Origin of the sequence: Variovorax sp. YR634, from assembly GCF_900106655.1 — a bacterium.
GTDB lineage: Bacteria > Pseudomonadota > Gammaproteobacteria > Burkholderiales > Burkholderiaceae_C > Variovorax.
In genome coordinates, this window is record NZ_FNOL01000022.1 from 1 (window position 1) to 112,745 (window position 112,745).

Annotated in this window: 102 protein-coding genes and 2 pseudogenes (1 of these 104 running past the window's edge); 46 read left to right on the forward strand and 58 right to left on the reverse strand. The window is 65.8% G+C overall.

Annotated elements, in window-relative coordinates:
• Window positions 1-116 precede the first annotated feature (116 nt).
• The 6 genes from BLV60_RS27305 to BLV60_RS27330 form a co-directional block, all read right to left on the reverse strand.
• The gene (locus tag BLV60_RS27305; RefSeq protein WP_093058438.1) at window positions 117-473 is read right to left on the reverse strand and encodes a hypothetical protein; all 357 of its coding nucleotides are present in this window, start codon (window positions 471-473) and stop codon (window positions 117-119) included.
• Window positions 474-576: 103 nt separating this feature from the next.
• Window positions 577-1,098, reverse strand: a complete 522-nt coding sequence (locus BLV60_RS27310) for a hypothetical protein (RefSeq protein WP_093058439.1) — start codon at window positions 1,096-1,098, stop codon at window positions 577-579.
• Window positions 1,099-1,404: 306 nt separating this feature from the next.
• Complete coding sequence (locus tag BLV60_RS27315) at window positions 1,405-2,382, reverse strand: IS5 family transposase (protein WP_093058440.1); 978 nt, start codon at window positions 2,380-2,382, stop codon at window positions 1,405-1,407.
• Between the two features lie 70 nt (window positions 2,383-2,452).
• The gene (locus BLV60_RS27320) at window positions 2,453-3,862 is read right to left on the reverse strand and encodes an IS701 family transposase (protein WP_093058441.1); all 1,410 of its coding nucleotides are present in this window, start codon (window positions 3,860-3,862) and stop codon (window positions 2,453-2,455) included.
• A gap of 158 nt (window positions 3,863-4,020) precedes the next feature.
• Window positions 4,021-4,335 (reverse strand): hypothetical protein, encoded by a 315-nt coding sequence (locus BLV60_RS34715; protein WP_256329606.1) that lies wholly within the window; start codon window positions 4,333-4,335, stop codon window positions 4,021-4,023.
• Between the two features lie 296 nt (window positions 4,336-4,631).
• Window positions 4,632-6,776, reverse strand: coding sequence for a glycoside hydrolase family 3 N-terminal domain-containing protein (locus BLV60_RS27330; RefSeq protein WP_093058442.1), 2,145 nt, complete (start codon window positions 6,774-6,776; stop codon window positions 4,632-4,634).
• 139 nt (window positions 6,777-6,915) lie between these two features.
• On the opposite strand from BLV60_RS27330, the gene BLV60_RS27335 reads away from it, so the two are divergent.
• From BLV60_RS27335 to BLV60_RS27350, 4 genes are read left to right on the forward strand one after another with little or no spacing between them, the layout of a single operon-like run.
• Window positions 6,916-8,205 carry a glucoamylase family protein gene (locus BLV60_RS27335; RefSeq protein WP_093058443.1) on the forward strand — a complete coding sequence of 430 codons (1,290 nt, stop codon included), beginning with the start codon at window positions 6,916-6,918 and terminating at the stop codon, window positions 8,203-8,205.
• Complete coding sequence (locus tag BLV60_RS27340) at window positions 8,202-9,605, forward strand: glycoside hydrolase family 15 protein (protein ID WP_093058444.1); 1,404 nt, start codon at window positions 8,202-8,204, stop codon at window positions 9,603-9,605. Before BLV60_RS27335 ends, BLV60_RS27340 begins: the two co-directional genes overlap by 4 nt.
• Window positions 9,606-9,607: 2 nt before the next feature.
• A complete protein-coding gene (locus tag BLV60_RS27345; RefSeq protein ID WP_093058445.1) occupies window positions 9,608-11,368 on the forward strand; it encodes an ABC transporter ATP-binding protein/permease in 1,761 nt (586 codons plus the stop codon).
• Entirely contained in the window at window positions 11,365-13,656 is a 2,292-nt protein-coding gene (locus BLV60_RS27350; RefSeq protein ID WP_093058446.1) for a CocE/NonD family hydrolase, read from the forward strand. The genes BLV60_RS27345 and BLV60_RS27350 overlap by 4 nt, the downstream gene beginning before the upstream one ends.
• Window positions 13,657-13,660: 4 nt before the next feature.
• Here BLV60_RS27350 and BLV60_RS27355 read toward each other — a convergent pair whose 3' ends face one another.
• Together BLV60_RS27355 and BLV60_RS27360 are read right to left on the reverse strand one after the other, a co-directional pair.
• A complete protein-coding gene (locus BLV60_RS27355) occupies window positions 13,661-15,298 on the reverse strand; it encodes an alpha-amylase family glycosyl hydrolase (protein WP_093058528.1) in 1,638 nt (545 codons plus the stop codon).
• A gap of 61 nt (window positions 15,299-15,359) precedes the next feature.
• Window positions 15,360-16,235: a LysR family transcriptional regulator gene (locus tag BLV60_RS27360; RefSeq protein ID WP_093058447.1), complete on the reverse strand. Its 876-nt coding sequence runs from the start codon at window positions 16,233-16,235 to the stop codon at window positions 15,360-15,362.
• A gap of 104 nt (window positions 16,236-16,339) precedes the next feature.
• Here BLV60_RS27360 and BLV60_RS27365 point away from each other — a divergent pair, with 104 nt between their 5' ends.
• From BLV60_RS27365 to BLV60_RS27385, 5 genes and pseudogenes are all read left to right on the forward strand, one after another.
• Window positions 16,340-17,281 (forward strand): NADP-dependent oxidoreductase, encoded by a 942-nt coding sequence (locus tag BLV60_RS27365; RefSeq protein WP_093058448.1) that lies wholly within the window; start codon window positions 16,340-16,342, stop codon window positions 17,279-17,281.
• Between the two features lie 40 nt (window positions 17,282-17,321).
• Complete coding sequence (locus tag BLV60_RS27370) at window positions 17,322-18,191, forward strand: NmrA/HSCARG family protein (RefSeq protein WP_093058449.1); 870 nt, start codon at window positions 17,322-17,324, stop codon at window positions 18,189-18,191.
• Window positions 18,192-18,380: 189 nt separating this feature from the next.
• On the forward strand, window positions 18,381-18,656 hold the full coding sequence (locus BLV60_RS27375) for a hypothetical protein (protein WP_093058450.1): 276 nt from the start codon (window positions 18,381-18,383) through the stop codon (window positions 18,654-18,656).
• A gap of 70 nt (window positions 18,657-18,726) precedes the next feature.
• On the forward strand, window positions 18,727-19,260 hold the full coding sequence (locus tag BLV60_RS27380) for a tetratricopeptide repeat protein (RefSeq protein WP_256329607.1): 534 nt from the start codon (window positions 18,727-18,729) through the stop codon (window positions 19,258-19,260).
• A gap of 137 nt (window positions 19,261-19,397) precedes the next feature.
• Window positions 19,398-20,069: pseudogene (locus BLV60_RS27385) on the forward strand (IS30 family transposase); the annotation flags it as partial.
• A 146-nt stretch (window positions 20,070-20,215) separates the two neighbouring features.
• Here the strand turns inward: BLV60_RS27385 and BLV60_RS27390 are convergent.
• A complete protein-coding gene (locus BLV60_RS27390; RefSeq protein ID WP_093058451.1) occupies window positions 20,216-21,376 on the reverse strand; it encodes a serine hydrolase domain-containing protein in 1,161 nt (386 codons plus the stop codon).
• 411 nt (window positions 21,377-21,787) lie between these two features.
• Here BLV60_RS27390 and BLV60_RS27395 point away from each other — a divergent pair, with 411 nt between their 5' ends.
• Window positions 21,788-22,333, forward strand: a complete 546-nt coding sequence (locus tag BLV60_RS27395) for a hypothetical protein (RefSeq protein WP_143042649.1) — start codon at window positions 21,788-21,790, stop codon at window positions 22,331-22,333.
• A gap of 186 nt (window positions 22,334-22,519) precedes the next feature.
• Here BLV60_RS27395 and arr read toward each other — a convergent pair whose 3' ends face one another.
• Window positions 22,520-22,915 (reverse strand): NAD(+)--rifampin ADP-ribosyltransferase, encoded by a 396-nt coding sequence (gene arr, locus BLV60_RS27400; RefSeq protein ID WP_093058453.1) that lies wholly within the window; start codon window positions 22,913-22,915, stop codon window positions 22,520-22,522.
• 149 nt (window positions 22,916-23,064) lie between these two features.
• Between arr and BLV60_RS27405 the strand changes: the two genes are divergently transcribed.
• Window positions 23,065-24,078, forward strand: a complete 1,014-nt coding sequence (locus BLV60_RS27405) for a LysR family transcriptional regulator (RefSeq protein ID WP_093058454.1) — start codon at window positions 23,065-23,067, stop codon at window positions 24,076-24,078.
• On the opposite strand, the gene BLV60_RS27410 is transcribed toward BLV60_RS27405, so the two are convergent.
• The 4 genes from BLV60_RS27410 to BLV60_RS27425 all read right to left on the reverse strand — a co-directional run bounded on the left by BLV60_RS27410 (window position 23,996) and on the right by BLV60_RS27425 (window position 28,415).
• A complete protein-coding gene (locus BLV60_RS27410) occupies window positions 23,996-24,889 on the reverse strand; it encodes an ABC transporter permease subunit (RefSeq protein WP_093058455.1) in 894 nt (297 codons plus the stop codon). The two genes, BLV60_RS27405 and BLV60_RS27410, sit on opposite strands and share 83 nt — an antisense overlap.
• Window positions 24,882-25,670, reverse strand: coding sequence for a taurine ABC transporter ATP-binding protein (locus tag BLV60_RS27415; RefSeq protein WP_093058456.1), 789 nt, complete (start codon window positions 25,668-25,670; stop codon window positions 24,882-24,884). Before BLV60_RS27415 ends, BLV60_RS27410 begins: the two co-directional genes overlap by 8 nt.
• A gap of 26 nt (window positions 25,671-25,696) precedes the next feature.
• Window positions 25,697-26,710 carry a taurine ABC transporter substrate-binding protein gene (gene tauA / locus BLV60_RS27420; RefSeq protein ID WP_093058457.1) on the reverse strand — a complete coding sequence of 338 codons (1,014 nt, stop codon included), beginning with the start codon at window positions 26,708-26,710 and terminating at the stop codon, window positions 25,697-25,699.
• Window positions 26,711-26,876: 166 nt separating this feature from the next.
• Window positions 26,877-28,415 carry a MocR-like pyridoxine biosynthesis transcription factor PdxR gene (locus tag BLV60_RS27425; protein WP_093058458.1) on the reverse strand — a complete coding sequence of 513 codons (1,539 nt, stop codon included), beginning with the start codon at window positions 28,413-28,415 and terminating at the stop codon, window positions 26,877-26,879.
• 137 nt (window positions 28,416-28,552) lie between these two features.
• Here BLV60_RS27425 and BLV60_RS27430 point away from each other — a divergent pair, with 137 nt between their 5' ends.
• The 10 genes from BLV60_RS27430 to BLV60_RS27475 all read left to right on the forward strand — a co-directional run bounded on the left by BLV60_RS27430 (window position 28,553) and on the right by BLV60_RS27475 (window position 39,427).
• A complete protein-coding gene (locus BLV60_RS27430; protein WP_093058459.1) occupies window positions 28,553-28,948 on the forward strand; it encodes a nuclear transport factor 2 family protein in 396 nt (131 codons plus the stop codon).
• Between the two features lie 61 nt (window positions 28,949-29,009).
• Window positions 29,010-30,500, forward strand: coding sequence for an NAD(P)/FAD-dependent oxidoreductase (locus BLV60_RS27435; RefSeq protein ID WP_093058460.1), 1,491 nt, complete (start codon window positions 29,010-29,012; stop codon window positions 30,498-30,500).
• 197 nt (window positions 30,501-30,697) lie between these two features.
• Window positions 30,698-32,302, forward strand: coding sequence for an ABC transporter substrate-binding protein (locus tag BLV60_RS27440; RefSeq protein ID WP_093058461.1), 1,605 nt, complete (start codon window positions 30,698-30,700; stop codon window positions 32,300-32,302).
• Between the two features lie 12 nt (window positions 32,303-32,314).
• Window positions 32,315-33,292: an ABC transporter permease gene (locus tag BLV60_RS27445; RefSeq protein WP_093058462.1), complete on the forward strand. Its 978-nt coding sequence runs from the start codon at window positions 32,315-32,317 to the stop codon at window positions 33,290-33,292.
• Entirely contained in the window at window positions 33,289-34,206 is a 918-nt protein-coding gene (locus BLV60_RS27450; RefSeq protein WP_176928968.1) for an ABC transporter permease, read from the forward strand. Before BLV60_RS27445 ends, BLV60_RS27450 begins: the two co-directional genes overlap by 4 nt.
• Entirely contained in the window at window positions 34,206-35,252 is a 1,047-nt protein-coding gene (locus BLV60_RS27455; protein ID WP_093058463.1) for an ABC transporter ATP-binding protein, read from the forward strand. Before BLV60_RS27450 ends, BLV60_RS27455 begins: the two co-directional genes overlap by 1 nt.
• Window positions 35,249-36,286, forward strand: a complete 1,038-nt coding sequence (locus tag BLV60_RS27460; RefSeq protein WP_093058464.1) for an ABC transporter ATP-binding protein — start codon at window positions 35,249-35,251, stop codon at window positions 36,284-36,286. The genes BLV60_RS27455 and BLV60_RS27460 overlap by 4 nt, the downstream gene beginning before the upstream one ends.
• Window positions 36,283-37,959, forward strand: coding sequence for an amidohydrolase (locus tag BLV60_RS27465; protein WP_093058465.1), 1,677 nt, complete (start codon window positions 36,283-36,285; stop codon window positions 37,957-37,959). Before BLV60_RS27460 ends, BLV60_RS27465 begins: the two co-directional genes overlap by 4 nt.
• 7 nt (window positions 37,960-37,966) lie before the next feature.
• A complete protein-coding gene (locus BLV60_RS27470) occupies window positions 37,967-38,914 on the forward strand; it encodes a CobW family GTP-binding protein (protein WP_093058466.1) in 948 nt (315 codons plus the stop codon).
• A 51-nt stretch (window positions 38,915-38,965) separates the two neighbouring features.
• Window positions 38,966-39,427, forward strand: coding sequence for a GNAT family N-acetyltransferase (locus tag BLV60_RS27475; RefSeq protein ID WP_093058530.1), 462 nt, complete (start codon window positions 38,966-38,968; stop codon window positions 39,425-39,427).
• A 25-nt stretch (window positions 39,428-39,452) separates the two neighbouring features.
• On the opposite strand, the gene BLV60_RS27480 is transcribed toward BLV60_RS27475, so the two are convergent.
• Window positions 39,453-39,794 carry a hypothetical protein gene (locus tag BLV60_RS27480; RefSeq protein ID WP_093058531.1) on the reverse strand — a complete coding sequence of 114 codons (342 nt, stop codon included), beginning with the start codon at window positions 39,792-39,794 and terminating at the stop codon, window positions 39,453-39,455.
• A 245-nt stretch (window positions 39,795-40,039) separates the two neighbouring features.
• Between BLV60_RS27480 and BLV60_RS27485 the strand changes: the two genes are divergently transcribed.
• Window positions 40,040-41,941, forward strand: coding sequence for a GspE/PulE family protein (locus BLV60_RS27485; RefSeq protein ID WP_093058467.1), 1,902 nt, complete (start codon window positions 40,040-40,042; stop codon window positions 41,939-41,941).
• Between the two features lie 34 nt (window positions 41,942-41,975).
• On the opposite strand, the gene BLV60_RS27490 is transcribed toward BLV60_RS27485, so the two are convergent.
• Complete coding sequence (locus tag BLV60_RS27490; protein WP_256329608.1) at window positions 41,976-43,601, reverse strand: phospholipase D family protein; 1,626 nt, start codon at window positions 43,599-43,601, stop codon at window positions 41,976-41,978.
• 189 nt (window positions 43,602-43,790) lie between these two features.
• On the opposite strand from BLV60_RS27490, the gene BLV60_RS27495 reads away from it, so the two are divergent.
• Window positions 43,791-45,527: a YadA family autotransporter adhesin gene (locus BLV60_RS27495; protein ID WP_093058468.1), complete on the forward strand. Its 1,737-nt coding sequence runs from the start codon at window positions 43,791-43,793 to the stop codon at window positions 45,525-45,527.
• A 71-nt stretch (window positions 45,528-45,598) separates the two neighbouring features.
• On the opposite strand, the gene argC is transcribed toward BLV60_RS27495, so the two are convergent.
• Window positions 45,599-46,525, reverse strand: coding sequence for an N-acetyl-gamma-glutamyl-phosphate reductase (gene argC, locus BLV60_RS27500; protein WP_093058469.1), 927 nt, complete (start codon window positions 46,523-46,525; stop codon window positions 45,599-45,601).
• An 82-nt stretch (window positions 46,526-46,607) separates the two neighbouring features.
• Between argC and BLV60_RS27505 the strand changes: the two genes are divergently transcribed.
• Window positions 46,608-47,498: a LysR family transcriptional regulator gene (locus BLV60_RS27505; protein WP_093058470.1), complete on the forward strand. Its 891-nt coding sequence runs from the start codon at window positions 46,608-46,610 to the stop codon at window positions 47,496-47,498.
• 29 nt (window positions 47,499-47,527) lie between these two features.
• Here the strand turns inward: BLV60_RS27505 and BLV60_RS27510 are convergent, their stop codons facing one another.
• The 4 genes from BLV60_RS27510 to BLV60_RS27525 all read right to left on the reverse strand — a co-directional run bounded on the left by BLV60_RS27510 (window position 47,528) and on the right by BLV60_RS27525 (window position 50,769).
• Window positions 47,528-47,818 (reverse strand): DUF1330 domain-containing protein, encoded by a 291-nt coding sequence (locus BLV60_RS27510; RefSeq protein ID WP_093058471.1) that lies wholly within the window; start codon window positions 47,816-47,818, stop codon window positions 47,528-47,530.
• A gap of 82 nt (window positions 47,819-47,900) precedes the next feature.
• Window positions 47,901-49,169, reverse strand: coding sequence for a TCR/Tet family MFS transporter (locus BLV60_RS27515; protein ID WP_093058472.1), 1,269 nt, complete (start codon window positions 49,167-49,169; stop codon window positions 47,901-47,903).
• 7 nt (window positions 49,170-49,176) lie between these two features.
• Complete coding sequence (locus BLV60_RS27520; RefSeq protein WP_093058473.1) at window positions 49,177-50,163, reverse strand: glycosyltransferase family 2 protein; 987 nt, start codon at window positions 50,161-50,163, stop codon at window positions 49,177-49,179.
• A 249-nt stretch (window positions 50,164-50,412) separates the two neighbouring features.
• Window positions 50,413-50,769: a hypothetical protein gene (locus BLV60_RS27525; RefSeq protein ID WP_093058474.1), complete on the reverse strand. Its 357-nt coding sequence runs from the start codon at window positions 50,767-50,769 to the stop codon at window positions 50,413-50,415.
• 900 nt (window positions 50,770-51,669) lie between these two features.
• Here BLV60_RS27525 and tuf point away from each other — a divergent pair.
• Complete coding sequence (gene tuf / locus BLV60_RS27535) at window positions 51,670-52,863, forward strand: elongation factor Tu (protein ID WP_218132254.1); 1,194 nt, start codon at window positions 51,670-51,672, stop codon at window positions 52,861-52,863.
• 61 nt (window positions 52,864-52,924) lie between these two features.
• On the opposite strand, the gene BLV60_RS27540 is transcribed toward tuf, so the two are convergent.
• Together BLV60_RS27540 and BLV60_RS27545 are read right to left on the reverse strand one after the other, a co-directional pair.
• A complete protein-coding gene (locus BLV60_RS27540) occupies window positions 52,925-53,365 on the reverse strand; it encodes a VOC family protein (protein WP_093058534.1) in 441 nt (146 codons plus the stop codon).
• A 561-nt stretch (window positions 53,366-53,926) separates the two neighbouring features.
• A complete protein-coding gene (locus BLV60_RS27545) occupies window positions 53,927-54,256 on the reverse strand; it encodes a 1-deoxy-D-xylulose-5-phosphate synthase (protein WP_093058476.1) in 330 nt (109 codons plus the stop codon).
• 368 nt (window positions 54,257-54,624) lie between these two features.
• Here BLV60_RS27545 and BLV60_RS27550 point away from each other — a divergent pair, with 368 nt between their 5' ends.
• Window positions 54,625-54,876, forward strand: a complete 252-nt coding sequence (locus tag BLV60_RS27550) for a hypothetical protein (protein ID WP_093058477.1) — start codon at window positions 54,625-54,627, stop codon at window positions 54,874-54,876.
• Between the two features lie 37 nt (window positions 54,877-54,913).
• Here the strand turns inward: BLV60_RS27550 and BLV60_RS27555 are convergent, their stop codons facing one another.
• The 5 genes from BLV60_RS27555 to BLV60_RS27580 form a co-directional block, all read right to left on the reverse strand.
• Entirely contained in the window at window positions 54,914-55,675 is a 762-nt protein-coding gene (locus tag BLV60_RS27555; protein ID WP_093058478.1) for an SDR family oxidoreductase, read from the reverse strand.
• A gap of 365 nt (window positions 55,676-56,040) precedes the next feature.
• Window positions 56,041-56,766: a DUF6348 family protein gene (locus tag BLV60_RS27565; RefSeq protein WP_093058480.1), complete on the reverse strand. Its 726-nt coding sequence runs from the start codon at window positions 56,764-56,766 to the stop codon at window positions 56,041-56,043.
• Between the two features lie 96 nt (window positions 56,767-56,862).
• Entirely contained in the window at window positions 56,863-57,309 is a 447-nt protein-coding gene (locus BLV60_RS27570) for an SRPBCC family protein (RefSeq protein WP_093058481.1), read from the reverse strand.
• A gap of 45 nt (window positions 57,310-57,354) precedes the next feature.
• Complete coding sequence (locus tag BLV60_RS27575; RefSeq protein WP_093058482.1) at window positions 57,355-58,374, reverse strand: GNAT family N-acetyltransferase; 1,020 nt, start codon at window positions 58,372-58,374, stop codon at window positions 57,355-57,357.
• Between the two features lie 28 nt (window positions 58,375-58,402).
• Window positions 58,403-59,197 carry an AraC family transcriptional regulator gene (locus BLV60_RS27580; RefSeq protein WP_093058483.1) on the reverse strand — a complete coding sequence of 265 codons (795 nt, stop codon included), beginning with the start codon at window positions 59,195-59,197 and terminating at the stop codon, window positions 58,403-58,405.
• A 69-nt stretch (window positions 59,198-59,266) separates the two neighbouring features.
• On the opposite strand from BLV60_RS27580, the gene BLV60_RS27585 reads away from it, so the two are divergent.
• Window positions 59,267-60,514: an MFS transporter gene (locus BLV60_RS27585; protein WP_093058484.1), complete on the forward strand. Its 1,248-nt coding sequence runs from the start codon at window positions 59,267-59,269 to the stop codon at window positions 60,512-60,514.
• A 31-nt stretch (window positions 60,515-60,545) separates the two neighbouring features.
• Here the strand turns inward: BLV60_RS27585 and BLV60_RS27590 are convergent, their stop codons facing one another.
• The 7 genes and pseudogenes from BLV60_RS27590 to BLV60_RS27620 form a co-directional block, all read right to left on the reverse strand.
• Window positions 60,546-61,241, reverse strand: coding sequence for an alpha/beta hydrolase (locus BLV60_RS27590; RefSeq protein WP_176928970.1), 696 nt, complete (start codon window positions 61,239-61,241; stop codon window positions 60,546-60,548).
• Between the two features lie 288 nt (window positions 61,242-61,529).
• Window positions 61,530-61,955 (reverse strand): annotated as a pseudogene (locus BLV60_RS27595) (DUF4419 domain-containing protein); the annotation flags it as partial.
• Between the two features lie 125 nt (window positions 61,956-62,080).
• A complete protein-coding gene (locus BLV60_RS27600) occupies window positions 62,081-62,518 on the reverse strand; it encodes a hypothetical protein (RefSeq protein WP_256329609.1) in 438 nt (145 codons plus the stop codon).
• The gene (locus tag BLV60_RS27605) at window positions 62,515-63,855 is read right to left on the reverse strand and encodes an adenylosuccinate synthetase (RefSeq protein ID WP_256329610.1); all 1,341 of its coding nucleotides are present in this window, start codon (window positions 63,853-63,855) and stop codon (window positions 62,515-62,517) included. Before BLV60_RS27605 ends, BLV60_RS27600 begins: the two co-directional genes overlap by 4 nt.
• Window positions 63,856-63,862: 7 nt before the next feature.
• Window positions 63,863-64,843 carry a hypothetical protein gene (locus BLV60_RS27610; RefSeq protein ID WP_093058488.1) on the reverse strand — a complete coding sequence of 327 codons (981 nt, stop codon included), beginning with the start codon at window positions 64,841-64,843 and terminating at the stop codon, window positions 63,863-63,865.
• A gap of 27 nt (window positions 64,844-64,870) precedes the next feature.
• Complete coding sequence (locus BLV60_RS27615) at window positions 64,871-65,848, reverse strand: lipopolysaccharide kinase InaA family protein (RefSeq protein WP_093058489.1); 978 nt, start codon at window positions 65,846-65,848, stop codon at window positions 64,871-64,873.
• Between the two features lie 10 nt (window positions 65,849-65,858).
• Entirely contained in the window at window positions 65,859-67,172 is a 1,314-nt protein-coding gene (locus BLV60_RS27620) for a hemolysin family protein (RefSeq protein WP_093058490.1), read from the reverse strand.
• A gap of 23 nt (window positions 67,173-67,195) precedes the next feature.
• On the opposite strand from BLV60_RS27620, the gene BLV60_RS27625 reads away from it, so the two are divergent.
• Window positions 67,196-68,038: a symmetrical bis(5'-nucleosyl)-tetraphosphatase gene (locus BLV60_RS27625; RefSeq protein WP_093058491.1), complete on the forward strand. Its 843-nt coding sequence runs from the start codon at window positions 67,196-67,198 to the stop codon at window positions 68,036-68,038.
• A gap of 19 nt (window positions 68,039-68,057) precedes the next feature.
• Here BLV60_RS27625 and BLV60_RS27630 read toward each other — a convergent pair whose 3' ends face one another.
• Complete coding sequence (locus tag BLV60_RS27630; protein ID WP_093058492.1) at window positions 68,058-69,614, reverse strand: M20/M25/M40 family metallo-hydrolase; 1,557 nt, start codon at window positions 69,612-69,614, stop codon at window positions 68,058-68,060.
• Window positions 69,615-69,735: 121 nt separating this feature from the next.
• Here BLV60_RS27630 and BLV60_RS27635 point away from each other — a divergent pair, with 121 nt between their 5' ends.
• Window positions 69,736-70,653 (forward strand): LysR substrate-binding domain-containing protein, encoded by a 918-nt coding sequence (locus tag BLV60_RS27635; protein WP_093058493.1) that lies wholly within the window; start codon window positions 69,736-69,738, stop codon window positions 70,651-70,653.
• Between the two features lie 10 nt (window positions 70,654-70,663).
• Here BLV60_RS27635 and BLV60_RS27640 read toward each other — a convergent pair whose 3' ends face one another.
• Window positions 70,664-71,377 (reverse strand): GNAT family N-acetyltransferase, encoded by a 714-nt coding sequence (locus tag BLV60_RS27640; RefSeq protein ID WP_093058494.1) that lies wholly within the window; start codon window positions 71,375-71,377, stop codon window positions 70,664-70,666.
• Between the two features lie 95 nt (window positions 71,378-71,472).
• Here BLV60_RS27640 and BLV60_RS27645 point away from each other — a divergent pair, with 95 nt between their 5' ends.
• On the forward strand, window positions 71,473-72,954 hold the full coding sequence (locus BLV60_RS27645) for a MocR-like pyridoxine biosynthesis transcription factor PdxR (RefSeq protein ID WP_093058495.1): 1,482 nt from the start codon (window positions 71,473-71,475) through the stop codon (window positions 72,952-72,954).
• On the opposite strand, the gene BLV60_RS27650 is transcribed toward BLV60_RS27645, so the two are convergent.
• Together BLV60_RS27650 and BLV60_RS27655 are read right to left on the reverse strand one after the other, a co-directional pair.
• On the reverse strand, window positions 72,951-73,868 hold the full coding sequence (locus BLV60_RS27650) for a helix-turn-helix transcriptional regulator (protein ID WP_093058496.1): 918 nt from the start codon (window positions 73,866-73,868) through the stop codon (window positions 72,951-72,953). The genes BLV60_RS27645 and BLV60_RS27650 overlap by 4 nt on opposite strands.
• Before the next feature lie 110 nt (window positions 73,869-73,978).
• Window positions 73,979-74,683, reverse strand: a complete 705-nt coding sequence (locus tag BLV60_RS27655; RefSeq protein ID WP_093058497.1) for a fumarylacetoacetate hydrolase family protein — start codon at window positions 74,681-74,683, stop codon at window positions 73,979-73,981.
• Window positions 74,684-75,063: 380 nt separating this feature from the next.
• Between BLV60_RS27655 and BLV60_RS27660 the strand changes: the two genes are divergently transcribed.
• Together BLV60_RS27660 and BLV60_RS27665 are read left to right on the forward strand one after the other, a co-directional pair.
• Window positions 75,064-78,384 carry a bifunctional diguanylate cyclase/phosphodiesterase gene (locus BLV60_RS27660; RefSeq protein WP_093058498.1) on the forward strand — a complete coding sequence of 1,107 codons (3,321 nt, stop codon included), beginning with the start codon at window positions 75,064-75,066 and terminating at the stop codon, window positions 78,382-78,384.
• Between the two features lie 72 nt (window positions 78,385-78,456).
• Entirely contained in the window at window positions 78,457-79,167 is a 711-nt protein-coding gene (locus BLV60_RS27665; RefSeq protein ID WP_256329611.1) for a glycine-rich domain-containing protein, read from the forward strand.
• Here BLV60_RS27665 and BLV60_RS27670 read toward each other — a convergent pair.
• From BLV60_RS27670 to BLV60_RS27690, 5 genes are read right to left on the reverse strand one after another with little or no spacing between them, the layout of a single operon-like run.
• The gene (locus BLV60_RS27670) at window positions 79,164-80,120 is read right to left on the reverse strand and encodes an ABC transporter substrate-binding protein (protein WP_093058536.1); all 957 of its coding nucleotides are present in this window, start codon (window positions 80,118-80,120) and stop codon (window positions 79,164-79,166) included. The two genes, BLV60_RS27665 and BLV60_RS27670, sit on opposite strands and share 4 nt — an antisense overlap.
• Window positions 80,121-80,140: 20 nt before the next feature.
• Window positions 80,141-81,142, reverse strand: coding sequence for an ABC transporter substrate-binding protein (locus BLV60_RS27675; RefSeq protein WP_093058499.1), 1,002 nt, complete (start codon window positions 81,140-81,142; stop codon window positions 80,141-80,143).
• Window positions 81,143-81,152: 10 nt separating this feature from the next.
• Complete coding sequence (locus BLV60_RS27680) at window positions 81,153-81,977, reverse strand: class II aldolase/adducin family protein (RefSeq protein ID WP_093058500.1); 825 nt, start codon at window positions 81,975-81,977, stop codon at window positions 81,153-81,155.
• A 3-nt stretch (window positions 81,978-81,980) separates the two neighbouring features.
• Window positions 81,981-83,099, reverse strand: coding sequence for an LLM class flavin-dependent oxidoreductase (locus BLV60_RS27685; RefSeq protein ID WP_093058501.1), 1,119 nt, complete (start codon window positions 83,097-83,099; stop codon window positions 81,981-81,983).
• A gap of 38 nt (window positions 83,100-83,137) precedes the next feature.
• Entirely contained in the window at window positions 83,138-84,139 is a 1,002-nt protein-coding gene (locus BLV60_RS27690; RefSeq protein WP_093058502.1) for an ABC transporter substrate-binding protein, read from the reverse strand.
• A 110-nt stretch (window positions 84,140-84,249) separates the two neighbouring features.
• On the opposite strand from BLV60_RS27690, the gene BLV60_RS27695 reads away from it, so the two are divergent.
• The 5 genes from BLV60_RS27695 to BLV60_RS27715 all read left to right on the forward strand — a co-directional run bounded on the left by BLV60_RS27695 (window position 84,250) and on the right by BLV60_RS27715 (window position 89,051).
• Window positions 84,250-85,494 carry an acyl-CoA dehydrogenase family protein gene (locus BLV60_RS27695; RefSeq protein ID WP_093058503.1) on the forward strand — a complete coding sequence of 415 codons (1,245 nt, stop codon included), beginning with the start codon at window positions 84,250-84,252 and terminating at the stop codon, window positions 85,492-85,494.
• Window positions 85,491-86,474 (forward strand): ABC transporter substrate-binding protein, encoded by a 984-nt coding sequence (locus BLV60_RS27700; protein ID WP_093058504.1) that lies wholly within the window; start codon window positions 85,491-85,493, stop codon window positions 86,472-86,474. Before BLV60_RS27695 ends, BLV60_RS27700 begins: the two co-directional genes overlap by 4 nt.
• Window positions 86,471-87,082, forward strand: coding sequence for a cysteine dioxygenase family protein (locus tag BLV60_RS27705; protein ID WP_093058505.1), 612 nt, complete (start codon window positions 86,471-86,473; stop codon window positions 87,080-87,082). The genes BLV60_RS27700 and BLV60_RS27705 overlap by 4 nt, the downstream gene beginning before the upstream one ends.
• Entirely contained in the window at window positions 87,079-88,701 is a 1,623-nt protein-coding gene (locus BLV60_RS27710) for a rhodanese-related sulfurtransferase (protein WP_093058506.1), read from the forward strand. Before BLV60_RS27705 ends, BLV60_RS27710 begins: the two co-directional genes overlap by 4 nt.
• A gap of 128 nt (window positions 88,702-88,829) precedes the next feature.
• The gene (locus BLV60_RS27715; RefSeq protein ID WP_093058507.1) at window positions 88,830-89,051 is read left to right on the forward strand and encodes a hypothetical protein; all 222 of its coding nucleotides are present in this window, start codon (window positions 88,830-88,832) and stop codon (window positions 89,049-89,051) included.
• A gap of 35 nt (window positions 89,052-89,086) precedes the next feature.
• On the opposite strand, the gene BLV60_RS27720 is transcribed toward BLV60_RS27715, so the two are convergent.
• From BLV60_RS27720 to BLV60_RS27745, 6 genes are all read right to left on the reverse strand, one after another.
• Complete coding sequence (locus BLV60_RS27720) at window positions 89,087-90,550, reverse strand: DEAD/DEAH box helicase (protein ID WP_093058508.1); 1,464 nt, start codon at window positions 90,548-90,550, stop codon at window positions 89,087-89,089.
• A gap of 131 nt (window positions 90,551-90,681) precedes the next feature.
• On the reverse strand, window positions 90,682-91,572 hold the full coding sequence (locus tag BLV60_RS27725) for a KPN_02809 family neutral zinc metallopeptidase (protein ID WP_093058537.1): 891 nt from the start codon (window positions 91,570-91,572) through the stop codon (window positions 90,682-90,684).
• A gap of 110 nt (window positions 91,573-91,682) precedes the next feature.
• Window positions 91,683-92,249: a dCTP deaminase gene (gene dcd, locus BLV60_RS27730; RefSeq protein WP_093058509.1), complete on the reverse strand. Its 567-nt coding sequence runs from the start codon at window positions 92,247-92,249 to the stop codon at window positions 91,683-91,685.
• 78 nt (window positions 92,250-92,327) lie between these two features.
• The gene (gene guaD, locus BLV60_RS27735) at window positions 92,328-93,614 is read right to left on the reverse strand and encodes a guanine deaminase (RefSeq protein WP_093058510.1); all 1,287 of its coding nucleotides are present in this window, start codon (window positions 93,612-93,614) and stop codon (window positions 92,328-92,330) included.
• Window positions 93,615-93,690: 76 nt separating this feature from the next.
• A complete protein-coding gene (locus BLV60_RS27740) occupies window positions 93,691-94,674 on the reverse strand; it encodes an NHL repeat-containing protein (RefSeq protein ID WP_256329612.1) in 984 nt (327 codons plus the stop codon).
• Window positions 94,671-95,276 (reverse strand): short chain dehydrogenase, encoded by a 606-nt coding sequence (locus BLV60_RS27745; RefSeq protein WP_093058511.1) that lies wholly within the window; start codon window positions 95,274-95,276, stop codon window positions 94,671-94,673. Before BLV60_RS27745 ends, BLV60_RS27740 begins: the two co-directional genes overlap by 4 nt.
• 105 nt (window positions 95,277-95,381) lie before the next feature.
• Here BLV60_RS27745 and BLV60_RS27750 point away from each other — a divergent pair, with 105 nt between their 5' ends.
• The 3 genes from BLV60_RS27750 (at window position 95,382) to BLV60_RS27760 (ending at window position 97,510) form a co-directional block, all read left to right on the forward strand.
• Complete coding sequence (locus BLV60_RS27750; protein ID WP_093058512.1) at window positions 95,382-96,263, forward strand: LysR family transcriptional regulator; 882 nt, start codon at window positions 95,382-95,384, stop codon at window positions 96,261-96,263.
• Window positions 96,264-96,327: 64 nt separating this feature from the next.
• Window positions 96,328-96,798: a helix-turn-helix domain-containing protein gene (locus tag BLV60_RS27755; protein WP_093058539.1), complete on the forward strand. Its 471-nt coding sequence runs from the start codon at window positions 96,328-96,330 to the stop codon at window positions 96,796-96,798.
• On the forward strand, window positions 96,791-97,510 hold the full coding sequence (locus BLV60_RS27760) for a nucleotidyl transferase AbiEii/AbiGii toxin family protein (RefSeq protein ID WP_093058513.1): 720 nt from the start codon (window positions 96,791-96,793) through the stop codon (window positions 97,508-97,510). Before BLV60_RS27755 ends, BLV60_RS27760 begins: the two co-directional genes overlap by 8 nt.
• Window positions 97,511-97,512: 2 nt before the next feature.
• Here BLV60_RS27760 and BLV60_RS27765 read toward each other — a convergent pair whose 3' ends face one another.
• The 3 genes from BLV60_RS27765 to BLV60_RS27775 all read right to left on the reverse strand — a co-directional run bounded on the left by BLV60_RS27765 (window position 97,513) and on the right by BLV60_RS27775 (window position 100,563).
• The gene (locus BLV60_RS27765; protein ID WP_093058514.1) at window positions 97,513-98,613 is read right to left on the reverse strand and encodes a BMP family ABC transporter substrate-binding protein; all 1,101 of its coding nucleotides are present in this window, start codon (window positions 98,611-98,613) and stop codon (window positions 97,513-97,515) included.
• 89 nt (window positions 98,614-98,702) lie between these two features.
• On the reverse strand, window positions 98,703-99,509 hold the full coding sequence (locus BLV60_RS27770; protein WP_093058540.1) for an SDR family NAD(P)-dependent oxidoreductase: 807 nt from the start codon (window positions 99,507-99,509) through the stop codon (window positions 98,703-98,705).
• A gap of 106 nt (window positions 99,510-99,615) precedes the next feature.
• Complete coding sequence (locus BLV60_RS27775; protein WP_093058515.1) at window positions 99,616-100,563, reverse strand: GlxA family transcriptional regulator; 948 nt, start codon at window positions 100,561-100,563, stop codon at window positions 99,616-99,618.
• Between the two features lie 262 nt (window positions 100,564-100,825).
• Between BLV60_RS27775 and BLV60_RS27780 the strand changes: the two genes are divergently transcribed.
• Window positions 100,826-101,977, forward strand: coding sequence for an MFS transporter (locus BLV60_RS27780; protein ID WP_218132255.1), 1,152 nt, complete (start codon window positions 100,826-100,828; stop codon window positions 101,975-101,977).
• Between the two features lie 24 nt (window positions 101,978-102,001).
• Here the strand turns inward: BLV60_RS27780 and BLV60_RS27785 are convergent, their stop codons facing one another.
• From BLV60_RS27785 to BLV60_RS27795, 3 genes are all read right to left on the reverse strand, one after another.
• A complete protein-coding gene (locus BLV60_RS27785) occupies window positions 102,002-104,434 on the reverse strand; it encodes a penicillin acylase family protein (RefSeq protein ID WP_093058517.1) in 2,433 nt (810 codons plus the stop codon).
• Between the two features lie 114 nt (window positions 104,435-104,548).
• Window positions 104,549-105,361, reverse strand: coding sequence for a helix-turn-helix domain-containing protein (locus BLV60_RS27790; RefSeq protein WP_093058518.1), 813 nt, complete (start codon window positions 105,359-105,361; stop codon window positions 104,549-104,551).
• Complete coding sequence (locus tag BLV60_RS27795) at window positions 105,327-106,355, reverse strand: LysR substrate-binding domain-containing protein (protein ID WP_093058519.1); 1,029 nt, start codon at window positions 106,353-106,355, stop codon at window positions 105,327-105,329. The genes BLV60_RS27790 and BLV60_RS27795 overlap by 35 nt, the downstream gene beginning before the upstream one ends.
• Window positions 106,356-106,452: 97 nt before the next feature.
• Here BLV60_RS27795 and BLV60_RS27800 point away from each other — a divergent pair, with 97 nt between their 5' ends.
• Window positions 106,453-107,751, forward strand: coding sequence for an MFS transporter (locus BLV60_RS27800; protein ID WP_093058541.1), 1,299 nt, complete (start codon window positions 106,453-106,455; stop codon window positions 107,749-107,751).
• Here BLV60_RS27800 and BLV60_RS27805 read toward each other — a convergent pair.
• On the reverse strand, window positions 107,712-108,773 hold the full coding sequence (locus BLV60_RS27805; protein WP_093058520.1) for an adenosine deaminase: 1,062 nt from the start codon (window positions 108,771-108,773) through the stop codon (window positions 107,712-107,714). The two genes, BLV60_RS27800 and BLV60_RS27805, sit on opposite strands and share 40 nt — an antisense overlap.
• An 88-nt stretch (window positions 108,774-108,861) precedes the next feature.
• Window positions 108,862-109,665, reverse strand: a complete 804-nt coding sequence (locus tag BLV60_RS27810; RefSeq protein WP_093058521.1) for an IclR family transcriptional regulator — start codon at window positions 109,663-109,665, stop codon at window positions 108,862-108,864.
• 201 nt (window positions 109,666-109,866) lie between these two features.
• Between BLV60_RS27810 and BLV60_RS27815 the strand changes: the two genes are divergently transcribed.
• From BLV60_RS27815 to BLV60_RS27830, 4 genes are all read left to right on the forward strand, one after another.
• A complete protein-coding gene (locus tag BLV60_RS27815) occupies window positions 109,867-110,634 on the forward strand; it encodes an ABC transporter substrate-binding protein (RefSeq protein WP_093058522.1) in 768 nt (255 codons plus the stop codon).
• A 166-nt stretch (window positions 110,635-110,800) separates the two neighbouring features.
• Entirely contained in the window at window positions 110,801-111,472 is a 672-nt protein-coding gene (ehuD, locus tag BLV60_RS27820; RefSeq protein WP_093058542.1) for an ectoine/hydroxyectoine ABC transporter permease subunit EhuD, read from the forward strand.
• Complete coding sequence (locus BLV60_RS27825; RefSeq protein ID WP_093058523.1) at window positions 111,469-112,230, forward strand: amino acid ABC transporter ATP-binding protein; 762 nt, start codon at window positions 111,469-111,471, stop codon at window positions 112,228-112,230. The genes ehuD and BLV60_RS27825 overlap by 4 nt, the downstream gene beginning before the upstream one ends.
• Window positions 112,227-112,745 carry the 5' portion of an NAD(P)/FAD-dependent oxidoreductase gene (locus BLV60_RS27830; protein WP_093058524.1) on the forward strand. It continues 762 nt past the right edge of the window, so 519 of the gene's 1,281 nt are visible here — the first part of the coding sequence; its start codon is at window positions 112,227-112,229; the stop codon falls past the right edge of the window. Before BLV60_RS27825 ends, BLV60_RS27830 begins: the two co-directional genes overlap by 4 nt.

Genomic DNA, 112,745 nt, shown 5'->3' on the forward strand with positions numbered 1-112,745 from the left:
GGACGCCCCTTTCAGTTCAAGTGGTTGCTGACACTTCCACTTTGGCACATCGATGCCGGTACGGGTGGGGGCGTCCATCCCATTGGTTGTGGCCGCGTCCCGACCTATTCGCTTTGCTACCATTTCAAAGGCTCATCATCAACGTCAGTTGTGATCTGAGCGTCGAGTGCCCTTGAAATCGAGGCGATCCGCAGCCGAAGCTCTTTGTCCGGATTCTCGAACCCGGACTGATACTCCATGACCAACTTGCCTCGAGCAAAGCGAAGAAACGGATGCCATTGCATTCCGCTGTAAATCTCTGAGTCTGCATCGCCAACTGGGAGATGAATCTGTTCACCGGTCTCAGGGTTGATGGCGGCATACGGCTTGGCGCGAAGCCGTAGGTCCGGCTCGTTGGCGACGAGCTTCCCCCATTCCTCCAGGGAAATGGCATTGGCGCGGCCGAGCCGCTCGACAAACAGGCTGATTCCCAAAACTCCTCCTCGTGAGCCGTATGCAGCGGGTGGCCGCTTTGGACGCGATTGTGCAGCGCCGTTGAACGACCGCAGTTGGCCGGATTGCGTCAAGCCAAGCCCCCTATGCCGCACTGCGGGCCAGCAATCCAAGCTCTCTTAAATGCTCCACTGCACGACTGGCAACCCGCTCTTTGTACTTGAAGTCGCCCGAGCGGGAGCGCCATCGAACTCGACTGCCGTCGTGGAGGTGAAATGTCAGTTGGTGCCGCCGCGACATAAAGGCCCACTTCAGCCCATAGATCCCGGCAAGCCCAAGCAGACCGACCCGGATGGTCGTCCCTGGCTCAAGGCTGTCCCAATAAACCCCCAAGTAGTAGAAGATGCCAACTAGTAGAAGCAGCACCAGTACGCCCGCCACGATTCGCGTTGCCGCCAAGCCGCTCTCGTATTCCACTCTGGAAATGCTGGATGCAGGCACTACCTCAATTCTGTACGGACTCTTTATCGAAAGTTGCTTGCGAACGACCCTCAAGCCGTCGGAACCAATGCTCACCACCTGGCCGATGTAGTACGCATAGTCTTCAGGCAGTGCAAAGATGGCGAAGGTTTGCTCTTCCTCGAGTCGTTTTCTTTCGCTTTCCATGATCTCCTTGCGTTGTGAACGAAGCTGCGCTTGCCTAGCCACGATTGGCGAGCTTCAATACTTTGGACTTCCTAGCGATTGATTGTTGACGCGCCTTCAGTTGGTGTGCACGCGCTTTCATTGCCGCGATACCAATCTGTTCGACTAGTGTTGTGAGCATGCTGCGAAGGTCTGCTTTCCGGCGATCTAGGGAACGTCTGATCAAGTCGTAGATTGATTTGATGACGAGGACGCGGTGTTGAGTTGCTGCGCTTGCGGGCTCATCGCACGGGGCATCCCACGCGTTTGAGAGCCTCTGTGGCCGCTTCACGCCGCCTGCGGGCGCACCTGTCCCATCATCGCAATCAGCTTCCTTCTGACCATCCACAGGTTCGACAGCGCAAACAGCGTGATCACATGCGCTGTGTTCTTGGTAAGTCCCTTGAACCTCACCTTCGCCAGACCGAACTGCCGCTTGATCACCCGGAACGGGTGCTCGACCTTTGCCCGGATGCTGGCCTTTTGGTATTCCTGCTTGCGCGCTCTGGCCTTGGCTCGGCCCTGCGGCATCTTCGCCATGTCGCTGGGCCTGCCCGCAATATGCCATTGCACGCTGCGTTTGACTCGGCTCTGTGCTCCGCGATAGCCCGAGTCTGCCCACACCGCATCCTCTTTGCCGTGCAGCAGATCGCTCACCTGTTCCACGTCTGCCTCGTTGGCTGCAGTGGTCGTCACCGTGTGCACCAGCCCCGAGTCTGCGTCCACGCCGATGTGAGCCTTCATACCGAAGTGCCACTGGTTGCCCTTCTTCGTCTGGTGCATCTCCGGATCTCGCTCGCCACTTTCGTTCTTGGTCGAACTGGGCGCCGCAATGATGGTTGCGTCCACGATAGAGCCGCGCTTCAAGAGCAGTCCCTTCCTGGCCAGATGGGCGTTGACCTGCTTGAAGATGTCTTCGGCCAGATCGCTGGCCTCCAGCAGGTGGCGGAAGTTCAGGATGGTCGACTCGTCAGGGATCGCCTCCAGACCGAGTCCGGCGAACGAGCGCAGCGAGGCGATCTCGTACAGGGCTTCCTCCATCGCCGGGTCGCTCAGGGCGAACCAGTTCTGCATCAGGTGCACGCGCAGCATCGCTTGCAGCGGGTAGGGACGACGACCTCGGCCTGCCACTGGATAGTGGGGCTCGATGACTTTGAGCAGCGCCTTCCACGGCACCACCAGTTCCATCTCGGCAAGGAAGACTTCGCGCCTTGTCTTCTTCCTCTTGCCAGCTTGCTCCGCATCCGCAAAACTGATCTGGCTCATCGCTCGTGCTCCTTTGCAGGGTTCAGTCCTTCATGCAAGAAACGTGCTCTTGTTCAGACCTTCCCTAGTCTTACTGTGTCACAAGAGTAGCTTTACGCTTGCCCTTCCGCAGCAGGGGCACTGCCCGAGGCGCACGATCAGCTGGTAGCTCAGCAGATGGCGCAGTGTCGTGATCGACGTCACCACGTGGCGCTGCGCGCGCAGGACTGCCGCGGGGGATGTAATCCTCGGGAACGGCAGGCACCTGGCGTTCGATGAAGTTTTTTTTACCGCCGACAAGCTTGTCGGCTGTGAGGCGTTCTGCCATCAGGAATCCATAGGCCGCGATGCTCAAGGCGGCATGATGATGAAACCCCCGCCAACCTCGGCCCTCGTAATGGCCGAGGCCGAAGTTCTGTTTCAGATCCTGGTAGTCGCGCTCGATGCGCCAGCGCTGATGGGCGACGTAGACCAACTCGGTGATCGGCGTGTCCTCTGGCAGGGTGGACAGGAAGTACTTGCTCGGTTCAGCGTCACTTGCCGGCCACTCGATAAGCAGCCACTGCTCGGGACGCAGACGCGCCTTGCCCGTATTGCCGCCAGCGTGGCGCACCCGCACGGCCGCGAAGCGGCCGTTCAGTGTGTCGTTGGTTCCCTCGCGCCAGCTGATGTTCTGGAATGCTCGGTTTGGCAGCGACTGCGCCAATGCCTTGACGCTCATGGGCTGCAGCGCCGCCGTGCGTCTGGGCATCACTGGCGGGCGGCCCATGCCGCTGTAAGGTTTGGGTGGCAGCGGCCGAATGCCAGGCGGCCAGACCACGACGGCAGACGTGACACCTACCGCGTAGAGCAAACCCATGTCGCTGAGCGCCTGCCGGAAGGCGTTGTCCACGCCGTAGCCGGCATCGGCCAGCACGCAATAGCGCGGTGCACCTTCGTCCAGCAGCGTGCGCAATTGCTGCAGCGCGATCTGCGTCTTCGTGGCGAAGCGCACCTCCTCGGGTACGCCAGCCTTGGCGCGGCGTTCAGGATCCGTCGCCCAATCCTCGGGCAGATACAACTGCCAGGCCACGGGCAAGCTGCCCTGATTGCTTGCAATCGAGATGCTCACAGCCACCTGGCAGTTGTCCTGCTTGCCCAGCATTCCGCAGTACTGGCGCGTGACACCGACCGAATGGTGGCCGTTCTTCGGAAACCCGGTGTCGTCGATGATCCACCAGCCGCCCTGGCTGAAGTCCATCTTGGGCATTACCCACTGACATACGCGCCGCAGCATCTGGGTGTCAGACCATTCGGCCTTGGCCACGAAGTGGTGCAGTGCTTGGTGCCGCGCGCTGGCGTGCGTCGGGTCCACCCGCGCGGCCATGGGCTCCACGCTCTTGCGCGACAGCGGAAGCATCAAGCCCGTGCAGTAACCACGAAGGCCCGCATGCCGGTCCACGTGACCCAGGCCTTCGCTCAGGTGCTCCAGATAGCTATCGAAGCGCTCGGCTGCATTCATCAATCCTCCGGTGCGAAGACGAGAGGATCGCATTATTTCATTTATGACACAGTAAGACTAGGTAAGGTCGCTGTACGACATTCATGCCCGACTGGAGCCTCGCGCACGGCCCTCGCAACAAGGCCCAAAGCCGACGGACATGGTTCATGGCGATCTTTTCATTGCGCACCGCCCTCGCCTGCGGCAGCACGCAACGACTGAATCGTAGCCTCGGCCGTTTCGAAGCGCCGCTGCAGTTCTTCATTTACTAGCCGCACCAGAGCGCCGAGTTCGGCGCGCGTCGGATAGACCTCTTCCGTATCGCTCACCCTCTGCGGAACGATGAGCTTTTCAAGACACGCATAGGCGCGATGCACAGCGTGAAAGCTGTCGATGTCATCGCACGCCTGCAGCACAAGCGCTTCAACGCTGGCAGTTTCAGAAGATTCGGGAAATGAAGAGACGAGCGCAGAAGCGCGAGCAGATGCAGCCATGAATGGCCTCCAAGGGTTTCGGTTTGCTGAAACCGACACCCCCGAGTCCAAGCGGAGGCGGCGGCTCGACGGGTTGGACTACCGGGAAACCACTTGCGTGAAACCGGCCGGGCTTGCGCCCGCCCATCGAGCCGCCAAAACTGGAAGCACGAACGACGAAGCCGCAGACCCTGCGGGGTGACTGCGGCTTGCGTCGCAGTGATTTCAACGGGAGTCCAAGCCCGATCACGCCTCTTTTTGACGTGACCGGCGCAGTATAGCCACGGGTAACGGCATGCCCCTACGCCCCTGGGGTTTCAGCACAACTCGATGGTCTGCCGCAGCAACCCTGCTTGCTCGGCACTCGGCCCGACGAAGATCTCGACTTCATCCGCCTCGAACAGAGGCTGCAGGTCCGGCCCGAGGTAGCGCAACTCGGCCGCCGGCAGCTCCAGGTTCACCGAGCCCGCTTCGCCCGGCATCAATCGCAGCTTCGCGTAGCCCTTGAGTTCCAGCAGCGGCCGAGTGACACGGCTCCGCTTGCCGCGAATGAACAGGAAGACAGTTTCTTCAGCCTCGCGCGCGCCAACGTTGCGCAGCCTGACGCTGATCTTCAGCGCGTCCTGCTCGCGCACGCGTCGCGGCTCTACCTGAAGCTCGTCGTAGACAAACCGGCCGAAGGTCAAGCCGTGGCCGAAGGCATACAGCGGCGAATTTTCGACGTCCTGGTACCTGCTCGTGAAGTAGTCGGCGGGATTCATCGGCCGGCCGGTGGGACGCTGGCCGAAGTAGATCGGCAGCTGCCCGACGGCGCGCGGCCAGCTCATCGGCGTGCGGGCACTTGGCGTTACCTGGCCCGTGACTACGTCGGCGATCGCATGGCCGGCTTCGATGCCGAGGAACCACGCTGCCAGCAGCGCATCGGCGTGTTCGGCCAGCCAGGGGACGACGAGCGGGCGGCCCGAGAACAAGATTGCGACGACGGGGATGCCGAGCGCCTTTGCACGTGCCGTCACCGCTTCGGCCAGGGCCTGTTGTCGACCGGGAAGCGCGGGCGTGGCGCGGCTCGCGGCCTCGCCACTCATGGTGGCACGCTCGCCCAGGCACAGCAGGACGGCGTCGACGCCATCGCACAGCGCAACAGCGGCTTCGATGCCGCTGTCGTCATCACTCTCGATGGCAACGCCGGGTGCATGGCGTATGTCGGTCTGCGGCAGCGCGGCGCGCAAGCCGGCAAGCACGCTGACGGCCGGCTCGTGTTCGCCGGCCCCCCACCACGGGCCTTTCATCTCAGTGCTTGCGTCGGCCAGCGGGCCGATGACACACAGTGCCTTCGCCGCAGCAGGCAAAGGCAGGGTGTCCCGCTCGTTCTTCAGCATGACGATGGCCTTGCGCGCGGCGTCGCGCGCCATCGCGTGCCGCTCGGCGACAACCGCCGCGAGTTCGGGTGTCGCGCCGCGGCGGTAGGGGTCGTCGAACAAGCCGAGCTGCTCTTTGAGTTGCAGCACGCGGCGCACGCTCGCGTCTATCTCTTCGATCGTCACCCGTCCCTGCGCGAGCGCGATGGGCAGGCCCTTGCGATACGCGTCGGCCATCATGTCGATGTCGACGCCGGCCTTCAGCGCCAGTACTGCGGCATCGACGAGATCGGCCGCGACGCCGTGCTTGATCAATTCCGCGATTGCGTTGTAGTCGCTGACGATGACGCCGCTCCAGCCCATCTCGCCGCGCAGCCAGTCGCGCAGCAAGGGGATGTGCGCAGTCATCGGCACGCCGTTGAGATCGGTGAAGGCGGGCATCAGCGTCGCAACGCCGGCGCGCACCGCTGCTGCGAAGCCCGGCAGATGCACCTCGTGCAAGGTGCGCTCGGAGATGTCCACGGCGGCATACTCCCGCCCTGCGGTGACTGCGCCGTATGCGACGAAATGCTTCGCGCAGGCGGCCAGCGAATCGGCCGATGACAGGTCTGCCCCCTGGAAGCCGCGCACCTTGGCCTGCGCGATGCGTGCGTTAAGCCAAGGGTCTTCGCCGGGTCCTTCCGCGGTACGGCCCCAGCGGGGATCGCGCGATACATCGAGCATCGGCGCAAAAGTCATCGCCAGGCCGTCGGCAGCGCCTTCGCGTGCAGCCTCTCGCGCCGTGCGCTCCCAGAGGTCTTCGTCGAAGGTGCCGGCCTCCGCAAGCGGGATCGGAAAGAGCGTGCGATGGCCATGAATGATGTCCAGGCCGATCAGCAGCGGAATGCCGAGCCGCGACTTCTCGACGGCCAGTCGCTGCATCTCGTGCGTGTGGCCGGCGCCGACCATGTTCAGCAGATTGCCGACGGTGCCGTCGATGATCGACTGCGTGGAGTCTCCCGCGAGCACCGGCCCGGTGACCGTGTAGCCGGAGGCAGTCATCGTCAGTTGACCCAGCTTTTCGGCTAGCGTCATCCGGGCCATGAGAGTATCGATGCGACTCATCAGGGATTTCGAATAGAACCCAGGGGGCCTAATGATGGCATGCTGCGGGCGAAGAGCCCTCAGCCGCGTGGCGCCGCCGATGATTCGGTGAAACCAAACGTGACACCCGGGACAACAACGAAAGGAGCCGTTCGTGTTGATGGATGACAGGAACCCGAGGGCACTGGCAGCCCTGCCCGATGAAGCCTTGATCGACGCCGTGCAGCGGCAGACCTTCCGCTATTTCTGGGACGGTGCGGATGCCGACAGCGGCCTGGCGCTCGACCGCCGCACGCTCGTCAGCGCCACGGGCGAAGACCTGCCCGATGACAGGGTCGCGATCGGCGGCACGGGCTTCGGCATCATGGCCATGATCGTCGCGGTGGAGCGCGGCTGGGTCACGCGGGACGCAGCGCTGGAGCGCCTGGGGCGCATGCGGGACGCCCTCTTTCGCGCCAGGCGCTACCACGGCGCCTTCCCCCACTTCATGGACGCAGCGAGCGGCGAGACGATCCCGATGAGCCCAAAGGACGACGCGGGCGATCTGGTCGAGACCTCGTTCCTCTGCATGGGCCTGCTCTGTGCGCGCCAGTATTTCAGCGAAGACACGGCCGCGGCGCGCCGGTTGCGCAGCGACATCGACACGCTGTGGCACGAGGTCGAATGGAACTGGTTCACCCAGAGCGGGCGGGACGTGCTGTATTGGCACTGGAGCCCGAACCACGGCTGGGCGATGAACCATGAAGTGCGCGGCTGGAACGAGTGCCTCATCACCTACCTGCTGGCTGCGGCCGCGCCGCGCCATGCGATCGATCCGCGGGTGTACCACCGCGGCTTCGCGGCGGGGGCCGGTTTCCTCAACGGCCGGTCGTACTACGGCATCGAGATACCGCTGGGCATGCCATACGGCGGCCCGCTGTTCTTCACGCACTACTCGTTCTGCGGCCTCGATCCGCACGGCCTGAAGGATCGCTACGCCGACTACTGGGACCTCAACTGCCGCCACCTGCAGATCAACCGTGCGCACTGCATCGCCAATCCTCATGGCCATCCGGGCTACGGTGAATCGTGCTGGGGCCTGACCGCCAGCGACGACCCCGACGGCTACCTCGCGCACGCCCCGGACATCGACAACGGCACCATTTCGCCGACGGCTGCGCTGGCCAGCCTGCCGTATGCGCCCACCGAGGTGATGCAGGTTCTGCGGCATTTCCTCACCGTGCATGGCACGCGCTTGTGGAAGGACTACGGCTTCATCGATGCGTTCTGCGAACGGCGCGGTTGGTTCGCAGAGACATATCTCGCCATCGACCAGGGCCCGATCGTCGTGATGATGGAGAACCATCGCACGGGCCTTCTGTGGAAACTGTTCATGAGCGTGCCCGAAGTGCAGGCCGGGCTGCGCGCCCTGGACTTCAGCAGCCCGCACCTCGAGTCGCCTGCACCGTGACCTTCAGCGTGGCGAGCCAGCAAGACCCGGCTTTCGAGTCATGGCTCGAAAGACAGCTGTCCCATTCGGCGAGCGCGATGCTGCCCTGCATCTCGCCGGTGTCGATCGTCAAGCATCGCCCCGGCTTCGGTCAGACCATACGGCCGGTCGCCGGCGCCATCATTGCCTCGCCCGTACTCGGCAACTACGACCCGGACCCGGACTACTTCTTTCATTGGTTCCGGGACTCTGCTGTCGTCATCGATGCATTGCGCCTGCTCTACGCTGATCGACGCATCGGCGACGAAGCCCTGCAGCATCTGCGCGATTTCACCCGCTTCAGCCTTGCCGTGAACGGGCTCGACGGCCGCGCGGTTCCCGCGGAGCAGAGCCGCAGAGCGCGCGTGGCCCCCGAACTCCTGCAGTACCTGCGCGAAGACCATGACCTCGCGAGCGTCCACGGCGATGCCGTCGTCGCCGAAACGAGGGTGAACCCCGACGGTACGCTCGACGTCCTCCGATGGGCGCGCCCCCAGCACGACGGGCCGCCATTGCGCGCGCTGGCGCTGCTGCGCTGGGCGGCCGGCGGGCACCTCGACGCGGCCCTGCTGGCGGAGGTCACGCCGCTGATTCGCTTCGACATCGACTTCACGCTGCGTCACTGGCGCGAGCCGTCGTACGACATCTGGGAGGAAGAGCTCGGCCACCACTACTACACACTGCGCGTCGCAGGGGCCGCGCTGGCCGAAGGCGCGGCATGGCTGGAGGGCTTGGGCGACGCGGCGCTGGCGCAGCGCTGCCGGGAGGAGTCGCGGGCCGTGCAGCGCCTGCTCGACGACTACTGGGTAGACGAGCGAGACGAACAGTCAGACGACCGCGACTCGACGCGCGGCTACTACCGTTCACGCGTGCTGGCGGACGGCCAGCCCAGTGCGAAGGCGCTGGACATCGCGGTGATCCTGTCGGCAATCCACAGCCTCGGCACCGAGGCCGCGCATGGCCCGGCCGATCCGCGCATGCAGGCCACGCTGACGCGACTCGACGCGCTGTTCGATGCGGCCTATCCAATCAACCATGGCCGTGCCGCAGGCCGTGGCGCGGCGATGGGTCGGTATGCCGGCGACGTGTACTACTCGGGCGGTGCGTACTTTTTCTCGACACTCGGCGCCGCCGAGTTCTGTTTCCGCGCCGCGGCGATGGGCGGCGATGCACGCCATTGGAACCAGTGGATGGGGCGCGGCGATGCCTACCTCGCCACCGTACGCGCGTACACGCCGGCCGGTGGTGAACTGTCGGAACAGTTCGACCAGCGCAGCGGCGCGCAGACCTCGGCGAAGCAACTGGCATGGAGCCACGCCGCGTTCATTTCGTGCGTCTCGGCGCGCCGCATCGCGGCCGCCGCTTGTCAGGTGCCGCGGTAGCGATGAGCGCGAGGCCTGAGAACCGTGTCGAGCCGGCTGCAAGAGCCGGTGTCTTCCGTCAGGTCCGCGAGTTGCTCGGCGCCTTGCGAGTGTCCCCGGTCGCGAAAACGCTTGTCGTGCTGATGGGTGCGATCGTCGTGGTCGTCGCGCTCACGGCGTATGGGCAGATCGAGCTCAATAGCTGGAACAAGCCGTTCTACGATGCAATTTCGCGTCGCGACCTGAGCGAATTCGTCGTGCAGGTAGGCGTCTTCGCCATCATTGCGGGCGTGCTGCTGGTCTTGAACGTCGCGCAGAGGTGGCTGGGCGAAACCTTGCAGCTGAAGCTGCGCGAGGCCGTGGTCAATGACCTCGTGGGGCTGTGGCTGCAGCCGCGCCGGGCGTTCTGGCTCCAGGCCAGCGGCCCGATGGGGGCTCATCCGGATCAGCGCATGCACGACGACACGCTGAAGCTGTGCGATCTGTCGGTCACCCTCGGCGTGGGTCTGTTGCAGGCAGCGATGCTGTTCGGCAGCTTTGCGAGCGTGCTGTGGGTCATCTCCAAGGACTTCAGCCTCTTCTTCAACGGCGAGGACCACGTGTTGCCGGGCTTCATGTTGTGGGCGGCAATTGCCTATGCGATCGCCGGCTCGCTGCTCACCTACTGGGTCGGCAACGGCCTGATCTCGCGCAACGCCGAGCGCTACGCGCGTGAAGGCGAATTGCGCTTCTCGCTGACGCGCATCAACGAGCATCTGGACGGCATCTCCCTGGCTGGTGGCGAGGCCGACGAGAAGCGTCGCGTCGCCATGCATTTCGGCGACGTCTTGCGCGCCACGTCGCGCGTGGTGCTCGGGCTGACCAACCTGACCTGGGTCACCGCGGGCTTCGGCTGGGTCACCATCATCGCGCCGACGCTGGTGGCCGCCCCCCTCTACTTCTCGGGGAAGGTTTCGTTCGGTGGCCTGATGATGGCTGCCGCGGCCTTCACCCAGGCACAGTCGTCGCTGCGCTGGTTCGTCGACAACTTCAGCATCATTGCCGACTGGCGCGCCACGCTGCTGCGTGTCACCGACCTGCGCCGGATGCTGGCGTCCGATCTGGAGGCACAGGCAGGTGGCAGCCGCATCGCCTACGAAGAGAGCGAAGCCGGGACGCTCGCAATCGAAGCGCTCGAGGTTCGCTCCTGGAGCGGCCACGATCAGCTGGACGACCCCAGTCTCGTCGTGCACCGCGGCCAGTGCGTCCTGATCCTCGGCACACCGGGCACGGAGAAGACCTTGCTGTTCCGGGCGCTCGCGGGCCTCTGGCCCTGGGGCTGCGGCACCGTGCGCCGGCCCGTCGGCGAAACGATCCACTACATGCCGCGCGGCACGCCCTACATTCCCCGCGGCACGCTGGCCGAAGTGTTGTCGTATGCGATGGAGCCATCGAGCTACCCGAGAGAAGCCATGGTGGCCGCGCTGGCGAGTGTGGGCCTCCAGCGCCTGGAACAGTTGCTGAACAAGACGGGTCGCTGGGAGAGCGAACTCAGCATGGACGAGCAGTTGCGGCTGGGCTTCGCCCGCGTGGTGCTGCAGGCGCCGCCCTGGCTGGTGATGGACGAAGCCTTCAGCGCGTTCGACGACGACACGCTCGAACTCATCATCGACGCGCTGGGCAAGCTCACGCACACGGGCATTGTTCACATAGGCTCGGCCGGTGGAGCGCACGACCGGCTGTTCACGCGGGTGGTGCATCTGGTCAAGGCGCCGAACGCCGCACCCGAGGAGCAGCGACCATGAGACACCCCGGGTCAACCGTCAGCCGTGCGCGTCGCGCCCTCATGCGGCTGATTCTTGCGCTGCCCGCGTGGCCGACCTGGGCCTGGGCGGCCGATTTCGGTTTCCGGCCACCGCGCGATCCTGACGATGCCACCGCGGCGGACCTGATGCGGGATCTGGCCGAGCGCATCTTGCCGGTGTACCAGGAGGCGGACACCGATGTCTTCCTGGCCAACCTGACCGCCCTGCAGATCGTCAGCGGCGCCTACCGTGCAGCCTACGACAGCAGCGGCTCCCTGCGCAGCCGCCGCCAGGGCAAGCCGTTCGACGACCTGGTCCAGCGGGCGATCCTCGACGGCATCTATGCGCGTGCGCGCATGCTCGAAGCGGACGGGCGCCTCGGCTTCGCCGAAGCCTACGCGCGCTCGTTCCAGGAACTGGTATCGCCGCTCGACAACGCGCAAGCCCAGGCCATCATGGCGCGGCTCGAAATCCCGCCGGCGGTGTACAGAGAGCCGCTGCGCCAAGCTTTCGATCTCTGGCGTGCGAAGGGCAGCCTCCCGCAGGCCGATGCGCTGGCGCTCGTGCGAACCTGGCTTTCGTACCAGTCGCGTCGCAGCTTCAATGCGCTGCTGCCCGAATTGTTCGCGGCGGAAAACCGCAACCGCTACGTGGCGGAGGCTGACATCAGGATTCCCGTGCGCGGGGGTGTCATCCATGCGCGCCTGGTTCGGCCCGGCCGCGCGAATGGAACTCTGCCGACGCTGTTGCGCTTCACGCTCGATCCCGCCGAGGACGACGCACAGCACAGCGCCGCCAAAGGCTACGTCGGCGTCACGGCGTACGTGCGCGGACGCACTCCTGACGGCAAGGGCGCCGTGTGGCCGTTCGTTCGCGACGGCGAAGACGCCGCCGCCGTCATCGACTGGATTGCCCGGCAGGCGTGGAGCGACGGCCGCGTCGCCATGCTCGGCGACGGCTACTCCGGCTACGCCGCCTGGGCCGCCGCCCGCAGGAGACCGGCTGCCCTCAAGGCCATTGCCACGATCGCGCCGATGGCGCCGGGCATCGACTTCCCGATGGCCGGACAGATCTTCCGCAACGCCATGGTCCGCTGGGCGCAGGAGCACGCGACTGCCGAGCCCCTGCGGGCCGGCGTCGACGCCGACGCGGACCCGGACACGATGTGGCAGGCACTCGACGCACGCTGGCACCGTGGCAATCGCCCCTACTGGGACATAGACCGCGTCCTGCTGGGCAAGCGCAGCAGGTTGATCCGAACCTGGCTGACGCACCCGAGCCACGATCGCTACTGGCAGAAGTTCTTGCCGTCGGCAGAGCAGTTTGCGCGAATCGACATTCCGGTGCTCAGCTTTGCCGGCTACTACGGCGCCGATGCCGGCGCGCTCTACTTCCACGACGAGCATCTGCGCAACCGGCCGCAGGCCGACACGACGCTGCTGCTCGGCCCCTACGACGCGGCCTCGATCCGGCGCGGCACGGCGCCGACGCTGCGTGGCTACACGCTCGACCCCGTCGCACGCATCGACCTGCCCGATCTGCGCTACCAATGGCTCGACCACATCCTGAAAGGCGCGAACAAGCCTTCCCTGCTGATGGATCGCGTCAACTACCAGGTGATGGGCGCGGACCAGTGGCGCCATGCGCCGACGCTGGACGCGCCGCAGCGCACCCGGCTGCGCCTTCACCTCGATACCCGCGAGCGCGACGACCCGCACCGCCTGTTGCCGTCGCCGTCCGAAGGCGGTGGCAACGTGCGGCTCTCAGTCGATCTCGCCGATCGACGCGACGTGCGCATCCCGTGGCCGGACGCGCTGCGCGTGAAGCAACTGCCGGCGCGCAACAGCATCAGCTTTGTCAGTGATCCGCTCCCGGAGGGCACCGAGCTCATCGGCAGCCTGCGCGGCGTGTTCGACATCACGCCCTCACGGCAGGACGTGGACTTCAACATCTCGCTGTACGAGCAGACGGCAAGCGGCGAATACCAGCTGCTGTTCGATCCCTACGACTTTCGCGCCAGCTACGCAGGCCATCGCATGCGTCGCCGGCTTCTGCGGGCCGGCGAGCGTCAGCTGCTTGCGTTCACCGCCGAACGCGTGACGGCCTGCAAGCTCGCGGCGGGCAGCCGCATCGTGCTGCTGATCGGCCTCAACAGGCGCCCCGACCGGCAGATCAACTACGGCAGCGGCAAGGACGTGAATTCGGAAACCATTGCCGACGCGAAATGGCCCATCCGGGTGCGCTGGCACGCGCGCAGCTACGTCGAGATCCAGACCGGCAAATCTTGATTGCTCATTGTGCCGCCAGACCTTTGTCGTTCACGGCGCCGATGACGACGCCTTCGCAAGGCGCCAGCACCAGGGGCCCCTTGATGAACTCGGCGCGCGCAGGATCGGTCGATGCCAGCACGACCGGCTGGTGCGGCATCAACGCCGGCGAAATCGGCGCCGGGGTGCTGCCGAAGTTCAAGAGCACCACCAGCCGCTGCCCTTCGTCGTTGCGCGCATAGGCGAGCACCTCGCCCCCGGCTTCAAGCGCTTCGTAGTTGCCCCGGTTCAGCGCGGGCTGCGCGCGGCGCAACGCGATGAGGCGCCGGTAGAGCGCCAGCATCGACCCTGCGTCGTGCGATTGCGCCTCCACATTGTTCGTGGGCCAGTCGGCTGCCAGGCGCAGCCACGGCGTACCGGTCGAGAAGCCCGCATGCTCTGCCGCGCTCCACTGCATGGGTGTTCGCTCCGGGTCTCGACCCAGGCCCATGCCGGGCTTGTTCTTCTCGAACGGGTCCTGCACTTCATCGGCGGGAATGGGGACGTCCGTCATGCCGATCTCGTCGCCGTAGTAGAGCGTCGGCGTGCCGCGCAGCGTGAGCAGCAGCATGGCCGCGAGCCGCGCCATCTGTGGGCCGACGCGGCTCGCAATGCGAGGTCTGTCGTGGTTGCCCAGCACCCAGTTCGGCTGGGCGCCGGCGGGCAAGGCGGCTTCGTAGTCGCGCACGAAGCGGTCGATGCGCGCCGCCTGCCACTCGGTTGAGATCAGCTGGAAGTTGAAGGGCAGCTGCACGCCTTCGAGCACGCCTGCGGCGTTGAGTCCGTAGTAGGCGACCAGGCGCGGGAGCGGCAGGTAGAGCTCGCCGATCAGCACGCGCGACGAGCGTGCGTCGCTGAACGCGTCGACCACGCGGCGCATCTCGGCCACGATCGGCTGCACCTCCGGCAGGTCGGTGTTGTAGAGCATCAGCCAGCGAAAAAATGGGTCCTGGCCCGGGGCGAAGTCCGGGTTCGGCGGGTTGTCGCGGAACTGCGCGTCCTTGATGATTTGAGAGAGCACGTCGACGCGGAATCCGTCGACGCCGCGCCGAAGCCAGAAGCGCAACACCTCGTACATCGCGGCTCGCACTTCGGGGTTGCGCCAGTTGAGGTCGGGCTGCTCCTTCAGGAACGAATGGCAGTAGTACTGGCCGGTGGTCGCATCGAAGGCCCAGGCCGGGCCACCGAAATTGCTGATCCAGTTGTTGGGCGGCCCGCCGCCCGGCGCCGGGTCGCGCCAGATGTACCAGTCGCGTCGCGGATCGCTGCGTGCGCTGCGGCTCTGCGCGAACCACGGATGACGGTCCGACGTGTGGTTGGGCACGAAGTCCAGGATGAGCTTGAGCCCTCTCGCGTGGGCCTCCTGCACCAGCGCATCGAAGCCGTCCAGCGTGCCGAAGCGCGGATCGACGTCGCAAAAATCGGAGATGTCGTACCCGAAGTCGGCCATCGGCGAGGGATAGATCGGCGAGATCCAGATGGCATCGACGCCGAGCGAGACCAGATGATCCAGCCGGGCGCGGATTCCGCCCAGGTCGCCGATGCCATCGCCGTTGCTGTCCTGGAACGAACGCGGGTAGACCTGATAGACGATTCCGCACTTCCACCAGTCGTCGGCTGACATCTTGATCCCCTCGTGCTCGGTTTCGGGTGAGTCCATTTTCCCCAGAATGAAAACAGCTGACCTAGCCGTTCAGTACGAGAGACCCCTGCGGATACTGCGCGCACATGAAATCGACGAACGCCCGAACCTTCGGTGCAGGGAGTCGCCTCGACGTATGCAGGACCCAGAGCGCGACCTCCACGCCTGAAACCATGCCCCACTGAACCAGTTCTCCGCGCGTCAGCTGGCTCCATGCGATGGACTGCGGCATCAGGGCAACGCCAGCGCCGGCGATCGCAGCGTCGCGAATCATCAGGAACGAGGAAAGTCTGAGCCTCGGAATCGGCTCCAGGACAAGGCGTCCGTCGTCGAGCGTCCAGTTCGTGGGTTGAAAGCTTGTCGAGACGATGCCTGGGACCGGGCTGACCTTGCCTGGCGCAGGCACGGGCACGGAGGGCGCCGCCACGACCACCAGCCGGTCTTTGGCAAAACACCGGCCGACGAGGCTGCTGTCCGGGCTTGGATTGATCCGGATTGCGGCGTCGAACTGCTCCTCGACGAGGTCGACCAGGCGATCGTCCGCTACCACCTCGCAGCTGACCTCGGGGTAGGCCGTGCAGAACTCGGCGGAGATGCGGCCCATCGCCAGCTGGGAGAACAGCACCGGCGAAGCGATGCGCAGGCGTCCGCGGGGCACCGACAAGCCCTCGCGCGCGGAAGTCATGGCGTCGGCCACCTCGTGCATCGGCCCTTCGGTGCGGTCCATCAGCATCTGCCCGGCTTCTGTGAGCTTGAGCCCGCGGGCGCTGCGCTCGATGAGCCGCACGCCGAGTTGCTCTTCCAGATCGGCGATGCGCCGGGACAAGGTCGCCTTCGATCTACCGCTCGCGCGGCTTGCTTTTCCGAGGCCGCCGTTCATTGCGACGAGCGCGAAGTCGCTCAGTGCATTCAGATCCATGGTGTTCCGCAATTGAAACGAGGTGTCTTCATTTTCGGATCTTCGTTTTAACAATGCAACGGCCTATCTTCTCCTTACCGCAACTTCAACAGGAGAAAACTGAAATGACCACCATCATCACTCAACGTGCCGTGCTTATCCGGGCCTATGGCGGTGCTGCCGCCGCCGAGGTCTCCGAGACCGCGAGGCCCACGGCCGGACAGGGCCAGGTCCTGGTGCGCATCCGGGCGGCCGGCGTGAACGGCATCGACTGGAAGATTCGTGAAGGCTTCGTCCGGGACGCGTTCCCGCTTCAACTGCCCGCCGTGCTGGGTATCGAGCTTGCGGGTGTCGTCGAAGCGCTTGGCTCCGGCGCCTCGCGTTTTCGCGTGGGCGATCGCGTCATGGGCCCGCTGGGCGGCCTGGGTGCCTATGCCGAGTTCGTGGCAGTCGACGAGGCGAAGCTCGTGCGCACGCCGCAAGGCCTGGACGACGTTCATGCGGCCGCCGTCCCCGTCGCGGCCGTGGCCGCCTGGCAAAGCCTGCACCACGCGGGCCCGATCGCCGCAGGCCAGCGAATCCTCATCCATGGTGCAGCCGGAGGGCTGGGCGGCTATGCCGTGCAGTACGCCAAGCAGGCAGGCGCCGAAGTCTTCGCGACGGCGTCTACCGCCCACGTCGAGTACGTGCGCAGCCTGGGCGCGGACCACGTCATCGACTACCGCACCGAACGCTTCGAGTCGGTCGCGCGCGACATCGACCTTGTGCTCGACTACGTCGGCGGCGAAGTGCTCGATCGCTCGTGGCAGGTACTGACAAAGGACGGCGCGATCGTCGGCACGTCCTCGCCCGACATCCTGGCACGCACGCCCCCCGGCCGCCGCGGACTGTGGTTCATGAGCAAGCCGGACGCGGCGCTCCTGGAACGGCTGGCGGCAGAGATCGCCGGAGGCACGCTGATTTCGAAGCTCGACGAAGTCGTGGGCTTCGGCGACATCCCCATGGCCATCGAACGCAATCGCACCGACCCGCGCATCGGCAAGGTCGTTGCGGACTTCTCGCGCTGATCGATCTTTTCATCCCCCACCAACCTCCCAGGAGATTTCCATGAGCATTCTCGTCACCGGTGCCACCGGCACCATCGGTTCCCTCGTCGTCCAAGGCCTGGCCAGTGCCGGCGCCGAAGTCAGCGCCTTCGTTCGCACACCCGGAAAGCAGGGCTTTCCGGCCGGCGTCAAGGAGGTCGTCGGCGACCTGACCGACGTGCCCTCATTGCGCGCGGCACTGTCGTCGGTGCGCACGCTGTTCCTGCTGAACGCCGTCACGCCCGACGAAGTGACCCAGGCCCTCGTCGCGCTGAACCTGGCGCGCGAAGCTGGCATCGAGCGCATCGTCTACCTCTCGGTCATCCATGCGGACAAGTTCACCGATGTGCCGCACTTCACCGGCAAGCACACGGTCGAGCGAATGATCGAGAGCCTCGACATTCCGGCAACCGTCCTTCGGCCGGCCTACTTCATGCAAAACGAGCGCATGGTCCAGCAGGTGATCCAGGGCTATGGCGTCTACCCGATGCCGATCAGCTCCACGGGCGTCGCGATGATCGATGCGCGAGACATCGCGGACGCCGCCGTCGCCGAACTGCTGCGCCGCGATCGCGCGACCGCGCCGGCACCACGCGTGATGCTGGAGCTGGTCGGGCCCGAGCTGTTGACCGGAGAGTCGGTGGCCAAAATCTGGAGTGCTGCGCTCGGTCGTGAAGTGGCTTACGGCGGAGACGACGTGGCGGCCTTCGAAGCGCAGATGGCCACATCGGGGCCGTCCTGGCTTGCCTACGATATGCGCCTGATGATGGCCGGGATCCAGAAGTTCGGCATGCATGGCGCGGACGGCGCCGCGGATCGCCTGCAGGCCATCCTCGGGCGTCCTCTGCGCAAGTACACCGACTTCGTCAAGGAGGCCGTTGCCGCGTCGTAGGCTGCGTGCTTCGCGCATGTCGGCTGGGACTGCATCACACGCTGCGCTCTGGGGACCTGATGTCCGTTCCGTGCGCGGCGGTTACTGGCATTTGGCGGCAAAGCGCGGGTGAGTACTATCGGCCATGACCGGACTGTCGCTGCCGACACCCGATGGGGTTTCCTTCACGCTTCACGGACAACCTGGACCATGATTTTCACCTGGGTAATGCTCACCGCAGCTGCCGTCTTTGGATATCTCGCCTATGACGCCGCGCGCCTTTCGACGCCGGCGAAGGATGTTCCTTACTCTCTGACCGCAAAGGGTTGGGATGAGGACGTCGCCCATGTCTCGCTCGCAGAACAACAAAAGCGAAAGCAGTACAACGCCACCCGCGGCATCGGCGACCTCAGCCAGTCTGTCTGGCTCTTCGGCGTCCTATGCGTCGGCTGCCTGGCGTCAGCCGGTTACTCCTTCTATGCTTGACTGAGCGGCTCAGAACGGCCACTAGGAGACGTTTGCCGGGCGAGCCGATATTGAGTAAAAGGTCGCGCACATGCGACGATACGAGGAGGAGCGGATGGTTTTCGGCTGGTTTAGGAAAGACAAGAAGCCGGCGGCCAAGACAGCCGCACTCGCACATACAAGCACAGAGCTCTCTGACGAGACGCACGAAGAGGTAAAGCGGCTCTGCGCAGAAGGGGACCAGCAGGCGAGCAGCAAACAGTTTGCAGCCGCGCTGGTCCTGTATTGGCAGGCATTTGATTTGTTGCCTGAGCCCAAAACGGATTGGTCTGCCGGCACGTGGATTCTGGCGGCCATCGGCGACGCCAATTTCTTGGCCGGCGACTTCGAGGCTGGGCGCGACAATCTGTCCAGCGCAATGCACTACCCCGATGCGATTGGCAACCCATTCCTGCATCTCAGACTAGGGCAGTGTCAGTTCGAACTCGGCGCTCTTGAGCGAGCAGCCGACGAACTGTCACGGGCGTACATGGGGGCGGGGGCCGAGATATTCTCGAAGGACGACCCCAAGTACTTCGATTTCCTGAAGACTAGGCTTCAGCGTCCAGCATCTGGGCAATGGTGACCGTAGACGGCCACAAGCCGACGTTCGCTACCGCCCTCTAGCTTCGCCTCCTAGACAGAAGGTTCGAACAGCGCGGGCACACTTACACCAGGTCGCATAACAACCGGTCAGAAGCGAACGTTGAATATCCATGCGACGAGAGCCAACACGTGTCACACGAGACCATCTACCGCAGCCTTTTCATTCAAGCGCGTGGTGCCTTGAAGAAGGAACTGTTGCAGCATCTGAGACGCACGCGCGGCATGCGCCGGTCTCGGCATCACACTCAGAAGACCGACACCCACGGGCAGATCGTTGGCGCCGTCTCCATCAGCGAACGGCCCGCATCCATAGAGGATCGCGCGGTGCCTGGTCACTGGGAAGGAGACTTGGTCTTCGGCAGCCACAACAGCCAGATCGCAACGCTGGTTGAGCGTCAGACGCGGTACGTCATGCTCGTGAAAGTGGGTGGCAAGGACACCGAGACGGTCGTCAACGCCTTGATCAAGAACGCTCGAAAGCTTCCTCAAGAGCTCTACAAATCGCTGACATGGGATCGAGGCAAAGAGATGGCCGGACACAAGCGCTTCACGCTGGCAACAGACATCCAGGTCTACTTCTGTGATCCACGCAGCCCTTGGCAACGCGGCAGCAACGAGAACACGAACGGTCTGCTCAGGCAGTACCTGCCCAAGGGCATAGACATCTCAAGCTACTCACAAGCCAAGCTCAACGCCCTGGCGAGACAATTGAACGAGAGGCCGAGAAAAACTCTCGGCTTCCAGACCCCGGCTGAGATGTTCAGCCAGACCGTTGCATCGACCGGTTGAATCCGCCGCCCCAAGCGGATGTAGCGAGTGCAACGTGGGCCATCGCCAAGCGGCCAGTCACCGTAATAGGCGTTTCGCGAAGATCGCTCGGTGTCTCGCGGTTCAATTACGCGCCGACAGCACGGACGCCAGTCACGGTATCCGAGTCACAGGGACGGTGAGATAGCCTGCAGCACATCGTTGAACACGCCGTACTGCAACTTGAATGCCTGCGGGCTGTAGTCCTGGTAGTAGCCTGCCGTCACGGCAACGACGAGATCGAGCTCGGGCACGATGCGGATCGATTGCCCGCCTCGACCGAGCGCACCGATCCAGCGGACTATTCGTCGGTGCGCTCTGGCATGGCCGCTCCACCAAAGGTAGCCGTAGTCCTGGTCGTCCGTTGCCTTGATGAGCGACGCGGTGGAAGCTTCGATCCAGCCCTTCGACACGATCTGGCGTCCATCCCAGCGCCCGCCCGCCAGCACGAGCTGTCCGATCTTCGCCATATCCCGTGGACGCATGCGAAGGCCTCCGCCGGCGTCGCTGTCTCTGCCCATTCGGCTCCATTCTTCGCCGGAGATGCCCAGGGGCTCCAGCAGGCTCGTTCGCGCGAACTCGTCGAGCGGTCTGCCGGTGGCCCGATGCAGGATCGCCGATATAAGCGCCAGCGCGCCGGTACTGTAGAAGAACTGCTGCCCAGCCGCCGCCACAGTTCGGCGCGTGAGCACGTAGCGACACGGATCTCCCGAAAAATACATGCGCGTTTCGTCGTTCGCGAGATCGCCGGTCGCGGGCGTTGACTCGATCCATTCGAGGCCGAGCGTCATGCCGAGCGCGTGCCGCAGCAACAGGCGATCCGATTCTGGCGTTCGCAGGTCTGCGAGTTCGGGGAAGAAGCCAAGGATCGGCTCGTCGACGCCATGGATCAGCCCCCGGTCGATCGCGATGCCGACGGCGAGCGACGCGACGCTCTTCGTCGCTGACTTCATTGCATGGCGCATGCCGGCGTTGAAGACGACGTTCTCCACACGGCTGCCGAAAAAGCTGGTCGGCACCTGATCGCTGCCTTGGAGGTAGCGCTCGAAAACGAGCCTGCCGCGATGCACGACAAGAACCGAGTGAATGTTCGAGCCCGAAGCCGCAAGCCGATCGGCCATCTTGCTGAGTGCGGTGGTGTCAACGAGCTTGCCGTCGTCACCCGCGGCGATGTTCCAGTCATCTTCTCGCGAAGTCTTTGCGGCGAAGCCTCCGATCGAATGGGTGCACGCTGACACGCCGAGTGAGGCGAGCGCAGTGCCAACAAGAACGAACTCACGGCGTTTCATGGCACGTCGACGGTGGAAGGTGCATTGATGTTAAGCAGCGAAGGCTGCGCGCGTCAATCGCTTGCTCCTCCGAGTTAACGATCCCACACCTTTTTAATGAGGATAGAGCATCGCCGAAGCAGCCATTCGCGATTGGCCGCTTGTGGCCGCACGGGAAGTCTGCGCAAAGGGCCCAGCGACGTTCTCGAAAGCGGATGCTTAGGATTCCGCCGGGTACGCCTGGTTGACGGGAGCCGACCCTTGAGCCTTACATTCCAGTAGGTCTCGCTGGCAATCCTGCTGCTGCGTTTCGCCGGGAGAGCATGGCGGGCGCATCTCGCATCGAAGGTCGAGCTTGCTCCTGGCTCAACCTATGCCATAGGACATGCAAGGTTTGATCGTTTGACAGTCGCTTGCCGAGCCTCATCTGCCATGAAATATTCACGCCACCTTCTTGTTCTTTTCGCCGCGGTCGCATGCACCCACATTGGCGCTCAAACAACGGGCGCCGCATCGCATGGATTCATTTCTGAATCCAATGCCGCCGTGTTCAAAGCTTGCGCCGTCGCCCCGACAGCGAATGGAGCGTGCCCGCTCGATGCGGTCTTTGGGCTCTTCAAGCTCGCGCCCAACAACGACGTGCTGGACTTCAAGGTTTCGAACACCGTGCCACGGGCGATCAACCAAAACTACGGTTGGATCCTGAAACTCAACCGGAAATCTGGCAAGGTCCGCGTTCTCGAACGCGTGACATTGCCGGAAACCCCGAAGACGTGGGGCAGCGGTGGCCAGCCTTACGGTACGTCGGCGGATCGCAAGACTATTTCGCTGGACGTGACCCTGACCATCTACGACGGCACCATTTCGAAGTCTTGGGACGTGGCCGATGGCGATCCTGCCGGCCACTACCTGATCAGCGCCTACGTCGAAGACTCCGCTCCGGTGCAGTTCGAGTTTGATGTCATCGATCCAAAATGACCAACTGCCGTAGACCTGTGGGTTGAACTCGTTGCGGCTGCCTGCCTCAGCTTCGAACGTCGGCCGCGGGGGAGCGCTTCTGGCCGAATTCTGCCGCACAGCAGTGGCGCCGAGAGGCCCAAGACGGTCAACAACCCGGTCCATTTCCGTTCGCTACCCGGCGCGGCACGGCACGGCAGGCGGGATTCAGTTGATGATCTCTCCCATGCCAACGCGTACGCGCTCCCTGAGCTGCCGGATGTACTCCGGATCGAAGGGCTCCCAGGTCTCCAGTTCGCCGACGATCCGAAGCGGCTCCCGGCTGCGGTAGGAGCGTGTGGGATTGCCCGGAAACTTCTTGTCGGTGACGTTGGGGTCGTCCTCGTAGGCGCCCGTGGGCTCGACGATGTAGACGCGGCCACGGCCGTCGCCCCTCGCCATTTCGGCAGCCAGCCCGGCGCCCTTGGGCCAGGCGGTGAAGTAGATGTGGTTCATGACGACGCGGCCGTCGTAGTTTGACCGAAAGCCGGCCGTGAGCAGATCGCCCACCTGAAGGTCCGCCCGCGTACCGTGGAAGTAGGGGCCGGCGTCCAAGATAGCCATCGCAGCTCGCTCCTCTGCAGAAAGGAAAAGCCGCGGAGTCTACTCGTGTCGATCGTCACGGAAGCTGTCTCGCGTGAAGTCCGATCCAGGCCTGGGTATGCCCCTACACCCCACGGCCTCATCCTCGATGCTGGAACAATGCCTCCACCATGGACGGCCTCGATCTCATCAAAACATTCCGTGAAGTCGCGTTCCGGCGCAGCTTCTCCCGCGCGGCGATCTCGCTGGGCATGTCGAAAGCCACGGTGAGCCGCTATGTGGCAGAGCTCGAAACCCGCAGCGGCGTGCGCCTGCTGAACCGCTCCACCCGCTCCCTGAGCCTGACCGACGCCGGCCAGGTGCTGCTCGACCGCAGCACGCAACTGGTGACGATGGCCGAGAACACCCTGAACGACCTGCAGGCCCACGGCTCGCATCCGCGCGGTCGGCTACGCATGAGCGCGCCGCACGGGCTTATCGCCGGCTGGCTCTCTGACGTGATCGCCGGGTTCATCAAGCTCTACCCCGACGTGTACGTGAGCCTGGTGTTCACCAACGACAACTTCGACCTGATCGAGGAAGGCATCGACATCCACCTGACGGGCGGGCGCATCGACGACATGAACCTGATCGTGCGCCGGCTGGTGCAGTTCGACATGGTGGTCTGCGCCACGCCGGCCTACTGGGCCCAGCGCGGCATGCCGCAGACGCCCGAAGACCTGGGCCGGCACGATGTGCTGAGCTTCTCGGCGAAGCCGACCACCCACCTGCCCTTCGAGACCGGCGGCAAGCCGTACGACGTGCCGGTGCACAGCCGCATGGAAGCCAACGACGCCGTAGCGCTGATCGAGCTGGCTCTGCGTGGCGTGGGCGTGGCCTATGTGCCCGAGCCGCTGGCGCAGTCGCACCTGGAGCGCGGGGCGCTGGTGCCGGTGCTGCGCGAGCACATGCCGCGCGAGCACTGGCTGTATGCCGCGTATTCGCAGCGCCGCCACAACAGCGCCGCGATGCGCGCGATGCTCGACTTCCTGGAGCAATCGATGGGCGCGCTGGCCGAAGGCCCGGCGCTGCCGCCACAGCAGCCCGTGCACATGGCGCCGACTACATGCGCCCTTTCCAGGGCACCAGACGTCGCTCGAGCCACCGCATCAGCAGGTCGAACAGATAAGCAACCACCCCGATGACGATGATGCCCATGATGACGATGTCGGTGCGCAGGAAGTTCGACGCATTCAGCACCATCTGACCCAGCCCCATGTTGGCCGCCACCATCTCGGCGGCCACCAGCGTTGTCCAGCCGAAGCCGATGGCGATACGCATGCCCACAAGGATGTCGGGCAATGCCGACGGCAATATCACGTGGCGGATCACCTGCATGTAGCTCGCGCCCATCGAGTACGCCGCGTTGATCTGCTCTTGTGAGGCACTGCGCAGGCCCGAGCGCGCGGCCAATGCCAGCGGCGCGAAGCAACTCAAAAAGATCAGCAGCACCTTCGGCAGCTCGTCAATGCCAAACCAGATGATGATGAGTGGCAGGTACGCCAGCGGCGGCAGCGGCCGGTAGAACTCCAGCGGCGGATCGAAGATGCCGCGCCAGAAGCGGCTCATGCCCATCGCGATGCCCACAGGAATGGCGGTGACGCAGGCCAGGAAGAAGGCCGAGAACACGCGGAACATGCTGGCAAGAAAGTGCTGCCACAGCGGCTTGTCGTTGGCCTGGCCGGTGAGGTATTCGTAGAACTGCTGGAACACCGCCTGCGGCGTGGGCAGGAACAGCGGCTTGACCCAGCCCATGTTGGTGACGATGAACCACAGCGCCACCAACGCCACAACGGTGACGATGCTGATGGTCACGCTCGAGCCTTCGCCCGGCACCTTGAAGGCGCTGGTCTTGAGCTTGGCGCCTGCTGCGGGTGCAGGCAGTACTGGCGGGGTGGCGGGCTTGGAAGGCGGTGGCGTCATGGCGACGGGGGATGCGATCGACACCTCAGACATGGGCAACCTCGCGATGATGAATGATCGACAGCACTTCTTCACGCATGCGGATGAATTCGGGCTCCGACTTCACCTTGCGCGAGTCGCCGTGCGACAGGTACTGGCGAGAGAAAGGCACGTCGTCGTAGACGTGCGATATGCGCCCGGGGCTCGGACTCATCACGATCAGCCGGGTGGCGAGGAACAGCGCCTCTTCCACCGAGTGGGTGATGAAGAACACCATCTTGTTCGACTTGGACCAGGCTTGCAGAAGAATCTCTTGCACCTGTTCGCGCGTGAAAGCATCGAGCGCGCCCATGGGTTCGTCCATGAGCAGCACGGCCGGGTCGCTCGCGAGTGCGCGCGCAATGCCAACGCGCTGCTGCATGCCGCCAGACAACTCATACACCGCGCGGTCGGCGTATTTCTGCAGGCCGACGAGGCCGAGCTTTTCTTCAGCGATGCGGTCGCGCTCGGCCTTGCCCACGCCGGCCAGTCGCAGGCCCAGCGCCACGTTGTCGCGCACGTTGAGCCAAGGCATCAGCGCGTGCTTCTGGAACACCACGCCGCGGTCGGCGCCGGGGCCGACCACCGGTTTGCCATCCAGCAATATCTCGCCAGTCGAAGGGGGCAGGAAGCCCGCGATGGTGTTGAGCAGCGTGGTCTTGCCGCAGCCTGAGGCGCCTAGTGCGACTACGAAGTCGCCGTCGTGCATCGTGAGGTTGACGGGGGCCAGCGCCTGCAGCGTGCCGCCCTTTACCGCGTAGTTGACCGTCAGGTCTCGGATGTCTAGCGTGGGCATTTCAGATCTCCGATTTCCGTTCGTTGCTACTTGCCCATTGCCTTCTCGACATAAGTAGTGGTCACGAACGCGCCGTAGTCAGGCTTCACCTCCTGCACCCGCCCCTGCTCTTTCAGGAAAGCCGCCGTGTTAGCCATCGCCTTGGCAGCACCACCGCCCAGCCACGTCGGCGAAACCTGCTCGGCCATCGTCGGGAAGGTGTACAGCGCCATCGCTGCGCCAACGTCCTTCGGATCAGCCTTGGTCCACTTGGCCATGGCCTTGGTCTGCGGCGAATCGGGCGTCCAGCTCTTGCCTGTTGCCTTGTATTCCTCGTTCGCGCGGTTGAGTGCCTTCACGAAGGCGATCATGAAAGGCTCATTCGCGGCCGCCCACTTGGCGTTGACCACGATGCCCTCGAAGGTGGGCGCGCCGCGCTTGCCGATGCTGCCCGAGGTGGCGATGGTCTTACCGCTGGCCTTGATCTTCGAGAGCACCGGGTCCCAGATGAAAGTGGCGTCGATGTCGCCGCGCTCCCATGCGGCCGCGATCTCCGGCGGGCGCATGTTCATCACGTTCACGCTCTTGGGGTCGACGCCGTCCATCTTCATGCCGGCCATGAGCTGGTAGTGCGCGGTCGACACGAAGGGCGTGGCCACTTTCTTGCCGGCCAGGTCCTTCATGCTGTTGATGCCCGATGCATTGCGCGCGATGAGCGCTTCCGCATTCGCGATGTCGGCGGAGATCCAGAACAGCTTGATGTCCTGCCCCTGGCTGGCCGCGGCCGTCAGCGGGCTGGAGCCGGTTTCACCCATCTGCACGTCGCCTGAAGCCATCGCGCGGATCACGTCGCCGCCGCCCGCGAACATGCGCCAGTTGATCTTGTAGCCCGTGGCCTTCTCGACCTCACCGGACTCCATGACGAGGCGCAGTGGAACCAGCATGTCCTGGTGGGCGAAGGTGAGTTCCTTGGCCTGCTGTGCGGAGGCGGTTCCGCACAATGCTGCCAGCGTGGTGGCCAGCACGGCGAGTTGCAGGGGGAGACGGCGGGACATGGTCATCGGGTTTCTCCAGTAGGTGAATCTCGCAGCGACTTTGCACGCATCGCCTCCAGCCAGGAAGTACCAGCACCGGGGCGGGCATGGAGCCAGCCGATGGGTGAATACCCTTGTTCTGGTGCACATGGCACTCAGACGGGGCGTTGCCTCCCCCGAACTCTTCAGCCGGTCAGTGGGTCCGGCCGCCCACCGGCCGCTTCTCACCGCGCGCCAAAGCCAGTTCTTCCACCGCTATTCCCAGGGCCCGGATCCCCGCCGGAATCTGCGAAGCCGCAATCGAAGACAGGCGCAGCCGGAAGAAAGGACACGGATACGGCGGCTTCGCAAAGAACACATCGCCGGCCTCGATCAGCACCCCATGGTTGCGCGCCATCAGCGACAGCTCCGTGGCATCTACCCACGTCGGCGCCTGCACCCATATCGAAGCCCCGCCAGAAGGCAGCCGGAACTCGAAATCGGGCAGATGGTCCCGCAGCGCCTGGGCAGCCAGCGCAAGCCGCTCCTGCATCGCGTGGTTCACCCGCCGCGCATGCGACTCGTGGTGCCCCAGCGAGAGAAACAGCGCATACGCATGCTGCAGGAAGGCACTCGGGTGCCGCACCATCGCATGCCGGATCACGCGCAGCTCCTTGATGAGCGCACGCGGCGCCACGATAAAGCCCAGCCGCAAGGCAGGCGACAGGCTCTTCGACACCGACCCCACGTAGATCACCCGCCCCGTCTTGTCCAGGCTCTTGAGTGCGGGCATGGGCGTGCCTTCGTACAGGTTCTCCGCTTCGTAGTCGTCCTCGATGATCACGAAGTCCTGCAACTCGGCCTTGCGCAGCAGCCACTGGCGCCGTTCGAGGCTCAGCGTCGCGGTCGTGGGGCTCTGGTGCGAAGGCGTAACGAACAGGTAGTCCGCCGCCGGTAGCGCATCGACCACCAGCCCGTCTTCATCGACATCCACCTCCACCCACTTGGGCTGCCGCAGCGAGAAGCTGTTGCGTGCATGCGGATGCCCCGGCTCTTCCAGCCCCACGCGCGTCTGCTCGTCGAACAGCGCCTCGGCCAGCAGGTAGTAGGCATGCTGCGCGCCCATGGTCACGAGGATTTCTTCCTTGAGCGCGAACACGCCGCGCTTGGGCAAGAGGCGCGTGCGGATCTGCTCGATCAGGTCGGGCACGTCGTCGGTTTCGAAGTCGGGCGTCCAGTGCGGCAGCTGCGAGCGCGCCAGGCTGCGCGCGCAGCACTCGCGGAAGTCTTCAGTGGGAAAGAGCTGCGGGTCGTAGTTGCCGTAGACAAAAGGGTACGGATAGTCGCGCCACCGGTCGGGTTTCGACAGCGTTGGCTTGTCGACCAGCGAGCGCAGCACGCGACCCGACCAGTCGGGCGGCTGGCTCGCCTGCCCGCTGCGCCCGACCAGCGGCTCCGCATGAACGGCTGAAAGCGGACGGGCATCGTGCGCCACGAACACCCCGCTGCGCGGACGCGCCTCCAGAAAGCCCTCGTCAATGAGCTGCAGGTACGCCGAGGTAACGGTATTGCGGCTCAGCCCCAACAGCGCCGCAAGCTCGCGCGACGAAGGCAGCGGCGCACCGGGCGCCAGGTGCTCTTCAAGAATGGCCTGCACCACGGCGGCGCGCAAACGGGCCTGCAGCGGCAGCGCCGGTTGATCGGGCAGCGCGAAGAGCTGCGCCCACTGGGTGGCTCGCGGATTCGGGGGCATGGTGCGCCGCAGTTTAGGGCAGCGCACGCAGTTCGTGGTGCTCTGGCTCGGTCGAATCCTCCCAACTGGCCCTATCGCGCCGGCAGGCGGCTGCCTACTCTTGCCGCATCAATTTCCGGAGTTCCCGCGTGACCGCAATGCCTTCCACTTCAGTGACCACCGACACCCTTGCCGCCTTCAGCGACGCCTGGAACCGCCACGACATCGACGCCCTCATGAGCTTCATGACGGCCGACTGCATCTTCCAGACCGCCGCCGGCCCCGACGCCTGCGGCACCCGCCACGTTGGCACCGAGGCGGTGCGCAAGGCCTTTGCCGCAGCATGGCAAGCCGTGCCCGACGCGCAATGGATCAACGGCCAGCACTTCGTGCACGGAGACTTCGGCACCTCGCAGTGGACCTTCACCGGCACCGCCGCCGACGGCAGTCGCATCGAGACCGACGGCATCGACGTCTTCACCTTCAAGGGCGGAAAGATCCACCTGAAGAACGTGTTCCGCAAGGCACGCCCGAACCTGCCCGCCGCGAAGTAGGCAAGCACGCCTCGGCCCACTTCTTTCCGGCCCTCTTCTTCCCCTTCTCCTGGAGCCCTTCATGACCATGACAGGCACCGTGCAGTTCGCCTCCGCCACGGCCACCGCCAGCGCGGCCATCGACGCCGCAGCGTTCGAGCAGCAGCCGCCGCAGGCCCCTTTCCGCCCCTACGACCCGCAGTACGACCCGCTGCGCGCGCCCGACCCCGGCGCCGGCCGCGCCTACGCACCCACCTGGTGGGTGGCCAGCGCCGGCGAGCCGCCGGAAGACGACGGCCCGCTGCTGCGCGACATCGATGTAGACGTGGCCATCATCGGCTCGGGCGCCACCGGCATGTCGACCGCGCTCTACCTCGCGCAGGAACACGGCATCCGCGCCACCGTGCTCGAAGCCAACCAGGCCGCATGGGGTTGCTCCAGCCGCAGCGGCGGCCAGGGCCAGAACGCGAGCGGCCGGCTCAAGCGTTCGCAGTGGATCGAACGCTGGGGCCTCGACACCGCCAAGCGGCTCGACGCCGAGATCCGCAGCGGCTTCGAGAACTTTCGCCACCTCACCACGCAGATCGACTGCGACGCCTACGACGGCGGCCACCTCTACCTCGCACACCGCTCTGAAAAGCTCGCCGGCCTCGATGCCGAGGCACGGCTCATGCGCGAGAAGTTCGGCTACGCCACCCGCATGATGAGCGCCGAGGAAGTGCGCCACGACTACTGCGACGAGCGCGAGACCGTCGGCGCGATGTACGAGGCCGAGGGCGTGGGCATCCACCCGCTGAAGTTCACCTTCGGCCTGATGCGGCGCGCCCGCGCGCTGGGCGTGACGGTGCACACATCCAGCCCCGTGCAAGGCTGGCAGACCATCGACGGCGTGCACCACCTGCAGACGCCGGCCGGCGTGGTGCGCGCGCGCCGCGTGGCGGTGTGCACCGGCGGCTACACGGGGCAGGCGCTCAACCCGCTGCTGAAGAATCGGATCATGCCGATCCTGTCGAACTCGGTGGTCACGCGCCCGCTCACCGATGCCGAGTTGCAAGCCACCAACTTCAAGTCGCAGACCTTCCTGACCGACACGCGCACGCTGCGCTTCTACTACCGGCTGCTCAAGGGCAACCGGCTGCAGATCGGCAGCCGCAGCGCCGTGAGCGGCGCCGACGCCGAAGGCCCGGTGCACCTGAAGCTGCTCACCGACGCCATCGCGCGCAAGTTTCCGCCGCTGGCGGGCATCCGCATCGACTACTCGTGGTGGGGCTGGGTCGACATGAGCCACGACATGATGCCGCGCATCACGCAGCCCGATGCCGGCAAGAAGATCTGGTACGCGGTGGGCTACGGCGGCAACGGCGTGTCGTTCTCGACCTGGGCGGGCAAGCGGCTGGCCGAGCGCGTGGCGGGCAAGGACTCGGGCAAGGACGTGTTCGAGCTGCCCATCTACCGCTCGCCGCTGCCCTTTCCCAACGTGCTGGGGGTGGTCGAGTCGCGCGCGTTCGCGCCGTTCCGGCGCATCGGGCAGCGCATGCTCTACAAGTGGTACTGGCTGCGCGACGAGAAGTAGGCGCACCGCCTGCGCGCATTCACCGAAGTGGCGCACGCCCTGCTGCACAACGGGGCAAACCCGCCCCTTCTGGCCCTGTGAGTCGTGCCGCGTTGGCTCTTCGCCGGTGTGTACCAAGCGCCTATCTTCGACACAAGGTCTTCGCGTTGGCGTTGGCCGAATCCGATTGCCTGTGTCGAACTCTCCGAGGTCTTGTCATGCAGCTCCCGCTTTCTCTTTTCACGCGCCGCACCACACTGCTTTCCGCCGCGTTCCTGGCCGCGAGCACCCTGCTTCCGCTGCCCGCCTCCGCGGCCGACGAGCCCAAGCGCGGCGGCACGCTGGTCATCGGCAGCACGCAGACGCCCCGGCACCTGAACGGCGCGGTGCAGTCGGGCATTGCCACCGCCCTGCCCTCGACGCAGATCTTCGCGAGCCCGCTGCGCTTCGACGACAAGTGGAATCCGCAGCCCTACCTTGCAGAGTCGTGGAAGCTGGCCGACGACGGCAAGTCGCTCACGCTCAAGCTGCGCAAAGATGCCGTGTTCCATGACGGCAAGCCCGTCACCTCGGCCGACGTGGCCTTCTCCATCATGGCCATCAAGGCCAACCATCCGTTCACCACCATGCTCGGCCCGGTCGAGAAGGTGGAAACGCCCGATGCGTACACGGCCATCATCCGCATGAGCGTGCCGCACCCGGCCATCGTGCTGGCAATGTCGCCGGCGCTGTGCCCCATTCTTCCCAAGCACATCTACGGCGACGGGCAAGACCTGAAGAACCATCCGCGCAACACCACCGACGTGATCGGCTCGGGCCCCTTCCGCGTGACCGAGTTCAAGCCTGCGCAGCGCATCGTGCTGGAGCGCTTCGACAAGTTCTTCCTGCCCGGCAAGCCTTACCTCGACAAGATCATCGTCAACGTCACGCCCGACATGGCGAGCCTGGTGCTCGGGCTGGAGCGTGGCGACATCCAGATGCTGCCCTTCGCCACGCTGCCCACCGACCTGAAGCGCTTCGCGAACGACCCCAGGGTGTCGCTCACGCCCAAGGGCTACGACGGCATCGGCCCGCTCAACTGGCTGGCCTTCAACACTGCGAAGAAGCCGCTGTCGGACGTGCAGGTGCGCAAGGCCATCGCCACGTCCATCGACAAGAACTTCATCACCAAGGCGCTGATGGGCGGCTTTGCCACCGTGTCCGACGGCCCGCTGGTGGCCAGCAGCCCCTTTGCCGTGCCCGACCTCGTGCGCTACCCGCTCGACCTGAAGAAGGCCGGCGAAATGCTCGACGCCGCGGGCTACAAGGCAGGCGCAGGCGGCGAGCGCTTCAAGCTCACCATCGATTACCTGCCCGGCGGCGACGACCAGCAGAAGAACGTGGCCGAGTACATCCGCGGCCAGCTCAAGAAAGTGGGCATCACGGTGGAGGTGCGCGCCTCGGCCGACTTCCCGGCCTGGGCCAAGCGCCTGGCCTCGCACGACTTCGACATGTCGATGGACGCGGTGTTCAACTGGGGCGACCCGATCATCGGCGTGCACCGCACCTACCTGTCGACCAACATCAAGCCCATCGTGTGGACCAACACGCAGTCGTACGCCAACCCGAAGGTCGACGAACTGCTCAACACCGCAGGCGGCCTGATCGACCCGACGCAGCGCAAGGCCTACTACGCAACCTTCCAGAAGATCGTGACCGACGAGCTGCCCATCGAGTTCATCAACCAGGTGCCGTACCACACCATCACCAGCAAGAAGGTGGGCAACGTGCCGACCACCATCTGGGGGCCGCTGTCGCCGCTCGACGAGGTGTACATCAAGTAAGGCGGGCACGACATGGGCACGCTTCGCTACACCGCCTCGCGACTGCTCCAGGCCCTGGGCCTGGTGCTCGCGGTGGTGGTGCTCAATTTCGTGCTGGTGCACGCGGCGCCGGGTGACCCGGTGGAAACCATTGCCGGCGCCAGCGGCGGCATGTCGCCCGAGCTGATGGCGCAGCTGCGCACGCAGTACGGGCTCGACAAGTCGCTGCCGGTACAGCTCGGCGTGTACCTGGGCAAGGTGGCGCAGGGCGACCTGGGTTATTCGTACTTCTTCAACCTGCCGGTGACGAGCATGATCGCCGAGCGCGTACCGGCCACGCTGCTGCTGGTGCTCAGCTCGGTGCTGCTGGCCTTCTTCGTGGGCACTGCGCTGGGCGTGCTGTCGTCGCGCAGGCCGAACGGGTTGCTGTCGCAGTTCATCACCGTGCTGTCGCTGGTGGGCTTCGCCGCGCCGGTGTTCTGGCTGGGGATCATGCTGGTGATCCTGCTGGCATCGGTGTTTCCGATTCTTCCTGTCGCGGGCATGCGCTCCATCGACTCGACGGGCACCGGCGGCTTCGCGGACATGCTCGACGTGGCACAGCACCTGGTGCTGCCCACGCTCACACTGAGCCTGGTGTATCTCGCGCAGTACAGCCGGCTTGCGCGCTCGTCGATGCTCGACGTGCTGGGCTCCGACTTCATTCGCACCGCACGCGCAAAAGGGCTGGCCGACCGCGTGGTGCTCTACAAGCATGCGCTGCGCAACGCACTGCTGCCGGTGGTCACGGTGCTGGGGCTGCAGTTCGGCAACGTGCTGGCCGGCGCCATTCTGGTGGAGACGGTGTTCAACTGGCCGGGCCTCGGCCGGCTGGCCTTCGAGTCGGTGCTGCGGCGCGACTACCCGACCATTCTCGGCGTGCTGCTGTTCTCTTCCATCGTGGTGGTGGTGATGAACCAGCTCACCGACCTGTGCTACCGCTTCATCGATCCACGGATCAAGGCCTCATGAGCAAGGTGATCACGATGCCTACCGCTGCTGCTGCCGCATCTTCCAAGGCCCAGGCAAAACCCGCCGTGCGCGTCGAGCATCCGGGGGTGGAAGCGATGCGCATGTTCCTGCGCAACCCTGCCGCCATCGCCGGCATGGCGATGCTGCTGGTCGTGCTGCTCGTGGCCATTGCCGGGCCATGGCTCTACTCGGCCGATCCGTTCGAGATCAAGGCCGCGCCGCTCACGCCGCCCTTCAGCGAGGACGCCTGGCTCGGCAGCGACTACCTGGGCCGCGACGTGCTCACCGCGCTGATCTACGGCGGGCGCGCCACGCTGCTGGTGGGTGCGGTGGCCGCGTTGCTCTCGGTGCTGATCGGCATCACGCTCGGCGCCTTCGCGGGCTACTACGGCGGCAAGGTCGATGCCGCGCTGATGAAGCTGACCGAGTTCTTCCAGGTGCTGCCTGCGTTGCTGTTCGCGATGGTGGTGGTAACGCTGTTCTCGCCCACGCTGGTAACGGTGACGCTGGCCATCGGCATCGTGAGCTGGACCGGCACCGCGCGGCTCACGCGTGCCGAGTTCATGAAATTTCGCGGGCTGGAGTTCGTGCGGGCCGAGCGTGCCATCGGTGCACGCGACGCGCGCATCATCTGGAAGGTGATCTTGCCCAACGCGCTGCCGCCGCTGGTGGTGTCGGCCACGCTGGCCATCGGCGCTGCGATTCTGTTCGAGGCGGGCCTGTCCTTCCTCGGGCTGGGCGATCCGAACCAGATGAGCTGGGGGCTGATGATCGGCTCCAGCCGGCAGTACGTGCTCTCGTGCTGGTGGGCCGTGGCCTTTCCCGGTGCGGCGATCTTTATCACCGTGCTGGCCGTGAGCCTGATCGGCGACGGCCTGAACGACGCCCTCAACCCCAAGCTGAGGGAACGCTGATGACGAACGACGACGCATTGCTGCGCGTGCAGAACCTGCATGTCGAGTTCAAAACCCGCCGAGGCCAGGCGCTGGTGCTCAACGGGGTCGACTTCGAGATCCGCGCCGGCGAAACACTGTGCGTGGTCGGCGAGTCGGGCTGCGGAAAGAGCATGACGGCACTGGCGCTGCTGCGGCTCATACCCTCGCCGCCGGGCCGCATCCGCGACGGCCGGGTGCTGTTCCAGGGTGAAGACCTGGTGCAGGCCACCGATGCACGCATGCGCGAGGTGCGCGGCAACCGCATCTCGATGATCTTCCAGGAGCCGATGACTTCGCTGAACCCGGTGTTCACCGTGGGCGACCAGATCGGCGAATCGCTGCAGCTGCATGCCGGCATGAACGCACGCGCAGCGAGGCAGCGCGCCATCGAGATGCTGCAGCAGGTGGGTATTCCTGCGCCCGAGCGGCGCGTGGACGAGTACCCGCACCAGCTCTCCGGCGGCATGCGCCAGCGCGTGATGATCGCGATGGCGCTGGCCTGTCGCCCCGACATCCTCATTGCCGACGAACCCACCACTGCGCTCGACGTGACGGTACAGGCGCAGATCTTCGACCTGCTGCGCGAGCTGCAGCGCGAGAAGGGCACGGCCATCATGCTCATCACGCACGACATGGGCGCGGTCGCCGAGATGGCCGACCGCGTGATGGTGATGTACGCGGGCCGCGTGATCGAACAAGGCACAACCGAGCAGGTGCTGTCGGAGCCCGGCCACCCCTACACGCGCGGGCTGATCGATTGCCTGCCCGAGCTCGGCAGCAGCGCGGCGTACGACGACGATGCGCGTGAAGACCTGGCTGAGATCGCAGGCGTGGTGCCTTCGATCTGGGAGCTGGGCACGGGCTGCGCCTTTCGAGAACGCTGCCCGCGCGCAATGGCACGCTGCGCCTCCGAAGTGCCGCCGATGTTCGCGATGCACGGCAATGTGGCCGCTGGCGTGCCGCACGGCGCGGCCTGCTGGCTGCATGCCGAAGCGCTCGACCAACGCGAAAGAGAGGCCGCATGACATTCATCGGCAAGACCGACACGCTGCTTTCGGTCGATGACCTGAAGGTGCACTTTCCGCGCGGCAAGGCCGACTGGGGCCGCACGCCCGAGGTGGTGAAGGCGGTGGATGGCGTCTCTTTCGAGGTGCGGCGCGGCAGCACGCTCGCGGTGGTCGGCGAATCGGGCTCGGGCAAGACCACGACCGCACTGGCGGTGATGCGGCTGTCGCCCGTTACCTCGGGCCGCATGCGGCTCGGCGACACCGACCTGGGCGCGCTGCAGGGCGAAGCATTGCGGCAGGCGCGCACGCGCATGCAGATCATTTTTCAGGACCCGTTCTCCTCGCTCAATCCGCGCGAGAGGGCTGGCGCAGCGGTGCGCGCGCCGCTCGACCTGATGCGGGTGGGCACGCCGGAAGAACGCACGCGCCGTGTGGCAGAGCTGTTCGAGGCGGTGGGCCTGCGGCCCGAGCAGCAGCACCTGTTTCCGCACCAGTTCTCGGGCGGGCAGCGCCAGCGCATCAACATTGCGCGGGCGCTGGCCACCAACCCGGAGCTGGTGGTGTGCGACGAACCTGTGTCGGCACTCGACATCGCCATTCGCGCGCAGATACTGAACCTGCTCGCCCGCCTGCAACGCGAGCTGGGCCTGACCTATCTCTTCATCTCGCACGACATGGCGGTGGTGGAGCACATCTGCGACGACATCGCGGTGATGTACCTCGGCCAGATCGTCGAGCGCGCGCCGCGGCGCAGCTTCTTCGCGCGGCCGCTGCATCCGTACAGCGTGGCACTGATGTCGGCCGTGCCCACGGTAAGCGGCGGGCGGCGGCGCGCGGCGAACCGCATCAAGCTCAGCGGAGATCCGCCGAGCCCCATCAACCCGCCGCAGGGCTGCCGCTTTGCCGGCCGCTGCCCCGTGGCGGAGCCGGCCTGCGCGGCCGAGCTGCCACCGCTGCGCGAAGTCGCGCCCGATCATTGGGTACGCTGCAGGCGCGTCGACGTGGTCGACGGCTTGCCGCGCCCTCCTCTTTCGATTCCCACATCGCCATGAGCACCAGCAACACCACCGTCTACGCCGCCCGCAAGATCATCACCATGAACCCGATGCAGCCGCACGCCACTCACGTGGCGGTGCGCGACGGCCGCGTGCTTGCCGTCGGCGCGCTGGCGGACATTCAGGGCTGGGGCCCCTTCACGCTCGACGAGCGCTTTGCCGGCAAGGTGCTGATGCCTGGCCTCGTCGAAGGCCACTGCCACCTGAAGGAAGGCAGCATGTGGGACTGGACGTACCTCGGCTGGTTCGACCGCCGTGACCCCGAAGGCAAGGTGTGGAGTGGCCTGCGCTCGATGGACGAAGTGGTATCGCGCCTGAGCGAAGTGGCCGCGAAGATGACGGCCGATGGCATACCCGACACCGAGCCGCTCATCGCCTGGGGGTTCGACCCCATCTACTTCGGCGGCGAGCGCATGACGGTGCAGCACGTCGACCGTGCGAGCAGCACGCGGCCCATCGTCATCGGCCATGCCAACGGGCACCTGATGAACGTCAACAGCGCGATGTTGAACATCGCCGAGATCACGCGCGACAACGAGGTCGAAGGCGTGGTCAAGTTCGCGAGTGGCACCAGCGAAGGCGAGCCCACCGGTGAACTGCAGGAACCGGCCGCCATGTTTCTTGTCCTGCGCAAGATCGGCAACGCCGGCCTGCTCGCGCCGATGACCGAAGCCGGCGTGCGCTCCTTCGCGCGGCTGGCCTGCCTGCAGGGCGTGACCACCGCGACCGACCTCGTCAACAAGCTCACGCCCGAAGACTGCGGCGTGCTCGAAACGGTGACGCAGGACGACGGCTTCGGCGTGCGCATATTGCCCGCGTTCCAGGCCTTTCACGGCACGCATGGCGCCGCGCAGGGAGCGGAGCATGTGAAGGGCCTGATGCCGCGCAACACCGACCGCCTGCGCTACGGCCTCGTGAAGATGATGCTCGACGGCTCCATCCAGGGCTTCTCGGCGCGGCTGCGCTGGCCGGGGCATTTCAACGGCGCGCCCAACGGCATCTGGGTGACTGCGCCCGCGCAGTACGAGGCCGACTTCGAGACCTATCACCGCGCCGGGCTCACCATCCACACGCACACCAACGGCGACGAGGCCAGCGAGGTTGCCATCGACGCCATCGGCCGCGTGCTCGCACGAGCCCCGCGCCCCGACCACCGCCACACGCTGCAGCATGGCCAGATGATCGACGCGCCGCTGTTCCGCCGCATGGCATCGCTGGGCCTGTGCGCCAACCTCTTCGCCAACCACATCTGGTACTGGGGCGACCAGCACTACGAAATGACCATGGGCCCCGACCGCGCGAACCGGCTCGACGCCTGCGGCAGCGCGCTGACGGCGGGCGTGCCGCTGGCCATCCACTCCGATGCGCCCGTCACGCCGCTCGGGCCGCTCTTCACCGCATGGTGCGCCGTGAACCGCATCACGCCCAAGGGCCGGCTGCTGGGCGAGGCCGAGCGCATCAGCGTGCCGCAGGCATTGCGCGCCATCACGCTAGGCGCCGCGTGGACACTGAAGCTCGACGGCGAAATCGGCAGCATCGAATGCGGCAAGCGCGCCGACTTCTGCGTGCTGGAAGACGATCCGCTGGAGATGGATCCGATGGCGCTGAAGGACGCGCGCGTGTGGGGCACGGTGCTGTCGGGCCGCGTGTTCGAGGCGCAAAGGGCTTGAAGGCCGCATGACGCCGAAGAAGAAGCGCCTGCCGCTCACCGTCATCGGCGGCTTCCTGGGCGCGGGCAAGACCACGCTGCTCAACCGCTGGCTGCGCGAGGCGAACGGCCTGCGCATGGCGGTGCTGGTGAACGACTTCGGCGCCCTCAACATCGACGCCGGACTCATCGCCGCCACGCACGGCGACACCACCGCGCTGACCAACGGCTGCGTGTGCTGCCAGATCGGCGACGACCTGGGGCGGGCGCTGGTGGACGTGATCGAGGCGAAGACGCCCTTCGACGCGGTGGTGATCGAGGCCAGCGGCGTGTCAGACCCGTGGCGCATCGCGCAGATCGGCATGGCCGCGCCGGAGCTGAGCCTCGAAGGCGTGATCGTGCTGGTGGATGCGAGTGCGGTGGCGCAGCAGTCGGCAGACCCGCTGCTGGCCGACACGCTGGTGCGGCAGCTGAAGTCGGCCGACCTCGTGGTGGTGAACAAGGCCGACCTTGCGTCCGCCGAGGCGCTCGCTGCGGCCAGAGCGTGGGTCGGTGCGACGGCGCCGGGCACGCCATGCATCGAGACGACGGAATCGGCGGTGCCGCTGGCGCTGCTGTCGGGGCTGCCGCATGCGGATGTGGCTCCGCATGTCTGCGGTCATGACTGTCACGATCACCACGGTCATGACAACCCCGATCACGGATCGTTGTTCCAGACGTGGAGCGCGCTGCCCCAAGCCGCGATTCCCGCCGCCACGCTGCGCGCCTGGCTGCGCGAGGTGCCACCCGGTGTGCTGAGGCTCAAAGGCTTGCTGCGCACTGGCGACGGCGAATGGTCGGAGGTGCAGTTCGCCGGCCGTCACGGCAGCTTGCGCAAGGCCGCGCCGCCCGCCGATGACACGCGCCCCGGCGTTGTCGCCATCGGCCTGCGCGGGCAGTTGCCTGAAGAAGCGCTGAAGGAGTTCTTCGCGCCCTGAGCCGGGTCATGTTGCAATCGCATGTCTTTCAACGTGCAGACCACCGACGCCATGACCTCCTCCCTCCTGATTCGCTCGCCGACGCCGCAAGACTACGCGGCATGGAAGCCGCTCTGGGATGGCTACAACGCCTTCTATGGACGCGAGGGTGCGACCGCGCTCGCCGATGAAATCACGCAAGCCACCTGGCAGCGCTTCTTCGATGCCTACGAGCCGGTGCACGCGCTGGTCGCCGAGCGAGATGGCCAGCTGGTCGGGCTCACGCACTACCTCTTTCACCGCAGCACCACGCGCCTGGAGCCGACCTGCTATCTGCAGGACCTGTTCACGCTGCCGTCAGAGCGTGGGCGTGGCGTTGGCCGCCAGCTCATCCAGGGCGTGTACGAGCGCGCAAAGGATGCAGGCGTGCATCGCGTGTACTGGCAGACGCACGTGACCAACACAGCCGGCCGCACGCTCTACGACAAGGTCGCGACGCACGATGGGTTCATCGTGTACGGCACGCTGGTCTGAGCCCGTGGGGCCTTCGGTACCCGACTCAGTACTTGATGGTGACGCCGGCCTTCACGCCGTTGTTGTTCTTGCCGTCCGACGACAACCCGCCCGAGAGCGACAGATTGCCGCCGGTGCTTCCGCCCAGCGAGTAAGTAGGCCGTGGCATGGAGGTGTCGGTACCGATGTAAGTGCCGCTGCCATCGGGCCGCAGCACGCCGACCGTGCCCCCCTTGACGGTGGCCGATGTCTCGGTCGGGTTGACGTTGGGCGCGACGTAGACGGAGCCCTTCTCGTCGCTGTCGACGGGCACCTTGACGGGCTCGGCCTGTGTGGAAGCGCCGAGCGCGCTCAGCCCCAGGGTCGTTGCAAGGATCAATTGACGCATCGCGGCCATGTTTGGGCAGATGGCGGGCAATCCGCGTAGGACTAAAGGAGATTCGGGGTGCGAACCACGGCCGAGAAGGTGTCGCCCCCGGCGAGGGGCGGGCGAAGCGACACGAAGTGCGCGAAGCCTTGGGGGGCATTTCATTACAGCATTGAGAACTTGTGTACTCAAGGGTCAAGCTGGTGGCAAGTGCATCGATCACGCTCTACGATTGCCTGTCCGCAATCCAGACAGGAGATCGCCCCATGCCCCCCATCGAAGTCGTCATGCCCGAGCAGTTGCATAGCGCGCTCGAAGCCCAGAGCCGCACACCGATCGCACGCATCGGCGAAGCGCTGACATCGCTGGGCATGATCACCGACGAGCAGCTTCGCGCGGGGCTGGCGCAGCAAAAGCTGGAGCCCACCGTGCCGCTGGGCGAGACGCTGGTGCGCATGGGCGTAGTGAGCCGCGGCCAGCTGCAGACCGCGCTGGTGCGCAAGATGGGCTACCCCCTCGTCAACCTGCATCTGTTTCCCGCTGCTGCCGAGGCGTTGCGCAAGCTTCCGTATGCGGTATCGCGCCGCCTGCAGGTGATGCCGCTGATGCTGCACGAAGGGCGCCTCGTCGTAGCGATCGACGACCCGACCAGCCGGCATTCGGCACTCGACGAAGTGGAGTTCATCGCCCAGATGAAGGTCACGCCAGTTGTCGGGCAATGCCTCGACCTCGACGGCGTGCTGCGAGCGGTGTACGAAAAGATCGGCGAGCACACGGCCTCCGCTCCCGGCGTCTTCTCGTCCAGCCTCGATCCCAGCCAGCCGCTCGATTTCGACATGGCCGGCACCAGCGAACTGCTGCAGACGCTGGAGAAAGAAGGCCCCGCCGCGCCCACTTCCGACGCGCCGATCGAGCAGTCTGACAACTCCCTTGTGCGCATGATCAACAGCATGATCCTCGAGGCGCATCGCGAGGGCGCGTCGGACATTCACATCGAAAGCTACCCCGGCCAGGAAAAAACCCGCATCCGCTTTCGCCGCGACGGCCTGCTCTACACCTACCTGGAGCTGCCGCCGAGCTACCGCAACGCCATCGTCGCTCGCGTGAAGATCATGTGCGACCTGGACATCAGCGAAAAGCGCAACCCGCAGGACGGGAAGATCAACTTTGCGAAGTACTCGCCGCAGCACCGCATCGAATTGCGCGTGGCAACCATTCCCACCAACAATGGCCTCGAAGACGTGGTGATGCGCATCCTGGCATCGGCCAAGCCCATTCCCATGAGCGAGCTGGGCCTGTCGCCGAACAACCTTGCGCAGCTGACCAAGGCCGTCGAGCGCCCCTACGGCATGGTGCTGTGCGTGGGCCCCACGGGCTCGGGCAAGACGACGACGCTGCACTCGGCGCTGATGCACATCAACACGCCGGAGCGAAAGATCTGGACGGCGGAAGACCCGGTCGAAATCACGCAGGCCGGGCTGCGGCAGGTGCAGATCAATCCGCGCATCGACTGGACCTTTGCCAAGGCGCTGCGCGCCTTCGTGCGCGCCGACCCGGACGTGATCATGGTCGGCGAAATTCGCGATGAGGAAACCGCGAAGACCGCCATCGAGGCCTCACTGACCGGCCACCTCGTGCTGTCGACCCTGCACACCAACAGCGCGCCCGAAACCGTGACCCGACTGCTCGACATGGGCATGGACCCGTTCAACTTCGCAGACTCTCTGCTGGCCGTTCTCGCGCAACGGCTGGTGCGCCGCCTTTGCAAGCAATGCATCAGCAGCAAGCCCGCAAGCCCGGAGATCGTCGACGAACTGCTGGACGACTACATGCACGCCTTCGGCGCGCAGCAGCACGATGCGGCCCAGCGCCAGGCGGTGCGAAGCGACTGGGTGCAGCGGTACGGCCGCGACGGACACCTGCACACCTACACCAGCACCGGCTGCAAGCATTGCGGCGACACCGGCTTCAAGGGGCGCGTGGGTATCCACGAACTGATGACCATGTCGAAGACGCTGCGCCGCCTGGTGCAGACCGGCGCACGCGCGGAGGAGCTCCAGCAGGCTGCCCTGCAGGAAGGCATGCGCACGCTGCGGCAGGACGGCATCGAGAAGGTGCTGGCCGGGCACACCACCATCGAGGAAGTGCGCGCCACCAGCAACGTGTAAGAGCGGTAAGGGCGAGCCCGCGAACGCAGAGCCGCTACAGCTGGCTCTGCGGAATGAACGGCGCGATCAACCGCAGCTTGAAGCGCTGCCACGCCGAGGTTTCGGGCGGCACGTCGTAGGCCGTTTCCTTGCCGTCCTCGTCTTCTTCTACCCACTCGACGTTCCGGCCGGTGGCGTCGAGCCGCAAGCGGTAGGAGCTGCCCGCATCCGCGAAGCTCAGCAGCTGCCGCGCCATCTCGGGGCTGTCGATGATCACGCCCAGTTCGGTGTTGAGCCGGGCCGAGCGGGGGTCGAGGTTCATCGAGCCGAGGAACACCTGCTTCTGGTCGACGATGCCGTTCTTCATGTGCAACGCGCCCGTGCGGTGGCCGAAGATGCCGTACTTGCCGCGCTTCACGCTCAGCGTGGGGCTCAGCTCGTAGATGGTCACGCCGGACTTGAGCAGTTCGTGGATGTGCGGCCAGTAGCCCACGTACACCCATGGCTCGTCGGTGGACGCAAGCGAGTTGGTGACCAGCGACACGCTGATGCCCTCGGCCTGCGCCCGCGCCAGGTTGGCCACGGCCGCATCGGACGGAACGAAATACGGCGACACCATCTTGATGCTGGAGCGCGAAGTCTCGAACCAGCGGATGACGCCTTCGGTCACCGTGCCCTTGATGGAGTTCTCGCGCTCGTTCAGGCCCTCGGTCTTGGTGAGCGGATCGAACAGCACGCGCGCATTGGCCCACAGTAGCGGGCTCAACTGGTGCTCGGCCAGCTCGAAAGGCAGGTTCAGCATGGGCACCATGTCGAGCGGCACGACGGAAGGCTCGTTTGCGCTGGCGTTGAGGATCTTGCCGTCCAGCGGGATTCGGAACGCCTCGGGCGGCTTTGCCGTGGCGGTGAGCGCTTCGAAGTTCTGCTGCAGTTGCGCGGGTGTCAGCGTGCTGCGGGCGATCTGGCCCACGGGGTAGACGACTTCGCTGTTCCAGTAGTGGTCGAACTCGTTCGACAGTTCGCGCACCACCGGGCCGGCCGCGAAGACGTCCATGTCGACGAAGTTGCTGCCGGCGGCATTCATCACGTATTCGTCTGCCATGTTGCGACCGCCCGCCACTGCCGCGGCGTTGTCGGCCACGAACAGCTTGTTGTGCATGCGCCGGTTGATGCGGTCGAAGTCCAGGCCCGAGCTGATGAAGCGCGTCACGTCGCTGCCGCGCCCGCCCGGAAACGGGTTGAACAGGCGCACCTGCACGTTCGGATAGCTGGCGAGCGCCAGCAGCAGATCGTCTTCGCCGGTGGTGTAGAGGTCGTCGACCAGCAGCCGCACGCGCACTCCGCGCAGCGCGGCGTCGCGTAGCTCGCGCATCAGGGCGCGGCCCGTGTTGTCCGCGGCCAGCAGGTAGTACTGCACGTCGAGGCTGCGGGTGACGAGCTTCGCCATTGCGATGCGGGTGGCGAAGGAAGTGGGGCCGTAGGGCAGGAGCTGGAAGCCCGAGCGGGCATCTGGGGGCAGCACCTTCTGCGTGATCGCGCTCAACGGCGTGGCCGAGAAATCGGCGATGGCGTTGACAGGCTGTTCCGGCACCCGGGGCGGCAGGCTGGAGCACGCGCTCATCAGCAGCGAGAAGGCAAGCGCCAGTGCGGCAGGCAGCGCACGCCAGCATGCAGTGATCATTTTTTCTACTCCCGGCTCGGTTGGCACATCACATCCCGTGCGAATGATCCGGCTGGGAGTATGACGCGCTCAACCTGACGCCGAGCCTTGCCGGAGCCGGATCTACCAGTTCTCGGGTATGGCTCTTCTGAAAACAAAAAGACACACTCGCCTGCGTTTTGTCTTATCCGTTTTTGCAAGGGAAGAACCATGCTCACTCGACTCCAGCTCTCGCGCCGGTACTTGCCGGCCGTGGCCCTGCTCACCATGGGAAGCGCTCACGCAGCGGGCTACGTGGCCGGTGACGCCGGCAACCCCGGCCCCAACCAGCCGGGCTGGACGAGCAGCAGCGGCGGTGGCGCAGCCACGGTCTCCGGAGATGGCGCCACCGCGATCGGAGCGGGCGGCGACGGCAGCAACGGAACCGCCGGCGGAACCGGCGGCACAGGTGGAGCGGGCGCCAGCGCAAACGCGAACGGCGCGACTGCCATTGGCGGCGGCGGCACCGCCGGGCAGGGGTTCGCGGGCGGCACGGGCGGCAATGGCGGCAGCGGTGCACAAGCTTCTGCCAGCGGCGCCATCGCCGTCGGGTCGGGAGGCCAGGGCACGGACGGCTGCTGCGGCTTCAGCGGCCAGGCGGGCGGCGGCGGCGCGCAGGCATCGGGCGTCTCGGCGGTCGCCATCGGCAGTGCCTCGGGCGCCAGCCAGGGCGCCGTGGCATCGGGCAACGGCAGCACCGCCATTGGCGGCGCCTACAACGGGTCATCCGGCGCGTCGGCGCTGGCCACCGGCAGCGTGGCCGTCGGCACGGGCAGCCAGGTTGCCAGTGGCGCGACCAATAGCGCAGCCATCGGCGCCAACTCGGTCGCCACCGCGGCAAACACCGTTTCATTCGGCTCGGCGGGCCAGACGCGCACCCTCGTCAACGTCAACGCCGGCGCGGTGAACGCCACGAGCACCGATGCCGTCAATGGCAGCCAGCTCTACACCGTGCAGCAGACCGCCTCGACTGCGCAGTCCCTCGCGCAGAACTCGGCGCAGTACGGCGCGGGCGGCACATCGCTGCAACTCAACGCCAACGGCGGCGCCGGCACCACCATCAGCAACGTGAGCGCGGGTCAGGCGACCACCGATGCAGCCAACGTCGGCCAGGTGCAGCAGGCACAACAGACCGCCATCACCACGGCCAACAACTTCACCGTGCAGCAGGTGACGGCGCTGCAGACGCTGATGAACCAGGCCCTGGCCAGCGGCGTGTGCGCGGTGGGCGCTGGCGGTGGCGTGGCCTGCGGCCCCGGCGCCAGTTCCACCGGCGCGGGCAGCACATCGATGGGCACCAACGCACAGGCCAACGGCGAGAACACCGTGGCCATCGGCAACGGGGCGCAAGCCAGCAATGCGGGCTCGGTCGCCATCGGTGCCGGCGCCAAGGCGCTGGCCGACCCAACCACCGCAGTAGGCAACAACGCCATCGCCACCGGCAACAACGCCGTGGCGCTGGGCGCCAACACATTGGCCTCGGGCAGCAACGCGGTCGCACTGGGCCAGGGCTCCGTGGCGGAGCGCGACAACACCGTGTCGGTGGGCAATGCCGCCACCGGTCAGTTGCGCGGCATCACGAATGTCGCGCCGGGGGTGCTGGGCACTGACGCAGTCAACGTCAATCAGCTGCAGCAGGCAGTGAGCAACGCGACCAGCCAGGCCAATGCATTTGCTGCGCAGGGCGTGGCCGCTGCGCTGGCCATGCCGTCGATGCCAATGCTGCCGGTGGGCAAGAAATGGATGGGCGCTGCGGTTGGCAACTATGCGGGTGCATCGGCTGTCGGCTTCGCGTTTGGGTATCAGGTCAATGACAACCTGAATCTGGGGGTGGGGGTTTCGACGGCTACGAGCAGTGGGAGCAATAACAGGGTTGCGGCTCGGGTGCAGGCGGGGTATGCGTGGTGAGAGATGTGGAAAGAAGGACCCACAACAATCCGGCTGCGTGAGCCATATCCCTTTCGAATTCACAAAGTGGACTACGAAGCGCTCGCCATCAATCGCAGGTTCTGCACGGCCGCGCCCGCAGCACCTTTGCCCAGATTGTCGAGAACTGCGCTCAAGACGATCTGACCCGTGCGTTCATTGAATGCAACAGCCAGACTCATGTCGTTCGAGCCGTTGTGGACTTGCGGATCCAGTTCGGCCATTGGCGCGGCGGAAGACATCGGCAGCACGCGCACATGCGCCGCATCGCGGTATCGTTCCGCAAGGCATTCGTGGATGCGCACGCCCGAAGCATCAGAGGGAAGCATCCGCGCGTGCAATCCGATGGTGAGCACGATGCCCTGCCGGTAGCTGCCATAGGCCGGCACGAAGATGGGCCGCTGCGCCAAGCCGCCATAGGCCTCGATTTCCGCGACGTGCTTGTGCTCGAGTGCAAGGCCATAGACCTTCAGCGAATGCGCTCCTGCGCCCCCAGCTGCGGCCTCATGCGCTTCCGCCCCCACCCTGCCCTGACCCGAATAGCCTGAGACGGCATGGATGACAAGCGGATAGTCGGTGGGCAACAGGCCCGCATCCGTCAACGGTCGCAGCAGGGCGACCGCGGCGGTGGGATAGCAGCCCGGATTCGTGACCCGCGGTGCCGAGGCGATACGTTCGCCTTGCTGTGCATCGAGCTCCGGCAGGCCGTAGACCCAACCCGGACTGGTGCGGTGGGCCGAGCTGGCGTCGATGACGCGCACGGCAGGGTTCTCGATCATCGCCACCGCGTCGCGCGCCGCGGCATCGGGCAGGCAAAGGATTGCGATGTCGCACTCGTTGAGAGCGGCCCGGCGGGCAGCCGCATCCTTGCGCAGGCTTGTCGGCAATGTGCGGATGCGAAATTCCCCGCCCCGCAGGCGGTTCTGCAGGTCAAGGCCGGTGGTGCCCTGGTCGCCGTCGATGAAGATATTGAGGTCCATGGAGCGCGATCGTAGGGATACGACCTCGATGGCTCCAGCTAAATATATGGAACCCCAGATTAAGAAAAGTTAAATTAGCGATATGCGGGAACTGAGCCTTGACCATCTGCGCACCCTTGTCGCCATCGCCGACCTCGGGTCTTTGGCCAATGCTGCGCGCGCCCTTCACCTGGCGGCACCCACCGTCACCGTTCAGATCGCGGAACTGGAGTCGCGCCTGGGTGGCCAGTTGCTCGTTCGCGGGCGGGGGCCCGCGCAAGCGACTGCCTTGGGAGAGCGCTTCATCGCGCGTGCCCGCAGGTTGCTGGCGGACGCGGACGACGCAGTGGAGGACGTTCGACGTCAGCTCGCAGGCCAAACGGGCCGCGTGCGGGTGGGAGCCTCGACGGGCGCCATTGCGCACCTGCTGCCGCCCGCGCTCGAACGTCTTGCCCGGAACCATCCCGGCATCGACGTGAACGTGCAGGTGCTGACCTCCAACGACAGCATGGCCCGGCTCGCCGCAGGCAGCCTCGACCTGGCGGTCGTGGCGCTGCCGCAGGCGCCTGTGCGCGGTGTTCATGTCACTCCGCTGCGGCGCGAGTCTGTCGTCGCCTTTCTGCCGGCGGACTGGAAAGCACCCAAGCGGCTTACCCCGCAGTGGCTGGCCCAGCGACCGCTGATCATGAACGACTCTTCCACGCGTCTCTACCGGCTGACCGCGGAATGGTTCTCTGCGGCTGGCGTCCATTGCCGGCCGCGCATCGAGCTCAACTACAACGATGCGATCAGGACACTGGTCGCCGCTGGCTACGGAGCGGCCTTGCTGCCGGAGGAATCGCACGAGCCCGCGCGTGATCCTCGCATCGCCGTTCGCCCGCTCAGCCCGGCTCTATGGCGGCAGCTCGGTCTAGCGGTCAGCGACCGGGGTGCCAGCGGACCGACACGTTTCGTCCTGGAGGCGTTGCTGCCAGAGAAGGATTCGGCTGCTTGAGTCAGCACCGGGCCCTGGCCCGCGGTTGCTCAGACCCCTTCGATGATCCGTAGATCCCGTTCGGCGCCGTCGCCCAATGCGGCAAGCGCAGCTTGGTAGTCAGGGCTGTCATGTGCGGATGTAGCTTGCTCGAGGCTGTCGAACTCGATCAACACGGTGCGTTCGGACAGACCGAACTCGTAGACCTTGGCGGGCAGGCCACGCGCCAGAAAGCGCCCACCGCCAGCAGTGATCGCTGGGCCGGCCAGTTTTGCGTAGGCCGCAAGTTTGTCGGCGTCCTTGATGGCACGGTACGCACTGACCCAATAGGCTTTTGCCATGGTGACTTCTCTCTTGTTGCTGAATGAACAATATAGCTTCCGCTGCCCATGACCTTGCCGAGGCACGGCCGAGAAGGCCGTGCTAGGTCGGCTCGACTACCGCTGCTGTTGCGTCCACCGCCACCGTCGGCCGTGCGTAGCGCCACGCGATCAGCGCGCCGATGCCCAGGAACACCGCGGCAATGAAAAAAGGCGCGCCTGGCAAATGCACCGGTGCGTCCGCCCCGATGAAATAACCGAAGCTGCCGGCGAACGTCGCTGGCCCGACGATACCTGCCACCGACACCAGGCTCGTCAACGCGCCCTGAACGCGACCCTGCTCACTCGCGTCGACCTGCCTGGTGAGCAGCGTCTGCGCCGCCGGTCCGGCGACCGTCAACAACGTGCCGAACGGTAGCGCAGCCACAAGGACCCAGCCGACATCGGCGAAGCCGTAGATGACGAAGCCGAGCACGCCGCAACCCAGCCCGAACAACAGGGTGCGGTGCTCGCCGAAGCGCTTCACGCCCGGCCCGATCAACAGCACGTTGACCAGCACACTGAGCACGCCTACCAGTCCGAGCACCCAACCCACCGCGTCTTCTTTCCAGCGGTATTGATAGTCGGCGAACAGCACGAACACGCTGGGATAGACATACTGCGCGAGGTTGACAAGGAAGATCACCGCCGCCAGCCCGAACACCTGCGGGTAGCGCTTCAACAGCACCAGCGATCCGATCGGATTGGCGTGCGACCAGTCAAACTTCCGGCTGCGCCGTTCCGAGGGCAGCGACTCCGGCAACACGAACCATCCGTAGCAGAAGTTGAGCATGGTCAGGCCGGCCGCGAACCAGAACGGCAAGCGTGAATCGATGTGGCTCAGTTGCCCGCCGAGCACCGGCCCGAGCACCAGGCCCACACCGAACGCCGCGCCCACTATGCCGTAGCTCTTGGCGCGCTCCTCCGGCGACGTCACATCGGCGATGTAGGCATTGGCTGCAGTAAGGCTGGCCGAGAACACGCCGGACACCACCCGGCCAATGAACAGCCACGGCAAGCTGTTGGCCAGGGCCATGAACACAAAGTCCACGGCCAGCCCCAGGCACGACAGCAAGATCACAGGTCGCCGCCCGAAGCGATCGGACAAGGCGCCCTGAATCGGCGAGCAGATGAACTGAATAGCCGCAAACGCCGTGCCGAACACTGCGATCCAATACGCCGCTGTTGCAGTACTGCCGCCAGCGAGGCGCTCCACCAGATGCGGCAGACCAGGAAGAATCAACCCGAACGCGAGGAAGTCGATCAGCACGGTCACGAATATGAAAGCGAGCGCGGCGCGGCGGGCGCGGGGCGCTTGAAGGGTCGAGCTCATCGCGAGTTCAACCGCTGCGGCTCAGGTACTTGCTCATCCGGGGGCGCGCCTCGCGGATGCCGCCAAGCCGGCCGAGCAGACCGTCGAATAAGCCGACCATCAGTGCAATGCACTTTCTCAAACGATCGCGCTCGAAGATCAGCATGGGCAGGATCTGCTTCAGCGTGTAGACGTTGATGAACAGAATCGCGGGAAAGGCGCGCACGTGCGCCAGCGAGAGGTCGAGGGCATTGCGCGCAATGTAATAGCGGCGCACGGCCGAATAGTTGATGACGTAGATCTTCCAGCCGAACAGCGACTTCGCCTGGAGATCGCCGATCTGGTGCCGAAGCACGACCTGCGGATTCAGGTAGATCGGTACGTCGCAGTGCAGCGCGCGCATGCAGTAGTCGGTGTCGACGTGGTCGATCACGTAGCGCTCGTCGAAGCGACCTATCCTGGCCCAGGCCGCGCGCGAAATCAAAGAACCAGAAGAGATCAGGAAGGCGCAGCGAACCAGCGGTTCGGTGAAAGGCTTTCGCAGGTCGAACTGATAGACACGCTTGCCCTCGAGGCCGAATTGCGGAATCAGCGCGTCCAGGTTCGTGTCGTGGACGAGCGGGCCGATCAGGAAGGCAGCGCCCTCTTCGCTCTCGCCGGCATCGCCTGTGCCGCGATCGTGTTTCCTGTCTCGTGCTGCCACTGCGGCCTGGCACATGGCGTTGAAGTAGCCGGGCGGGAGCTCCGAATCCTGGTCGAGCAGAAAGAAGAGTTCAACGCCCCGCGCTTCGAGTTCGACGATGCCGCAGTTGAAGGCACCCGCGATGCCACCACGGTTGCCGTTGTGCAGCACGGGGATCTCCGCGTCGATGAGCGCGCGATGCCAGTCGCCCACTTCTGGCGTGTTGTCGACCACGCAAAGGCGCGGGCACGACTGCGCGAGTGAATGGAGATTCGTCAGTTGCCCGTCGGTGGGAAAATAGGTGACGACAACGGCACCGAACGAAAAGGACATCGCGATCTATCCAGAGTGACAGGCGTTCGGAGTGTGGGCCCGAACCGATGACAATTTCAAGCGTTGTTACGGGCGCGGATCGATATGCCGCTCTGGCGGTTGGTTTTGCGCAAAAGCGATGCGTGATCGAGCTCACCGAAGTACTAATCTGGTGCGGTGAATAGCGAGGTGAGGCTGCAAGAGTTCTTGTCTGCGTTCATAACAAAGTATGAATGCGGCTTCTAGGTCCGCTTGTGGCTCGAGAGCAGACTACTCCGCTGGCTCAAAGGGACCAAACTCCCGGTGGACTTCACCAGCTCGAATATCACGAGCCCACGTGTCGAACATTTCTTCGCCGACACCGCGTGCAAAGAACGTGACCGATGGGAATGCCAGCGAGACTTCTCGAAGCATTGCTATCAACGGTTCCGCATAGATGGAGTTGTAGCCCGGGCGATCAAGCCCTTTGCCTTCGGCAGACGCCCGCAGGTCTTTGAGCACATCCAGCGACCAACCATTGCCGACAACAAAGCTCTCGGCCGCTTCGGCGATCAGTTGAGGCGTAAGGCTTCCAGACGCGTAGTCAGCATCGTCCCATTGCAGTTCCAAGCGGGTGTAGTAGCTCATGGTTTTTTTCTCTCTAGTCAAAAAAGATCCCCAGAAAAGGGGGCTCATAGATATCCGTTCTTAGCCGACTGTAGCCAGTCACACCGCCGTCGCGAAGGGCGCGTTGCTGCCGCTCCCGATGCCCCGGTTCTCCGCGAAGAACCGATCGCTCAACCGGCCATCGTCCGCGAACTGAAAGGGGCGTTGACCTATGAGCCTGGCGCCTCTCTGGCGCGAGGCCGAAGGAACCGACGTGCTTCTGCGTCGATCTGTGCCACGGCGCCACGAATGCGGCTTGCCGACATTTGCGACGAAGCGCCGGGCAACTATTGCTGCGCGCGTGCAACGCTTCTGTTGCCGGATCGCTATAGCGGTGTTAGCCTCCGACCCCCAAAGATTAACCATCGCGCTGCGGCCAACAGCCAGCCGCACGAGAGACCCATGAAGCAGTTCCTGACCACGCCAGACGCATTGATGACCCGCACCGTTGCGGCGGCTTCGCTGCGCCCTTTTGGCACCGAATTGCTTTCCTAGAGCCCTTCCACCTGGAGGCTCGGCCTCCTGAGTTTCACAAGACCCGGTAGGCCTCAAGCCACCGGGTTTTTTGTTTTCTGCTTACCCAGTTGGAGATTTGGACATGAGCCCCGAACGAGAACTTACTTTCGCCGCGCGCGCTGCCAGCGCGGTGCTGTGCTTCGACTCCGCGGAGTGGTTCGTGTAGAGCCTCCAGGCCCTCGTGCGCCTGGAGGTCCATCCTTCAGGCAAGAAGAAAAGCCTGTCGGGTGGTCCACCCAGCAGGCTTTTTTTTTTCGCCCGCATGGCGGGCACCGCGAGTTTGGTGCGCGCGCACCGACAACCCGCCGACCGTTTCGCCTGGCCAGCGAATCGGATCGGTTTTTTACTCTCAAACTGGAGAAAACCATGATGAACAAGGTTCATGTGAATGTCGGAACCATCGGTCACGTCGACCATGGCAAGACGACGCTGACGGCTGCTCTTACCTTCGTGCAGGCCGCGCGCATTGGCGGCCGTGCGCTGTCCTATGGGCAGATCGACAACGCGAAGGAAGAGCGCGAACGCGGCATCACGATCAATACCTCGCACGTCGAGTACGAGTCGGACAGCCGTCATTACGCACACATCGACTGCCCCGGACATGCCGACTACATCAAGAACATGATCACCGGCGCCTCGCAGATGGACGGCGCGATCCTGCTGGTGGACGGCACCGAGGGCGCCGCACGGCAGACCATCGAGCATGTGCTGCTGGCGCGCCAGGTGAACGTCGGCCACATGGTGGTGTTCGTGAACAAGATGGACCTCATTGCGGAAAGTGACCGCGCGGACATCGAGCAGCTGATCGAAATGGAAATCGGCGCGCTGCTGGCTGCGCACGGATACCGCGATGCCCGCTTCGTCTTCGGCAGTGCGCTGAAGGCCTTGGCCGCCGCCGAGCGCGGCGACCTCGAAGGCGCCGACGTGCAATGCATCGTCGAGCTCGTGAACGCGTTGGACTCGTGCATTCCTGATCCGGTGCGCGACTACAGCGCGCCGTTCATGATGCCTGTCGAAGGCGTGCACACCATCACGGGCCGCGGCACCGTGGTCAGCGGCCGGGTCGAGCGCGGTGTGATCCGCGTCGGTGACAGCCTGGAGATCGTCGGGCTCAGTTCGGACGGCGACGAACAGGTGATCGTGACCGGCGTGCAGTCCTTCCACAAGGACGTCGCCGAGGCGCGAGCCGGCATGAACGTCGGCCTGCTGCTGCGAGGGGTCAAGCGCGACGATGTCGTGCGAGGCCAGGTTGTCGTGAAGCCCGGTGCGCTGAAGCCGTACCGGACGGGGCGTGCACAGATCTTCGTCCTCAGCAAGGACGAAGGTGGTCGCCATACCCCGTTCGGCTCAGGCTATCAGCCGCAGTTCTTCTTCGGCACGACCGACGTGACGGGTGTCATTCGCGTCGACACCGAGACCGGTCTGGTCGAGCCGGGCGCACAGGCGCAGATCAGCTTCGAGCTGAACAAGCCCGTGGCCATCGAGAACGGCATGCGGTTCGCAATGCGCGAAGGCGGCAAGACCGTCGGCGCAGGCATCGTGACCGAGGTGCTCGGCTGAAGGGCTGATGCCGCACTTGCCCCTGTCGTCTGCTTGTCAGGCGGCAGGGGCTTTTTTTGACCTAAACGCCACCGAGTTGCTCGGCAAGCCCGACGATGATGCCCTCTGGCCCGCGAATATAGGCAAGCCGGTACGACTCCCCATACTGCATCTGGCCAATGAGTTCTGCGCCATGGGCCTGCATTCGCGCAACGACAGCATCAATGCCGTCGACGGCAAACATGATTCGACGAAGACCCAAGGTGTTCACTGGCGCATCCACAGGCCCGAACCGAACCGCATTCGGCGTGTGGAATTTGTCCAGTTCAATTCCCTGCCCATCGGGAGTCCGCAGCATCGCGAGAGTGGCTCTGACGTCTCCAAGCCCTATGAGGCTCCCGACAGAAGGCCCTTCAACCGTGGTTTGGCCCTCGAGCTCGAGGCCCAACTCTACAAAGAATGCCTTCACCACTTCGAGATCGTCGACAACGATCAGGATGTTGTCCATTCGCTTGACTGTCATGTACTTCGGTTCCTCTTTCAACGGTGTCGCGTATTTGGGGGAATTGGCGTCCAGGTCGAGCCAGGAGGATGACCTTACCGAGGAAACAGCCTACCCGGGAGTTGCCCTTGGCGACTGGCTGCTTCCGACCGGATTTCGCCTATAGCCCAGCGCACGCATGACTCACGACTGGAGATGTTTCGTTCGAGCCTACCTGCGGTTCTGCTTCCAGATCAACGCGGAAGATGCAGGAGTACGGCGGCCACAGGTTGTCTCTCTGACTTGAGCACTGCAGCATCGCCTTCTTGCTCGACGAATCCTCAGGGGCTGCAGTACAGGCATAGCCTTGCAGAGCCAACTTCTGAGCCAACTTTGAAGGCGGCTCGCCCTTGGATGCTGTCAAGACGGCGTCAAGCTTTTGACTTTCCCTCACTTCGATGGGAGCACATCCGCTTGTCATCAATAGCGCCGCGGAAAGAACTAGTGCCCGTCGAGCTATCGAGCCGGACTTCTGCATATTTGCTGCTGGCATGGTCTGAAGTTTGCTGCTTGGTAGAACCCCTGGGTCACACCTACCGGCGCTCACACGAGTTGCTTCTCACCCCCGCACAGCACCGCCTCCCCGCGAACCTTCAACCAATACTCGTCCCGAACGTCATCGTCTATGACGGGCCGAATGTGCGTCGCATAGAGGGCGTCCTTCCCATCTCGTCGAGGCCCCGAAATCCAATAGTGCTCACCGGTTTCAACGTCGAAATAGTTCGACTTGAAGCCGCTTCCCTTCAGGCTGCGAAAGGCCTTTCCTCCGTAGTACAAGGTTGCCCCCGACTTGGAACTGGTGACTCGACCGATGCGGGCCGGTCCTGTCAGGCCGCCCGACTTCGCTTCGATATACATGATTCGGCTCTTCATCAGGTCGTACTTCCGTTGTGAAGAAGTGGAAAAGAAACCCGACGCCACGACTTCGTTGTACTCAAACCCCCATTGTGGGCTGAAGAAAAGTTATTCCCGCAAATCGAGACTTCCTAGTGCATTTGCTTTTCCGCACCGCGCCGCTCTTCTCTAAAGTGAATGCCCTCGCAACCAAACACCCGCTATGCGGGCAAGGAAGACAGCACCAACAGCAATCCACATAAGCAAACCGCATCGCCTCACGGCGGGCCATCGACGCACCCGAGCACCGATGCAAACGTGAGGCACAAAAGGCGACGGCCAGGGTGCGGTAACACCCCAGCCGTCTAACCAAGTGACGTGCAAAACCTTAGAAGGACACACACCAAATGGCTAAACGAATTATGGCCCGGCCTCACACGCCGGCATCTCCCGACGCGACCGCTACCGAGAGCGGACCGGGTCCCTCGGATCGTCTGGAAAACAAGCTGGAGCAGTTGCAATCGCTGCTCTGGTGCCTGCATGGAGACGGCCGATGGGGCGAGCAGGAAGACTCGGAGCATCTGAACAACGTGCTCTGGCTCGCGGCGGAGTTGGCTCGAGAGGCAGCGGCGTTGTTTCAGGAGAGCCCGCGCTGTTGAGGCGAAGCCGCGCCACTGGCGCGGCCTCCCCCTCCAACTACGCCGCAGTCGGGTTCATGGCGGCAAAGGCAGCGTCGTAGCAGCCATCCCGCTCGGCCCAGCGCCGGGCCCTGTCGCGCTCGACCAGCACTTCGCCCCGGAGGTGGTCCTGCGACTCCAGCAGCTGCATGACCTCCGCCACGTACGCGGCAAGCGGCATGGCGCGCGGGTCGGATGCCTGGCTGTCGCCCGTGAGTTCCGTCTGCACATAGGGCGGCGCCAGTTCAAGCACTTCGACCGGAACATTGCGCAGCTGATGGCGCAGCGATTGAAGCCAGGAGTGCACGAATGCCTTGCTGGCGCAATAGGTCGGAAAATCGGCCCGGGGCACGAAGGCAAGGTTGGAGCTGGTCGCCATGATTGCCGCGTCTGGCTGCCTTTTCAGCAGCGGCAGGAGCGCCGCCGTCACACGCAGCACGCCCATGATGTTCGTCTCCACGATGGCCTGGGCGGCAGAAACACCCCAGTCGTCTACGGCCATGTTCTCCGCCCGCGAGATGCCGGCGTTGGCGACGAGCACATTGAGTTCGGGAAAGCGCGCACGAACGTCTTCGGCGAGACGAGGCAACGAAGCCGGGTCATCGAGATCGAGCGGCATCCCGACCATGCCCGGCCGGCCCGCCGTGATTTCATCGAGCAGGGCCTGCCGTCGCCCCGAGACGATGACGCGATTGCCGCGGTCGTAAAAAGCTTCGGCGAGCGCACGGCCGATGCCGCTGGTTCCGCCGGTGATGAGGATCGTGTTGCCGGTCATTTTCATGATTCGCTACTCCTTGTTGTGTTGAGGTCGTATGCAGGTGACGTGACAGCGCATTCGCCTCGTCCTTGAAAGGATCGGCGATGCGGCTTGTGAAAGGAAAAGATGGACGAGTCCAGCGCCAGTCGACCGAAGATCAGTGCGACAAGCGTGGCAACGGGGTCAGGATGAGGGAAGTGATGTCATGCCAAAGGCTCCTTTACTGCGTCGAGACACTCCCTGCTGGGATCCTCTCGACAAAGGACGCGTTGGATGACGGTAACGCCTACGACAGTGCCGTGGAGGCGACTGCGGGGGCGACTATAAGCGTGGCGCTGCGCTGTCGTCAATGCTTCATCAGTGCCGGCCTTTGACCGCCACTCCGGTAGTTACACCCCGCCGATCACAAAGAACAATTTCGCCATCGTAAATTCGCCGGAGACTGGCCACTTGAAGGCGGAGAGCCGTCGCGTAATGCGCTCGTCCTGCATGCCGTTGACCGTGAACGCCACCTGCTCCACCTTCCCCTTGACGATCAGGACAACCAGCTTCGCCCATTGCAGTTCCTTTGTCGGGGAGGTGTTCCGCAACTCCGCCGCGATCAACTGCTCGATCTGCTTCTGGGTGGCCTCATTGATCGACACACCCCGCTGCCCCCACTCGGACAAGAAAATCCGGCGCCGAGTGCCATTGATCTCCCATGCATCCTTTCTGACATGGGAGTCGGAATGATCGAAGAGCTCCGCGTAGATCGGGTGCAACGTCGTAAGACAGAAGTTCTGCAGCGAGTCTTTGAACGCGTCCTCGGCGCTGCTCCCTATGCCTGCGACGAAATCATCGAGCCGACGTCCATCCTTGAACGTGATGGAAACCCGGGATTCGACCGAGTACAACTTGCTGGAGGAAAACTCCTTTGCCTCATGGATCTCACCGTCGAGAAGTACCCCTTGCGCGGGGAAGAAAAGCCCATTCGGCTTCTTCTCGAATTTCGTGAAGTTGTGGGCCTTGAGCCAGAGTTCGAAATAGGAGTTGACGTACTCGCGCCCCTGTCCTGCGTGTGCCACGCTGCTCAATAACACGATGAGGGTTGCGAGAAGACGGATCACAGGGTGCATTGAATTACCCTTTCCCCTGAAGTTTTGACTAGCAAATTCTGGCCAGGTCGCAACGCCCTTCTCCAGAGGTGGCACCACAAGCTCAAAGCGGCCTCCTCAACCCGGAATACTCGGCTCGACCAACTGGGCCAGTGCCACAAGCGACTCCTGCCAGCCCAGGTAGCACATCTCGACAGGAATCACGTCGGGGATGCCCTCCTGCACAACGGACATTTCAGTGCCGCACGACACTGGAGTCAGCGTCACGGTGGTCTTCATGGTGCCAGGCAGATTGGGGTCGTCGAAAGTGGCGTCGTATGCAATGCGCTGGCCGGGGACGAGCTCCAGGTACTTCCCGCCGAACGAGTGGCTGTGGCCCGTACCAAAGGCGGTGAACGACATGCGCCAGGCGCCCCCGACCACGGGCTCCATGCTGTGGACTTTTCCGGTGAATCCGAACGGTGGCAGCCAGCGCTCGAAAGCACCGGGCTCCACGAAGGCACGGTAGAGCCGGTCCGGCGGAGTGCGCAGCACGCGGTGCAGACGAACGGTGTTGGTAGCCATGGTTGTGTTCTCCTGAAGTGAAGAGGATGAGCCTTGTTTCGAGGCTCACGGGAAGGAACGGCCCTGGTCGGCAGGCGCCTTTGCAATGAACGCCTGCTTGTCATTGCGATTGAAGCCGGCCGACTCGTAGAACTGGAAGGTCGCTTCATCCTTCCTGCCGGTCATCAGCATGACCTTGTAGCAGCCTTGCGACCACGCAAAGGACAAGGCCTCTGCAAGCACCGCCTTGCCATGTCCCTGCTTGCGATGGTCGGCGTGGGTCACCACGTTCTCGATCACGCCATAGGGCCTGCAACCGCGGGTGAGATTCGGGACGACGGTGAGGGTGCAGCTTGCAATGAGCTTTCCGGCCACATAGCAGCCGAAGTATTTGTAGCGCGGGTTGCCCAGCAGTTCCTGCCAGACGGCCTCGACAGTTGCGGCGTCGGGCAAGGGGTCATCGGCGTCGTGGAGATGCCTGTACAAGGCCAGAAGGCCCTCGAGTTCTGAAGCGCCAATTTGATGAACTTCCATACATCCTTCCTTTGTCGAGGCCTTTGGAATCTGCGCCTCTATCTCCTTGATCACGGCCTCTTTCTCCCGGTTGTAGACCTGGGGGTTGGCCGGGTCTACCGCATGGGCGCGATCCTTCGCTTCTTCGTACCTTCTGCGCAGATCCGGGCGGCGGCTGAGTATGTCGATGAAGGCCAGCGAATCCTTGTGAACAGGATCGCCGCGATGGCAGATGTGGATGTTGACGTTGAAGCGCCGCCCTTCATGTAAGACGGAGGCGCAGACATACGGCTTCTCATCCCTGTCGACCCAGACCGGCCGACGGTGGAAGCCGATGCGCTCGAACGCCCTCTGCTCTTCCCGAAGGTCATCGCGGGAGGTGATCGCCGTGATGTCGATCATCGGCTTGCCACGCAGTCCGACCACCGCCGTGCTCCCGATGTGCACGAGTTCCACGCTGGCCAAATGCATGCACACGTACTCCTTCACCCCGGCGAAGACTCGGGCGTATGCAAGGTCATACGGGACGATATTCCGGTGCTCAAGGCCTTCGTCGAATGCGTCGATCTTCATGGCTCGTTCCGATGATTACCGCGAGGACTCAGCCTTCGGCAAAGAACTGGCTGGGCGTCTGGTCGAATTGCTTGCGGAACATTGTGGCAAAGGCACTGGGGCTTTCGTAACCCAGCGCAAGGGCAACGTCGATGACTTTCTCGCCGGCCGCCAGCAGCTCCAGCGCTCGCAGCAGCCGAGCTTGCTGCCGCCATTGACCGAAGGTCATGCCGGTCTCGTTCACGAACAGGCGCTGGATGGTCTTCACGTTCACCGCAAGGCGCCGCGCCCAATCAGCCATGGTGGAGGAGTCGTCCAGTCGTTGCTGCAGCAGTTCGCAGATCTGCAGCAGCCGCGGGTCGGACGGCATGTGCAGGTGCAGCGGCAGCACCGGCAAGGCACGCAGCTCGTCCAGAATCAAGCGCATGACGCGACCGTCGCGGGTGCCGGGCACGTAAGGCTGCTGCACCTCCATGGCGGCTCGGATGAGTTCGCGCAGCAGGGGCGATATGCCCACGGCCCGGGTCTCGCCCAGCAGTTTGGGGGCGGCATCGGTCGCCACCTGCAGGCTGCGCATGTGCACTTCTCCGATGCAGCGGATCTCGTGGGTCATGCCGGCCAGCATCCAGATGGCGCGAGTGGGTGGCACCACCCAGCGGCCCGCCCGGGCCTGCACCACCATTACGCCGCGCACGGCATAGATCAACTGGTGCTTGGTGTGCGCATGCGGCTCTATGTACCAGCCGCTTGGGTAGTCCGTGGCCCGGCCGGTGACGGGCGTAGGTGCGTCGTCGATCTCCTTGAGCACCTGAGGCAGGGCCTTGGGCTTGCGAGATGAGTCCATGTCCTTTTCGCGAGGGTTTCTGGTGGATTGGCGCGAGACAGGCGCAGCGGTGCTTTCGATAATTCTCCCATGACAACCTCCGCAGCAGCATCCTTGGACGCCAGCGCCACGCCGACCGGCGCGGCCAGCGATCCGGCCTCTCTTTCTCAAAAATCCAAGCCGGCCTTCGGCATCCTCGCCGGCATCAGCAGCTCGCACATGATCAACGACATGATGCAGTCGCTGATCCTGGCGATGTATCCCATCCTGAAGGGCGAGTTCTCGTTGAGCTTTACCCAGATCGGACTGATCACGCTGACCTATCAGCTGACCGCATCGCTGCTGCAGCCGCTGGTGGGCCTGTTCACCGACCGCCGGCCGCAACCGTATTCGCTGCCCTTCGGAATGATGTCCACGCTGATCGGCCTGATGCTGCTGGCCTTCGCGCCCAGCTTCGGCTTCGTGCTTCTGGCCGCGGCATTCGTGGGCATCGGCTCGTCCATCTTCCATCCGGAGTCGTCGCGCATCGCGCGGCTGGCCTCGGGAGGGCAGCATGGCTTCGCGCAGTCGGTGTTCCAGGTGGGCGGCAATACCGGCACGGCCATCGGGCCGCTGCTGGCTGCTGCCGTCATCGTGCCCTTCGGCCAGCGCAGCGTGGCCTGGTTCGGGTTGGCGGCATTGCTGGGCATCGTCCTGCTGCTGCAGGTGAGCCGCTGGTATGCCGCGCACCATGTCGCCACGGCCGGCCGCAAGAAGCCGGCCGCCGCGGCGCCGTATCCGCCCAAGGTGGTGATGGGCGCCATCGCGGTGCTACTGGTGCTGATCTTCTCCAAGTACTTCTACGTAGCGGGCATCAGCAGCTTCTATACGTTCTACCTGATGGAGCGCTTCGGCCTGACGGTGCAGAACGCGCAACTGCACCTGTTCTTCTTCCTCTTCGCCTCGGCGCTGGGCACGCTGCTCGGTGGGCCCGTTGGTGACCGCATCGGCCGCAAACCGGTGATCTGGGTGTCCATTCTTGGCGTGGCACCGTTCGCGCTCCTGCTGCCGCACGCCGATCTGTTCTGGACCACGGCGCTGACCGTCGTGATCGGACTCGTGCTGTCCTCGGCCTTCTCGGCAATCCTGGTCTATGCGCAGGAACTGATGCCGGGCAAGGTGGGCATGGTGTCGGGGCTGTTCTTCGGCTTCGCGTTCGGAATGGGCGGGCTGGGCGCCGCAGTGCTGGGCATCTTCGCGGACCACACCAGCATCGCCTTCGTCTACCAGACCATCGCCTACCTGCCCCTGCTGGGCGTGGTGGCGGCTCTGCTGCCCAGGGGCACCCGGCGGGACTGAACGTTGGAAGAAGGGGGACCGGCTTGCGCTGCTAGTCGATGAACCTTGCCACGATGTCCTCGAATGACGGCAGGTCCATCGGTGTGTGGCCGCCCGGATAGCCCTTCACGCTCAGCTGCAGGCCCTTGTAGTTGCGACTGGCGATCTGGTCGTACATCGCGGTGATCACCGTTCCTCCGACGTTGCCGATGCCATATCCGAGCAGCAAGGTCACGGGGATGTCCCGCCCGCTGCTGCTCGCGTACATCTGGCTTTCGAGCGGATCGATCTGGTCGTGTGCGCCGTTGAAGGGCGCCTCGGAAGAGAAGAAATACTGGAAGGTGAATTGGCTCGCACCTTCCATGAAGAAGGCGCATGCGACAAAGATGCCGCCGTTCGACAAGCCCGAGAGCATGCGCTTGGCCGGGTTGGCACGGTAGTTCGACTCGACGTACGGCACCAGCTGGCCGGTGAGGAAGTCGTGGTACGCCTTGGCACCCGGCATCAGATAGTCGGTGTTGCGGCGCGCGGTGCCGCCGATGCCAACGACGATCGCCTTCTTGCCCGCCGCCTCGAGGATGTCCGTGAAGTTCTTGAAGCGCGTCACGCTGTTGTTGTAGACGGCGTCGCCATCGGTGATGTAGATCGCGGGATAGGACGACGTTGCGCTGTCGTATCCGGCCGGCAGATAGAACTGGATGGGATAGGTCGCGCCCGTGGCATCCGACTTCATCGAGATGCTGACCACCCGGCCGCTCGAGGTGTTCGCGGGCGGCGGTGTGGTGACTACAGGAGCTACGGGCAATACCGCTGCGCCACCCCCTCCGCCTCCGCCTCCGCCTCCTCCGCCGCAGCCTGAAAGCTCCAGCAGCAGGGCACAACCTGCCGTGAACATGAGCCTGCGAAGAATCCCTCTTGTCTCCATGTCGCGTTCCTTGATGATGGTTTTAGTGGAAGCCAGACTGTCAACCGCGGTCGCCGACGGATCTTAGTGGCAGCGTCGATCTGCTCAACGGAACGACCTGTACCTCTGTACCTATTCGGCGATCCACTTCCCCGTGACTTCATCGAGAACAGGCACTGGCTCGGAAAGCGGGCTGGCGGCGGCCGCATCAACCGCCGGTTCATGAACCACCGCCCATCCAAAGCTCGCTGACAGCGCGCCCGTGTCACCATCCTGCGCGACGCCGAACATACCCGCCACAAATCGCAGCTCTTTCTTCGAGCCGTTCAGCAGATCGATGCAGCGCACGGGCGCGCTAGCCAGCGCCTGCGGCACCGCATGGATGCCAGGGCCTTCTGATGGCACGTCGTAACGCAGCCATCCCGTGCGCACATTCGCAGCGTCGAAGTGCGCCTTCCAGTTGCCCAGGTACTTGTTTGGCCCAAGCGCCTTGGTTCTCCAATCGACGATCAGGTAGGGGAACAAGGTAACGATCCAGCCGGTCAGCTCAGAGGGACCCGAACCGCTCTGGTAGCGAAAGAAAGGAAACCGCGAATTTCTTCATGTCTTGATCCCTTGTTTCATCTAGTTTTTTTACCAATGCGCAGATGCGTACGAACCGCTCGGACGCGCATTCGACAAATTCAAAGCCTATCCCACACCTGGCCCAACCCAACCAGATGGAAGATGCCGAACACGAGGCAGATCGCCGAACTCCACACCCAGAAGGCCGTCAACCGCTGCCGGTCGAAGACGAACAGCGCCAATACGACGAGTCCGCGCAGCAGGTACACCGCGGTGATCACGGGCAACACGAACGCCAGCAGCGGCAGTGGTTGCAGCACTCCGGCCCCCGAGAGTGCATACGCCGCCCACACCCCCAGCACGCACGCGATCAGCAACGTGACGATGGGTGGAGACAGGTGCCCGGCAGCGGCGCCTGCGGCCATGCGCTCCCCTGCACCAAAGAAGCGATACCACGCGGGCCCGCCGAAGATCACGCAGATATGCAGCAGTGCGGCGATGGCGCTGAGTGCGGCGCCGACGATCAAGGGAATGTTGTAGAGCACGATGTCTTTCAAAGACGATTGACGGGCTGCAATGCGCTCACTGTGCCCCGCGTCGGACCGAAGGCACCGTAGCGCACGGCAAGGCCGCTCAGGGTCTCGACGCGTTCGACCCATTCCTGCGGCGTGGCGATGGCGCCGGGCTCGTACAGTGGCTGCACGCCTTGCAGCTGTTGCGTCAGGGTGTGCTGGTGATCGAGGTTTGGCGTCTCGCTGCAAGGCAGCGAGGCGAGCCTCGAACCATCTGCGCTGCGATAGCCCGAGCACCAGCGCAGGTTCGATCCTTCGATGCCGTCGAGATGGCTCGCCACCAACCCATCGAGCTTGCCGACCGCATCGAGTGCATACCGCAGCAGCACCGCGTCCGGGTGCCCTCGCCGAAACGCCCCTTGCCAGCCGTCATCGGCGTTGTGCGGCTCGGCCAGCCGCGCGTCGAGTTCGTGGTCATGCGTGGGAAGCGGGCCTGAGCCGTGGCGCGTGAGGTAGCTGCGCAGCACGCCGAGGTGCTGCACGGGCGCGCCGATGCCCACGTCGCGCAGCACGGCGTCGACCGCTGCGGTCGAGATGGTGCTCCACGTGGTGTGCGGATGAAACCCGCGCCACTCGTCGAGCAGCACGCCCTGCGCGCCTTCGAAGATCACGGTGCCGGGCTGCGCGAGGCGTTCAGCGATGCGGTCGGCGCTCGCAGGCGGCGACTGCTTCAGGCACGGCGCCACGGCATCGAGCCAGCGCCGTGCGAGCGTGTCGTCTCGAAGCATGGCGAGTTCCTGTGCAGCATCGGCATGCGAGGGAACTGAGTTGGTTGCGAACTCGCGCAGCAACGTGGCGCGCGAGGCTTCCAGTTTTTCAAGCGCGCGTGCGGGCTGCAGCAAGTCGCCGTAGTGCAAGGCTTCGTCGGGTGAAGCAAGCGCGTGTCGCACGGTCTCGCCAACACCCACGCCACAACTGCCATGCGCGCCCTCCCCTCGCACCCATTCGCGCAACCGCCCCGCAGCCTGGTGGAAAGGCGTGGTTACGCGGCAGCGTGCGTCGATCAGCAAACGCGAGAAGGCGTCTTCCACACCCACGCGGCGCAATGCCGCTTCCTCTACGCGCAGTGCTGTCGGGTGCACCACCACCGGGCTCGCGAGCACAGTGCCCACGCCCGCATGAAAACTGCCGGCGCCGAATTGCGAGAAGGTGTGATGCCGACCGTCGGCCAGCACCACGTTGTGCCCGGCCTGCGCGCCGCCGTTGAAGCGCACGACGGCGTGGGCTTGCAGCGTGCCGCAAAGGTGATCGGTAAAGAGCCCCTTGCCGCAGTCTCCAAATCCAAGGCCCAGCAGCGAGACGTAGCGCGTGGCGGCAGTCACACGGCCATCAGCCGAAAAGCCGCTTCCACCACGACGAACGCGGGCTCGCCGCCGCGGTGGCCACAGCCGGCGGTGCGCGGCGCGATGCGCTTGGGTCGAGCAGCGCGGCATAGCCGTCGAGCGCATGCAGAACGCCCCCGACGCGCTCCTTGGCCATGCCGGTGCCGCTCATCACGCCGGCCAGCGCTTCGAGGCTGGGCACTGCCTTCTCGGTGAGGGCGACGATGCCGGCCGCCACGGCGCAGGCGTCGTCGGGCGAATCCATGCAGATGACGTGATCGCCCAGCAGTTCGCGCCAGCGCGGTTCGCAACGGCGGCGGCGCTGGGCATCGGGAATCAGGAAGAACAGGTTGGTGGTCTCGGCCGCGGCGGCGATGACTTCCTCGATGGGAATGTCCTCGTCGAGCTTCTCGCCGACGAGGCCTTCGACCTGGTGGCGCGAGACTGCCGGGTACGGCAGCTCGTCGCCGGTAACGAACAGATAGCCGCGCTTCTTGCGCTTGACCCAGCAGTCCATGTCGGTGTGCTGCGCCATGACGTAGAAGGCCAGCTCGTAGCTCTCTTCCCCGGTACCGCCACCGCCGCCTTCGAGATAGCTCCAGGTGAGCCACTGGTCCATGAGGTTTGCGGTCGACTCGAACTGGCCGACCTGCAGCGGCGCGTGGTCGGAGGTGGCGTCGCCGATGGCCATGAACATGAGCTGTGGGTCTGCCACGCCGCAGTCGGTCAACAGCTTCATGAAGGTGGGCAGCTCGCGGCGCGCCAGGGTCTGCGGGATGTCGCCCATGGAGCCGGTGACGTCGAGCGCGAAGACGATGCCCAGGGAGTTGGGGTGGTCGGCGTTGTCGCGCGACTCACGCACCTTCAGGCCCTTCGGGTTCATCAGCGGGTGGGTGGAGCGCTGCGTGAAAACCTCGGCGCCAGGCTTGGCGGCGCGATCGGCAATGAGCGCCGTGTGGGCGGCGTGCGAGTAGTTTCCGTATCCCATGAGCTTTTCTTCCTTGATGACTGCGGTTCAGGCGCCGGCGCGCGGCGCGGGGTCGAAGTGAACGAACTTCGATGCGCCGAAGGCTTCGCGCGATGCGGCGGAGAGTTCTTGCTCGATGCCCTGCGCGCCGAGGCGCCGGCAGGTGGCGGCGTCTTCACTGCACTGGCGCAGCAAGGCGACGAGCGGTGCGGGGGTGTGAGAGCCGAAGCCGGGCTCACCGGCCGCGCCGCCATGCAACACGGCGCGCACGGTCCAGGCGGCTTGCATGAGGTCGCGAGCAACAGCGGAGCCTTGGGCCGCGCCGGTCGCATGCTGAGCGCGCGACCAGCCGATGAGCAGCACGCCATGGTCACGCGGATGCACGAGCGCGTGCGCAGGCGACAGGTCACGATGCGTCCAGCCAGCGCCGTGCACGAAAGCCAGCACTTCGAGCATGCGGCGCCAGATCCACACGGCATGGCGCGGGTCGATGCCTTGCGGGTTGGCCTGCTGCACGTCTTGCAGGCTGCCCCAGAAGCCGGGCGGATGGCGCAGCACCAGCGCCTGGCGAGCGCCGTCGCCCAGCCCCTCGGCCACGCCCACACCCAAGGGCTGCGGCAGGCGGCGGGTGAAGTAGGCAGCACCGGGCACCGACAAGTCTTGCAGGGCCTGCAGCACCGCGCCTTCGCGCACAAGCACGTCGTTGGCCGCGCTGTCTCGCGCGAGCTTGAAGGTGACGCGCTCGGGCAATGCGCCGAGGCGTTCGGCCAGCAGCACTTCGCTGTGCTCGCCGGTAGCCAGCGGCGCCAGCACGCGGTAGCGCGCACCGCGCCACGCGAGGATGCGTCCGCCGGCAACGTCGGCATTGGCCCGGCGCAGCGCGGCGCGGAAGCTCTCGCGCTCGACGGTTTCCTCGCTGCGCACGACAGTGGCACCGCAGTAACTGCAGTTCACCGTGCGCCAACGGGCGGCGCGCGGCAGCGGCGCGGAACATTGCGGGCAGCTGAGAGCAAGCAGCGACAGCATGGCCCGCGCCTCAGTCTTCCTTGGGGGGCGCCGCCGGGTCGGGCGATGCCAGCACGCGATCGATGCGGCGGCCTTCCAGCGCGACGATCTCGAAGCACCAGCCGGCGCAATCGATGTGCTCGCCCACCTCGGGCAAGTGGCCGGACACAGCCATCAGCAAGCCTGCCACGGTGTTGTATCGGTTGCGCTCTTCGTCGGGCAGCTCGCGGATGCCCAGGCGCGCGCGCAGCTCCGACACGGGCATGAGGCCATCGAGCTCCCACACGCCGTCGGGCCGCTCGCGCGCCCAGGCGTCGGTCTGCATGCCGGGCTGCAGCTCGCCGGTAATGGCTTCGAGCAGGTCGCGCGGAGTCATGAGGCCCTGCACCACGCCGTATTCGTCGACCACGAACACGAGGCGGCCGGCGCGGGCGCGAAACTGTTCCAGCAGCTCCATGCCGGTGAGGGTCTCGGGCACGAACACGGCGGGCGTGGCCTCCTGGCCGAGCACGCCGGGGTGTGCGGCGCCCAGGCGCAGCAGGTGCGCCACGCTGATCACGCCGACCACGTCGTCGAGCGAGTTGCGGCACACGGGGTACCAGGAATGCACGAGATTGAGCGCGCCCGCCTCGGCCACCTTCTGCAGCGCCTGCTGCACGCTGAAGGAGGCGTCGAGCCATTCGATGTCGGCGCGCGGGATCATCAGCGACGACAGGCGCCTGTCGTCGAGGTGAAACACATTGCGCACCATCTGGTGCTCATGCTGCTCGATGACGCCGGCGTCCACGCCTTCTTCGAGGCTGGCCGAAATCTCTTCTTCGGTGACGGAGCGGGCCGCATTGGCATCGATGCGCAGCACCTTCAGCATGGTGGCAGTGGCGCCCGCCAGCATCCAAACGAAGGGCTTGGCGGCCTTGGCCAGTCCGCGCATGGGGCGCGACACCCAGCGCGCCACAGGCTCGGGGTAGAGCTGGCCGATGCGCTTGGGCACCAGCTCGCCGAAGATGATGGTGAAGAAGGTGATGCAGGTAACCACCACCGCGGTAGACGCGATGCTGGCGGTGCCGCGGCCCATGCCGACGCTTTCCATCCAGACCGAGAGCGGCTCGGCAAAGGCGGCCTCGCCGACGATACCGCTGAGCATGCCGATGGAGGTGATGCCGATCTGCACCGTCGAGAGGAACTGCGTGGGCGACTCCATCAGCTTCAGCGCGGCCACCGCGCCGGTGTCTCCCGTTTCAGCCAATGCCGCGAGACGTGCGCGCCGGCTGGTGGAAAGGGCCATTTCGGACATTGCGAACAACGCGTTGAGCGTGGTCAACAAGGCCAGGAGGAAGACATCCATGAACTGAGGGAGAGAATGAGGGAATGTCACTTTACTTGATTGGCGACCTGCAGGGCTGCGACGCCCCCCTCGGGCGGCTGCTGCAAAAGATCGATTTCTCCCCCAGCCGCGACACCATCGTGCTGCTGGGCGACCTGGTGAACCGGGGCCCCGATTCGCTCGCGGTGTTGCGCCGCGTGCAGGGCTACGGCGCCTCGGCATTGAGCTTGCTGGGCAACCACGACCTGCACTTGCTGGGCGTGGCGCACGGCGCGCGCAAGGCCGGCCGCAAAGACACCCTGGCCGAGCTGCTGGCCGCGCCCGACATCGAGGCGCTGCTCGAATGGGTACGCCAGCAGCACATGGCGCTGCACATGCGCATCGGCAGCGGCGATCTGCTGATGGTGCACGCCGGCGTGCTGCCGCAGTGGACGGTGGGCGACACGCTGGTGCTGGCGTCAGAGGTCGAATCGGTGCTGCGTGGGCCTGCGCTCGGCGAGTTCCTGATGTCGATGTACGGCAACGAGCCGGCGCAGTGGAGCTACACGCTCACGGGCAGCGCCCGGCTGCGCGCCATCGTCAATGCACTGACGCGACTGCGTTTCTGCACGACCGACGGCGTGATGGAGTTCGAAGCCAAGGACAGCGCGGCCACCGCGCCCGAAGGCTTCATGCCCTGGTTCGACGTGCCCGGGCGCAAGACGGCCAACGCCACCGTCGCCTTCGGCCACTGGTCGACGCTGGGCTGGCTCTCGCGGCCCGACCTGCTCTCGACCGACACGGGCTGTGTGTGGGGCGGCTGCCTGAGTGCGGTGCGCATCGGCGCGACGCTGGACGAGCGGGAGCTGATCCAGGTCGAGTGCGAGCAGGCGCAGAAGCCGGGCTGAAGCTCGGCTGAAGGACCTCTCAGAACGCCTGCGTCATCAGCCCGTACACGGTGCGCACGCCACTCACGTAGTTGCCCATGCGCAGGTTCTCGTTGGCTGCATGCTGGTTGTTGTCGGCGTTCACCAGCGGAATGATCGCGAAGGGCACCGGCAGCACGCGCACGATCTCGGCGGTGGGAACCGTGCCGCCCATCATCCGGATGCGCACCGGCTCGGGCTTGGCGCCGAAGGTGTCGCTCAGCGCCCTGTAGGCCCACTGCCCCACGGGCGAGTCGATCTGCGAGCCCGCTGCTTCGCCGCCCTCGCTCTGGTAGGAGAAGCTCGCGAGCTTGTCGTAGCGGCTGCGCTCCTCGTCGGTCGGTTCGCCCTTGACCAGGTGGTAGCCCTGGCGCTCGATGTGTTTCTGGATGAGCTGGCCGAGGTAGGCCGGATCGGAGTCGGGCGTGGTGCGAAGGTCCATCTCGGCCACGGCCTTGTCGGGCACGATATTGGCCACCTTGTCGCCCACCGCTGCCGCGGCCATGCCGCGCACGTTCAGCGAGGGGTACTGCATCGCCTCCTGGTAGTTGGCGCCGACCTTGTCGGCCTGGGCAATACCCAGGCGACGCTTGAGTGCGGCCTCGTCGTCGGGCACGGCGGCCATGATCTTGCGGTCGGCCTCGCCGATCTTCACGTGGTCGTAGTAGCCGGCCACCGTCACGCGGCCCTGATCGTTCTTCATCGAGGCCAGCAGGCTGGCCAGCCGCTGCGCCGGATTGGGCGCGTAGTTGCCATAGTGCCCGCTGTGCAGCGGCACCTTGGCACCGTACACCGTGAGCTGGGCTCTGGCCGCGCCGCGGTTGCCGAACACCAGCGTGGGCCGGTTGGTGGCGTGCATGGGGCCGTCGTGGATCACGATCGCGTCGCAGCGCAGCAGGTCGCGGTGCGCCTGCATCACCTTGCTGATCGACGGCGAGCCTTTTTCCTCCTCGCTGTCGAGGATCACCTTGACGTTGACCGCCGGCTGCCCGCCGCCGGCCTTCAGGACGTCGATGGCCGCGAGCATCATCATGATCGGCCCCTTGTCGTCGGCCGACGCGCGGCCGAACACGCGCCACTCGGGGTCGAGCGGTCCGCTGAAGAGCGGCGCCGAATCGATCTCTTCCCATCCGCCGTTGGCCGCCTTGCGCTTGAGCACGGGCGTCCACGGGCTCTTTTGCGCCCATTGCGCGGGAATGACGGGCTGGCCATCGAGGTGCATGTAGAACAGCACCGTCTTGCGCGCGGGGTCGCTGCCCGGGTACTCGGCATAGAGCATCGGCTTGCCGTCGTTGGGCAACTGCCGCGTGGTGAAGCCGCGCTTGCGGAAGGCCTGCTCCAGCCATTCGACGTTCTTGCGGATGTCCTCCGGCGAGATCGCATCGTTGGGCAAGGACAGAAGCTCGAAGTACTCGCGATAGGTGGCCTGCGCATGGCGCTCGGCATCGGCCGGGGAAAGTTCTGCGGCTGCGGCCATGGAGGTCATGCAGGCGCCTGCGAGCAAGGCCAGTGGGAGCAGCGCGAGCGGGCTGCGCGAGGTTCTGCGCTGTAAGGGCATGGCGGGATCCGCTTTGTGACAGTTGCGAGGCAGTCTAGGCAAACGCGTGCTTTTGAACAATTGCCGATTTTTCGGGATATCTTTGCTTTTTTTGCAACGCAGCCAACCCGCGTCCGCCGCCATGTCCTCCCATCGCCTGCAGGAAACCTCGCTTCGCTACTTTCTCGAGGTGGTCCGCGGCGGCTCGCTGACCGAAGCGGCCACGCGCCTCAACGTCAGTGCATCGGCCATCAGCCGGCAGGTGGCCATGCTCGAGGAGTTGCTGGGCGTGCCGCTGTTCGAGCGCCGCCCGCGCGGCATGGCGCCCAGCGCAGCCGGGGAGCTGCTGGCGGCGCACGCGCGACGCGGTGCGCTGGAAGCCGAGCGCGTTGTGTCCGACATCCAGGGACTGCAAGGCCTGCAGCGCGGGCATGTACGCATCGCCTGCTCGTCGGGCTTCGCGAACGAGTTCCTGCCGCAGGCCATCGTCGCGTTCCGCGCGCTGCACCCCGGCATCCAGTTCGAGCTGGAGGCCTGCGACCCCGCCGACGTGACCGAAGCCGTGCTGCTCGGCGATGCCGACATCGGCCTCACCTACAGCCGCGCCGCGGTGCAGGGCGTTCGGGTGTCGCATCGCCAGGCGGCCTCGGTGTTCGCGCTGATGCGGCCCGACCATCCGTTGGCGAAGCAGCGCAGCGTGACGCTGGCGCAGATGCTGCCGTTTCCCATCGGGCTGTCGGGGCCGGACACCACCGTGCGCCAGCTGTTCGACGTGGCCTGCAGCAACCGCGCAGTGGTGTTCGAGCCCGCGCTGGTGAGCAACCGTTTCGAGGCGCTCGCCAGCTTCGTGCTGCACGGCGGCGGCCTTGCGATTGCCGGCGAGATCACGGTGCGCGAACGCGTGCGGCGCGGCGAGTTGCATGCCGCGGAGATTCGCGAGCGCGGCATGCGGGCGCGCTCGGTCGAGCTGCAGACCTTGGCCGGGCGCACGCTGCCCGAGGTGGTGCGTGCCTTTCTCGACTTCCTGTGCAAGGCGCTGCCTGCGCCCGGTACGCAGTGACGATGCAGGCTCAGGAAGGCAGGCGGAACTTGTCGAGCGACATGCGCTGCTTGCGCTGCGCGTCGAAGTTCTCGGGCGAGAGCCAGCGCTCGAAGGCGGTGCGCAACGCCGGCCATTCGCTGTCGATGATCGAGAACCACGCCGTGTCGCGGCCGCGTCCCTTGTAGATCACGGCCTGGCGAAAGAGCCCTTCGTACTGGAAGCCCAGCCGCAGGGCCGCGCGCTTCGAGGGCTCGTTGAAGTTGTCGCACTTCCATTCGTGGCGGCGGTAGCCGAGTTCGTCGAAGACGAGCTTCATCAGCAGGTATTGCGCCTCGGTGGACATCGGCGTGTGCTTGAGCAGCGGCGAGAAATTGACGGTGCCGACCTCGATGACTCCATTGGCGGGGTCGATGCGCATCAACGCCAACGAGCCAATGGCGCGGCCGCTTTGCCTGTCGATGACGGCGAAGTGCATCGGATCGGTGCTCTTCGCAATGCGCTCGGCGTAGGCCCGGGTGCTGTCGATGTCAGCGGGCCGCTCGATGCCCAGGTAGGTCCAGTCGCGGCCGTCCGGGGCCTGCGCGTAGGCGGCGTACAGGTCGTCGGTGTGCTTTGCTGCATCGAGCGGCTCGAGGGTGCAGAAACGGCCCTCGAGGGAGCGGCGCGGCGGCAGGGAACGCGGGGTCCATTCGGGCAGGTCTGGGCCGATGGACTGGCCGAATTCGTTGTGGCGGACTGGCATGCGGGTGTCTTTCTGAAAAGCTGGAGCGGCAAGGTCGGAGGACGTAAAGTACCCGCATCGTGGCTCCAATGAAAGTGCCACGAATGCCTTATTCCATGGTGCCACGCCCACTCCCTTCCCCCACCGCCCTGCTCGAATCTCCTCTCGAGAAGGAGCGCGACGCTGGTTCGATGCAGCGCCAGCTGCACGATCGGCTCAAGCGCGCCATCCTCGACGGCAGCCTTGCGCCGGGCAGCCGCCTGCCGGGTTCGCGTGCACTCGCCGAGGCGCTCGCCATCTCGCGCAACACCGTCACCGCAACCTACGAGCATCTGGCGGCCGAGGGCTATGTGCGGCCCGACCGGCAGGGAACCCGCGTGACCGAACTCTCGTCGCCCGCCCTTCTGCCGAAGCGCGCAGGCAAGCCAGCCGGCACGCCCACCACCGCGCTGCGCCTCTCGAACATCAAGCCCAGCGTGTCGCGCGCCGAGACAGACATGGCACTGCGCCCCGGCGTGCCCGCGCTATCGCACTTTCCGTCGGCCGCATGGCGGCGCGCGCTCGACCGGGCGATTCGCGACGCCGGCTCTGCCGCGCTGGGCTATGGCGACCCGCTGGGCGAGCCGCCACTGCGCGCGGCCATCGCGCGTCACCTGTCGGTGGCACGCGGCGTACGCTGCGAGCCGCACCAGGTCGTCATTGCCGAAGGCGCACAGGAAGCCATCTCGCTGTGCGTGCGGCTGCTGTCCAACCCCGGCGACATCGGCTGGGTCGAAGACCCGGGCTACCGCGGCGTGAAGGCTGCCATGCATGCGGGCGACATGCGCATCGTGCCCGTGCGGGTCGATGCCGAAGGCCTGTGCGTGAACGAGCGCGACTGGCAGAAGCATCCGCCCCGGCTGATCTACACCACGCCCTCGCACCAGTACCCGGTGGGCTCCGTGCTGAGCATCGCGCGCCGCCTCGACCTGATCGCGCAGGCCCGCCTGCATGGCGCGTGGATCATCGAGGACGACTACGACAGCGAATTTCGCCACACGGGCGAGCCCATCGGTGCGATGCAGGGGCTGGTGGACGACGCGCCCGTGCTCTACGTCGGCACCTTCAGCAAGACGATGTTTCCCTCGCTGCGGCTGGGCTTTCTTGTGCTGCCTGCCCAGTTGATGTCCGCCGTGCAGGCGCCGTTGGAAGAAATGTTGCGCGGCGGGCACCGCCACGAGCAGCTGGCCATGGCCGACTTCATCGAGAGCGGCCAATTCAGCCGGCACCTGGGCCGCATGCGCCGGCTGTACCGCGACCGACAGCAGGCGCTGCGGCTCGCGCTGAACAAGCATTTCAAGGTGCCGCATGAAATCGAAGGCGGCTACTGCGGCCTGCACCTCACGGTGCGGTTGCCCGAGCGCTGCGACGACCGCCGCATCGCAACCGAGGCGCTGCGCCATCGCATTGCGCCCACGCCGCTGTCGGGCTTTGCGCTGCAGCCCATGCCCTTGGACAACGGGCTGGTACTGGGCTACGGCAACACGCCAGCTGAACTCTTCGAACCGCTGGTGAAGCGGTTGTCGCAATTGGCGCGCGCGGCCGAACGCAGCGCCTAGCCGCGCGTATTCACCACATGCTCCCGCCGAAAGTTGCGCGGCGTACTTCCCACCCACTGCCGAAAGCGCCGGTTGAAATACGCCTCGTCGGTAAAACCGCACTGGTGCGCAATCTCCCGCACCAGCAGCGAGGTGGACGACAACAGCTCCTTCGCCCGCTCGATGCGCCGCTCGGTCACGAGGTCCGTGAAGGTGCGGTCGGTTTCCTTGCGCAGCAGGTTGGCGAGGTAGTTGGGCGAGAGGAACGCAGCGGCCGCTGCATCGGTCAGCGACAGCGGCTTGTCGAGGTTGTCGCGCACGTAGCGCACCACGCGCTGCAACGCATCGCGCTGCGATGTCTTGCCGTTGTGCTGCAGCGAAAGGCGCATCAGCGCCTGCTCCTGCCGCATGCAGGCCAGCCCGATGATCTGCTGCACGATGCCACGCATCGCGATCTTGGCGCCGAAGTTGCGGCCCGCGTTCAGTGCGTGCAGCTCGTCGAGCCAGCCGCGGATGCGGGCGAAGTCGGTCTCGTCGAAGGCGAAGTCGACGTACTCCTGGAACAGGAAGGGCGCGAGGTCGGGGTAGCGCGCGAGCGACACGTCGTCGAGGTCGAGCGCGTCGACCTCGAGTTCGGGCCACAAAAAGCGCTGGTCGAAGTTGACGATGCAGTACAGCGCCTCGGGCGGATGCGGAATCACGTGCACCCGGTACGGCAGCACGAAGCTCAGGTGGCGCGGCCCGAAGGGGCGCACCTCGCCGCCGATGGCCTGCTGCGAGCTGCCCTCGATGCCGATCTGGATCTGGAAGTACGCATGCCGGTGCGGCAGCGTGAGTTCATTGCGAGCCCCCTGAAAGCGGATGTCGAAGTCGAGGTGGTCGGCACGCTCGTGCATGCCGTAGGTGCGGACGGACGTGGAGGGAGAGGGGCGCATCGGAACAGGCGTGGCGGCAGGCGTCTGCCCGCGAGGGTACGCCAACTTGCGGCGTGCGAGGCGGCCAGGCCCGGCAGGTCCGATGCCCGATGCGCGGACCGTCCTCAGGCTCAGACGACCACGACTTCCAGCGCACCCACGCCCGCCACCGTGCCGCGCATGCGGTCGCCGCGCTGCACGGCCGCCACGCCGGCCGGTGTGCCCGTGAAGATCAGGTCGCCAGGCTGCAGCGTGAACAGGGTCGACAGGTAGGCGATGGTGTCGGGCACATTCCAGATCATGTCGGAGAGGTCGCCGACCTGGCGTTGCGCGCCATTCACTTCGAGGCGGATCTCGCCGGCCGCCGGATGGCCGGCCTTGGTCACGGGCACCAGCTCGCCGCAGGGCGCCGAGCCGTCGAAGGCCTTGCCGGTGTCCCAGGGGCGGCCCATCTTCTTGGCCTCGCCCTGCAGGTCGCGGCGGGTCATGTCGAGGCCGACGGCATAGCCGTACACGTGGCTGAGCGCATCGGCGGCGGCGATGTTCGATCCGCCGGTCTTGAGCGCGACCACCAGTTCGATCTCGTGGTGCACATCGTTCGAGAGCGTCGGGTACGCGAACTCGCCGCCGTCGGCCACGATGGCGCTGGCCGGCTTCATGAAGAAGAACGGCGGCTCGCGATCGGGGTTGTGGCCCATCTCGCGGGCGTGTTCTGAATAGTTGCGGCCCACGCAGAAGATGCGGTTGACCGGGAAGCGTGCGCGTTCGCCCTGGATGGGCAGCGAGTGAACGGGCGCGGGTGCGATGGCGTAGAGGGTGTCGGTGGCAGAAATCATGTAACAACTCTAGCCAGCGGTGCCCCGCTTCCGGGGGACGCATCTACGCGAGTCTTGGACTTGGCTACGTTTTCGTTTTGACGTCTCTTTTCGAGGCGCGTGCACAGGAGCGCCGTCGCTACGCCGGGCGATCAACCGCCGTTCCCCCAATCGGTAGGTTGATCCGAATGCCAGGTTCCGCCTTGCCAGAGTTGAAACTTAAGCATTCAAACTCGAAATGAGCCGCCCATGCACGTGCTGTTATTGTTGTAACGAATTGCGTGACGCCCTCTCGCCAGCCATATATATTGCGGCAACGAAGCAACCTGCTGCGTTCTCTGCCGTGCCGCACCAGTGCACGCAGAGCTAACCGGCCTGTACCAACGACAGGATCAAATCCGATGTCAGTGTCCGTCTGGGTCAGGATTCGCTTGCCGCTGGTAATTTTCGTGGCCGGCACGGCGCTGTCGATCGCCCTCGGTGTCTCCGCCCACCAGGAGATCGGGCGTAGTGCCCAGACGCGCTTCGACGCAGCCGCCTTCGATCTGGCGCGCAAGGTCGAGGCCCGCTTCGACGACTACATCGCCGTCCTGATCGGCCTGCGTGCGCGATTCAACACCTCCGATTCCGTGACGCGGAGCGACTTCAGGGACTACGTCGCGGGGCTGAACCTGGCGAGCGCCTACCCCGGTTTCCAGGCTGTCAACTATGCGCCCCGCGTCGCGGCCAACGACAAGCAGGCGTTCGAGGAACGAGTCCGCGGTGATGCCGGCCTCGACGCCGGCGTTGCCTCCGGCTTCGCCATCAAGCCGCCCGGTGGGCGGGACACGTACTACCCGCTGATCTACATCGAACCGCAGGGCGGCAACGAGAAGCTGCTCGGCAATGACCTGGGCGCGATGCCCGACAGAGGAAACGCGCTCGAGCAGGGGCGCGACACCGGCGGGCTCGTCATGTCCGGCCGCAAGGTCCGCCTCCCGGGTCGCGAGTCCGACATTGGATTGGCGATGCGGCTGCCGGTCTATCGCCCGAGACAACCGCTCGATACGCTCGAGCAGCGGCGCAGTGCCTACATCGGTTCGGTTGGCGCGGGCTTCAGCATCGCAGGGATGCTGAGCGACGTGGTCGGTACCGATGCCGCGAGGACGTTCCGGTTGCGCCTGATCGATGCCGGGCCGGGTAAGGGGGCGATCGGGACGCGCGTGGAGACCAGGTTTGTAACGCCAACCCCATTCGGCGAGCGGCAATTGCTGTTCGACAGCGCGTCCCTGGCGAAACCCGCTGCCGCGCCGGCGCACAGCCTCGAGCGCGTGCTCGGCTTCGAGTTGGGCGGGCACTCCTGGCTGGTGGAAGTCGGCCAGGACGAAAACCAGGTCTTCGGCCCGCTCGACAAGACCATCCCGTGGCTCATCGTCCTTGGCGGCCTGGCCACCAGCATGCTGCTTGCCGGCATCGTCTTTTCGTTGACCACCGCACGCAGCCGGGCCCAGGTCCTGGCGAACCGGATGACCAGTCACCTGCGCAGGAGCGAACGGCAGCTGGAGGAAGCCCAGCACCTGGCAAGCCTGGGCAGCTGGATCCTCGATCCTGAAACCGGAGCCCTGCAATGCTCCGAAGAAGCCCGGCGCATCCTGGGCTTCGAGGCGGGCCCCTTGCCGCCGGACCTGCCCACGCTGCTCTTGCGCATTCCGCCCGCAGAGCGTTTCGCGGTCGAACAGCGCATCGCAATGGCATCCCGGTCCACGGAACGCAGCGAATTCGAGCATCGTCTGTGCCTGCCCGATGGCACCGAACGCTGGCTCCACGTCATCGCGCAATCGGCCGAAGATGAAGGCAAGAGATTGGTGCGCGGCACCGTGCGCGACGCTACGCAGCCGCGCAAGGATGCGTTGCGCCAGAAGCTCGAATACAAGATCGCCCGGCTGCTTGCCGGTGACGGCAGGACCGAGACGGTGATCGCGCTGGCGCTGGAGGCGGTATGCACCGACCTGCGCTGGGACTGCGGCGCGTTGTGGAGCGTTGGCGACGACGGCCTGGCTCGCTGTGCCGCGGCCTGGCATGCCGACAACGACCCGGCGGTGCAGCGATTCGTCAGCGCCAGCCGGTCGCTCACCTACCGGCCCAGCGAAGGTTCGCTGGGCCGCGCCTGGGGGATCGGCGGTGTCGTGCGAATCGACACGCTGGCGGCTCCGAGCCATTTCACGCGTGATGCGATGGCCCATCAGGCCGGGCTGACCGTCGGCCTCATCGTTCCGATGGCCTCCGCCGATGCGACCACGGCGCTGGAACTCTTTGGCTCCAATCCGTACGTTGCCGACGCAGAGACGCTGGAGTCGCTGCGTGTGATCGCCTTGCAGATCGCCCAGTACAAGCAACGCAAGCGGGCCGAGCGGAGCCTTCGCTTCATTGCCAGCCACGACGAATTGACCGGGTTGCTCAATCGCGCCGCGCTGCAGCACGAGCTTGCCCGTGCCATCAGGCGCAGCAACCGCCATCAGAGGCCGTTCGCGGTGATGTTCGTCGACCTGGATCGCTTCAAGCACATCAACGACACGCTGGGCCACGGTGTGGGCGACGAAATGATCAAGATCTGCGGCGAGCGTTTCACGGCGCTGCTGCGCGATACCGATGTCGTGGCGCGTTTTGGCGGCGATGAGTTCGTGCTGGTGCTGGAGAACCTGTCCGGCCCGAAAGATGCCGAGGTGCTCGCCGAAAAGGTGCTGGCCTGCTGCGCCGAGCCTTTCGTGATCGAGGGGCGCGAACTGCACGTCAGCGCAAGCGTCGGCGTGAGCATCTATCCGGAGAACGGCGCCGATGCCGAAGCGCTCTTGAAAAATGCCGACACGGCGATGTACCGCGCCAAGGAAAAGGGCCGCAACACCTACCGGTTCTACGCAGCGAAGATGAATGCGCAGAGTACCGAGCAGCTGATGCTGGAAAGCGCGCTGCGCCATGCCCTGGAACGTGGCGAGCTGGAAATGTATTACCAGCCGAAGATGGATCTGCAGACCCAGCGCATCGTCGGCGTCGAGGCGCTGATGCGCTGGCACCATCCGGTTCTGGGCATGATTCCGCCGATGCAGTTCATTCCGATCGCCGAAGAGATCGGCTTGATTGTGTCCATGGGCAAGTGGGCGCTGGAGAGGGCCTGCGCCGATTCGCGCTCGTGGCAGAAATACGGTTTGCCCGCGGTGCTGGTGAGCGTCAATCTGTCGCCGCGCCAATTCGAAAGCCGCACGCTCATCGCCGACATACGGGCCGTCCTGGAAACCTCGGGCCTGGAGCCGTCGCTGCTGGAGCTGGAAATCACCGAAGGCGCGGTGATGGCGAACCCCGAGCATGCGGCGAAATTGCTCCGGACGATTCGGGACATGGGCGTCAGGCTCGCCATCGACGATTTCGGAACGGGCTATTCCTCGCTCTCTTACTTGAAGCACTTCCCGCTGTCGACGGTCAAGATCGACCGCTCCTTCATCAACGACCTTTCGCAAGACCCCGACGCACGAGCGCTCATCGACGGAATCATCACCCTGGCCCACGGTCTGCGGATGAAGGTGGTGGCCGAGGGCATCGAGACCACAGCCCAGCTCGACTACCTGCGCAGCCACGGATGCGACGAGGCCCAGGGCTATTGGCTGTGCAAGCCCGTACCCGCCGACGAGGCGCGCGATTTCATGGCGCATCACCTGCGCAACCAATTTGCCCCATCGGTAGTGGTCTGACGGCCGAACCTTCGGAGCAATCTTCACCGGGCACGTTCGCTCGGACCTTCCAGCAACTCAACAGGAGCATTCATGGTTCATTCCACTCAAGGCAAGACACTGGAGCAGACGATCACCGCGATCAATGCGCTCGACCTCACGCCGATCAAGTTCAAGGCCTGCCGCAAGGAGGACGGCTACGGCTGGTCGGCAGCCTACGCGGATCAGATGGAGGTGGCCTACAAGCGCTACCTGATACTGCACGCCAAGCACCCCGACCTGACGCTCGCTCCAGAGCAGGACGTCGACCGCTTCTGGCACATGCACATCCTCGACACGAGAAAGTACGCAGCTGATTGCGAAACCACTTTCGGCTACTTCCTGCACCACTTTCCGTACCTCGGCCTGCGCGGCGAGGAAGATGCCCAGGCGCTGCAAGCAGCCTTCCTGGAGATGCAGCGCCTGACCGTCGAGGAATTCGGCGAGCCTGCGCCAGCGCCCCGACACGAGGCGGCCAAGGATGTGGCCGCATGGTGCTCGCTTGAGGCGGGCAAGCCTGCAGCAGCGTGGTGTTCGGCGGAGGCCGGCAACCCTTCGGCAGCATGGTGTTCGCTCGAGACGGACAAGGCTTCAGCAGCGTGGTGTTCGCTCGAGGCAGGCAAACCCGCAGCAGCATGGTGTTCGCTGGAGGCGGGCAAACCTTCGGCAGCATGGTGCTCGCTCGAAACGGGCACCGCGGCCGTTACGGCCTCCGCGGCAGAGCATTCGGTGAAAGCCGGCGCATCTGCAGCCGGGCATCACTAGCCAGCCGCTACCCCGAAGCCCGTGTCGAAAGTGCCCTTCACATCAAGCGGCTGCTTGATGAGTCCGACCTGCCGGTAGAAGTCTGCGGTGCCCTGCTGGTCGGCGATGACCTGCGCGTCGATGGGCACCCACTTCTGCTGGCGGCGTTCGAACTGCAGCTTCGCCGCTTCGGGCGGAATGCCGATGATGCGAGCCAGCGCAGCCGAGTAGGCGTCGACGTTGCGGTATGACCAGATCTGGGCATTCACCACGCGCTGCAGGAAGTCTTGCAGCACCGGCCGTTTGGCCGCGATGGCGCTGTCGGTCGCCGCGAGGTAGCTCAGGCCCGGCAGCAGCCCTCGCCCACTGACCAGCACGCGTGCATGGTGGCTGACCTCGGCCAGTGCGGTGTAGGGCTCCCACGTGGCCCAGGCATCGACCGAGCCCTGCGTGAGCGCGAGCTTGGCATCCGCCGGCGCGAGGAAGCGCAGGTTCACGTCTTCGGGCTTGAGGCCGGCCGCAGTGATGGCCTTGAGCGTGATGTAGTGGCCGATGGAGCCGCGATTGGTCGCGACGCTTTTCCCCTTGAGGTCGGCAGCGGTCTTCAGCGGTGAATCGGGCCGCACGAGCACTGCCGTGCCGTAGGAGTCGGAGCGGTTCGCGCCGATGGCTTTCACGCGCGTGCCCGCGGCCAGCGCGAAGATCAGCGGCGCATCGCCGATGGGGCCGGAATCGACCGCAGCGGCATTGAGCGCCTCAGCCAACGGCGCAGCGGCCGGGAACTCCGACCACTGGATGTCGTAGCCCAGGCCTTCGAGCCCGCCCGCCGCTTCGAGCAGCGCGCGCAGGCCCCCCTTCTGGTCGCCGGCCTTGAGCACCGGGCGGCCCTGTGCGGAGGCCCAGCCGGGCAATGCGATGGCGGCGGCTGCGGTGGTGCCTTGAACGAGAAACTGGCGGCGTGAACTGTGGGTCATGGATGTGCTGATGCCGGGCTTCATGCCAGCGGATCGAAGGAAACATGCTCGGCGAAGCGCGCCGGGTCCGTGCTCTTCTTGAGCACGCCCACGCCTCGGAAATCGCGCGCATAGAACTCGACTTCGTCGCGCAGGTTGCGGCCGAGCGGATGGTGGTTGTGCGTGAGCGTGCCGAGCAAGGCGCGCAGGTCTTCCACCGGGACGTTGGGCGAATACTTGGCGAAGAGCTTGGCCGACTCGTTCGGGTTCTCGGCCACGTAGTCTGAGGCCTGCGCGATGGCGCGCACCAGCGAGGCAACGGTGGCCTTGTCCTTGCGCACGAGTTCGCCACGCGCGCCGACGATGCAGCAGACCTTGTCCTTGTATTCGCCCGAGAGGTTGCTCGCCACCTCGACGTAGGCGCCCTGGTTGCGCTTCTCGATCAGGTAGACGTTGGGGTCGCCGTCGGCAATGGCCTGGATCTCGCCCTTCTTCACCGCGATGTCGAGCAGGTCGGCCGGGTACTGGCGCCAGGTGACGTCCTTGTCGGCATCGATGCCATTTTTCGTGAGCAGGATCGAGAAGAAGTTCTTGCCCGGGCTCGCGATGTCGGACACGCCGATGGTCTTGCCCTTGAGGCTCGCCAGGTTGGTAACGCCCGCGCTCTTCGCGCCCACCAGCCGCACGCAGCCGCCGTGCGAGCTGCCGACGATCTTCACGTCGAAGCCCGATTCGAGCGGCTTGAGCCAGCGGTGGATCATGCCCACGGCCGCATCGGCCTTGGCGGTGGCCAGCGACTCCAGCAACTGGTCGGTGGAACCGGTGTAGTTGATGAGGTCGACCTGCAGGCCGTTGCGCTCGAAGTAGCCGCGCTCCTGCGCCACCACCACGGGCGAGAGGCAGAAGGCTGCGGCGTTCCAGGCGAAGGTGAGCTTGCGCGCCTGCTGCGAGAAGGCCTGCGATGCGATCAAGCCGCCCGAGGCGACCACGGCGGCTGCACCGCCGGCGCGCAGCACGCTGCGGCGGGAAAGAGTTGGGATCATCGTCGTCGCGTTACAGCAGCAGTTCGGGCTCGGCTTCGACCAGGCCTTCATAGAGGCTGTCGAAGGAATGAATGGCGCCTTCGGGCCCGCCGATCTGGCTATGCGTGTGGCGTGCAGTAGCCTCGTCGATGGGCTGCGGCTTGCCGGCGGCTTCGGCCAGCAGCTGCGTGTGGCAGGCGTTGTCGAGCGCGATGTACCACCACGCGGCCGCCTCCACCGTGGGGCCTGCGGTCAGGATGCCGTGGTTCTTGAGGATGGCGCCCTTCTTGTCGCCTAGCGCGTGAGCGATGCGGTCGCCCTCGCTGGTGTCGACCACCATGCCGGTGAAGTCGTCGAACAGCGCCACGTCTTCGTGGAACACGCAGCTGTCCTGCGTGATGGTGTCGAGCTTGCGACCCAGCGTTGACCAGGCCTTGCCGTAGGTCGAGTGTGTGTGGGCGGCGGCAATGATCTTCGGGTTGTGCTCGTGGATGGCAGCGTGAATGGCAAAGGCGGCCTTGTTGAGCGGCCTGTCGCCAATGACGGTCTCGCCTTTCGAGTTGACGAGCAACAGGTCGGACACCTTGATGCGCGAGAAATGAATGCCCAGCGGGTTGACCCAGAAGTGGTCGCTCAGCTCAGGGTCGCGCGCCGTGATGTGGCCGGCCAGGCCCTGCGCGAAGCCGAAGCGCGCGAACAGGCGGAAGGCGCCGGCCAGGCGCTCCTGCCGATGGCGGCGCTCGGCCTGCACGGTGGTGCGCGGCGGGATGGAGTCGAACCAGTACTTCTGCTGCGGGTTCGGGTTGAGCTTCAGCGGCTGGGGGGCGTTGCGGTCGATGGAGAGAACAGCGCTCATGACTCAGGCCGCCTTGCGTTGTGCCTGCGCACGTTGCGCCACCAGTTCGCGCGTACGCGGAATCAGCTCGCGCCCGTAGTCCAGAGCGTCTTCCAGCGGGTCGAAGCCGCGGATCAGGAAAGTGGTCACGCCCAGGTCGTAGTAGTCGAGCAGTGCGTCGGCCACCTGCTCGGGCGTGCCGACCAGCGCGGTGCTGTTCGAGCGGCCGCCGATCTCCTGCGCGACCGCGGTCCACAGCCGCTTGTCGAGCCGCGAGCCTTTCTCAGCCGCGGCCAGCAGGCGCTTGGCGCCTTCGCTCTGCTGCGGACCGCCGCGGTTGTAGCCCTGCACCACGCGCAGGCGCTTGGTCTCTGCCAGGATGTTCTCGGCGCGCGCCCATGCGGCTTCTTCGGTCTGCGCCAGGATCGGACGGAACGATACCGAGAAGCGCACGCTGCGCCCGTGCCTGGCCGCTTCAGCGCGCACGCGCGTGGTCAGCTCGCGCGCCTGGTCGAGCGATTCGCCCCACAGCGCGTACACGTCGGCGTACTTGCCGGCGACCGGAATCGCAGCCTCGGAAGCGCCGCCGAAGTACACCGGCACGTGCGGCTTGCCGTTGCGCGTCTGCAGCGGCTTCACTTCGGAGAACGCGTTCTGGAAGCGGTAGTGCGCGCCTTCGTGGTCGAAGGGCTTCTCGGCCGTCCATACCTTGTGCAGCACTTCGAGATATTCGTCGGTGCGGGCGTAGCGCTGGTCGTGGTCGAGCCAGTCGCCGTCGCGGCGCTGCTCTTCGTCGGAGCCGCCCGAGATGTAGTGCACGCCGAGCCGGCCGCCGCTGAACTGGTCGAGCGAGGCGAACTGCCGCGCCGCCAGCGTGGGTGCCACGAAGCCAGGGCGGTGCGCGAGCATGAAGTGGATGCGCTCGGTTACCGAGGCGGCGTAGGCCACCGTGAGCGTGGCGTCGGGGCTGGTCGAGTGGTGCGGCACCAGCACGCGGTCGAAGCCGGCCGTTTCGTGGGCCTGCGCGAAGGCGCGCACGTAGTCGCGGTCGAGCGAGGGCCCCTTGGCCGCGTGGATCTCCGAGACCTTCTGGCCCTGGATCATGCCGATGAATTCGACGCCGTCTTGGTGTTGCTGGCTCATGGTGTTGTCCTTGTTTGAATATGAATGGGAGGTGGATGTCAGGCAGCGGGCAGGCGCAGCGCGTTCTCGAAGCTGCGGTCCCACAGCGGCTTGACGTCGGCCGGACCGTCGAGCACGCCGATCTTCAGGAAGGTGTCGGCCACGTCCTGGTGGCTGCGCACCACGGCATCGCTGACGGGGCCAAGGCTGTAGTCGCCGCTGCGGCCGTTGAAGAGCTCGACGATGTCGCCGACGGGCACGCGCGTTTCGGCCGACTGCGCGCGGGCATAGGCCAAAAAGTTGCCGTTGATCCACGCGAACGAACGTTGCAGGCGCTGCAGCAGGTCGCTCAGTGCGGCGCGGCGCAACGCGTCGTCGAGCGCGCGCGGGTTGGCGTAGATCGGAAAATTGCCCGAGAGATACCCCACGCCGGTCTTGATGACGCGGGCGCCGTACTGCGTGCGCGCCAGCTGGCCGTTGTAGCCGTAGATGGCCCAGGCATCGAGGTCGCCGCGCGCGAAGGCCGAGAGGCCGTCCGACGGGGTGAGGCTCACGGCCTGGATGTCGCTGAACGACAGGCCCGCTTCGGCCAGCTGCTTGGCCAGGTAGTAGTGCGAGGTGGTGGCGCGCACGTAGCCCACGCGCTTGCCCTTGAAGTCGGCGATGGTGCGGATCGGTGCGTCCTTGCGCGCCAGCGTGGCCTGGTTGTTCAGGTCTTCATGCGTGACGGCCACCAGCTTCACGCTGGACTTCTGTCGCGCCGCGAACACCGGCGGAATCTCGCTGCCCGAACCCAGGTCGAGCGCATCGCCGTTGATGGCCTCGATGTGCAGCACGCCGTTGTTGAGCTCGCGCCAGTCGATCTTGTAGGGCGTGTTCGCCTGGCCAGAGGCGGCGAGCAGCGGGCGCCAGAGGCCCTTGTAGGTGCCCACGCGCAGCGTGACGCCTGACAGGTCGCGCGAGGGCGTGGCCGCCTGCGTCCAGCCTGCTGTGCCGGTCGCGGCCAACGCCGCGGCGGCTTGCAGCAGGCGACGCCTGTCCAAAGGAAAGTCTGGTTTCATGCACCGAACCGTAACCAGACGCTCCACGGAAGCGAACGCAGAAAAACGAGTTTGCATATGCGGGATGCGTCGTTTTCCCGCGCCGGGCGGCCCGGTACCGTGCGGGAACCATGAGTGCACTCCCCTTGCGCCGCACGCCGGCCACGCCTGAACACCCCTCCCCGCCTTCCACCGTCGATGCCTCCGTGCTGGCGCGCCTGTCGGCCCAGTTCGCAGCCACCGCGGCCGACCACGACCGCAGCGGCGCCTTTCCGCGCGAGAACTTCGCGGCACTGCAGGCGCATGGACTCATCGGGCTGGTCGCGCCCGCCGAGCACGGCGGCGGCGGTGCCACGCTGGCGACGGCACGGCGCGTGATCTCGGCCGTGGCGCGGGGCGAGCCGGCCACGGCGCTGATTCTCACGATGACCTATCTGCAACACCACGCACTGACGCGCATCGACAGCCGCTGGCCACCGCATCTGCGCGAACGCGTGGCGCGGGATGCAGTCGCAAACGGCGCGCTGATCAACGCGCTGCGCGTGGAGCCCGCGCTCGGCTCGCCGGCCCGCGGCGGCCTGCCCGGCACGGTCGCGCGGCGCGACGGCAGCGGCTGGAAGATCGACGGCCACAAGCTCTACACCACCGGCATCGAGGGCCTGAGCTGGCTCGCCGTGTGGGCTCGTACCGATGAGGGTGATGAAGCCGCCCCGCGCACCGGCGTGTTCCTGGTGCCGCGCAACGCGCCCGGCGTGCGCGTGATCGCGAGCTGGGACCATCTGGGCCTGCGCGCCTCGGGCAGCCACGAGGTGGTGTTCGAAGACGTCGCCATCGATCTCGACCACGCGGTGGACCTTCGCGCGCCAGCCGACTGGGCGCCCGATGCAGGCAGCCAGACCGATATCGACGCCCATGCCACGCAGCAGGCGTGGATGACGGTGCTGCTCGGCAGCCTGTACGACGCCGTGGCCACGGCCGCACGCGACTGGCTGGTCGGCTTCCTGAACCAGCGCGCCCCCGGCAGCCTGGGCGCGCCGCTGGCGAGCTTGCCGCGCGTGCAGGAGCATGTGGGCGAGATCGAGGCGCTGCTGCGAACCAACCGGGTGCTGCTCGACGACGCAACCGCCGCCGTCGATCGCGGTCATGCACAACCCTCCGCCGACAGCGGCCTGCTCAAGTACGCCGTGACAGGCAACGCAATCCGCGCGGTCGAACTGGCGCTGCAGCTCAGCGGCAACCACGGCCTCACGCGGCAGAACCCGCTGGAGCGGCACTACCGCGACGTGCTGTGCAGCCGCATCCACACGCCGCAGAACGATGCGATCCTGGTGGCCGCGGGCAGGCGCGCTTTGCTCTCGACGGGAGCCGCTGCATGACCGACCTGCTGTTTTCCAGGGCTTCCCGCCGCAGCTGGCTGAAGCAAGGCGCCGCGCTCTCGCTGGCCGCCGCTGGCTCGCTGCGCGTGTGGGCGCAGCCGCAACAGACGACGTTGGTGCTTGGCGACCAGGCCGGTGGCCTGCGCTCGCTCTTCGAGGCCTCGCGCACGCTCGAAGGCGCGCCGTTCGCTTACCGCTGGGCCAACTTCCAGGGGGCGGCACCGTTGTTCGAGGCGCAGCGCAGCGCGGCAGTCGACACAGCCATGGCCGGCGACCTGCCCGTGCTGGCCGCGGCCGTGGGCAAGACGCCGCTGAAGATCGTCGCCACGCGCGTCGGAAAGGCCGACTCGCTGGGCATCGTCGTGCAGCCCGATTCGCCGCTGCGCAGCGTTGCGGACCTGCGCGGCAAGACGGTGATCGTGTCGTCGGCGCGCGGCAGCATCTCGCAGTACCAGCTGTACGGCGCACTCGAAGAAGCCGGCGCGCGGCGCGAAGAGGTAACGGTGAAGTTCGTGCTGCCGACAGACGCAGCCGCCGCCTTCGCCTCGAAGCAGATCGACGCTTGGGCCATCTTCGATCCGTACTACACGATTGCGCTGCAGCAGGGTGGACGCATCCTGCGCGACGGGCGCGGAATCAACACTGCCCTGGGCTTCATCACCGCGAGCGAACATTCGCTGGCCGACCCGGCCAGGCGCGCGGCCATCGTGCAGTTTCTCGACCGGCTGGGCCGCGCGGGCGACTGGGCGCTGGCCAACCCCGAAGCCTACGCACAGGCCTACAGCCAGCTCACGCGGCTGCCGATCGAGTCGTCGCGCATCATCACCGCGCGGGCTTCGGTGGCAGGCCGGCCGGTGAGCGAAGCCGACATCGTCGCGCTGCAGGCCGTAGCCGACCGCTCGGCGCGCGACGGCATCCTGCCGGTGCGGGTGGATGTGCGCGCGATTACCGACACCAGCGTCTGGAAGCGCCCGGCGTGATCGCCACCTTGGCGCCCCTGCGCGAATTCGTCGGCGCTTTCGGCCGGCTGCTCGACAGCGCGCCCGACGAGCCCCGCATTCTTTCTGAAGGCGGCGCGTTGCTGCGCACGCTGGTTGCGCGCGACGACTGGCTGCCCGAGGCCTTTGCCCAGCCCGACCCTGTGCGCTATCGGCAATTTCTGCTGCACGCGGACAGCACCGAGCGCTTTTCGGTCGTGAGCTTCGTGTGGGGGCCGGGGCAGGCCACGCCGGTGCACGACCACACGGTGTGGGGGTTGATCGGCATGCTGCGCGGCGCAGAGTACAGCCAGGGCTATGTGCTCGATGCGCAGGGCCGTGCGCATCCGCAGGGCGAGGCGGTGCGGCTCGATGTTGGCGACGTGGATGCCGTGTCGCCCACCGTCGGCGACCTGCATCGCGTGCACAACGCGCATGCGGATCGCGTGTCGATCAGCATCCACGTGTACGGCGCGAACATCGGCGCCGTGCGGCGGCATACTTACCCGACGGAGGGCGGCCGCAAGCCCTTTGTCTCCGGATACTCCAACGCGCTGCTGCCCAACCTGTGGGACCGCTCCGCTGAACTCGCATCCTCGAACACCGTATGACGACTGCCTCCTTTCCCGTTCTTTCATTCGCCGCCGTGCGCGAGCGGCTCATCGCCCGCGACGAAACCGCCCTGCTCGACGTGCGCGAGGAAGATCCGTTCGCACAGGAGCATCCGCTGTGGGCTGCGAACCTGCCGCTGTCGCGCATCGAGATCGAAGCGTGGCGGCGCATTCCGCGGCGCGACACGCTGATCGTGCTGTACGGCGAGCACGGCGGTGTCGACCTTGCGCCGCTGGCCGCGAAGACATTGGCTGCGCTGGGCTACACGAACTTGCATCTGCTCGAAGGCGGCCTTGAAGGCTGGCGGCGCGCGGGCGGCGAGTTGTTCCGTGACGTGAACGTGCCGAGCAAGTCCTTCGGCGAACTGGTCGAGCATGAGCGGCACACGCCCTCGCTGTCCGCGCCCGAAGTGAAGGCGCTGGTCGATGCGAAGGCCAACGTGGTCGTGCTCGATGCGCGCCGCTTCGACGAATACCAGACGATGAGCATTCCCTCGGCCACCAGCGTGCCGGGCGCGGAACTGGTGCTGCGCGTGCGCGATCTGGCGCCTGATCCTTCGACGCAGGTGATCGTCAATTGCGCAGGACGCACACGCAGCATCATCGGTACGCAGTCGCTGGTGAACGCGGGCATTCCGAACCCGGTGGCTGCGCTGCGCAACGGCACGATCGGTTGGAAGCTTGCGGGGCAGGTGCTGGACCATGGTGCCGACCGGCAGGCGCCTGCCGTGGTGTCGCAAACGCATCGCGCACAGGCGCAGGCCGATGCAAAACGCGTGGCCGATCTGGCTGGCGTGCGCCGCATCGCGCTCGACGCACTGCAGACGCTCGAAGCGCCGGGACGCACCGTGTACCGCTTCGACGTGCGCACGCCCGAGGAATATGCGGCGGGCCATCTGCCCGGCTTTGCCAGTGCGCCCGGCGGGCAACTTGTGCAGGAAACCGATCACCAGGTGCCCGTGCGCGGCGCGCGCATCGTGCTGGCGGACGACGATGGTGTGCGGGCTTCGATGAGCGCGTCGTGGCTTGCGCAGATGGGGTGGGAGGTTTATGTGCCGGAGGTCGTGCCAACGGCTGCGGACTTCATCGAGACCTCGGCACCGCCGAGCTCATACCCGCCGGTTGCGGCCGTTGTGGGCGAGCTCGCGCCGAAGGAACTGGCGGCGTTGCTGAAGCAACCCGGCACCGCGGTGATCGACGTGACGACGAGCGCGAACTACGTGAAGCGCCACATTCCCGGCGCCTGGTATGCGATTCGCGCGCAACTTGCGCAGGCCCTCGATGCGGTCATTCCACCGGCGCAGCGCTATGTGCTGACCTGCGGCAGCAGCCTGCTCGCCCGATATGCCGCGGCCGACCTGCGCGCGCTGCTCGATGCGCGCGGCAAGGGCGATATCGAGGTGCTGGTGCTGACTGGTGGCAACGCGGCATGGTTCGCCGCAGGCCTCGACGCGGAGACCGGCGAGACGCGCCTTGCAACCGCGCGCACTGATCGCTATCGCCGGCCCTACGAAGGCACCGATGCGCCGGCCGAAGCGATGCAGGCTTATCTCGATTGGGAGTACGGCCTGGTGGCGCAGCTAGGGCGCGACGGCACGCATCATTTCAACGTGATCTAGATGCAAGCGTTTTGAAAGGATGACAACACGGTGGTGACACTGTGTAGCCTGGGTAAAGGCCGTCATCCGGCGATGCCACGAGACGTTGGTTGTTCATACCGACAACAACTCGTCCCAGGAGCTTTGCCATGAGATTCCCTGTTCTTGCCTTGTCCGCCGCCGCGCTGGCAGCAGTCCTGACCGGCTGCGTGGTCGCACCGGCAGCCCCCGTGTACTCAGCGCCCCCGGGCGTGGCCTATGTGGCACCCACGTATTTGTCGCCCGGTATCGGCTTCGTGTGGGCCTACCACCCGCGCTACGGCTGGGGCTGGCACCACCCGCAATACGGATGGCACCGCGGCTGGCGCTGAACCGAGGCGGCTGATGCCGCCTCTACACGCCTGGATCAGCTCGGCTCGGCGCTCTTGAACAGAGCGGCGACCTTGCGCTTGGTCTTGATGTTGCTGGAGATGCCGCGTGCGGGCGTTGCAGTCTTGGCGGCAGCTTCCCATGCCGGTGTGGCATCGGGCTCACCGGCTTCGTAAGGCTTGTCGAAGAACGGATCGCGCGGTGCCGACGGTGCGCGGTGCGGACGTCCACCGCCGCGGCGGGCTTCGGCCTCGCGGCGTTCGCGCGGCTGGTCGAGCACATCGCGTGCGTCGCCGGCTTCGCCTTCTTCGCGCCAGTGACGGCGTCCGTCGTTGATGCGGCCGCGCGGGCGGTCTTCTTCGAACTCGACGGGTTCGAGCTCGATCTTCTTCTTGATCAGTTTCTCGATGTCGGCCACCAGGCGCGCATCGTTGCCGCCACTGGCAAAGCTCACGGCCAGGCCCGAGGCGCCGGCACGGCCCGTGCGGCCGATGCGGTGCACGTAGTCTTCGGCGTTGAACGGAATGTCGAAGTTGAAGACCGCGGGCACGTCCTTGATGTCGAGACCACGGGCAGCGACGTCGGTGCACACGAGCAGGTCGACTTCGCCGGCCTTGAACGAGGCGAGCGCCTTCAGGCGTTCGTCCTGGCTCTTGTCGCCATGCAGTGCGGTGGTACGCAGGCCATCGCGCTCCAGCGAGCGTGCGAGGCGCGCGCAGCCGAGCTTGCTGTTGACGAACACGAAAGCCTGCGTGATGCCGCGCTGCTGCACGATCTGCTTGAGCGCGCGGCGCTTGTCGTCGTCGGCCACGCTGTAGAAATGCTGCTCGACGGTGGAGGCCGTTTCGTTCGGCCGCGCCACTTCGATGGTGACGGGGTTCTGCAGGTAGCTGCCGGCCAGTCGCTTGATTTCGGGCGAGAACGTGGCCGAGAACAGCAACGTGGTGCGCTGCTTGGGCAGGTAGCTCAGGATGCGCTGCAGGTCGGGCAGGAAGCCGATGTCGAGCATGCGGTCGGCTTCGTCGAGCACGACGTATTCGACCTGGTTGAGCACCGCGTTCTTGGCTTCGATGTGATCGAGCAGCCGGCCCGGCGTGGCGACCAGCACTTCGACGCCCTTCTTCAGTTCCAGCGTCTGCGGCTTCATGTCGATGCCGCCGAACACCACCGTGCTGCGCAGGTTGGTGTACTTGGCGTACAGCTTGACCTGCTGCGCGACCTGGTCGGCCAGTTCACGCGTGGGCAGCAGCACGAGAGCCCGGACCGGATGCCGCGCGGGCGAGGTCGAGGCGTTTTCATGCTTGAGCATGCGCTGCAGCAGCGGGAGCGAAAACGCCGCCGTCTTGCCGGTGCCGGTCTGGGCGGCGCCCATCACATCCTGGCCCGCGAGCACGACCGGAATGGCCTGCTCCTGGATCGGTGTCATGGTCTCGTAGCCCATTTCGGCTACGGCGCGCGCCAGCGGTTCCGCCAGCGATAGATTGGAGAAGGAGCTTGTCATTGAGCCCGCTATTGTCGCATTGCCGCAAAAAACGGCAGTGACGGCGGCATGACAACGCCCGCGCCAGCGGAATTGCTATTTATTAGATAGCAACTAATTCAGCACTGGCGGGCCCTTCAAGACGATGCAGCTCAGAGGCTACGCGCATTGAAGGTGTCGCAGGACTTGATATCGCCGCTTTGATAACCCGCGCCGAACCACCGTTGGCGCTGCGCGCTCGAGCCGTGGGTGAAGCTGTCGGGCACCACTGCACGGCCTGCGGAACGCTGCAGGGCGTCGTCGCCGATCTTCTGCGCGGCGTTCATGGCGGCCTCGATGTCGCCCGGGTCGAGCCACTTCTTCGACTCTTGCGAATGGTGGGCCCACACACCCGCGAAGCAGTCGGCCTGCAGTTCGACGCGCACGCTCATCGCGTTGTTCTGTGTCTGGCTCAGGCGGTTGCGCATGCCGTCGACCTTGGCGGTGATGCCGAGTTCGTCCTGCACGTGATGGCCGACCTCATGCGCAATGACGTACGCCTGCGCAAACTCGCCCGGCGCGCCGAGCTGGTTCTTCAGCGTGTCGTAGAAGCCGAGATCGATGTAGACCTTCTGGTCGCCAGGGCAGTAGAACGGGCCCATGGCCGACTGCCCCGTGCCGCAGGCCGTAGGCGTGGCATTGCGGAACAGCACGAGCCGGGGTGCGTGGTACGTGCCGCCGTTCTGCTTGAAGATGCCCGTCCAGACCACTTCGGTGTTCTTGAGCACAGTGGAGACGAAGGCCGCCTCGCGGTCGCCGGACGGCGGCTTGGGTGCGGGCCCCTGTTGCTGTTGCTGCACCGGGGCCGGACCGCCGCCACCGCTGAGCAGGCTCAGTACCGTGAGCGGGTTGATGCCGAAGACCCAGCCCGCGATCAGCGCGACCGCGATGGTGCCGATGCCGATGCCGCGACCGCCGATGAAGCCGCCGCCCCCGCCACCACCGCCACCTTCACCGCGGCGGTCTTCGACGTTGTCCGATTGTTCGTTGCCTTCCCATCTCATCGCAGTCTCCTTGCCGGCCATTGCAAGAGGATTTGCCGGCGGTCGCAGGATGGTACTTGCCCCGGCGCCCTCCGGGGTAACCGGCCGTCAGCAGACGGCTTGGTGTTTCGTCAGGTTTTTGGCAGGGTGACGCCGCGTTGGCCCTGGTACTTGCCGCCGCGGTCCTTGTAGCTGGTCTCGCAAACCTCGTCGCTCTCGAAGAACAGCACCTGCGCGCAGCCTTCGCCCGCGTAGATCTTGGCGGGCAGCGGCGTGGTGTTGCTGAATTCGAGTGTCACGTAGCCTTCCCACTCGGGCTCGAAGGGCGTGACGTTGACGATGATGCCGCAGCGCGCATAGGTGCTCTTGCCGAGGCAGATGGTGAGCACGTTGCGCGGGATGCGGAAATATTCGACGGTGCGCGCCAGCGCGAAGCTGTTGGGCGGAATGATGCAGTAGTCGCCGTGCATGTCGACGAAGCTCTTCTCGTCGAAATTCTTCGGGTCGACCACGGTGCTGTGGATGTTGGTGAAAACCTTGAATTCAGGCGCGCACCGGATGTCGTAGCCATAGCTGGAGGTGCCGTAGCTGATGATCTTGTGGCCGTCGCTCTCGCGCACCTGACCGGGCTCGAAGGGCTCGATCATGCCGTTCTGCTCGGCCATGCGCCGGATCCATTTGTCGCTCTTGATGCTCATATGCGGTCGCTACTGCTGCTGCGGGGGAGATGGCGCGAATTGTGGCATGCGCCACTGCCCTCCCCGCCGCCCCGGGTGCTACAGCGCCTGCGAAATCACCGTGCGCTCGACCAGGCGGTCGTCGCCCAGCACGATCATCGCGAAGAGCATTTCTTCCAGCGTGCTCGCCAGTTTTGTCTTGCGCGCCAGCAGAGGCGTGGCCGCCGGGTTGAGCACCAGGAAGTCGGCCTCGCAGCCCGGCTGCAGGTTGCCCACCACGCCGTCGAGCCCCAGCGCGCGCGCCGCGCCGCCGGTGTGGCGCCACCAGAGCTCGGAGGGCGCGATGCTCAGGCCGGTCTTGGTCTGGCCTTCACGGCCGACGTAGTAGGCGGCCATCATGGTGTGAAAGGGGCTGAAGCTGGTGCCGCCGCCCACGTCGCTGGCGAGGCCGTACGGATAGCCCACGCGGTCGGCCGCGCCGAAGTCGAAGAAGCCGCTGCCGAGGAACAGGTTGCTCGTCGGGCTCACGGCCGCCGCCGTCTTCGTCTCGCGCAGCAGGGCGCGGTCGGCGTCGTCGAGGTAGATGCAGTGGGCGTACACGGCGCGCTCGCGCATCAGGCCGAAGCCGGCGTACACGTCGAGATACGAGCGCGCCTTGGGGTACAGCTCGCGCACCCAGCTCACTTCGTCGCGGTTCTCCGCCACGTGCGACTGGATCCAGGTGTCGGCGTATTTGGCGGCAAGCTCGCTCGCGCCGCGCATCTGGGCATCGGTGCTCGCGGGTGCAAAGCGCGGCGTGATGGCATAGCCCAGCCGGTCGACGTTGTGCCACTTGCGGATCAGCGCTTCGGAGTCGATCAGGCTCTGCTCGGTTTCGTCGCGCACGCCGTCGGGCGAATTGCGGTCCTGCAGCACCTTGCCGGTCATCATGCGCAGGCCGCGGCGCTGCGCGCCTTCGAAGAAGGCATCGACCGAGGCCACATGCGAAGTCGCGAAGGTCAGCGAGGTGGTCACGCCGTTGCGCAGCAGTTCACCGAAGAACACGTCGGCCACTTCGTTCGAATGCGCGGGGTCTGCGAATTTGCTTTCGGCAGGGAAGGTGTAGTTCTCGAGCCAGGGCAGCAAGCCCGGCGAGGGCGAACCGATGATGTCGGTCTGCGGATAGTGGATGTGCATATCCACGAAGCCCGGCGCGAGGATGCGCCCCGGCAGATGGGTCACGTGGGCGCCGGGGTGGCGCGGCGCGACGGCGGCATGGCTGCCCGCATCGAGCACGCGCTGGCGGCCGGTGCTGTCGGGGGCCACGACCAGCAGGCCGTCTTCATCGAAAACGGGCTGGCCGGCGGCGTCGAATCGCAGGAGGGAGGCGCGGTAGGCTTTTTTCATCGTGGGTGCGGAGGGTAATCCAGCCCCACCGCACCGCAATTTCCATGCGCATATGAGTGCTATATGCGGAACGCACTCATCGCGGCGGCAGCGCACGCGACTGGATGTCGAAGGGCACGCCGGTCGGCACCGGCCCGTCGCCCTCCTTGCGCTTGGTCAGCAGCGCGTACTTCGATTCGATGAAGTAGACGCGGTCGCCCCGCACCGCGCCCGACGAGGGGTCGTTGAGCCCTGTCACTACCGTCTGCAGGCCGAGCTTCGTGCCGTCGACACGCGCCACTGTGATCTGGCCACCGTAGGGGCCTTCGCCGAAGGCATTGCTCTCGAACAGCACGAGCCGGCCGGGCTTCCAGGCGCGGATTGCGTCGACGTTCTTCAGCACGCGCGGCGCCTCGATGCGCGTGACCTCGCCGGCGTTGCCTTCAGCGCCCAAACCGATGCGCAGCACGTAAGGAGCCGCCGCCACGAGGCTCACATAGACATCGCGCCCACCATCGATGGCGATGCCGTTCAGGCCCTTGTAGGGGCCCGGTCCGGCCAGCGCCGGGTCTTCCTTCCACACCGTGAGCGCGGTGGCGCCCGGTGCGAGCTTCAGCACGCGCGGGTGGTAGGAGTCGGTCACGTAGAGATTGCCGCGTGCGTCCTGCGCGAGGTCGTTGCAGTAGCCGCTGTCGGGCATTGCATAGCTCGCGCGCGGCGCGCCCGTGGCCAGGTCGTAGCGCTTGAGTGCGCTCGGCGTCTGCGGCACGGTGGTGAAGCCGCTGCTGCCCGAGCAGACCCACAGCGCCCGATGCTTCGCATCGACCAGCACGCCCTGCCCGTTCGCCAGACCATTGGCGCCGGGCTTCACGAGCACCTCGGCCTTCGGCGCGACACCCGGCTTCAGGCGCGCGACCGCGCCCTCGCGCCAGCTGCCGACGTAGAACGAGCCGTCCGGGCCGATGGCGACGCTTTCCGGATACCAGTCGTCCGGCAAGGCCTGCACCCCGGCCGGCGCAGCCGAGGCCATCGCCGCCACGAACGCGAGCGACACGCCCCCGAGCAACGCGCGCACTCTCATTGCCACACGCGATACACGCGCCCCGTCTGCGGCCCTTCGACACTGCGCACATAGGCCTGCGCAGCCTTCGCCGCCGACACCGACTCGAATCCGGGAAAGAACGACCCGTACAGCGGCAGCGATTCGGTCAGCACCGTCGGGCTCACCACGTTGATGCGAATGCCGCGCGGCAACTCGATCGCCGCGCCGCGCACGAAACCCTCGACCGCTGCATTGACGGCCGTGGCATTCGCGCCCTGGCGGATCGGCTCGTCCGCCACGATGCCCGTGGTCAGCGTGATCGAGCCGCCATCGGTCAGCACATGCTGGCCCAGCAACGCGAGCCGCACCTGGCCGAGCAGCTTGTCCTGCAGGCCGACGTTGAAGTCGGCCGGCCGCATTTCATTCAGCGGCCCGAAGAACAGCCCGCCCGCCGCCGACACGATGGCATCGACGCGTCCCACCGCCGCATACAGCGCCTCGACGCTCGCATCGCTCGTGATGTCGACCTGGAGATCGCCGCGCGTGCGGCCTGCGCGAATCACCTCGTGACCGCGCTCAGCCAGCGTCTGAGCCACCGCACTGCCAATTGCGCCCGTCGCGCCCACAACAAGAACCTTCATGGAGAACCTCGCCAAAAGTGAATCAACAAGCAGCGATTGTTTTACGAACCATTGATTTGATAAATTGCCACCTGGTTCAGTCATTCGAAACTCTGGATTCTCAATATGGACAAGCTCCGCGCCATGGAGGTCTTCGTCGCCACGGTGGATGCGGGCAGCTTCGCGGCCGCCGCCGAGGCGCTCGACCTGTCTGCCGTGATGGTCGGCAAGCACATACGCGCGCTCGAAGAGCAGCTTGGCGCGCGCCTGCTGGAACGCACCACGCGCCGCCACGCGCTCACTGAGATAGGCGCCGCCTACCTCGAGCGCTGCCGCGACGTGCTGGCCAGCGTGCACACCGCCGACGGTGTGGCCGAGTCGCTGCGCGCCATGCCCCAGGGCGTGCTGCGCGTCACCGCGCCCGTGGCCTACGGCGCGCACCGGCTCACGCCGGTGATCGGCGACTACATCGCCGCCTATCCGCAGGTGAAGGTCGACTTGAGCCTCAACGACCGCGTGGTCGATCTCGCGGAGGAGGGCTTCGACTGCGGCATCCGCTCGGGCGCCGCGGTCGACGAGCGGCTCATTGCAAGACCGCTCGCGCTGGCGCGCATGTATGCCGTGGCCAGCCCCGCATGGGTCGCGCGCCACGGGCAGCCGAAGCACCCGTCCGACCTGGAGGCCTTTCCGCTGCTGGGCTTCGCGACCTGGGGGCCGAACCATTCATGGCGCTTCACGCGCAAGGGCGAGACGGTGCACGTGCCGGTGCGTGGCCCGCTCACCACCAACAACGGCCAGGCACTGCTGGCCGCAGCCATGGCCGGCGTGGGTGTGATCGTGCAGGCCGATGCGCTGCTCGGACCTGCACTCGCATCGGGCCAGGTGGTGCAGCTGTTGCCCGAGTGGGAACTGCCCACGCGACAGGTGCACATCATGCGGCTGCCGGAAGCGCGGCCGAGTGCGAAGCTGCGGACCTTTGTGGACTTTGTGGTCGAGCGGCTGGGCTGAAAGATAGCGCTTAATGTAACTCATTCTGGACAAATCTTCAAATTTGTCTAACATGGGAGACACAATGCCCTCCACTTCCCCGCCCACCACAGCCACAGCAGACCGGCGCCTCGCAACGCTCGGCAGCCGCATTCATGCACACCGCAAGGCGTTGAAGGTCAGCGCCACCACCGCCGCAGAGGCAGCGGGCGTGTCTCGCATGACGCTGCACAGGATCGAGCGCGGAGAACCCTCGGTCACGATGGGCGCCTATATGAATGCGCTGGGAGCATTGGGTCTCGACGTCGATGTGGTGATGTCCACTGAGCCGCCAGCCCTTGCGCCGCTCCCAGGGGGCATTCGAATTGCCGATTACCCCCAGTTGCGCCGACTTGCCTGGCAATTGGCCCCGACCACCGAACTCACGCCCGAAGAAGCATGGGGAACCTACGAGCGCAACTGGCGCCATGTCGACACATCCGCACTGGACGCCAAAGAGCGCGACTTGTTGGAAGACCTGGCGCGCACCCTTGGCAGGAAGCCATTGCATGTTTGAACGGCCACACCATCAACGCGTCGCTCAGGTGCTGGCCTCACTCGACGCAAACCTGCTCGCCCAAAGCCATTGCTTCTTCGGCGGAGGCACGGCTATCGCGCTTCGCTACGGCGAGTACCGCGAGTCCGTGGACATCGACTTCCTCGTATCCGACATCGATGGCTATCGCCAACTGCGCCAACTGCTGACGAGGAATCAAGGCCTCGGCGCACTCGCACGCCAAGGCTCCGAGATTCAGCAATCGGCTGAACTTCGCGCCGATCAATACGGCATTCGATCGTCGGTTCGCGTAGACAACACCGAGATCAAGTTTGAAATCGTTCTCGAAGCGCGCATCGAACTTGAATTGCCGGGAGCAGAGGACCGAGTCGGCGACATCGCGACCCTTACGCCGCTCGACATGGCAACGAGCAAGTTGCTCGCAAACTCGGACCGTTGGGCCGACGACAGCGTCTTCAGCCGCGACATCATCGACCTGGCCATGATGAAACCCGGGGCGGCACTGTTGCGTCGAGCAACGAGCAAAGCCAGCCGCGCCTACGGCAACAGCATCGACACCGATCTCACCAAGGCCGCCGAGGCGCTGCTTGCACGACCGGGTCGAATGGACCGTTGCATGGCCGTGCTGCAAATGACTCCGACCGTGACGCCCGCGCTGCTTCGCCAGCGCATCAAGGCTCTGTTGCCTCGTGCTGCTCCCGCAGGTCAATAGAGCTAGCGCGCCACCCGCCCCTGCACGCCCTCGACCAGCCAGTTCATCTTCAGGATCTGCTCGTCGCTCAGTTGCGCGCCCTTGGCGATCACGACATGGCCTTCGTTGTCACGCACGTCACCGGCAGTTGCGCGAAACGGCTGCAGCTTGCCCGCCGCAATGTCCTTCTGCCGCGCCAGCACCTCGTCCTGCACGGCCTTGGGCACCTTCGTGCCGAAGTCGCCGACGCGGATCATTCCGTCCTTCACGCCGCCCCAGAGGTTGCCGCTTTTCCAGCTGCCGTCGAGCACGGCCTTCGCGCGCTGCGTGTAGTAGCCGCCCCACTGGTGCGTGACTGCGACGATCTGCGCGTCGGGCGCGATCCTGCGCATGTCGGAGTGGTAGGCAATGGCGATCCTGCCGCGCTCCTGCGCCGCAGCCATCACGGCGGTGGAGCCTGTGTGAAAGGCGATCACGTCGGCGTTCTGGTTGAACAGCGCCATCGCCGCATCGCGCTCCTTCGGCGGATCGAACCACTGGTTGAGCCACACCACGTGCACCTTCGCGGCCGGGTTCACCGAGCGCATGCCGAGCGTGAAGGCGTTGATGCCCTGCAGCACCTCGGGAATCGGAAAGCCCGCCACGTATCCCGCGATATTGGTCTTCGTCATGCGGCCGGCCGCGATGCCCGCGAGGTAGCGGCCCTCGTAGTAGCGCGCATTGGCGGTCGCCACGTTGGGCGCGGTCTTGTAGCCGGTGATCGACTCGAACTTCACCTCGGGGAAGTCCTTCGCCACCTTCAGCGTAGGCTCCATGTAGCCGAAGCTCGGCGTGAAGATGAGCGTGTTGCCCTGCTGCGCGAGGTCGCGGATCACGCGCTCGGCATCGGCACCTTCGGCCACGTTCTCGACGTAGGTGGTCTTGACCTTGTCGCCCAACGCAGCATCGACGGCCTTGCGGCCCTCTTCATGCTGGCGCACCCAGCCGGCATCGGTGACGGGCGTGACGTAGACGAAGCCGATCTTCAGCGGACCCTTGGCTCGCTGCGTTTGCGAGAAGGCGGGAGATAAAAAGCACGCGGCGGCCAGCGCCAGAACGGCGCGGCCCGCGAGGTTTTTGTACATGGTGTTCCTCTACATGGCCCCGGAAAAGCAAAACCCCGCAGCAGGCCGGGACGCCCTGCTGCGGGGTGAGGATTTTATGCCCGCGCCGTCTAGGCGGCGCGGTAGCGCACCGCGGGCACGGTGCTGGACAACCGCCCCGACATCGCACGCCGCGCCGCATCGAAGGCATCCCACTCGGCAAGGTCGGGCAGCGCGGGAATCGTGACCTGCTCGCCCTGGTCGAGCCCTGCGAGGGCCGCGTCGACCATGTCTTGCGCGGTCATCACGATCTCTCTGGGCAAATGCTCGATCGGCACGCCCGCGACGCCCCAGAACTCGGTGGCCGTCGCACCGGGCAGCACCGCCTGCACGCGCACGCCCTTGTCCTTCAGCTCGTGCTGCAGCGACTGGCTCAGCGCCAGCACGAAGGCCTTGGTGCCGCCGTACACGCCGTTGAGCGTCTCGGGCGAGATCGCCACGATGGAGGCGATGTTCACCAGCGTGCCGGCGCCGCGTTCGACGAAACCGGGCACGGCCGCATAGGTGAGCCGCGTGAGCGCGCTCACGTTGAGCTCGATCATTTCTTCCATCCTGTCGATGTCCGAGCCGAGCAGCGGTGCGGCGGCGCCGAAGCCGGCGTTGTTCACCAGCACGGTGATGTCGCCGCGAGTGCGCAGCACGGCTTCCACGGACGCGATGGCCTTTCGGTCGGACAGGTCGGCCGAAAGGACCTCGACCTTGCGCCCGGTCTCGTCCGCGAGCTTCGCGGCCAGTGCGGCGAGGCGCTCGCGATTGCGCGCCACCAGGATCAGGTCGAAGCCGCGCCGCGCGAGGCGGTCCGCGTACACGGCGCCGATGCCGGACGAGGCGCCGGTGATGAGGGCGGTGCCCTTGCCGGGATTTGAAGTTGCAGTCATGGAGTTTCCTTTGATCGCCACGGGGTTGTGGCCATGAGGGGAAGTCTCCTCCTGCAAGGCTATGGCGTAAATGTCATATAAACCACCTTTCAGGACATCCGACGCTTCAGGCCGTGGCGGCCTCTTTCCGGGCCACTCGGCGCACGCTCTGCGGCGGTTGCCCCAGCGTGCGCAGGAAAGCGCGGCGCATGCGCTCGGGGTCGCCGAAGCCCGTTTCGCGCGCGACCACGCCTAGCGCAAGGCTGCCCTCGTCGATCAGCGCGCGTGCCGCCTCCACGCGCAGATTCTCCACGGCATGCGCGGGCGACTGCCCGGTCTCGGCCTTGAAGGCGCGGCTGAACTGGCGCGGGCTCAGGTGCGCGACCTCGGCCAGTTCCTCCACCGAAAGCGTCTCGCGCAGGTTGGCGCGTGCATGCGCCAGCGCCTTCTGGATGCGATCGGACTTGGGTTCCAGCTCGAGCAGCGCGGAGTACTGCGACTGCCCGCCCGCGCGGCGGTGATACACGACCAGCTTCCTCGCCGCGAACCGGGCAGCCTCCACGCCGAGGTCTTCCTCCACCAGCGCCAGCACGAGATCGATGCCGGCCGTCATGCCGGCCGAGGTCCACACCGGCCCGTCGTTGATGAAGATGCGGTCGGGCTGCACCCTGATGGCGGGATGACGCTTCTGCAGTTCGCCCGCAAAGGACCAGTGCGTGGTCGCCCGGCGTCCGTCGAGCAGGCCCGCATCTGCCAGCCCGAAGGCGCCGGTGCAGATGCTGGCCACACGGCGCGCATTGCGCAGCCCCGCACACAGAAAGCGGCGCATCTTCTCGGACGTGGGCGCAACGAAGAGCGCGCCGCTCATCACCAGCGTGTCGAACTTCGCCGTGCCGAAGCGCTTGCTGTCGGTGGCCACGCCCGACGAGCTGGTCACGAGGCCGCCCTCTTCCGATAGCAGCTCGACCTTGTAGACCGCCTTGCCGGCATGGATGTTGGCGAGCTCGAACGCCGCAATCGCCGCGAGGTCGAGGATCTGGAAACCGGGGAAGACGAGCACGCCGATGCGTTTCATTGCCATGTCCTGAAAAGAGGGTTGCACTGAATGACGGACGCGAGGCTAGACGACCTGCGCTGACCGCGTTGGCGTGAGGGATACGCAGCACGGCCTTCCCGCGCGGCGATGGGTGCCGCCACCAATCGGCAAGCGTCAACCCGGCCGCGTCGTCCCACAATGGGCGCTCCCCATGACGCCCCCGACAACAACGAACGCAACAAATGCCCCGCCAGCCGGGACGGGCGCCCACACCCACTGGCAGCGCAACCTCGCCGTCTGCATGTTCGGCTCCTTCACCACCATCATCGCGATGACGCTGCTGCTGCCCTTCCTGCCGCTGTACGTCGAGCAGCTGGGCGTGAAGGACCATGCGGCCATCGTGCAGTGGTCGGGCGCGGCTTACGGCGCCACCTTCTTCAGCGCCGCGCTGGTCGCGCCGCTGTGGGGCCGGCTGGCCGACCGCTACGGGCGCAAGCCGATGCTGATCCGCGCGAGCCTCGGCATGGCGGTGGCGATGGCGCTGATCGGCCTTGCGGGCAACGTGTGGCAGCTCGTGGGCCTGCGGCTGCTGGCGGGGCTGCTCGGCGGCTATGCCTCGGGCTCGATGGTGCTGGTCGCCACGCAGACGCCCAAGGACCGCACCGGCTGGGCGTTGGGCACGATGTCGTCGGCCATCATGGCGGGCAACCTCGTGGGGCCGCTGGTGGGCGGCGTGCTGCCGCCGCTGGTCGGCATTCGCAACACCTTCTTCGCGGCGGGCGCGATGATCTTCGTGGCCTTTCTCGCGACGGCCTTCCTCATCCGCGAAGAGAAGAAGGCGCCTTCCGCATCGAAGCAGCGCGGCGCCTCCGACGACACCGGCTGGGCCGCCGTGCCCGACAAGCGACCGCTGGTCGCGATGCTCTTCACCGGCATGCTGCTGATGCTCGCGAACATGTCGATCGAGCCGATCATCACCGTCTACGTTGCCACGCTGGTCGAAGACCCGAACCGCGTGACGATGATGGCCGGCCTCGTGATGTCGGCGGCGGCGCTGGGCAGCATTCTCTCGGCCTCGTGGCTGGGCAAGCTGGCCGACCGCGTGGGGCACTGGAACGTGATCGTCGGCTGCCTTGCGGTGTCGGCACTGCTGCTGGTACCGCAGGCTTTCGTCAGCTCGGGCTGGCAGCTGGTGGTGCTGCGCTTTCTGATGGGGCTGTCGCTCGGCGGGCTGCTGCCCTGCATCGCGAGCGTGATCCGCCACAACGTGCCCGAGCGAGTGGCGGGCAACATGCTCGGCTACTCGACCTCTGCGCAGTACACAGGCCAAGTCGCGGGGCCGCTGCTCGGCGGCTTCGTGGGCGGGCACATCGGCATGCGCGCCGTGTTCCTCGGCACCTGCGTGCTGATGACCGCGGGCGCCGGGTGGAACTGGCTGGCGAAGCGGCGCTGAAGAAGTACCGCTGCGCCCTCCTCCCTACTCGCTGATGGTCACGCTGCTGTAGGCGGCGTCGGCCTTGATCTCCGATTCGGAGAACGGCAGGCGCAGCCACTGCCCGGCGCTGTAGGCGCGTGTGTAGTCGGCGTTGTGCGGCGATGCCGGATCGTCCGACAGCGAGAAGGTGAGGAAGGTGTGAGCCTCGACGCCTCCTGCGGGGAAACGCACGATCTGCATGTAGCTGTTGCCGTTGGGGTTCGCGTCCATGGTGTAGCCGCCCTTGTCGAGCCGGTTCTCCGAGCAAAGGATCGTGAAGTAGCCCTGGCCGTCGCAGCCGCCCGACAGCGGGATCTTCTGGCCGTTGCGCGTCACGAACAGCGTGTCGCCGCGCGGCGCGTCGAGTGCGTAGCCGCTGGCCTGCACGCGCAGCACTGCCGCGCCGAAGGCCTGCCGCAGGTCCTCGGCGGCCGAAGTCTTCAGGCCGCTCGGCGTGTTGATCGGATCGCTCGCGCTGAAGGGCACTTCATAGAGCCTGTCCGCGGGCAGGCGTGAGGCGCGCGCCCAGAACTCGTCCCACACATGAGCGCCGCGCGCCGAGGCCAGGCCGGTGTTGTTCCACGCCTTCAGCACCGCGCAGGCGGGTCCGGTGTCGACGCTGCGCGGCGGCGAGAACGCCTCACCGGTCTGCGCGTCGCCCGTGACTGCAATGCGCGGCACGCCGCACACCAGCTCCAGCGCGCGGGCCTTGAACAGTTCGGCGGTGTAGGCGCGGCTGCCGAGCGTCGCACGCTCGACGGCATCGACCGTTGCGCCCTTGCTCGTGTCTTGCGCAATGAGATGGCCGAGCCGCGTGCGGAATGTCTGCGCGTTGCTGCCCGTCGGGCCGAAGATGGCCGGGTAGCCCGTGAGCGGCGCCTTCGGGTTGGCAAGCCAGTAGCTGTCGTTCATGTTGGCGACGTAGTCGTCGCGCAGCAGGCTCGGCATGCGCGAAGGGCCGACTGCCCCCTTCTGCACCGAGTCGGCGTCGCTCTGCCAGTCGCAGGCACTGCGCGAGCCGTCGAACACCGGCACGCGCGGCAGCGCGGCCGCCATCGCCTTGCCGGCGGGCGTGGTGCAACCAGCCATCTGCTCGGGCGACACGTTGGGCACCGCGCCGATGTCCGCATACCAGGCCTTGGCGCTGCCACGGCCCACGGCCACGGTGTTGACCCAGGGAATAGCGGCCTCTTCGCGCTGGATGGCGATGAGCTCGTCGAGCGACTTGGCCTGCGCCCAGCGCAGCCAGGTGCGGAAGGTACGGTAGTTGTCGGCGTTGATGTCGCGGATGGCGAAGGCCATGCTCTGGCTCCAGGCCAGCGCCGGGTTGATCGCGCCCAGGTTCACCAGCGGGCCGTATTCGGAGGTGTAGAGCGTGCGCGTTACCGGCTCGACCTTGCCAGAGGCCTGCTTCACGTTCACGGTGACGGTGCGCGCCTGCATCTTCACCTGTCGGCCGTCGCGCAAGTAGCTCGTTGCGTCACCCGGAGCGAGCTGCAATTGAAAGAGACCGAAGCGCCGCGCCGCCGACACCGTGTGGCTCCACGCGATGTTGTCGTTGAAGCCGATCAGGATCACCGGCACACCGAGGAAAGACGTGCCGCTGACGTCGAGCTGCCCCGGAATGGTGAGCTGCGCCTGATAGAAGCGATCAGGCCCGCGCCAGTACCAGTGCGGGTTGCCGAACAGCAGCGGGCTCGCGTCGCCGGTGGCGGCCGTGCCGAAGCCGATCATGTTGCTGCCCACGCCCGTCTCGCCGCCGACCTGCAGCGCCAGCGGCTGCGTGCCGTGCTCCTCGCGCGACGACACCTTGGCGGCAGGCGGCGCCGCATTCGCGATGTTCGAGAGGAAGTTGCTGTAGCCCGCCGCCAGATTGGTGGCGTACATGCGGCGGTAGATGTCGTCGGCGCTCACCGGCCGCACCCACGCCTCGTTGCGGCAAGCCGCATGTGCGTTGCCTGCACCGGCACCAGCCTTCAGCTCGCGCACGTAGCGGTTGTAGCCAGCGGCAAAGCCTTCGACCATGCCGCGGATGCTGGCCGGCTGCGCGCGGGCCATGGCCCCCACCACGTCGGCCGTGATCACGTGCTTGTGGAAGAAGTCGGAGTCGATGTTCCTGGGCTGGCCGATGGTGCTCTTGGCCGTCAGCAGCGCCTCGGCGCCGAAGAACTGCGAACGCTCGCCGCGGTAGGTGAGAAAGCTGTCGGCCATGGTGCAGAGATCGTCCTGCGCCTGCGCATAGCCGTAGCCATAGCCGGCACCGGCCCAGTCGTCCGCCTTGATGTGCGGCACGCCCATGGCGGTGCGGCGGATCTCGGCCTTGTAGCTGCCGTGCGGGGGCGTTGAACGGTCGGTAATGCCGGTACATGCCACGAGGGCCATGGCAACCGACACGAGAAAAAGCGGCCTGAGGCCGCACTTGAATTTCGAGCGCATGCAGTGTTCCTGTTGTGTATGAGGAACGCAGCTGCGTGGGCGATGAGCGTGCGTGGCGCGTCCGGCGGCAATCTTAAGACGGGCGACGCGAACGCCTCGCGCGCGTGCCCTTCTTTACATTGACGCCAGCCCCTGCTGGTGGCCCCAGGCGTGCGAGGCCCCGTCGTCGGCGGTCACGCGCACCTGGCTCGCCAGGAAGGACGGCGACAGGCCGAAGTAGCGCTGGAAGGTGCGGCTCATGTGCGCCGCGTCGGTGAAGCCGCTGACCAGCGCAACATCGGTAAGCGGGCGCCGCACGGTGAACTGCTGCACCGTGCGCCGCACCTTGGTCCACAGCGCATAGCGCTTGACCGACACGCCCACCTGCCGGGCGAACAGGTGCGTGAGCCGGTCGGGCGAGAGGCAGGCCACGGCCGACAGGTCGCGCAGCGGAATCTGCCCCGCATGCGCGCGGATGGCCTGCAGCACGCGTTCGATGCGCGGGTCGATGGCCGCTTCGCTCTCGGGGAATTCGTTGATGGCCTCGACCAGCTTCACGCTGAGCGCCCGCAGCCCGCGGCTGCAAAGCGCGCCGTGCTGCGCCGGATCGAAATCGTCGCGCAGCCGGCCGAAGCGGCGCGCATCGATCGGCAGGATGCCGTGGCCGCCCATGCGTTTGGCGAGCATGCGGTAGGCGCTCGAGGCCGGATCGAGATTGAGCGACAGCAGCCCGCAGCCATCGACGTCGAGCCGGCGCGACACGTGCGGAGCGACAAGCGCCGCGGTGCAGTGCACGCGCGTGCCGTCGACCGCCTCCAGCGCGAAGGGATGCCCGCTGATCGACGCCAACAGCGTGGCCGACGAGCGGGCCGTCAGGCCCGACTGGATCGCCGGCGTGATGTAGAGGAACCGGTCATCCCACAGGTGCAGGAAGTTTTGCGTTGCCATGCCGTATCACTTTTGTTTTTGTCTCCAGCGGCGGATTCTCCCGCATCGGAACGGCCATGGGCTGCACATGCTGGCGCACCGCCTCCAGCAGCAGCGTGGCCAGCCGGCCCACCGGGGCCTCGGAGTGGGCCTGCGCGCGATAGAGCACGAGCGATATCTGCGGCAGTGCCGGCAGGGACAGCATCGTGCGATCGATGATGCGCACGTGCGATGGCAGCCCGAAAGGCGTGCGCACCGTGAGGCCCAGGCCGGCCGAGGCAGCGGCCCACAGCGCGGCCAGGCTGGCGCTGCCGAAGGCGCGGCGCCATGGCACGCCGGCGCGGTCGAGCGCAGTGATGACGATCTCGCGCAGCGGGCACGGGGCGTCGAGCATGATGAGCGGCAACGGCTCCTTGCTCTTGGCCTGGCGCGTGCCGGTGCCGCGGTACTCGCGCTGCGTCCACCAGTCGGCTTCGATCCGGTCGGGCGCCTTGGGGCCGATCCACAGCAGGGGCAAGCGCGCCACGCGCTCGGCATACGGCGACAGGGGCTGGTCGCCCGCGTCCCATGCCAGCGCCAGGTCGAGCTGGCCGAGTTCGAGCCGCTCCCGCAGCTCGCCGCTGCGCGCCACGCAGGCCTCGATGCGCACCTTGGGATGCGCGCGCGCGAAGCGGCCGAGCACGGCAGGCAGCAGCGTCTCGCCGAAGTCTTCCTGCAGGCCGAGGCGCACCCAGCCCTGCAGGTCGGCGCCGCGCATGGCGGCGCTGGCTTCTTCATTCAGTTCGAGCATGCGGTGCGCATAGGCCAGCAGCGTTTCGCCGGCGTCGGTTAGCTCCAGCCCGCGGCCGGCCTTGCGGAACAGCACGGTGCCGGCCTGTGACTCCAGCTTCTTGAGCTGCGCGCTCACTGCTGAAGTCGAGCGGCCCAGCTTGTCGGCGGCACGCGCATAGCTGCCGAGCGTGATGCCGGTGGAGAAAGTGCGCAGCACGTCGAGATCGAACATCACCTGGCTCATGTCGGGGCTCCTTTTTTGACCATCCTGTTTTTCAGGACGATTGGCACATTATTTTCTGATTTTCAAAACCTTGGCGGCGGTGGACACTGCGCCCAACATGACGCAATCTCCCTCTTCCTCCTCTACGTTCTCGCCGCGCCACCGCTGGAAGGTGCTGACTGCCGGTGTGGCCGCCAACGCGGCCTTCTCCGTGGCCTTCAGCGGCATCCCGATGACCGCCGTGCTCATGCGCACCGGCTACCAGCTCGACAACGCCACGCTCGGGCTGGTGCTCGGCCTCATGGGCCTGGGCATCGCGGTGAGCGAGCTGCCATGGGGTCTGCTGACCGACCGCTGGGGCGACCGGCCGGTGCTGCTGATGGGCCTGGGCAGCACGGCCATCGCGCTCGTGGCTATGGCGCTGTGGGCCGCACCCGCGGCAGGGCACATTCCCGGCCTGGGCTGGCTCGGCGCCGGGCTGCTGCTGGTCGGCCTGCTTGGCGGCAGCGTCAACGGTGCCAGTGGCCGCGCGGTGATGACGTGGTTCGACGCCAGCGAGCGCGGCCTCGCGATGAGCATCCGGCAGACGGCCGTGCCAATGGGCGGCGGCATCGGCGCGCTGGTGCTGCCTTTCGTCGCCCTGCACTTCGGCTTTGCCGCGCTGTACGGCCTGCTCGCGCTGCTGTGCGCGCTGAGCGCGGCGATGAGCTGGGCGTGGGTGCACGAGCCACCCATTGCGCCGCGCGGCAACAAGACCGTGGAAGCGGCCGCACCCAAGAGTGGTCCACTGCACGACGTGCGCGTGTGGCGCATCGTGGCCGGCATCGGCATCCTCTGCGCCCCGCAGTTCGCGGTGCTGTCCTTCGGCACCGTGTTCCTGCACGACTTCGGCCATGCGGGCTTCGCGACGATCACCGCGACGATGGTGTTCACGCAGGTCGGCGCGATGGTCATGCGCGTGTGGAGCGGCCGCTGGACGGATCGGCGGCGCAACCGGCCGGCCTACCTGCGGGCTTGCAGTGCGCTCAGCGTGCTGCTGTTCGCTGGCCTCGCGGTGCTGGTGATGGCCTCGGGCACGCATGCCGCCGATTCAGTTGCGCTGCGCATCGCGCTGGTCGTTCTGCTGGGCGTGAGCGGCGTGTGCGTGTCGGCCTGGCACGGCGTGGCCTACACCGAGCTCGCCACGCTGGCCGGTGCGGCCCGCGCCGGCACGGCATTGGGCATGGCCAACACCAGTGTGTTCCTGGTTTGCTTCGTCACGCCGTTTTCCATTCCGCACCTGCTGGCGCTGCAGGGCTGGCCGATGGTGTGGCTGGCGGCCAGCGCCTGCGCGCTGGTGGCGAGGCCGCTGCTGGTGCCGCGGCCCGCCGTTGCGGATCAAAAAGTCGCGAAGGCCGCGTTGAGCCGGTCGACATAGGCACGCTTGGCAGCCGCGTCGATGAAGCTGCCTTCGAAGCTGTTCGCCGCGAGCTGCCAGGCCTGCTGCACGCTGAGCCCGGTGGCCGCGAAGGTCTGCGTGAAGTTCTGGTTCATGTAGCCGCCGAAGTAGGCCGGGTCGTCCGAGTTGACGGTGGCGACCAGGCCCGCGCCCAGCAGCGCGCCAAGGTTGTGCTGCGACAGATCAGGGAACACGCAGAGCTTGAGGTTCGACAGCGGGCACACGGTGAGCGGAATGCGGTCTTGCGCGAGCCGCTTCATCAGCGCAGGGTCCTTGGTGCTTTGCACGCCGTGGTCGACACGCTCGACCTTGAGCACGTCGAGCGCGCTCCACACATAGGCCGGCGGGCCCTCTTCGCCCGCATGCGCGACAAGGTGAAAGCCAAGCTCGCGGCAGCGTGCGAACACGCGCGCGAACTTCTCTGGCGGATGGCCGACTTCGCTCGAATCGAGCCCCACGCCGATGAACTTGTCGCGGAATGGCAGCGCCTGCTCCAGCGTCTCGAGGGCTTCTTCTTCGCTCAGGTGCCGCAGGAAGCACAGAATGAGCGTGGCGCTCACGCCCAGCTTCGGTTGCGCATCGACGCAGGCGCGGTGCAGGCCGTTGATGACCGTCTCCATCGACACGCCGCGCGCCGTGTGCGTCTGCGGGTCGAAGAACATCTCGGTGTGCACCACGTTGTCTGCTGCCGCGCGCTCCAGGTAGGCCCAGGCCATGTCGTAGAAATCCTGTTCCTTCAGCAGCACGCTGGCGCCGGCGTAGTAGATGTCGAGAAAGCTCTGCAGGTTGGTGAAGGCGTAGGCCTTGCGCAATTCTTCGACGCTGGCGTAGGGAATGGACACGCCATTGCGCTGCGCGAGCGCGAAGATGAGCTCGGGTTCGAGCGAACCCTCGATATGCATGTGCAGTTCGGCCTTGGGCATGGCGCGCAGCAACTCGGGCAGACGGTCGGCTGCGATGCGGTCGAAGCTCTTGTCGTAGGCGGGGCGGAAATCGGTCATGGTGGGGGACTCTGCTGCTGCGTTGTGATCCCGCACAGCATAAAGCCAGCCATGGCCGGCGCGATGCCTGAAACCGTATAGCCGTCAGTCAGTCGATGCTGCGCGCCGAACTGGTCAGCGAGCGCGCGCACAGCAGCAGCGTGGGCGCCAGCTTGCGCACGGCTTCGTCGATCGTCCAGCGGCTGGTAGGCGCCACGATGTGCACCGAGGCCACCGGCCGCCCCTGGCTGCCCAGCACGGGCGCCGCGATGGTCATGTCGCCGAGGAACAGTTCCTCGGCATTGGTGGCAAAGCCCTGCAGCCGCGCCTGGCGCAGCGTTTCGAGGATTGCGTCCACATCGGTGCACGTGTGCATGGTGTGGGCCACGCGGTCGGAGGCCTCGATGAGCGAGCGCGCCTCTTCCTCGGGCAGCGCACTCAAAAAAGCGCGCCCCGAAGCCGTGCAGTACATGGGAATGCGGCTGCCGATGGGCATGTGCACCGGCACGAACTGCGCACTGACGAAACGTGCCACGTAGACCATGTCGAGCCCGTCGGGCTCGGTGAGGCAGGAGGTTTCCGTCGTCACCTTGGTCAGCTCCGACAGGAAGGGGTTGGCCATGTCGATCAGCGAATGGGCCGCCAGGTAGTTGAAGCCGATTTCCATCACGCGCGGCGTGAGCTGGTAGCGCCGCGTCTTCGGGTGCTTGCGCACGTAGCCCAGTTTTTCGAGCGTGAAGACCATGCGCTGGGCCGAACTCTTGGTGATGTCGGTGGCCTCGGCCACGTCGGCCAGCGTCATGGTGCGCCGCCGTGCGCTGAAGGCGCGCAGCACGGCCAGGCCCTTCTCCAGCGACTGGTTGAAAAGCAGGCTCTGGCTGTCTTCGGGGGCTGTGTCGGGTGTGGCGTCCATGGCGCTGGAGTATAGCTACAGTCCTTCGAAATATCGAATATCGATTCTTAAAACCCGACTAGTGGTTTCTATTTATTGATTAGAGATTCAAAAGAATCGATTATTGGCATGCATGTTGCATCGCGAGGTGCATCACCTTTTTCCGTTCCCTTTCCGTTCATTTCCACTTTTCAACGTCCTTTTCCTCCGAGGAGTGCTTCCATGAATCGCATCGTTCGCCGCCTTCACCGCCTGGCCCTGGGTCTTTGCATCGCCGGCACCGCCTCGCTGGCCATGGCACAAGGCGCCACGCCGACCTACAACGTGGGCGCCACCGCCACCGGCGTGCCCTTCACCTTCCTCGACGTGAAGACCAACACCATCCAGGGAATGATGGTTGACACCGTCACTGCCGTAGGCAAGGCGGGCGGCTTCAACGTCAACGTGCAGCAGACGGTGTTCTCGGCGCTGATTCCCTCGCTCACGGCCCGCAAGATCGACATCGTCTCGGCGGCCATGCTCAAGACAGCGGCGCGCCAGGAAGTGGTCGACTTCAGCGACCCGGTGTATTCGTACGGCGAGGGCCTGATCGTCAAGGCCGACGACACCCGCGCGTATGTCTCGCTCGACGAGCTCAAGGGCGAAGTGGTGGGCGCGCAGGTCGGCACCGTGTTCCTCGACATGCTGAACAAGAAAGGCATCTTCAAGGAGGTGCGCAGCTACGATTCGGTGGCCGACATGACGCGCGACCTTTCGCTCGGACGCATCAAGGCAGGGCTGGGCGACCAACCCATCATGGCCTACCAGATCCGGCAGAGCACCTTTCCCGGCGTGAAGCTGGTCGACAGCTACAAGGCCGTGAACGTGGGCGATGTGTGCCTGGTGGTGCGCAAGGGCGACACCGAGACGATGGCCCGCATCAACAAGGCCATTGCCGCCGTGAAGGCTGACGGCACGCTCGCCAAGATCGTCCAGAAATGGGGGATCTGATGCACACCCCCAGGCTTCGCGCACTTCGTGTCGCTTCGCCAACCCCCTTGCAGGGGGCAACACCTGCCGCCCGGCAAAGCCGGTTCCGCGGCGTTCCCCGAATGGGCCTGACTGCGTCGGCCGACCAGTTCGATGCGCCGCGCATCAAGCGACGAGGCTGATGCAGATGGCTGCTCCCACCTTTCTACAGAACGCGCAGGACTTCCTGCCGATCCTCCTGCAGGGCGCGGTGGTCACCGTGCAGGTTACGGTGCTCGCCTTCCTGCTGAGCAGCGCGCTCGGCCTGGCGCTCGCGCTGATGAAGCTGTCGCCCGTGCGCGCCCTCTCGTGGGCCGCCACGGTGGCCATCAACGTGATTCGCGGGCTGCCGATCATCGTGCAGCTCTTCTATATCTACTTCGTGCTGCCGGAGTTCGGCGTGCAGCTCACGGCCTTCCAGGCCGGCGTGATCGGGCTGGGGATTGCCTACTCGGCGTACCAGGCCGAGAACTTCCGCGCCGGCATCGAGGCGGTCGATCCGGGCCAGCGCGAGGCCGCGCAGGCCATGGGCATGCGCTCGGCGCTGATCATGCGGCGCGTGATATTGCCGCAAGCCTTTCGCATCGCGCTGCCGCCGTACGGCAACACGCTGGTGATGATGCTGAAGGATTCCTCGCTGGTCTCGACCATCACCGTGGCCGAGATGACGCGCGCCGGCCAGCTCATCGCCTCGTCGACCTTCCAGAACATGACGGTCTACACGCTGGTCGCCCTGCTCTACCTGTTGATGAGCCTGCCGCTGGTCTACGGCCTGCGCCGGCTAGAGAAGCGCTTTGCCGCCGGGAGAAAACAACCATGATCCACGTCGAAGGACTGGAAAAGCGCTTCGGCACGCATCGCGTGCTGCAGGGCGTGAGCCTGAACGTTGACAAGGGCGAGGTCGTGTGCCTGATCGGCCCTTCAGGCTCGGGCAAGTCAACGGTGCTCCGCTGCATCAACGGGCTGGAGTCGTACGAAGGCGGCGAAGTGCGCGCCTTCGGCGAGCGGGTGGACCGCAACGCGCCCAACATCCACCGGCTGCGCAGCCGCATGGGCATGGTGTTCCAGCGCTTCAACCTGTTCCCGCACCGCACCGTGCTGGAGAACGTGATGGAAGGCCCGGTCTACGTGCTGCGCCAGAACGCGGCGCAGGCGCGCGAAGAAGCGCTGGCGCTGCTGGCCAAGGTGGGGCTGGCCGAGAAGGCACAGGCGTATCCGGCCCAGCTCTCGGGCGGGCAGCAGCAGCGCGTGGCAATCGCCCGCGCGCTCGCGATGAAGCCCGAGGCCATGCTGTTCGACGAGCCCACGTCCGCGCTCGACCCCGAGCTGGTCGGCGACGTGCTCGGCGTGATGCGCGCACTGGCCGACGAGGGCATGACGATGATCGTGGTCACGCACGAGATGGGCTTTGCGCGCGAAGTGGCCGACCGCGTGTGCTTCCTGCACAGCGGCAGCATCGTCGAGGAAGGCCCTTCCGCGCAGGTGCTGGGCGCGCCGCGCCAGGCGCGTACGCAAGACTTTCTGCGGCGCGTGCTGCACCCCTCCGGTGCCGTGGCGTCCGCGGAGGTGCGCGCATGAGCGTTCGCGCGCTGCCTCCTTCGCTCTGGGCCGACACCGCGCCACCCGCTCCACCGACACCGCCGCTGACCGAATCGCGCAAGGCCGACGTGCTGATCGTCGGCGGCGGCTTCACCGGCCTCTCGGCTGCGCTGCATCTGGCCGAGGCCGGCGTGCAGGCCTGCGTGCTCGAGGCGCACGAACCCGGCTGGGGTGCATCGGGGCGCAACGGCGGGCAGGTGAATCCTTCACTCAAGCACGACCCCGACGAGTTGGTCCAGCTCTATGGCCATGCGCGTGCAGAGCCCTTGATCGATGCAGTCTCGCGCTCGGCCGACCTGGTGTTCGACCTGATCGCCCGCCACGGCATCGACTGCCAGCCGGTGCGCAAAGGCTGGATCCAGGCCGCCTACGCACAGAAGGACGTGGCCGCGCTGCATGCGCGCGCCGAGCAGTGGGCGAAGCGTGGCGTGACGACACTGCAGCTCGACCGCGCCGCCGTCAGCGCGCGGCTCGGCACCGAAGCCTTTGCCGGC

Bases quoted from the DNA above. Each gene is read 5' to 3' on its own strand.
- BLV60_RS27525 (WP_093058474.1), bottom strand. From the start codon at position 50,769: ATGAGCTACTACACCCGCTTGGAACTGCAATGGGACGATGCTGACTAC.
- BLV60_RS27450 (WP_176928968.1), top strand. From the start codon at position 33,289: ATGAGCAAGGTGATCACGATGCCTACCGCTGCTGCTGCCGCATCTTCC.
- BLV60_RS27615 (WP_093058489.1), bottom strand. From the start codon at position 65,848: ATGCTGTCGCTGCTTGCTCTCAGCTGCCCGCAATGTTCCGCGCCGCTG.
- BLV60_RS27550 (WP_093058477.1), top strand. From the start codon at position 54,625: ATGGCTAAACGAATTATGGCCCGGCCTCACACGCCGGCATCTCCCGAC.
- BLV60_RS27390 (WP_093058451.1), bottom strand. From the start codon at position 21,376: ATGAAACGCCGTGAGTTCGTTCTTGTTGGCACTGCGCTCGCCTCACTC.
- BLV60_RS27455 (WP_093058463.1), top strand. From the start codon at position 34,206: ATGACGAACGACGACGCATTGCTGCGCGTGCAGAACCTGCATGTCGAG.
- BLV60_RS27345 (WP_093058445.1), top strand. From the start codon at position 9,608: ATGAGCGCGAGGCCTGAGAACCGTGTCGAGCCGGCTGCAAGAGCCGGT.
- BLV60_RS27740 (WP_256329612.1), bottom strand. From the start codon at position 94,674: ATGAGAGTGCGCGCGTTGCTCGGGGGCGTGTCGCTCGCGTTCGTGGCG.
- BLV60_RS27380 (WP_256329607.1), top strand. From the start codon at position 18,727: ATGCGACGATACGAGGAGGAGCGGATGGTTTTCGGCTGGTTTAGGAAA.
- BLV60_RS27580 (WP_093058483.1), bottom strand. From the start codon at position 59,197: ATGGACTCATCTCGCAAGCCCAAGGCCCTGCCTCAGGTGCTCAAGGAG.
- BLV60_RS27815 (WP_093058522.1), top strand. From the start codon at position 109,867: ATGAATCGCATCGTTCGCCGCCTTCACCGCCTGGCCCTGGGTCTTTGC.
- BLV60_RS27675 (WP_093058499.1), bottom strand. From the start codon at position 81,142: ATGATCCCAACTCTTTCCCGCCGCAGCGTGCTGCGCGCCGGCGGTGCA.
- BLV60_RS27665 (WP_256329611.1), top strand. From the start codon at position 78,457: ATGGTTCATTCCACTCAAGGCAAGACACTGGAGCAGACGATCACCGCG.
- BLV60_RS27310 (WP_093058439.1), bottom strand. From the start codon at position 1,098: ATGGAAAGCGAAAGAAAACGACTCGAGGAAGAGCAAACCTTCGCCATC.
- BLV60_RS27610 (WP_093058488.1), bottom strand. From the start codon at position 64,843: ATGGGATACGGAAACTACTCGCACGCCGCCCACACGGCGCTCATTGCC.
- arr (WP_093058453.1), bottom strand. From the start codon at position 22,915: ATGGCTATCTTGGACGCCGGCCCCTACTTCCACGGTACGCGGGCGGAC.
- BLV60_RS27810 (WP_093058521.1), bottom strand. From the start codon at position 109,665: ATGGACGCCACACCCGACACAGCCCCCGAAGACAGCCAGAGCCTGCTT.
- BLV60_RS27370 (WP_093058449.1), top strand. From the start codon at position 17,322: ATGAGCATTCTCGTCACCGGTGCCACCGGCACCATCGGTTCCCTCGTC.
- BLV60_RS27430 (WP_093058459.1), top strand. From the start codon at position 28,553: ATGCCTTCCACTTCAGTGACCACCGACACCCTTGCCGCCTTCAGCGAC.
- BLV60_RS27445 (WP_093058462.1), top strand. From the start codon at position 32,315: ATGGGCACGCTTCGCTACACCGCCTCGCGACTGCTCCAGGCCCTGGGC.
- BLV60_RS27545 (WP_093058476.1), bottom strand. From the start codon at position 54,256: ATGAAGAGCCGAATCATGTATATCGAAGCGAAGTCGGGCGGCCTGACA.
- BLV60_RS27785 (WP_093058517.1), bottom strand. From the start codon at position 104,434: ATGCGCTCGAAATTCAAGTGCGGCCTCAGGCCGCTTTTTCTCGTGTCG.
- BLV60_RS27660 (WP_093058498.1), top strand. From the start codon at position 75,064: ATGTCAGTGTCCGTCTGGGTCAGGATTCGCTTGCCGCTGGTAATTTTC.
- BLV60_RS27440 (WP_093058461.1), top strand. From the start codon at position 30,698: ATGCAGCTCCCGCTTTCTCTTTTCACGCGCCGCACCACACTGCTTTCC.
- BLV60_RS27770 (WP_093058540.1), bottom strand. From the start codon at position 99,509: ATGACTGCAACTTCAAATCCCGGCAAGGGCACCGCCCTCATCACCGGC.
- BLV60_RS27510 (WP_093058471.1), bottom strand. From the start codon at position 47,818: ATGGCAAAAGCCTATTGGGTCAGTGCGTACCGTGCCATCAAGGACGCC.
- BLV60_RS27540 (WP_093058534.1), bottom strand. From the start codon at position 53,365: ATGACAGTCAAGCGAATGGACAACATCCTGATCGTTGTCGACGATCTC.
- BLV60_RS27670 (WP_093058536.1), bottom strand. From the start codon at position 80,120: ATGACCCACAGTTCACGCCGCCAGTTTCTCGTTCAAGGCACCACCGCA.
- BLV60_RS27655 (WP_093058497.1), bottom strand. From the start codon at position 74,683: ATGATTTCTGCCACCGACACCCTCTACGCCATCGCACCCGCGCCCGTT.
- BLV60_RS27475 (WP_093058530.1), top strand. From the start codon at position 38,966: ATGACCTCCTCCCTCCTGATTCGCTCGCCGACGCCGCAAGACTACGCG.
- BLV60_RS27365 (WP_093058448.1), top strand. From the start codon at position 16,340: ATGACCACCATCATCACTCAACGTGCCGTGCTTATCCGGGCCTATGGC.
- BLV60_RS27425 (WP_093058458.1), bottom strand. From the start codon at position 28,415: ATGCCCCCGAATCCGCGAGCCACCCAGTGGGCGCAGCTCTTCGCGCTG.
- BLV60_RS27570 (WP_093058481.1), bottom strand. From the start codon at position 57,309: ATGGCTACCAACACCGTTCGTCTGCACCGCGTGCTGCGCACTCCGCCG.
- dcd (WP_093058509.1), bottom strand. From the start codon at position 92,249: ATGAGCATCAAGAGCGACAAATGGATCCGGCGCATGGCCGAGCAGAAC.
- BLV60_RS27695 (WP_093058503.1), top strand. From the start codon at position 84,250: ATGAGTGCACTCCCCTTGCGCCGCACGCCGGCCACGCCTGAACACCCC.
- BLV60_RS27685 (WP_093058501.1), bottom strand. From the start codon at position 83,099: ATGAGCCAGCAACACCAAGACGGCGTCGAATTCATCGGCATGATCCAG.
- BLV60_RS27415 (WP_093058456.1), bottom strand. From the start codon at position 25,670: ATGCCCACGCTAGACATCCGAGACCTGACGGTCAACTACGCGGTAAAG.
- BLV60_RS27720 (WP_093058508.1), bottom strand. From the start codon at position 90,550: ATGACAAGCTCCTTCTCCAATCTATCGCTGGCGGAACCGCTGGCGCGC.
- BLV60_RS27460 (WP_093058464.1), top strand. From the start codon at position 35,249: ATGACATTCATCGGCAAGACCGACACGCTGCTTTCGGTCGATGACCTG.
- BLV60_RS27350 (WP_093058446.1), top strand. From the start codon at position 11,365: ATGAGACACCCCGGGTCAACCGTCAGCCGTGCGCGTCGCGCCCTCATG.
- BLV60_RS27360 (WP_093058447.1), bottom strand. From the start codon at position 16,235: ATGGATCTGAATGCACTGAGCGACTTCGCGCTCGTCGCAATGAACGGC.
- BLV60_RS27800 (WP_093058541.1), top strand. From the start codon at position 106,453: ATGACGCAATCTCCCTCTTCCTCCTCTACGTTCTCGCCGCGCCACCGC.
- guaD (WP_093058510.1), bottom strand. From the start codon at position 93,614: ATGAAAAAAGCCTACCGCGCCTCCCTCCTGCGATTCGACGCCGCCGGC.
- BLV60_RS27585 (WP_093058484.1), top strand. From the start codon at position 59,267: ATGACAACCTCCGCAGCAGCATCCTTGGACGCCAGCGCCACGCCGACC.
- BLV60_RS27745 (WP_093058511.1), bottom strand. From the start codon at position 95,276: ATGAAGGTTCTTGTTGTGGGCGCGACGGGCGCAATTGGCAGTGCGGTG.
- BLV60_RS27755 (WP_093058539.1), top strand. From the start codon at position 96,328: ATGCCCTCCACTTCCCCGCCCACCACAGCCACAGCAGACCGGCGCCTC.
- BLV60_RS27680 (WP_093058500.1), bottom strand. From the start codon at position 81,977: ATGAGCGCTGTTCTCTCCATCGACCGCAACGCCCCCCAGCCGCTGAAG.
- BLV60_RS34715 (WP_256329606.1), bottom strand. From the start codon at position 4,335: ATGGCTGCATCTGCTCGCGCTTCTGCGCTCGTCTCTTCATTTCCCGAA.
- BLV60_RS27640 (WP_093058494.1), bottom strand. From the start codon at position 71,377: ATGCCAGTCCGCCACAACGAATTCGGCCAGTCCATCGGCCCAGACCTG.
- BLV60_RS27635 (WP_093058493.1), top strand. From the start codon at position 69,736: ATGTCCTCCCATCGCCTGCAGGAAACCTCGCTTCGCTACTTTCTCGAG.
- BLV60_RS27435 (WP_093058460.1), top strand. From the start codon at position 29,010: ATGACCATGACAGGCACCGTGCAGTTCGCCTCCGCCACGGCCACCGCC.
- BLV60_RS27625 (WP_093058491.1), top strand. From the start codon at position 67,196: ATGTCACTTTACTTGATTGGCGACCTGCAGGGCTGCGACGCCCCCCTC.
- BLV60_RS27375 (WP_093058450.1), top strand. From the start codon at position 18,381: ATGATTTTCACCTGGGTAATGCTCACCGCAGCTGCCGTCTTTGGATAT.
- BLV60_RS27315 (WP_093058440.1), bottom strand. From the start codon at position 2,382: ATGAGCCAGATCAGTTTTGCGGATGCGGAGCAAGCTGGCAAGAGGAAG.
- argC (WP_093058469.1), bottom strand. From the start codon at position 46,525: ATGGACCTCAATATCTTCATCGACGGCGACCAGGGCACCACCGGCCTT.
- BLV60_RS27790 (WP_093058518.1), bottom strand. From the start codon at position 105,361: ATGGCAACGCAAAACTTCCTGCACCTGTGGGATGACCGGTTCCTCTAC.
- BLV60_RS27805 (WP_093058520.1), bottom strand. From the start codon at position 108,773: ATGACCGATTTCCGCCCCGCCTACGACAAGAGCTTCGACCGCATCGCA.
- BLV60_RS27565 (WP_093058480.1), bottom strand. From the start codon at position 56,766: ATGCACCCTGTGATCCGTCTTCTCGCAACCCTCATCGTGTTATTGAGC.
- BLV60_RS27760 (WP_093058513.1), top strand. From the start codon at position 96,791: ATGTTTGAACGGCCACACCATCAACGCGTCGCTCAGGTGCTGGCCTCA.
- BLV60_RS27700 (WP_093058504.1), top strand. From the start codon at position 85,491: ATGACCGACCTGCTGTTTTCCAGGGCTTCCCGCCGCAGCTGGCTGAAG.
- BLV60_RS27395 (WP_143042649.1), top strand. From the start codon at position 21,788: ATGAAATATTCACGCCACCTTCTTGTTCTTTTCGCCGCGGTCGCATGC.
- tauA (WP_093058457.1), bottom strand. From the start codon at position 26,710: ATGACCATGTCCCGCCGTCTCCCCCTGCAACTCGCCGTGCTGGCCACC.
- BLV60_RS27765 (WP_093058514.1), bottom strand. From the start codon at position 98,613: ATGTACAAAAACCTCGCGGGCCGCGCCGTTCTGGCGCTGGCCGCCGCG.
- BLV60_RS27650 (WP_093058496.1), bottom strand. From the start codon at position 73,868: ATGCGCCCCTCTCCCTCCACGTCCGTCCGCACCTACGGCATGCACGAG.
- BLV60_RS27470 (WP_093058466.1), top strand. From the start codon at position 37,967: ATGACGCCGAAGAAGAAGCGCCTGCCGCTCACCGTCATCGGCGGCTTC.
- BLV60_RS27715 (WP_093058507.1), top strand. From the start codon at position 88,830: ATGAGATTCCCTGTTCTTGCCTTGTCCGCCGCCGCGCTGGCAGCAGTC.
- BLV60_RS27795 (WP_093058519.1), bottom strand. From the start codon at position 106,355: ATGAGCCAGGTGATGTTCGATCTCGACGTGCTGCGCACTTTCTCCACC.
- BLV60_RS27825 (WP_093058523.1), top strand. From the start codon at position 111,469: ATGATCCACGTCGAAGGACTGGAAAAGCGCTTCGGCACGCATCGCGTG.
- BLV60_RS27465 (WP_093058465.1), top strand. From the start codon at position 36,283: ATGAGCACCAGCAACACCACCGTCTACGCCGCCCGCAAGATCATCACC.
- tuf (WP_218132254.1), top strand. From the start codon at position 51,670: ATGATGAACAAGGTTCATGTGAATGTCGGAACCATCGGTCACGTCGAC.
- BLV60_RS27630 (WP_093058492.1), bottom strand. From the start codon at position 69,614: ATGCCCTTACAGCGCAGAACCTCGCGCAGCCCGCTCGCGCTGCTCCCA.
- BLV60_RS27480 (WP_093058531.1), bottom strand. From the start codon at position 39,794: ATGCGTCAATTGATCCTTGCAACGACCCTGGGGCTGAGCGCGCTCGGC.
- BLV60_RS27505 (WP_093058470.1), top strand. From the start codon at position 46,608: ATGCGGGAACTGAGCCTTGACCATCTGCGCACCCTTGTCGCCATCGCC.
- BLV60_RS27645 (WP_093058495.1), top strand. From the start codon at position 71,473: ATGGTGCCACGCCCACTCCCTTCCCCCACCGCCCTGCTCGAATCTCCT.
- BLV60_RS27750 (WP_093058512.1), top strand. From the start codon at position 95,382: ATGGACAAGCTCCGCGCCATGGAGGTCTTCGTCGCCACGGTGGATGCG.
- BLV60_RS27725 (WP_093058537.1), bottom strand. From the start codon at position 91,572: ATGAGATGGGAAGGCAACGAACAATCGGACAACGTCGAAGACCGCCGC.
- BLV60_RS27490 (WP_256329608.1), bottom strand. From the start codon at position 43,601: ATGATCACTGCATGCTGGCGTGCGCTGCCTGCCGCACTGGCGCTTGCC.
- BLV60_RS27690 (WP_093058502.1), bottom strand. From the start codon at position 84,139: ATGAAACCAGACTTTCCTTTGGACAGGCGTCGCCTGCTGCAAGCCGCC.
- BLV60_RS27405 (WP_093058454.1), top strand. From the start codon at position 23,065: ATGGACGGCCTCGATCTCATCAAAACATTCCGTGAAGTCGCGTTCCGG.
- BLV60_RS27410 (WP_093058455.1), bottom strand. From the start codon at position 24,889: ATGTCTGAGGTGTCGATCGCATCCCCCGTCGCCATGACGCCACCGCCT.
- BLV60_RS27555 (WP_093058478.1), bottom strand. From the start codon at position 55,675: ATGAAAATGACCGGCAACACGATCCTCATCACCGGCGGAACCAGCGGC.
- BLV60_RS27575 (WP_093058482.1), bottom strand. From the start codon at position 58,374: ATGAAGATCGACGCATTCGACGAAGGCCTTGAGCACCGGAATATCGTC.
- BLV60_RS27330 (WP_093058442.1), bottom strand. From the start codon at position 6,776: ATGAGTCGCATCGATACTCTCATGGCCCGGATGACGCTAGCCGAAAAG.
- BLV60_RS27320 (WP_093058441.1), bottom strand. From the start codon at position 3,862: ATGAATGCAGCCGAGCGCTTCGATAGCTATCTGGAGCACCTGAGCGAA.
- BLV60_RS27485 (WP_093058467.1), top strand. From the start codon at position 40,040: ATGCCCCCCATCGAAGTCGTCATGCCCGAGCAGTTGCATAGCGCGCTC.
- BLV60_RS27495 (WP_093058468.1), top strand. From the start codon at position 43,791: ATGCTCACTCGACTCCAGCTCTCGCGCCGGTACTTGCCGGCCGTGGCC.
- BLV60_RS27515 (WP_093058472.1), bottom strand. From the start codon at position 49,169: ATGAGCTCGACCCTTCAAGCGCCCCGCGCCCGCCGCGCCGCGCTCGCT.
- ehuD (WP_093058542.1), top strand. From the start codon at position 110,801: ATGGCTGCTCCCACCTTTCTACAGAACGCGCAGGACTTCCTGCCGATC.
- BLV60_RS27775 (WP_093058515.1), bottom strand. From the start codon at position 100,563: ATGAAACGCATCGGCGTGCTCGTCTTCCCCGGTTTCCAGATCCTCGAC.
- BLV60_RS27620 (WP_093058490.1), bottom strand. From the start codon at position 67,172: ATGGATGTCTTCCTCCTGGCCTTGTTGACCACGCTCAACGCGTTGTTC.
- BLV60_RS27335 (WP_093058443.1), top strand. From the start codon at position 6,916: ATGGATGACAGGAACCCGAGGGCACTGGCAGCCCTGCCCGATGAAGCC.
- BLV60_RS27520 (WP_093058473.1), bottom strand. From the start codon at position 50,163: ATGTCCTTTTCGTTCGGTGCCGTTGTCGTCACCTATTTTCCCACCGAC.
- BLV60_RS27710 (WP_093058506.1), top strand. From the start codon at position 87,079: ATGACGACTGCCTCCTTTCCCGTTCTTTCATTCGCCGCCGTGCGCGAG.
- BLV60_RS27355 (WP_093058528.1), bottom strand. From the start codon at position 15,298: ATGTCAGCCGACGACTGGTGGAAGTGCGGAATCGTCTATCAGGTCTAC.
- BLV60_RS27780 (WP_218132255.1), top strand. From the start codon at position 100,826: ATGTTCGGCTCCTTCACCACCATCATCGCGATGACGCTGCTGCTGCCC.